General features: G+C 37.6%; 100 protein-coding genes, 7 pseudogenes and 2 riboswitches (2 of these 109 cut by a window edge). Of the genes and pseudogenes, 97 read left to right on the top strand and 10 right to left on the bottom strand.

Annotated features, from left to right (window positions below; all coding sequences use genetic code 11):
* The 23 genes and pseudogenes from murB to hisC form a co-directional block, all read left to right on the top strand.
* Positions 1-251: the end of a UDP-N-acetylmuramate dehydrogenase gene (gene murB / locus HFP47_RS06415; protein ID WP_011680231.1), read on the top strand. 628 nt of this gene lie to the left of the window's left edge; the window shows 251 of its 879 coding nt (coding positions 629-879); the start codon falls outside the window, past its left edge; its stop codon occupies positions 249-251.
* A gap of 3 nt (positions 252-254) precedes the next feature.
* The gene (locus HFP47_RS06410) at positions 255-2,351 is read left to right on the top strand and encodes a Na+/H+ antiporter (protein ID WP_011680230.1); all 2,097 of its coding nucleotides are present in this window, start codon (positions 255-257) and stop codon (positions 2,349-2,351) included.
* Between the two features lie 6 nt (positions 2,352-2,357).
* A pseudogene (cdaA, locus tag HFP47_RS06405) lies at positions 2,358-3,178 on the top strand (diadenylate cyclase CdaA).
* On the top strand, positions 3,175-4,272 hold the full coding sequence (locus HFP47_RS06400) for a YbbR-like domain-containing protein (RefSeq protein ID WP_179876230.1): 1,098 nt from the start codon (positions 3,175-3,177) through the stop codon (positions 4,270-4,272). Before cdaA ends, HFP47_RS06400 begins: the two are co-directional and overlap by 4 nt.
* Before the next feature lie 3 nt (positions 4,273-4,275).
* Positions 4,276-5,643, top strand: a complete 1,368-nt coding sequence (gene glmM / locus HFP47_RS06395; RefSeq protein ID WP_011680227.1) for a phosphoglucosamine mutase — start codon at positions 4,276-4,278, stop codon at positions 5,641-5,643.
* Positions 5,644-5,754: 111 nt separating this feature from the next.
* A complete protein-coding gene (gene rnc, locus HFP47_RS06390; RefSeq protein WP_011680226.1) occupies positions 5,755-6,465 on the top strand; it encodes a ribonuclease III in 711 nt (236 codons plus the stop codon).
* Positions 6,462-10,019 carry a chromosome segregation protein SMC gene (gene smc / locus HFP47_RS06385; protein WP_042252627.1) on the top strand — a complete coding sequence of 1,186 codons (3,558 nt, stop codon included), beginning with the start codon at positions 6,462-6,464 and terminating at the stop codon, positions 10,017-10,019. Before rnc ends, smc begins: the two co-directional genes overlap by 4 nt.
* Before the next feature lie 69 nt (positions 10,020-10,088).
* Positions 10,089-11,423, top strand: a complete 1,335-nt coding sequence (ftsY, locus tag HFP47_RS06380) for a signal recognition particle-docking protein FtsY (protein WP_179876229.1) — start codon at positions 10,089-10,091, stop codon at positions 11,421-11,423.
* On the top strand, positions 11,420-11,764 hold the full coding sequence (gene ylxM / locus HFP47_RS06375) for a YlxM family DNA-binding protein (RefSeq protein WP_010285304.1): 345 nt from the start codon (positions 11,420-11,422) through the stop codon (positions 11,762-11,764). The genes ftsY and ylxM overlap by 4 nt, the downstream gene beginning before the upstream one ends.
* A 42-nt stretch (positions 11,765-11,806) precedes the next feature.
* Complete coding sequence (ffh, locus tag HFP47_RS06370; RefSeq protein ID WP_042252621.1) at positions 11,807-13,282, top strand: signal recognition particle protein; 1,476 nt, start codon at positions 11,807-11,809, stop codon at positions 13,280-13,282.
* Positions 13,283-13,529: 247 nt separating this feature from the next.
* Positions 13,530-14,336, top strand: a complete 807-nt coding sequence (locus HFP47_RS06365; RefSeq protein WP_010292271.1) for an HAD family hydrolase — start codon at positions 13,530-13,532, stop codon at positions 14,334-14,336.
* 49 nt (positions 14,337-14,385) lie between these two features.
* On the top strand, positions 14,386-15,228 hold the full coding sequence (gene hisJ / locus HFP47_RS06360) for a histidinol-phosphatase HisJ (protein ID WP_179876228.1): 843 nt from the start codon (positions 14,386-14,388) through the stop codon (positions 15,226-15,228).
* 91 nt (positions 15,229-15,319) lie between these two features.
* The gene (locus tag HFP47_RS06355) at positions 15,320-16,048 is read left to right on the top strand and encodes an EAL domain-containing protein (RefSeq protein WP_042252612.1); all 729 of its coding nucleotides are present in this window, start codon (positions 15,320-15,322) and stop codon (positions 16,046-16,048) included.
* Positions 16,042-17,148 (top strand): GGDEF domain-containing protein, encoded by a 1,107-nt coding sequence (locus tag HFP47_RS06350; RefSeq protein ID WP_042252609.1) that lies wholly within the window; start codon positions 16,042-16,044, stop codon positions 17,146-17,148. The genes HFP47_RS06355 and HFP47_RS06350 overlap by 7 nt, the downstream gene beginning before the upstream one ends.
* Before the next feature lie 378 nt (positions 17,149-17,526).
* The gene (gene hisG / locus HFP47_RS06345) at positions 17,527-19,134 is read left to right on the top strand and encodes an ATP phosphoribosyltransferase (RefSeq protein ID WP_179876227.1); all 1,608 of its coding nucleotides are present in this window, start codon (positions 17,527-17,529) and stop codon (positions 19,132-19,134) included.
* On the top strand, positions 19,131-20,408 hold the full coding sequence (gene hisD, locus HFP47_RS06340) for a histidinol dehydrogenase (RefSeq protein WP_179876226.1): 1,278 nt from the start codon (positions 19,131-19,133) through the stop codon (positions 20,406-20,408). The genes hisG and hisD overlap by 4 nt, the downstream gene beginning before the upstream one ends.
* A 1-nt stretch (position 20,409) precedes the next feature.
* Positions 20,410-20,997 carry an imidazoleglycerol-phosphate dehydratase HisB gene (gene hisB, locus HFP47_RS06335; protein WP_042252602.1) on the top strand — a complete coding sequence of 196 codons (588 nt, stop codon included), beginning with the start codon at positions 20,410-20,412 and terminating at the stop codon, positions 20,995-20,997.
* A 51-nt stretch (positions 20,998-21,048) separates the two neighbouring features.
* The gene (hisH, locus tag HFP47_RS06330; RefSeq protein WP_042252599.1) at positions 21,049-21,666 is read left to right on the top strand and encodes an imidazole glycerol phosphate synthase subunit HisH; all 618 of its coding nucleotides are present in this window, start codon (positions 21,049-21,051) and stop codon (positions 21,664-21,666) included.
* A pseudogene (hisA, locus tag HFP47_RS06325) lies at positions 21,663-22,378 on the top strand (1-(5-phosphoribosyl)-5-[(5-phosphoribosylamino)methylideneamino]imidazole-4-carboxamide isomerase). Before hisH ends, hisA begins: the two are co-directional and overlap by 4 nt.
* Complete coding sequence (gene hisF / locus HFP47_RS06320) at positions 22,375-23,139, top strand: imidazole glycerol phosphate synthase subunit HisF (RefSeq protein WP_025268352.1); 765 nt, start codon at positions 22,375-22,377, stop codon at positions 23,137-23,139. The pseudogene hisA and the gene hisF overlap by 4 nt, the downstream one beginning before the upstream one ends.
* Positions 23,136-23,534, top strand: a complete 399-nt coding sequence (hisI, locus tag HFP47_RS06315; RefSeq protein ID WP_014325020.1) for a phosphoribosyl-AMP cyclohydrolase — start codon at positions 23,136-23,138, stop codon at positions 23,532-23,534. The genes hisF and hisI overlap by 4 nt, the downstream gene beginning before the upstream one ends.
* A 23-nt stretch (positions 23,535-23,557) precedes the next feature.
* Entirely contained in the window at positions 23,558-23,902 is a 345-nt protein-coding gene (gene hisE, locus HFP47_RS06310; protein ID WP_011680214.1) for a phosphoribosyl-ATP diphosphatase, read from the top strand.
* The gene (gene hisC / locus HFP47_RS06305; protein WP_179876225.1) at positions 23,886-24,959 is read left to right on the top strand and encodes a histidinol-phosphate transaminase; all 1,074 of its coding nucleotides are present in this window, start codon (positions 23,886-23,888) and stop codon (positions 24,957-24,959) included. Before hisE ends, hisC begins: the two co-directional genes overlap by 17 nt.
* 87 nt (positions 24,960-25,046) lie before the next feature.
* Here the strand turns inward: hisC and tenA are convergent, their stop codons facing one another.
* Positions 25,047-25,751, bottom strand: coding sequence for a thiaminase II (gene tenA, locus HFP47_RS06300; protein WP_179876224.1), 705 nt, complete (start codon positions 25,749-25,751; stop codon positions 25,047-25,049).
* Positions 25,752-25,822: 71 nt separating this feature from the next.
* Positions 25,823-25,925, bottom strand: a riboswitch (TPP riboswitch).
* 132 nt (positions 25,926-26,057) lie between these two features.
* A riboswitch (TPP riboswitch) is annotated at positions 26,058-26,146 on the top strand.
* Between the two features lie 123 nt (positions 26,147-26,269).
* Here tenA and HFP47_RS06295 point away from each other — a divergent pair.
* Genes HFP47_RS06295 through HFP47_RS06280 form a run of 4 tightly spaced genes read left to right on the top strand, consistent with a single transcriptional unit; the run spans position 26,270 to position 29,483 of the window.
* Positions 26,270-26,860, top strand: coding sequence for an ECF transporter S component (locus HFP47_RS06295; RefSeq protein WP_025268349.1), 591 nt, complete (start codon positions 26,270-26,272; stop codon positions 26,858-26,860).
* Positions 26,861-26,873: 13 nt separating this feature from the next.
* Entirely contained in the window at positions 26,874-28,277 is a 1,404-nt protein-coding gene (locus HFP47_RS06290) for an ATP-binding cassette domain-containing protein (protein ID WP_042252585.1), read from the top strand.
* On the top strand, positions 28,274-28,942 hold the full coding sequence (locus HFP47_RS06285; RefSeq protein ID WP_042252582.1) for an energy-coupling factor transporter transmembrane protein EcfT: 669 nt from the start codon (positions 28,274-28,276) through the stop codon (positions 28,940-28,942). Before HFP47_RS06290 ends, HFP47_RS06285 begins: the two co-directional genes overlap by 4 nt.
* A gap of 16 nt (positions 28,943-28,958) precedes the next feature.
* On the top strand, positions 28,959-29,483 hold the full coding sequence (locus tag HFP47_RS06280; protein ID WP_179876223.1) for a YiiX/YebB-like N1pC/P60 family cysteine hydrolase: 525 nt from the start codon (positions 28,959-28,961) through the stop codon (positions 29,481-29,483).
* 94 nt (positions 29,484-29,577) lie between these two features.
* Here HFP47_RS06280 and nadE read toward each other — a convergent pair whose 3' ends face one another.
* Positions 29,578-30,399: an ammonia-dependent NAD(+) synthetase gene (gene nadE / locus HFP47_RS06275; protein WP_042252578.1), complete on the bottom strand. Its 822-nt coding sequence runs from the start codon at positions 30,397-30,399 to the stop codon at positions 29,578-29,580.
* Complete coding sequence (locus HFP47_RS06270) at positions 30,396-31,838, bottom strand: nicotinate phosphoribosyltransferase (protein ID WP_011680206.1); 1,443 nt, start codon at positions 31,836-31,838, stop codon at positions 30,396-30,398. The genes nadE and HFP47_RS06270 overlap by 4 nt, the downstream gene beginning before the upstream one ends.
* A gap of 294 nt (positions 31,839-32,132) precedes the next feature.
* Here HFP47_RS06270 and nrdD point away from each other — a divergent pair, with 294 nt between their 5' ends.
* Both nrdD and nrdG read left to right on the top strand, forming a co-directional pair.
* Entirely contained in the window at positions 32,133-34,343 is a 2,211-nt protein-coding gene (gene nrdD / locus HFP47_RS06265) for an anaerobic ribonucleoside-triphosphate reductase (RefSeq protein ID WP_179876222.1), read from the top strand.
* Positions 34,279-34,860, top strand: coding sequence for an anaerobic ribonucleoside-triphosphate reductase activating protein (gene nrdG / locus HFP47_RS06260; protein WP_002815265.1), 582 nt, complete (start codon positions 34,279-34,281; stop codon positions 34,858-34,860). The genes nrdD and nrdG overlap by 65 nt, the downstream gene beginning before the upstream one ends.
* 79 nt (positions 34,861-34,939) lie before the next feature.
* Here nrdG and HFP47_RS10715 read toward each other — a convergent pair whose 3' ends face one another.
* Positions 34,940-35,539, bottom strand: a complete 600-nt coding sequence (locus HFP47_RS10715) for a helix-turn-helix transcriptional regulator (protein ID WP_257229732.1) — start codon at positions 35,537-35,539, stop codon at positions 34,940-34,942.
* A gap of 17 nt (positions 35,540-35,556) precedes the next feature.
* Positions 35,557-36,051 carry a hypothetical protein gene (locus tag HFP47_RS10710; protein WP_235431781.1) on the bottom strand — a complete coding sequence of 165 codons (495 nt, stop codon included), beginning with the start codon at positions 36,049-36,051 and terminating at the stop codon, positions 35,557-35,559.
* Between the two features lie 466 nt (positions 36,052-36,517).
* On the opposite strand from HFP47_RS10710, the gene HFP47_RS06250 reads away from it, so the two are divergent.
* From HFP47_RS06250 to HFP47_RS06215, 8 genes are all read left to right on the top strand, one after another.
* The gene (locus HFP47_RS06250) at positions 36,518-39,280 is read left to right on the top strand and encodes a SpaA isopeptide-forming pilin-related protein (RefSeq protein ID WP_179876221.1); all 2,763 of its coding nucleotides are present in this window, start codon (positions 36,518-36,520) and stop codon (positions 39,278-39,280) included.
* Positions 39,277-40,401, top strand: a complete 1,125-nt coding sequence (locus HFP47_RS06245) for a pilin N-terminal domain-containing protein (protein ID WP_011680203.1) — start codon at positions 39,277-39,279, stop codon at positions 40,399-40,401. The genes HFP47_RS06250 and HFP47_RS06245 overlap by 4 nt, the downstream gene beginning before the upstream one ends.
* Entirely contained in the window at positions 40,391-41,917 is a 1,527-nt protein-coding gene (locus HFP47_RS06240; protein ID WP_011680202.1) for a SpaH/EbpB family LPXTG-anchored major pilin, read from the top strand. The genes HFP47_RS06245 and HFP47_RS06240 overlap by 11 nt, the downstream gene beginning before the upstream one ends.
* Before the next feature lie 138 nt (positions 41,918-42,055).
* Complete coding sequence (locus HFP47_RS06235; RefSeq protein ID WP_060461474.1) at positions 42,056-43,243, top strand: class C sortase; 1,188 nt, start codon at positions 42,056-42,058, stop codon at positions 43,241-43,243.
* Positions 43,236-44,390: a class C sortase gene (locus tag HFP47_RS06230; RefSeq protein ID WP_052408338.1), complete on the top strand. Its 1,155-nt coding sequence runs from the start codon at positions 43,236-43,238 to the stop codon at positions 44,388-44,390. The genes HFP47_RS06235 and HFP47_RS06230 overlap by 8 nt, the downstream gene beginning before the upstream one ends.
* A 69-nt stretch (positions 44,391-44,459) precedes the next feature.
* Positions 44,460-44,909, top strand: a complete 450-nt coding sequence (gene tsaE / locus HFP47_RS06225) for a tRNA (adenosine(37)-N6)-threonylcarbamoyltransferase complex ATPase subunit type 1 TsaE (protein ID WP_011680199.1) — start codon at positions 44,460-44,462, stop codon at positions 44,907-44,909.
* Positions 44,906-45,394 (top strand): N-acetyltransferase, encoded by a 489-nt coding sequence (locus HFP47_RS06220; RefSeq protein ID WP_179876220.1) that lies wholly within the window; start codon positions 44,906-44,908, stop codon positions 45,392-45,394. The genes tsaE and HFP47_RS06220 overlap by 4 nt, the downstream gene beginning before the upstream one ends.
* Before the next feature lie 2 nt (positions 45,395-45,396).
* Complete coding sequence (locus tag HFP47_RS06215) at positions 45,397-45,930, top strand: 3'-5' exonuclease (RefSeq protein ID WP_011680197.1); 534 nt, start codon at positions 45,397-45,399, stop codon at positions 45,928-45,930.
* 31 nt (positions 45,931-45,961) lie between these two features.
* On the opposite strand, the gene HFP47_RS06210 is transcribed toward HFP47_RS06215, so the two are convergent.
* Together HFP47_RS06210 and HFP47_RS06205 are read right to left on the bottom strand one after the other, a co-directional pair.
* Entirely contained in the window at positions 45,962-46,780 is an 819-nt protein-coding gene (locus tag HFP47_RS06210; protein ID WP_011680196.1) for an exodeoxyribonuclease III, read from the bottom strand.
* A gap of 57 nt (positions 46,781-46,837) precedes the next feature.
* Positions 46,838-47,659 carry an NAD(P)H-hydrate dehydratase gene (locus HFP47_RS06205; RefSeq protein ID WP_011680195.1) on the bottom strand — a complete coding sequence of 274 codons (822 nt, stop codon included), beginning with the start codon at positions 47,657-47,659 and terminating at the stop codon, positions 46,838-46,840.
* Between the two features lie 116 nt (positions 47,660-47,775).
* Here HFP47_RS06205 and HFP47_RS06200 point away from each other — a divergent pair, with 116 nt between their 5' ends.
* The 10 genes and pseudogenes from HFP47_RS06200 to HFP47_RS06160 all read left to right on the top strand — a co-directional run bounded on the left by HFP47_RS06200 (position 47,776) and on the right by HFP47_RS06160 (position 59,942).
* Entirely contained in the window at positions 47,776-48,981 is a 1,206-nt protein-coding gene (locus tag HFP47_RS06200) for a DUF2075 domain-containing protein (RefSeq protein WP_179876219.1), read from the top strand.
* 127 nt (positions 48,982-49,108) lie between these two features.
* Positions 49,109-50,523, top strand: a pseudogene (gene pepV / locus HFP47_RS06195) (dipeptidase PepV).
* Between the two features lie 410 nt (positions 50,524-50,933).
* Positions 50,934-51,668 carry a cyclase family protein gene (locus HFP47_RS06190; RefSeq protein WP_011680192.1) on the top strand — a complete coding sequence of 245 codons (735 nt, stop codon included), beginning with the start codon at positions 50,934-50,936 and terminating at the stop codon, positions 51,666-51,668.
* A 165-nt stretch (positions 51,669-51,833) separates the two neighbouring features.
* Positions 51,834-53,129 (top strand): trigger factor, encoded by a 1,296-nt coding sequence (gene tig, locus HFP47_RS06185; RefSeq protein WP_042253189.1) that lies wholly within the window; start codon positions 51,834-51,836, stop codon positions 53,127-53,129.
* Positions 53,130-53,313: 184 nt separating this feature from the next.
* Positions 53,314-56,175 carry a type I restriction endonuclease subunit R gene (locus tag HFP47_RS06180; protein ID WP_179876218.1) on the top strand — a complete coding sequence of 954 codons (2,862 nt, stop codon included), beginning with the start codon at positions 53,314-53,316 and terminating at the stop codon, positions 56,173-56,175.
* Between the two features lie 11 nt (positions 56,176-56,186).
* Positions 56,187-57,743: a type I restriction-modification system subunit M gene (locus HFP47_RS06175; RefSeq protein ID WP_042250585.1), complete on the top strand. Its 1,557-nt coding sequence runs from the start codon at positions 56,187-56,189 to the stop codon at positions 57,741-57,743.
* Positions 57,744-57,881: 138 nt separating this feature from the next.
* On the top strand, positions 57,882-58,283 hold the full coding sequence (locus HFP47_RS10440; protein WP_218925559.1) for a restriction endonuclease subunit S: 402 nt from the start codon (positions 57,882-57,884) through the stop codon (positions 58,281-58,283).
* A gap of 53 nt (positions 58,284-58,336) precedes the next feature.
* Entirely contained in the window at positions 58,337-58,540 is a 204-nt protein-coding gene (locus HFP47_RS10705) for a hypothetical protein (RefSeq protein ID WP_257229730.1), read from the top strand.
* Positions 58,541-58,647: 107 nt separating this feature from the next.
* Positions 58,648-58,953 carry a restriction endonuclease subunit S gene (locus HFP47_RS10700; protein WP_257229729.1) on the top strand — a complete coding sequence of 102 codons (306 nt, stop codon included), beginning with the start codon at positions 58,648-58,650 and terminating at the stop codon, positions 58,951-58,953.
* A 71-nt stretch (positions 58,954-59,024) separates the two neighbouring features.
* Positions 59,025-59,942: a site-specific integrase gene (locus HFP47_RS06160; protein WP_179876217.1), complete on the top strand. Its 918-nt coding sequence runs from the start codon at positions 59,025-59,027 to the stop codon at positions 59,940-59,942.
* 268 nt (positions 59,943-60,210) lie between these two features.
* On the opposite strand, the gene HFP47_RS06155 is transcribed toward HFP47_RS06160, so the two are convergent.
* A complete protein-coding gene (locus tag HFP47_RS06155) occupies positions 60,211-61,401 on the bottom strand; it encodes an ATP-binding protein (protein WP_105302210.1) in 1,191 nt (396 codons plus the stop codon).
* A 187-nt stretch (positions 61,402-61,588) separates the two neighbouring features.
* Entirely contained in the window at positions 61,589-62,710 is a 1,122-nt protein-coding gene (locus HFP47_RS06150; protein WP_144902876.1) for a restriction endonuclease subunit S, read from the bottom strand.
* A 229-nt stretch (positions 62,711-62,939) separates the two neighbouring features.
* Here HFP47_RS06150 and clpX point away from each other — a divergent pair, with 229 nt between their 5' ends.
* The 18 genes from clpX (at position 62,940) to HFP47_RS06060 (ending at position 80,601) form a co-directional block, all read left to right on the top strand.
* Positions 62,940-64,190: an ATP-dependent Clp protease ATP-binding subunit ClpX gene (gene clpX / locus HFP47_RS06145; protein ID WP_011680190.1), complete on the top strand. Its 1,251-nt coding sequence runs from the start codon at positions 62,940-62,942 to the stop codon at positions 64,188-64,190.
* Positions 64,191-64,775 carry a ribosome biogenesis GTP-binding protein YihA/YsxC gene (gene yihA, locus HFP47_RS06140; protein ID WP_002815235.1) on the top strand — a complete coding sequence of 195 codons (585 nt, stop codon included), beginning with the start codon at positions 64,191-64,193 and terminating at the stop codon, positions 64,773-64,775.
* 103 nt (positions 64,776-64,878) lie between these two features.
* The gene (msrB, locus tag HFP47_RS06135; protein WP_179876216.1) at positions 64,879-65,322 is read left to right on the top strand and encodes a peptide-methionine (R)-S-oxide reductase MsrB; all 444 of its coding nucleotides are present in this window, start codon (positions 64,879-64,881) and stop codon (positions 65,320-65,322) included.
* A 102-nt stretch (positions 65,323-65,424) separates the two neighbouring features.
* Positions 65,425-66,192, top strand: a complete 768-nt coding sequence (gene pnuC, locus HFP47_RS06130; RefSeq protein ID WP_011680189.1) for a nicotinamide riboside transporter PnuC — start codon at positions 65,425-65,427, stop codon at positions 66,190-66,192.
* A gap of 45 nt (positions 66,193-66,237) precedes the next feature.
* Positions 66,238-67,380, top strand: coding sequence for a nicotinamide-nucleotide adenylyltransferase (locus HFP47_RS06125; RefSeq protein ID WP_002815228.1), 1,143 nt, complete (start codon positions 66,238-66,240; stop codon positions 67,378-67,380).
* A 41-nt stretch (positions 67,381-67,421) separates the two neighbouring features.
* Positions 67,422-67,976 carry a GNAT family N-acetyltransferase gene (locus tag HFP47_RS06120; protein ID WP_011680188.1) on the top strand — a complete coding sequence of 185 codons (555 nt, stop codon included), beginning with the start codon at positions 67,422-67,424 and terminating at the stop codon, positions 67,974-67,976.
* Positions 67,973-70,384, top strand: coding sequence for a primosomal protein N' (gene priA / locus HFP47_RS06115; RefSeq protein ID WP_095341352.1), 2,412 nt, complete (start codon positions 67,973-67,975; stop codon positions 70,382-70,384). The genes HFP47_RS06120 and priA overlap by 4 nt, the downstream gene beginning before the upstream one ends.
* A gap of 107 nt (positions 70,385-70,491) precedes the next feature.
* Complete coding sequence (gene fmt, locus HFP47_RS06110; RefSeq protein ID WP_179876215.1) at positions 70,492-71,457, top strand: methionyl-tRNA formyltransferase; 966 nt, start codon at positions 70,492-70,494, stop codon at positions 71,455-71,457.
* A complete protein-coding gene (gene rsmB, locus HFP47_RS06105; protein WP_014324990.1) occupies positions 71,447-72,793 on the top strand; it encodes a 16S rRNA (cytosine(967)-C(5))-methyltransferase RsmB in 1,347 nt (448 codons plus the stop codon). The genes fmt and rsmB overlap by 11 nt, the downstream gene beginning before the upstream one ends.
* Positions 72,793-73,527 (top strand): protein phosphatase 2C domain-containing protein, encoded by a 735-nt coding sequence (locus HFP47_RS06100; protein ID WP_011680184.1) that lies wholly within the window; start codon positions 72,793-72,795, stop codon positions 73,525-73,527. The genes rsmB and HFP47_RS06100 overlap by 1 nt, the downstream gene beginning before the upstream one ends.
* Positions 73,528-73,529: 2 nt before the next feature.
* Positions 73,530-75,455, top strand: coding sequence for a Stk1 family PASTA domain-containing Ser/Thr kinase (gene pknB, locus HFP47_RS06095; protein ID WP_014324988.1), 1,926 nt, complete (start codon positions 73,530-73,532; stop codon positions 75,453-75,455).
* Between the two features lie 51 nt (positions 75,456-75,506).
* On the top strand, positions 75,507-76,394 hold the full coding sequence (gene rsgA / locus HFP47_RS06090) for a ribosome small subunit-dependent GTPase A (protein ID WP_042250589.1): 888 nt from the start codon (positions 75,507-75,509) through the stop codon (positions 76,392-76,394).
* Positions 76,395-76,407: 13 nt separating this feature from the next.
* Positions 76,408-77,064, top strand: coding sequence for a ribulose-phosphate 3-epimerase (gene rpe / locus HFP47_RS06085; protein ID WP_002815217.1), 657 nt, complete (start codon positions 76,408-76,410; stop codon positions 77,062-77,064).
* Positions 77,064-77,723 carry a thiamine diphosphokinase gene (locus tag HFP47_RS06080; protein WP_025268322.1) on the top strand — a complete coding sequence of 220 codons (660 nt, stop codon included), beginning with the start codon at positions 77,064-77,066 and terminating at the stop codon, positions 77,721-77,723. Before rpe ends, HFP47_RS06080 begins: the two co-directional genes overlap by 1 nt.
* A complete protein-coding gene (gene trxA, locus HFP47_RS06075; protein ID WP_011680179.1) occupies positions 77,713-78,027 on the top strand; it encodes a thioredoxin in 315 nt (104 codons plus the stop codon). Before HFP47_RS06080 ends, trxA begins: the two co-directional genes overlap by 11 nt.
* Positions 78,028-78,117: 90 nt before the next feature.
* Positions 78,118-78,318: a 50S ribosomal protein L28 gene (gene rpmB, locus HFP47_RS06070; protein WP_002815208.1), complete on the top strand. Its 201-nt coding sequence runs from the start codon at positions 78,118-78,120 to the stop codon at positions 78,316-78,318.
* Between the two features lie 208 nt (positions 78,319-78,526).
* A complete protein-coding gene (locus HFP47_RS06065) occupies positions 78,527-78,886 on the top strand; it encodes an Asp23/Gls24 family envelope stress response protein (protein ID WP_014324985.1) in 360 nt (119 codons plus the stop codon).
* Between the two features lie 8 nt (positions 78,887-78,894).
* Positions 78,895-80,601: a DAK2 domain-containing protein gene (locus HFP47_RS06060; RefSeq protein WP_014324984.1), complete on the top strand. Its 1,707-nt coding sequence runs from the start codon at positions 78,895-78,897 to the stop codon at positions 80,599-80,601.
* A 47-nt stretch (positions 80,602-80,648) separates the two neighbouring features.
* Here HFP47_RS06060 and HFP47_RS06055 read toward each other — a convergent pair whose 3' ends face one another.
* The gene (locus HFP47_RS06055) at positions 80,649-80,855 is read right to left on the bottom strand and encodes a DUF4044 domain-containing protein (protein ID WP_014324983.1); all 207 of its coding nucleotides are present in this window, start codon (positions 80,853-80,855) and stop codon (positions 80,649-80,651) included.
* 100 nt (positions 80,856-80,955) lie between these two features.
* Between HFP47_RS06055 and HFP47_RS06050 the strand changes: the two genes are divergently transcribed.
* From HFP47_RS06050 to HFP47_RS05905, 32 genes and pseudogenes are all read left to right on the top strand, one after another.
* Positions 80,956-81,297, top strand: a complete 342-nt coding sequence (locus HFP47_RS06050; RefSeq protein WP_179876214.1) for a DUF3397 family protein — start codon at positions 80,956-80,958, stop codon at positions 81,295-81,297.
* Between the two features lie 151 nt (positions 81,298-81,448).
* Positions 81,449-81,880, top strand: coding sequence for a division/cell wall cluster transcriptional repressor MraZ (mraZ, locus tag HFP47_RS06045; protein ID WP_002815203.1), 432 nt, complete (start codon positions 81,449-81,451; stop codon positions 81,878-81,880).
* Between the two features lie 38 nt (positions 81,881-81,918).
* Positions 81,919-82,857: a 16S rRNA (cytosine(1402)-N(4))-methyltransferase RsmH gene (gene rsmH / locus HFP47_RS06040; protein WP_011680174.1), complete on the top strand. Its 939-nt coding sequence runs from the start codon at positions 81,919-81,921 to the stop codon at positions 82,855-82,857.
* 58 nt (positions 82,858-82,915) lie between these two features.
* On the top strand, positions 82,916-83,284 hold the full coding sequence (ftsL, locus tag HFP47_RS06035) for a cell division protein FtsL (RefSeq protein ID WP_011680173.1): 369 nt from the start codon (positions 82,916-82,918) through the stop codon (positions 83,282-83,284).
* Between the two features lie 2 nt (positions 83,285-83,286).
* The gene (locus tag HFP47_RS06030) at positions 83,287-85,425 is read left to right on the top strand and encodes a penicillin-binding protein (RefSeq protein ID WP_042250543.1); all 2,139 of its coding nucleotides are present in this window, start codon (positions 83,287-83,289) and stop codon (positions 85,423-85,425) included.
* A gap of 9 nt (positions 85,426-85,434) precedes the next feature.
* Complete coding sequence (gene mraY, locus HFP47_RS06025) at positions 85,435-86,397, top strand: phospho-N-acetylmuramoyl-pentapeptide-transferase (protein ID WP_002815199.1); 963 nt, start codon at positions 85,435-85,437, stop codon at positions 86,395-86,397.
* A 43-nt stretch (positions 86,398-86,440) separates the two neighbouring features.
* Positions 86,441-87,789 (top strand): annotated as a pseudogene (gene murD / locus HFP47_RS06020) (UDP-N-acetylmuramoyl-L-alanine--D-glutamate ligase).
* A 10-nt stretch (positions 87,790-87,799) separates the two neighbouring features.
* A pseudogene (gene murG, locus HFP47_RS06015) lies at positions 87,800-88,890 on the top strand (undecaprenyldiphospho-muramoylpentapeptide beta-N-acetylglucosaminyltransferase).
* Complete coding sequence (locus HFP47_RS06010) at positions 88,890-89,594, top strand: cell division protein FtsQ/DivIB (RefSeq protein ID WP_373562325.1); 705 nt, start codon at positions 88,890-88,892, stop codon at positions 89,592-89,594. Before murG ends, HFP47_RS06010 begins: the two are co-directional and overlap by 1 nt.
* A 91-nt stretch (positions 89,595-89,685) precedes the next feature.
* Positions 89,686-91,017, top strand: a complete 1,332-nt coding sequence (ftsA, locus tag HFP47_RS06005; RefSeq protein WP_011680169.1) for a cell division protein FtsA — start codon at positions 89,686-89,688, stop codon at positions 91,015-91,017.
* A gap of 23 nt (positions 91,018-91,040) precedes the next feature.
* Entirely contained in the window at positions 91,041-92,348 is a 1,308-nt protein-coding gene (gene ftsZ, locus HFP47_RS06000; RefSeq protein WP_179876213.1) for a cell division protein FtsZ, read from the top strand.
* A gap of 9 nt (positions 92,349-92,357) precedes the next feature.
* Positions 92,358-92,807, top strand: coding sequence for a cell division protein SepF (locus HFP47_RS05995; RefSeq protein WP_002815191.1), 450 nt, complete (start codon positions 92,358-92,360; stop codon positions 92,805-92,807).
* A gap of 5 nt (positions 92,808-92,812) precedes the next feature.
* Positions 92,813-93,076 (top strand): YggT family protein, encoded by a 264-nt coding sequence (locus tag HFP47_RS05990; RefSeq protein ID WP_050883910.1) that lies wholly within the window; start codon positions 92,813-92,815, stop codon positions 93,074-93,076.
* Entirely contained in the window at positions 93,073-93,870 is a 798-nt protein-coding gene (locus tag HFP47_RS05985; RefSeq protein ID WP_179876212.1) for an RNA-binding protein, read from the top strand. The genes HFP47_RS05990 and HFP47_RS05985 overlap by 4 nt, the downstream gene beginning before the upstream one ends.
* Before the next feature lie 60 nt (positions 93,871-93,930).
* A complete protein-coding gene (locus HFP47_RS05980; protein ID WP_011680166.1) occupies positions 93,931-94,593 on the top strand; it encodes a DivIVA domain-containing protein in 663 nt (220 codons plus the stop codon).
* Between the two features lie 309 nt (positions 94,594-94,902).
* On the top strand, positions 94,903-97,695 hold the full coding sequence (gene ileS / locus HFP47_RS05975; protein ID WP_179876211.1) for an isoleucine--tRNA ligase: 2,793 nt from the start codon (positions 94,903-94,905) through the stop codon (positions 97,693-97,695).
* A 146-nt stretch (positions 97,696-97,841) separates the two neighbouring features.
* Entirely contained in the window at positions 97,842-98,042 is a 201-nt protein-coding gene (locus HFP47_RS05970) for a hypothetical protein (protein ID WP_010282506.1), read from the top strand.
* Positions 98,043-98,180: 138 nt separating this feature from the next.
* Positions 98,181-98,600, top strand: coding sequence for a 30S ribosomal protein S16 (gene rpsP / locus HFP47_RS05965; RefSeq protein WP_011680164.1), 420 nt, complete (start codon positions 98,181-98,183; stop codon positions 98,598-98,600).
* 100 nt (positions 98,601-98,700) lie between these two features.
* On the top strand, positions 98,701-100,482 hold the full coding sequence (locus HFP47_RS05960; RefSeq protein WP_048592292.1) for a hypothetical protein: 1,782 nt from the start codon (positions 98,701-98,703) through the stop codon (positions 100,480-100,482).
* Positions 100,483-100,569: 87 nt separating this feature from the next.
* Positions 100,570-101,360 (top strand): annotated as a pseudogene (locus HFP47_RS05955) (alpha/beta hydrolase).
* Positions 101,360-104,837 (top strand): annotated as a pseudogene (locus tag HFP47_RS05950) (PD-(D/E)XK nuclease family protein). The pseudogenes HFP47_RS05955 and HFP47_RS05950 overlap by 1 nt, the downstream one beginning before the upstream one ends.
* A complete protein-coding gene (gene addA, locus HFP47_RS05945) occupies positions 104,837-108,529 on the top strand; it encodes a helicase-exonuclease AddAB subunit AddA (protein ID WP_179876210.1) in 3,693 nt (1,230 codons plus the stop codon). Before HFP47_RS05950 ends, addA begins: the two are co-directional and overlap by 1 nt.
* A 50-nt stretch (positions 108,530-108,579) precedes the next feature.
* Positions 108,580-109,062, top strand: a complete 483-nt coding sequence (locus tag HFP47_RS05940) for a methylated-DNA--[protein]-cysteine S-methyltransferase (RefSeq protein ID WP_011680159.1) — start codon at positions 108,580-108,582, stop codon at positions 109,060-109,062.
* Between the two features lie 75 nt (positions 109,063-109,137).
* On the top strand, positions 109,138-109,659 hold the full coding sequence (rimM, locus tag HFP47_RS05935; protein ID WP_105302196.1) for a ribosome maturation factor RimM: 522 nt from the start codon (positions 109,138-109,140) through the stop codon (positions 109,657-109,659).
* Positions 109,659-110,390, top strand: a complete 732-nt coding sequence (trmD, locus tag HFP47_RS05930) for a tRNA (guanosine(37)-N1)-methyltransferase TrmD (RefSeq protein WP_011680157.1) — start codon at positions 109,659-109,661, stop codon at positions 110,388-110,390. The genes rimM and trmD overlap by 1 nt, the downstream gene beginning before the upstream one ends.
* Before the next feature lie 49 nt (positions 110,391-110,439).
* Positions 110,440-110,682: a 2-dehydropantoate 2-reductase N-terminal domain-containing protein gene (locus tag HFP47_RS10885; protein ID WP_306556672.1), complete on the top strand. Its 243-nt coding sequence runs from the start codon at positions 110,440-110,442 to the stop codon at positions 110,680-110,682.
* Entirely contained in the window at positions 110,679-111,179 is a 501-nt protein-coding gene (locus tag HFP47_RS10880) for a 2-dehydropantoate 2-reductase N-terminal domain-containing protein (protein ID WP_306556671.1), read from the top strand. Before HFP47_RS10885 ends, HFP47_RS10880 begins: the two co-directional genes overlap by 4 nt.
* 29 nt (positions 111,180-111,208) lie before the next feature.
* Positions 111,209-111,451: a ketopantoate reductase C-terminal domain-containing protein gene (locus HFP47_RS10875; RefSeq protein WP_305775218.1), complete on the top strand. Its 243-nt coding sequence runs from the start codon at positions 111,209-111,211 to the stop codon at positions 111,449-111,451.
* Between the two features lie 60 nt (positions 111,452-111,511).
* Entirely contained in the window at positions 111,512-112,027 is a 516-nt protein-coding gene (msrA, locus tag HFP47_RS05920) for a peptide-methionine (S)-S-oxide reductase MsrA (RefSeq protein ID WP_002815174.1), read from the top strand.
* 125 nt (positions 112,028-112,152) lie between these two features.
* A complete protein-coding gene (rnz, locus tag HFP47_RS05915) occupies positions 112,153-113,109 on the top strand; it encodes a ribonuclease Z (protein ID WP_014324966.1) in 957 nt (318 codons plus the stop codon).
* Positions 113,096-115,063, top strand: coding sequence for a single-stranded-DNA-specific exonuclease RecJ (recJ, locus tag HFP47_RS05910; RefSeq protein WP_179876209.1), 1,968 nt, complete (start codon positions 113,096-113,098; stop codon positions 115,061-115,063). Before rnz ends, recJ begins: the two co-directional genes overlap by 14 nt.
* 34 nt (positions 115,064-115,097) lie before the next feature.
* Positions 115,098-115,343, top strand: partial view of an adenine phosphoribosyltransferase gene (locus HFP47_RS05905; protein ID WP_011680153.1) — the beginning only. The gene runs 285 nt beyond the window's last position; the window shows 246 of its 531 coding nt (coding positions 1-246); it begins with the start codon at positions 115,098-115,100; its stop codon lies beyond the right edge, outside the window.

The raw sequence follows: 115,343 nt of genomic DNA, 5'->3' as shown, positions 1-115,343 counted from the left end.
ATCCATCGAATGGCTCCGTTTTTAAGCGGCCAGAAGGTTACTTTGCAGGTAAATTGATTATGGATTCTAAATTACAAGGTGTCCGCCGCGGCGGTGTTGAAGTTTCCAAAAAGCATGCGGGATTCATGGTCAATATCGCACATGGCACCGGTAATGACTATGAGGATTTAATTCATTATGTACAAAAAACAGTGTATGAAAAATTTGGTGTGCATTTAGAAACAGAAGTCAGAATAATGGGAGAGCGTTAAGGAATGGCAATATTAGAATTAATTGTAATATTAATTGTTGCGGTAACCATCTCTAACATTGTGTCGCATTTTATACCTGAGATACCTATCAGTTTATTTCAGATTGCGATTGGTCTCTTTCTAGCACTGGTATGTGGTATTTACGTTGAAGTTGATTCAGAGTGGTTTATGCTATTGTTTATAGCACCATTATTGTTTAACGATGCATGGCGTTTTCCAAAACATGAACTTTGGGAATTACGTGGGCCGATTTTAGGTAATTCAATTATTTTGGTTATCTTAACAACGTTAGTCGGTGGATTTTTAATGCACCTATTAATGCCTCAACTACCAAAATCAGTGGCTTTGGCCCTAGCGGCTGTGATATCACCAACTGATCCGGTGGCTGTGCAAGCCATTGCTCGGCGTGTGAAGCTTCCGGAAAATGTGATGCATATTGTTTCAGGAGAAAGTTTAATCAACGACGCGAGTGGGTTGGTTAGTTTTAATACGGCGATTAAAGCCACCATCGCAGGTACTTTTCTAATTGGTGAAGCCATTGGAAACTTCTTTTGGATGACTATTGTCGGATTAGCTGTTGGGCTAATTCTTGGTAGTTTTGTTAGCTGGCTACGTGACTCTTTTGATCGTGTTGGCTTGAATGATGTGGTTTTCCATACGGTTGTGACTTTGTTAATGCCATTCGTTATTTATTGGGTTGCTGAGGACATTTTTCACTCCTCTGGTGTAATTGCAGTTGTGGCTGGTGGCGTTTTATCGAAAATTTTGAGCGATCAGCATATGAATGCGCGTTCACCTGAAATAAATGTGGTCACAGTACGTACTTGGGAAGTATTTGTTTATTTGCTAAATGGCACAATTTTTATCTTACTAGGTATTGAACTTCCTGCTGCCATGAAAGATATTGTGCGTAGTACGCAGGTTCATACGGGTATGGCCATCTTTTATGGTGTTGCCGTTTGGTTTATCATATTTACTATTCGTACATTTTGGGCTTACGGCACGCAAATTACATATCATTTAAAACATAAGGAACGCGCCATTTCTTTTAGAATGGCAATCATATCGGGCCTTACTGGTGTTCGTGGTGCGGTTACAATGGCCGCTGTTCTAACTGTTCCATCGACTATTGCAGACGGATCGGCTTTTCCACAACGTAATTTACTCGTTTTTGTGGCGGCAGTAGTGGTGATTATTAGTCTGTTGGTGGCCACAATTATGTTGCCAATTGTTACCAAACAACGAACCACACATGATTTTACACAACCAGAAGTGGGCGAAGTTGAAACATCAAGTACCCATGAATCTAAAGTTGATTTAACCGAGGCACAAGCGAGAATATTTTCCATTCGAATTGGTATACAAGTTCTCCGTGAGCAACAAAATGATCATAATAGAATTATTGTCTATGAATTAATTGGTAGAAAACAACAAATTATTGACCAGATTTATCGACAGTTAAACAAAAGTAATGATCATAAAGTTAATATTGAAGATGATCGAGAATTGAGACGCGTCGCATTGGAAGCACAACGAAATTGCTTACGTCAACTGCTCGCCGATGAAAAAATATCTATACTAACTTATTCTTCTCAAAATCGACGTTTAGATCGTCTAGAGAATATGATTGATTCTGATAAACACTATCATTTATCTACCCAGTGGATTATTATATTGTGGCGGCGTACGCTAAGAAGTATTCGGATTTGGATTTCGGATGAGTCAACCGACCAATTTCGTGAAGAAAGTTCAATGGCCACTAAAGAAATGGCCAAGGAAGCCATTCAGTCTTTGTCTGAATATATGGAAAAGTATACAGGTGATACTGTTTCACATCGAATGGAACGCCAAGCAGCTTATAATTTGATTATATTTTATCGTAATCAGATTGAGAAAGAACGTCACCCTGATACACCAGAACAACGTGAACTAGATGATAGATATCGAATGGAATTGGAAATCAAAGCATTAAATGTGGAACGTGAAACGATTCAACAACTTTATGAACAAGGGCGTATTTCAAGACAAGCAGGCGTGAACATACGTCAGTTTATCAATTATGCCGAAACAGCTGCTCTAGCAGGAAGGGATGAGGAATAGCTAAGTATGAATATTCTACTATATTTTACATTTAATAATCTAATGCATGTCATTGACATCGCTATTATATGGTTTATTTTGTATAAACTCATTCAATTTGTCGAAGGAACCCGCGCTTTGCAGATATTGTTTGGAGTAGGCTTCGTTATTTTGGTTAAGGTAGTGAGTTGGTACCTTGGTTTAGTAACCCTATCATGGATTATGGATCAAATAATTACATGGGCTCCAATAGCAGTGGTAGTTATTTTCCAACAAGAGATTCGACGAGGATTAGAAAGCTTGGGACGACGTTTGGTTATTCGACGTGCTCGTGTGGATAATTCTAAAGAACATCAACTCATTAAGAGTCTAGATGATGCTTTGCAGTACATGTCTAAACGGCGAATAGGTGCCTTAATTACGATAAAACGTGATGGTAGTTTAGATGAATATATCAAAACTGGCATAAAGTTAGATGCCTACATTACCGGTCAGTTATTAATTAATACGTTTATTCCTAACACACCTTTACATGATGGTGCCGTGATTATTGATGATGATCGCATTGCTGTTGCTGCAGCATATTTACCATTATCAGAAAGTACGCGAATACCAAAGGAACTGGGAACACGTCATCGGGCTGCTGTTGGTATTAGTGAAGCAAGTGATGCAATTACAGTGGTTGTTTCTGAAGAAACAGGGGAAATATCGATCACTCAAGGGGGGATTTACTTCGCAATATGGACCAAGAGTCTTACATGAACTTTTTTGAACATCAATTTTTGGTGCAAATTGACGAAGAAAATGACAAACACTGGTGGCAAAAGATTGGAGGACGTTCAAAATGAAAAAAATAGGACAGTCTAAAATCGTTAATTTGGTGGTTTCCTTAGTTATCGCTATTTTACTTGCCGCTTATGTTTCTAGTACGAAACAAGGTACTGCTACTAACAATGGAGGGTCAACAAATTTTTCAACGTTGATTCCAGAAAAAAGGGCTACCCTAAAGGTACCTTTAAATTTACAAGTTGATTCAGATAAATATGTTGTTATCGGCGCACCGTCAACAGTTAAGGTTGGTATTGAGGGATCGGGACCACTGGTGACAGCTGCACAGAGTCATAATGACATTCAAGCTAGCGTAGATTTACGTAGCTTAGGTGTTGGTAAGCACAATGTTAAGGTGGCTTTACGAGGCGTTAACTCTTCCCTAACATCTACGGTAACGCCACAAACAGTCACGGTGACAATTTCCCAAAAGAAATCGGCAAAACTGCCGGTGCAGGTTAGTTTCGATAAAAGTAAGATTGCGACCGGATACACGGTTGGAGATACAACATCAGATCCAAAAAATGTCACGATTTCAGGACCTAAGGCTAACGTCGAAGCTGTGAGTTATGTAGATGCCAAAGTGTCACTTGATAGTGGTGTTAAACAGTCTGTCTCACAATCTGTCAAACTTGTTGCACGAGATAAAGATGGTAATGCAGTTGAGGTTAATATCAGTGATCCAACGGCGAATGTCACGTTAGATGTAGAACCTGAAGACAGTAAAAAAATGAATTTGAGCGCAACAATAAACAATGGTGACCGTGATGACTATACGATTACATTTGATCCAAAAACGGTGACGGCATATGGTTCTTCTGATATACTTAAATCGGTGGACACTATTAATATACCAGTGGATGTTGGAAATATTAGCAATAAAACAACGCGTACTATAGAGATTCCTACACAAACAGGGATTGTTGAATATAGTGTTTCAAAAGTAAAAGTAACTATTACACCGTCAAACACCAGCTCAACAAGTAGCAGTTCGACGGGGAGCACGAGCAGCAGCTCTAGTTCATCATCTTCATCATCCTCTGAATCAACAAGCAGTACAAGTAGTAGTACTCAAAGTAGTGCAAGCACAACATCAGAAACTAAAGGACAGTAAAATATGTCAGAATTTAATCTTAAATATTTCGGAACCGATGGTGTAAGAGGTGTTGCAAATAAAACACTTACACCTGAGCTTGCTTTTCGTCTTGGTCGTACAGGTGGTGCAATATTAACCAGGCATGCCAACGATGAAAACAAGAAACCAGTTGTTATTGTAGGTCGTGATACTCGAATTTCAGGCGAAATGTTACAACAAGCCATTATTGCAGGATTTTTATCAGTTGGTATTGATGTGCTGCGGTTAGGCGTTATTACTACGCCAGCTGTAGCTTTTCTGGTTCAAAATTTAGAGGCAGACGCTGGTGTGCAGATTACAGCTTCACATAATCCGGCAGCTGACAATGGCATAAAATTCTTTGGAAATGATGGTTTCAAATTATCTGACCAATTAGAATATGAAATTGAACAATTATTAGATGAATCAGAAGATACACTACCTCGTCCCAGTGCTGATGGATTAGGTGTCGTTAATAATTATCCGGAAGGCGTTCAAAAGTACCTAGAATTTCTTCAAAAAACAATTCCAACAGACCTTAATGGTATGCGAATTGCTCTTGATGGTGCTAATGGCGCTACCAGCGGTTTATTAGCACGATTGTTTGCGGATTTGGGAACAGATTTCGTAACATTAGGAACAGAACCAAATGGGCTAAATATTAATGATGGCGTTGGATCTACTAATCCAGCGGCGCTTGCTGAACTTGTAAAAGAAAATGATGTACAAGCAGGTCTAGCATTTGATGGTGATGGGGATCGATTAATTGCTGTTGATGAAAATGGTGAGATTGTTGATGGTGATAAAATTATGTTTATCACTGGAAAATTCTTAAATGAACAAGGGCGTTTAAAGCACAATGCAGTTGTCTCAACAGTAATGAGTAATATTGGTTTCTATAAGGCGTTGGCAGAAAATGATATGACTAGTATCAAAACAGCAGTCGGTGACCGCTATGTTATGGAAGAAATGATTAAATCGGACCATAATCTTGGTGGCGAACAGTCTGGTCACATTATTTTTCGTGATTGGGCAACAACTGGAGATGGCTTACTAACGGCTCTACAATTGTTATATGTAATGAAAGAGACGGGAAAGAAGCTATCTGAACTGGCAGCTCCTGTTCATATTTATCCACAAAAATTAGTGAATATAACTGTCGCTGATAAAGAAGAAATTCAGCATGATCCTGATGTTATTGCCAAAATTGCTGAGGTTGAAGCACAGATGGCAGGGGACGGTCGAGTATTAGTCCGCCCTTCAGGAACAGAACCTTTACTACGTGTCATGGTGGAAGCACCAACGCAAGAGTTAGTGGAAAAGTATACTGAATCCATCGCAAATGTTGTTCGTGAAAAATCGGGACTATAAAGCATACGATTACTACTATGATCTTTAGATTGAGTGGCTATAACTTTTCGAAAAGTATGGCCACTTTTTTGATATAATATACTATAGACTACGCTTTAAAAGGAAAATAACGTGTCACAAGACAGTTTTAAATCATACATTTTAAAAAAATTTAATATCTCATTTAATGACGAAAGCTTATTAACAGAAGCTTTAACGCAACGCAACTATTTGAATGAACATCCGGACGAAAAAGGTCGCGACTACCAGCGTCTGGAGTTTCTAGGTGACTCTGTCATGCAAATGATTGTTGCTGAGTATTTGTTTAAGCGCTATCCTGACTGGCATGAAGGTCAATTGACCGAAATGCGTATTGCAATGGTTCAAACAAGATCATTTGCGCATTTTTCACGCATGGTTCATTTAAACGAAGGTATTCGTTTAGGAAAAGGTGAAGAGATGAGCGGGGCGCGGGATCGCGACTCATTGCTTGAAGATATTTGGGAAGCTTTTATTGGTGCATTGTATCTAGATCAAGGCGCAGATGTCGTTAGACAATTCTTAAATCAAACATTATTTGCAGCAATTGATACAGACTTTTTTGATCGTTTTATTGATTTTAAAAGCCGATTACAAGAGCGATTACAGACCAAAGGGTCTGTGGATATTGATTATCAGACCGAAAAAGAGGAACAATTATCAGATAATACCCAATTATTTGAAGCGAGTGTCTCCGCTAATGACAAAGAATTAGCGCGTGGTACTGGTAAATCCATCAAAGATGCTGAAAAAGCAGCTGCCAGAGCAGCACTAAAAATACTGGAAGATAATGTCAACTTATGAAACTAAAATCACTTGAAATTAGCGGATTTAAATCATTTGCTGATAAGACAATGATTGAACTAATGCCGGGGATGACCGGTATTATTGGACCTAACGGTTCAGGAAAATCAAACATCATTGAAGCGATTCAATGGGTGATGGGTGAACAATCTGCCAAAGATTTGCGTGGGACAAAGATGTCCGACGTTATTTTTGGTGGTACCGATAAACGTGGTGCGTTGAATCGCGCTGAAGTGTCAATTACTTTTGATAATTCTGATCACTATGTACAATCTGATTTTAATGAAATTCGAATTACGCGAAAGTTGTATCGATCAGGTGAAAGTTCCTATTTAATTAATGGTGTTGAGAGCCGGTTGAGAGATATTCATGAATTGTTTATGGATACTGGTTTGGGACGTGAAAGTTTTTCAATAATATCCCAAGGACGAGTTGAAAGTATTTTCAATGCAAAACCTGAAGATCGACGCGGCATTATTGAAGAAGTCGCCGGCGTGTATAAATACAAGCAAAATAAAGAAAAGGCGCAAAAAGAATTAACCCAGACAAGTGATAATTTGTCACGTGTGGCAGATATTATTCATGAGATTGAAAGTCGAATTGATCCATTAGCGGAGCAGGCGGCAGAAGCAACAGATTATTTAGCTCAAAAAGAACGTTTTGATACGTTAGACAAGGCGCGATTGGCATGGTCAATTCATGATCTTAATGGTCAAATATCATCAACGACCAAACAAGTAGAAACACATGACAAACGTGTTAACCAGACGAAGCTAGCACTAGATGTTGTCAATAAAAAATTATTGGACAAACGTCAAGAACGTGTTAGTGCACAATTGTCACGAGATAGCTTACAGGCTAAAATTCTAGAGTGTACTCAAAAACGTGAACGTTTGATTGGCGCTAAAAATTTAGGAGCACAGCAAATTTCAACGCTAAATAGAGATGTTGAAAGTGCTAAAAAACAAGAGTTTGATTTACAAAATCGTGTTCGGAAATTAGATGAACAAATTAGCCAAGTAGAAAAACAAAAAGATGGGTTACAAAAACAACACCAACAATTAAAAATTGGTCTGGGACAATTCGATACAAGTGTACAAGTTGAGTTACAACGTGAAATACAAAGCAAAATTGAAGTAAATCGACATCATTATATTCAAACAATGCAGGATATAGCTACACTGCATAACACGCAAAAAAATGACGAAAAGCTATTACAGCAGCTAGAAAGTCGTCAAAAAGTGTTGTCAGTCCGTCTTGATAATGAAAACAAAGAGTTAACAGCTATTCAAAGAACGTTTAACAAAAAAGTACCAAATAGTGATCATAATGATGTAAACATTACAGAACTTGAAAAAAATGTAGCAGATTTAAAGAAAGACATTGGTAATGCAGCAAAAATATATAAGTCCACAGAGCAAAATTGGTACAAGGTATTAGATGAATTAAACAAGGCACGTAGTCATCGCGATGCACTCAATTCATTAGACGAGTATGCTGGCTTTTATCAAGGTGTTCGCGCGCTGATGAAGCCACAAACTTTAGAAAAATTTAGTGGTATTAAAGGGGTTATTGCTGAATTAATGACCGTTCCCAGTCGTTATGCTTTGGCAATTGAAACCGTATTAGGTGGTGTGTTACAACAGGTTGTAGTAGATAATACATCAACGGCCAAGCAGGTTATTTCTTATTTAACAAAAAACCGGGCGGGACGTGTTACAATTTTACCAATGGATACCATCAAATCACGTCACTTAAGCGGTCTGGAAGCAGTGCAACACATGGATGGTTTTATAGGAGTTGCCGCGAATTTGATTGATATGCCTGAGGAAATGTCTGCTATTAAAGCCAACATATTAGGGACAACCGTTTTGGCGGAAAATTTAAATCAAGCAACTGAAATTGCCAAACGTGGACATTTTCGTTTTCGCGTGGTAAGTCTAAGTGGCCAAGTTGTTAATGCTGGTGGTTCTATGACAGGTGGCGCAACTCAAAAACGTGGCGCAACCTTATTGAGTCGTCAATCTGATATTGCTGAATTAAGTGAACGTGCAGATGAATTATCTGTTCAAGCAAGAACATTAGAAGAAACACTGCAGTTGAAACGTTCAACTGGTGAACAGTTACAAGAAAAACTACTTTTGGCACAAGAATCATTGCGAGCAGCTCAAAATGATACTAAAAAAATTGATTATGAGTTATCGCGGCAACAGGATGCTATAAAGCAACAAAAAAGAGCCGTGCAAGCTATTGAATATGAATTGAAAGAAGTAAGCGAACAACAACTAGAACTGAAAAATCGCATAGTAGAGTTTAGTACTAAAATCGAAAATATTGAACAACAAAAACTGGATCAAGAACAGCTGACTGCCAAATTAGCTCATGACTTAGAGACAGCTTCAATAAAATCACAATCAACAAATGAAGAAAAAGCCACGTTGCAAACTCAGTTTGCAACAGTTGGTGCTCAGCTTGACAGTATTAATGGCCAGTTGAGTTTATTACAGAATCAACGTAATGAACTACAGAGAGAGCATAGTACTGTAGAAGAAAACTTAAAAAATCTGCAAAAACAATTGGCTATAGCGCAAGGTAATGTAGCTAATCAAAGTATAATTGATGATATGTCGCATCAACTTGATGCCACACAAGAAAAGTATGACAATATTAATACACAAATCGTGGCTTTGACGAACAGCATCACGGATTTGGAAGAGCAATTTGCAACGCAACAGGAGACTTTGAGAACGCTTATTGGATCACAAAGTCAGTCTGCAGCGCACTTGGCTCGTTTGCAGACACAGATAGAAAATCTGCAAACGCAATTACTGACGCAGTACGATGTTGGCGATGTGGAAGCTTTGTACCAAAAAGTTGCTGACATGGATTTCCAAAATATTACCGAACAGTTGCGCTTAGTTAAACGTAGTTTAGATGAAATTGGCAATGTTAACATTGGAGCTATTGAAGAGTATGAGTCTGTAAAAACACGATTTGAATTTTTGACAAAACAACGCGATGATTTGAACTCAGCTAAAGAAACGCTGCTACAAACAATTGATGAAATGGACAAGGAAGTACAAGTTCGTTTTAAAAAGACTTTTGATGCAGTTGCGGCACATTTTTCAGATATTTATGCCAAAATGTTTGGCGGTGGTCGTGCAGAAATTAGCTTAACAGATCCAGCCCATTTATTAACAACCGGTATTGATATAACAGCGCAACCTCCTGGTAAAAAGTTCCAGCAAATGAGTTTGTTGTCTGGTGGTGAAAAAGCATTGACTGCGATTACGCTGTTATTTGCTATTTTGCACGTTCGCCCTGTTCCTTTTGTTGTGCTTGATGAAGCCGAAGCTGCGTTGGATGAAGCAAATGTGGCGCGTTTTGCTAGATATTTACGTGAATTTGCTGGTGATACACAATTTATCGTTATTACGCACCGTAAGGGGACGATGGTGAATGCTAATTTGTTATATGGTGTGACGATGCAAGAAGCTGGCGTGTCAAAAATGGTCTCAGTTGATTTAGATCGAATGGAAGAAGCAGTTTCATAATTGTATAATTTGTTTAAGAAACAGCTATATGCTCAGAAGCGTGTATTACTTGGATTAGGAGAAAAATAAATGGGATTATTTGATATTTTCCGTAAAAAGAAAAATGAAACGGTTGAGCAGGAGTCTGCGTCAGAATCCACTGAAATTTTGAGTGAATCTGAATCTAATAGTGATGCTTCTGAGGATGAGCAAAGTACTGTTGTATCTGAAAATACGTCAGCCGTGACGCAACCGATGATGGAACAAGTTGGTTTAGTTAACGAAGATGAAGCCAAGATTTGGCAAGAGGCGCTTGACAAACAAAAAATCAGTACCCCACAATTAACAGAAACAGAAACAGAAACAGAAACAGAAACAGAAACAGAAACAGAAACAGAAACAGAAACAGAAACAGAAACAGAAACAGAAACAGAAACAGAAACAGAAACAGAAACAGAAACAGAAACAGAAACAGAAACAGAAACAACTGAGCAACAAATTTACGATGCGGGATTGAAAAAGTCACGTACTGGCTTTGCAGATAGATTTAACCGATTTTTGGCTAATTTCCGTTCGGTGGATGAAAATTTCTTCGAAGACTTGGAAGAAACTTTAGTTGGTGCGGATGTTGGCTTTGATATGGCTATAAAGATTAGTGACGAACTTCGAGAAGAAGTGAAATTAAAAAATGCGAAGCGTAAAGAAGACGTTCGCGATGTCATCATTAAAAAAATGGTTGATTTGTATGAGGCTGACGGTATAAATGAAGATGCCACAATGAATTTTGCACCCAAAGGACAAACAACAGTTATTCTATTTGTGGGAGTGAATGGTGTTGGTAAAACAACAACGATCGGTAAATTGGCAAGCAAGTATCAAAAAGCAGGAAAGTCTGTTTTGTTAGCCGCAGCGGACACATTTCGTGCTGGTGCTACCAAACAATTGCAAGAATGGGGTGAACGTGCGCATGTACCCGTTGTTGCTGGTAAAGAAAAAGCGGATCCTGCTTCTGTTGTCTTTGCAGCAGTTGAAAAAGCTCGCGATGAAAATTATGATGTTTTATTTGTTGACACGGCAGGTCGATTGCAAAATAATGTTAATTTAATGCAAGAACTAGAAAAAATGAAACGCATTATTCAGCGTGAAATTCCTGAAGCACCGCACGAAGTTTTGTTGGTTCTTGATGCAACAACCGGTCAGAATGCATTGCAACAGGCAAAATTGTTCAAAAATTCATCTGATGTCAGTGGTATTGTGTTGACAAAAATGGATGGTACAGCTAAGGGCGGTATTGTTTTTGCCATTCGTAATGAAATGCACTTACCGGTTAAATGGATTGGTTTTGGTGAAAAAGCTAGTGACTTGCGTGAATTCAAGCCTGAAGAATTCGTTTATGGGCTATTCAAGGAATTGGTTGAATCATGAATTTAGCAAAGAAGACTCATATCAACGAACTATTTGGTTTCTATGAAAAATTGTTGACGGATAAGCAACAAGCTTATTTACGTTACTATTTTGAAGATGATTACTCTATTGTTGAAATCGCTGAAGCGGAGACCGTTAGTCGCCAAGCAGTATCAGATAATATCAATCGAGCTATTGAACAACTTGAAAAATACGAAAACATCCTTCATTTGCAAGTCGATTTTGCAAAGCGACAGGCATTAGAAAAGGATGTTGAACAATATATCGAGACACATTATCCAGATGATAATGTGTTAAAATTATTGGTACAGAAGCTTTTAACGACGGAAATTGATAACTAGAAGGGAAATGTGCACAAAATAGTGTGTACAGTTTAATAACCTATGGCATTTGAAAATCTAACAGAACGCCTATCAAAGGCAATTAAGAATCTGACAGGACATGGCCGTGTTAGTGAAGAGGATTTGCGCGCAACAATGCGGGAAATCCGGTTGGCCTTATTAGAGGCCGATGTTAATTATGACACAGTGAAAAAATTTGTGGCCAATGTGCGCGAAAAAGCAAGTGGCACTGATATCATGGAGGGTTTGAATCCAGCACAACAAATTGTTAAGATTGTCAACGATGAATTGACTGCAACAATGGGTGAAGAAGCGGTGCCGTTAAATAAGTCACCAAAAATACCAACAATCATTATGATGGCTGGTTTGCAAGGTGCTGGTAAAACTACAACTGTTGCCAAACTGGCCTACAAACTCAAAAATGAAAATAATGCCCGACCATTATTAATCGCTGCAGATATTTATCGTCCTGCTGCGATTGATCAATTAGAAATACTTGGTCGTGACTTAGATATTCCAGTTTTTTCAATGGGCACAGACGTCAACCCACGTGACATTGTTCGAGCTGGATTAGAGAAGGCTGCTGAGAATAAAAATGATTATGTATTCATCGATACAGCTGGACGTCTTCAAATTGATGAAGAATTGATGCAAGAATTAAAAGATATTGCAGAAATTGCTGATCCTGATGAAATATTATTGACAGTTGATGCCATGACTGGGCAGAACGCAGCGGAAACGGCCAAAGGTTTCTCTGCTTCACTTGATTTAACGGGTGTTGTTTTAACAAAGTTAGATGGTGATACGCGTGGCGGTGCGGCATTGTCCATTCGAGATGTCACTGGAAAACCAATTAAATTTGTTGGTCAAGGTGAAAAGCCTACTGATTTAGATGTGTTCTATCCTGATCGTATGGCTTCGCGTATTTTGGGCATGGGCGATGTCTTAACGTTGATTGAAAAAGCACAACGTGATTTTGACGAAGAAGAGCAAACTAAACAGCTCGAAAAAATGCGTCAAAATACCTTTGACTTTAATGACTTTGTTGCACAATTAAAACAAGTACAGAGCATGGGGCCAATGGAAGATTTGTTAAAGATGATTCCGGGAATGGCAAATAATCCAGCTTTAGCTAATGTTAATCTTGATGCTAAACAATTCGCTCATTTAGAAGCAATAGTTAGCTCAATGACACCTGAAGAACGAGAAAATCCTGATTTAATCAACCCTTCTCGTCGTCGTCGTTTGGCGGCTGGGGCTGGTCGGCCAATTGTTGAGGTTAATCGTATGATCAAGCAATTTGATCAAATGCGTAAAATGATGAATCAAGCAACTAATGGGAACTTTGGTGGCATTGATAAAATGATGAGTGGGTCAGGCATGGATATGTCCTCAATGATGGGTGGCATGAATGGTGGAATGCCCAAAGGAAACTTAGGACAGAAAATGCAAAACTTTGCTGTAAAACAAGCTGCACGTCGGCTGCAAAAGGCTAAAAAGAAACGTGGACGTAAGTAATGAAAAGTATGGAACGTATTTTACCGGTTTTTGTATTTGTCGTGTTACTTGGATCAAATTTACTTAATATTTCTCATTTTTCATTTATATCAGTTTTCATTGCTGTTTTTTGGCCACTGGTGGCAGGCGTTTTTGTCTTCGGACTCATAAAATTATTGTGGTGGTGGGTTCAACGATAATATACTTTTATTTTCAACATATCTAATGTTTGTTCGTATTAGGCCGTTTATGTATAAAGGAATCGATAATGACACTTAAACTTATAGCATCAGATCTAGACGCAACTTTTTTACGAGATGATAAAACAATTAATGAACCACTCTTTCGAGAAGTGTTGCAAAAAATGAAAGCACAAAACATGCAGTTCATTGTAGCGACTGGTAATCATTTGCAAAAAGTTTTAGAGTACTTCAAAAACTTTGAAGGTGAGTATCAAATCATCGCCAATAATGGTGCTGAGGTGATGTTAGATGGTGAAGTGCAAAATGTCAAATTTTTGCCCAAGGAAGCATTAAAAACTATTTTTTCTGTAACTGAAAAATATCTCGATGATGTTGCGGTGGGATTGGCGTTTAATGGACAATCAACTACATACATGTTAAAATCACAGGCAGCAATTGGTGACACCTTCAAAATTTCCTCAGAATATTTTGAAAACTTAACATTAGTTGACAGCATTGATGATGTAGTCGAACCGATTTTGAAGTCAACAATTGTTTTATCTCATAATGAAGTAGCTTATATGAATGATCTCAAATCCATTTTAGGTAAAGTTGTCCATGTCACTACTTCGGGGTACGGTGCGATTGATATTGTTAATGCTGATGTAAACAAAGCCAATGCACTAAAGTATATTGCTGATGCATTGCATGTTGATGCGAAAGATATTATGGCATTTGGCGATGGATTGAATGACATGGAGATGTTGGAATATGTTGGGCATCCGGTTGCGATGACTAATAGTGACCCGGAATTATTTAAACATGATTTCGATATTTCTGTAGCCGATAATCAGCATGATGGCGTCTTAAAAACAATATTAGAAAACGTTTAACACACTTGGCGTGTGTTTTTTTGTTATAGTAGAAAATAAGGTGATTATAATGATAAAAAAAGACGGACATACTCATACACAGTTTTCTCATCACGGCAGCACAGAGCAGCTTGATATGTATATTGAACGAGCTATTGATTTGGGATTTACTGAATATGTTGTTACAGAGCACGCACCGTTGCCACAACAATTTTTAGAAGAATTTGTTGGTCCTGATGATGCACGTGATAATTCTGCTATGGCAATTGATGAGTTAACATTTTATAAATCTGAAGTTGAGCGAGTGAAAGAAAAGTTTAAAGATAAAATAAACATCAAATCTGGTTTTGAAGTAGACTATCTAAAAGCATATGAAACTGACATACGTTCATTTTTACAGAGAGAATCTAATTGGATTGATGAAATTGTTTTATCTGTGCATTTTTTACCTAACAATGAGGGGAATGTTGCACCTATTGATTACGAGCCAGATACATTGTCAGCATATTTTAGTGACGAGTGTCGTAATCCTCAAATATTATTTAAACGTTATTATGACGCAGTTATCCAAAGTGTAAATTTTGATACTGGGCTAAAAGTGCCTGTGCGAATTGGACATATTACGCTCATTCGAAAATACCAAAAACTATTGCATTTGCCAAAGTTTGACGAATCTATTAAGCAACAGATTACTGAATTGCTAGCAATTATTAAGAAAAAAAAATATCAGTTAGATTTTAATGCGGCTGGTTTTAGTAAGCCATACAATGGTGAAAGTTACCCTACATTTGATATTGCTGAGCAAGCAAAAAAAATAGGTATTGAGCTGGTTTATGGTTCCGATGCGCACGAAGTGAACGCTCTAGGATTATATTATGATGAAATGAAAGAATTGATTGTAGATAAAAAATAGGGGATTAGTAGACATAAGTGTGTTAGAAAACTATAGAATTTTTGATGATAAAACGAAAAAACAAAAACTTGATAAATAGTGGAGAGCAACTATGACTGAGCATCACAAACAACTGGAAGTTATTAAAGATTTTTATTTTGTGATGCAGCCAGTTGTTAAAATTTCTGATAAACAAAAAGATAAGATTGCGTTTTACGAAATATTATTACGTTCTAAGAAAACAAGGCAATTTCCTGGAGAAATATTTTTCGACTTAATCAAAAGTCAATCAGGAAATCAAATTGTGCTTTCTTTTTTTGAAAAACAATTAAAGGAAATATTACAAGAAAATCCTTGTACTAAATTTTCAATTAATTTTGAAATAATACAATTTAAATCACCACAAACACATGAATTCTTCGAAAGAATGCATACTTGGGCACCCAATATTATTGTTGAACTGACAGAAAGATCCTATGCAACTAATGGCAGCAATTATTTACTGGATGCTGTCAAGAAAATCAAAAAAATGGGCTATAGAATTTTTGTTGATGATATTGGTACAGGTCGGAATACCTTGTCACACGTACAGGACAATGTCAATTTAGTTGATGGTATTAAGTTTGCTTGGCCACATTTTAAAGAGGATTCTTGCCAAATTAGTATTTCATTTTTGAAAGAATGGGATAATTTAGCCAAAAAAAATAATTTGGCCTTTGTTTTCGAAGGTGTTGAAAATGTTGATACTCAAATATTACTACAAAAAATGGGTATCATTTATCAGCAAGGTTGGTTTTTTGGTAAACCTAGAGAGGATATGATCGAGGCACAAAAATGTTAACCTATTTGTTTAGTTATCTATTGTTGATGTTGGTTATAATGAATTTAGCTATTTCTACGTTAATTAGTATGCAATTTTTAATGTATAGCAATTCCGGTAGTCGTTATGAACAATGGATAAAACCAATAATATATGTTGCTATGCTTTATACATCAATGTCAGTTTCTTATCATTTTATTGGTGTTGTAGCACATGAATATTTACTCGCACTTTTAATTTTTTACTTGGTTGATAAAAAGCAAGCCATTCTTTTGGTTATTATCACACCCTTTGTAAGAATGCTATACATGCTATTTGTGGATGGTCACTTAACAACTGTTAATGTTTTGGCTTCACTAGTAGTAGCTGGAATGGCTATATTTTATATGAAAGTATTTGATAAATATGTTTCTAATCAAACACTCTCAATGATTCTTTCTGAAATATTTATTGTGGCCACTAGTCTTTTTTTTGCTCCCTTCATTCCCCATGTTGTGATATATAGTATCTTCAATCAACCAACGAATTGGATAATTCGTGCCACTGTAGCTATTATCACGATTTTAATAACTCGAAAAGTGTATTTTCAAGTTACTAATTTGCAAAATAAGAATATTCAACTGCAGAAAGAAGTTATTTTCGATAAATTAACAGGTTTTTTTAATTATAAAAAATTTGAACAAGATATCTTGTTAGGTCCTGACAAACAGACAAATACTGGTATTGCAGTTATTGATCTGGATTATTTTAAAAATGTTAATGATACCTACGGACATGAAGCTGGAAATAAAGTTTTACAGGAATTTTCTTTATTTTTGAGAGAGCGCCTAGCCTACAAACTAAATTCAAAAGATTTAGGAATTTATCGCTATGGCGGTGAGGAATTCGTTTGGATGTTTGATCCCAATAATTTTTCTGATATCGGAAAGTTCTTAAAAAGTATGCAACTTGAGCTGAGTAAACTGCCTCTAGGAGATCAAAATCACTTGATGAGTTTCTCGGCTGGTGTAAGTTTTTCAAAAAATTATAAGTTTAATTTAAAGATGACTTTTGATATTGCTGACGACCTAGTTTATCAGTCTAAGAAGACAGGAAGAGGCAAGATAGTTATTGAAGGATAAAATGATATGAGAATGCATATTTTATTATATAAAAATAAGTATTGACATATATAATAATTGATGTAAAATGAAAATAACTTAATAATAAATTTAGCTGAAGTTGAAAAAGTAGTTAATTACCGTGTTGTACAGGAAGTGCTCAAGCTAACGCATTGAGATGAGCGCCAGCATAATTAATGAAAACACACCAACGAGCTGAATGGTTAAAAAGCCATTCCGGAAATTCCCGATACCGAATAAGCCTGCGTTAGTAGGTTATTGAGCTTTTTTACGTAAGTAAAATTGAAATCAAGGTGGGAACACGTGAAGACGTCCTTGCAAACTAAAATATTAGTTTGTGAGGACGTCTTTTTATTATATGGCATCTAGGAGATGAACATGAACGATAAAGTATTAGCGGCCGGTTCGCGAGACGAATTTGGTGAAAAATTACAACAAAAACAGAAAATTTCACAGATGATAACTACAATCTTAAATGATGCTGATTTTACACCGATTAATACACCATTAATCGAGCGCGAGAGTACATTTGATAAATATCAAAACAAGAATGTTTTTCGTTTGTTTGATCAGGTTGGAGAAAATTTAGTTTTACGTCCAGATCTGACCTTGCCGATTGCGCGTTTTTTATCAGCCAATCGACAACAAAATAGTATGTCTAGACTTTATTATATAGGGGATGTCTTTAGGCGAACCGACAGCTTGTCGGGTGATTACAATCAAGAAACGCAGGCCGGCATTGAGCTGATTGGTGATCAAAGTTTTGAAGCGGAAATTCAAGCACTAGACACGATGCTTAAATTTGCGCAAGAGTTTGGGATTGTGGATGTACAAGTGGTTTTGAGTGATGCCCGTTTTATTGATGTGGTTTTAGAAAATTTGCAATTAGATCAAGACTTGCGGCAACGTATGAAGCAAGCTATTGAGCAAAAAAATGTATCGGTCTTTGAGGAACTTCGGGCCACTATTCCTGATTTCCCGGAAGGGTTGGCTGGCTGGCCTTTAGCATTTGGTGAAGATGGCGAAACAGTGATGTGGCAACTGCAAGAAATACCGGCAGTTAATGATATTATCAATGATTGGTTGAAATTAGCAGAATATACGCACAAACATTATCCAGCAGTTGCAGTTACGGTTGATTTGGCAGCGGCTTCACCGCAACCATATTATACGGGCACAATTATACGTGGTTTTGTTCCAAGTTTAGGTCGATATTTATTTAGCGGCGGTCGTTATGATCGTTTGTTAGAAAACTTCCAGAATAAATCATTACCGGCGGTTGGTATGGGATTAAATATTGAAACAATTTTAGCTGACTGGCGACGTAAGCCTGAGGAAATGAAACCACAAGAATCTATTGTGATGGTACTTGGCAAGGGACGTGTTGAAAAAGATGCACGACCATTATTGAAAGCGGCTGGTATTGATACTTCGTTATTAGAAAATCCAGCACGTAAATTAATATTTGATAGTACTGACGGAAAATATCGCTTTATTTTGGTAAAACCGAGTGATGTCGTTAAATATCTTGATCGTGGCATTGGTGATGTTGGTATTGTTGGCTCTGACACGATAGCTGAGCAGGTACAAAATCATTACGATGTGCTTAATTTGCAGACAGGCAAAGCAGAATTCGTTGTCGCTGCGCCAGAAGGTTTTAATCTTGATACGCCAACGCGAAAGCGAATTGCCACGAAATATCCCAAAATTGCGACCGAGTACTTTAGTAATCGTGGGGAAGATGTCGAATTAATTAAGTTAGAAGGTTCTGTTGAACTTGGACCACTCACTGGTCTATCGGATGCTATCATTGATATCACACAAACAGGAAATACACTGCGCGAAAATCATCTGCAGGTTTATGATGCGGTTGGCCCAGTAGCTACCCACATGCTCGTTCGTGCTGGCGCCTTACTGCGTTTTCAATTAGGGCTTAGGAAAGTAATCAATAACCTTGTTAATATTTTGAAAGAAGAAGAACAATGAATATTATTAAAAATGAATCACTGGAAGCAATTAAAGCTCGTATTCGTCAGCAAACAGAGAAGACGGTTGATCCGCAAGTAGAGGCTCGTGTAACTGATATTATTAAAAATGTTCGCGCAAACGGCGATGAAGCTTTGAAAGAATATGGAGAAAAATTTGATGGTGTCACTTTAGATAACTTAAAGGTGACCGATAGTCAGATTGAAGAAGCCTTTAATCAGGTTAATCCAGCCGTCATTAAAGCACTAGAAAAAGCTGCAGATAACATTCGAAGCTTTCACAAATTAGAGATTGGTGAATCCTTTGAAGATAATCCCAGTAATGGTGTGATTCGTGGAACAAAGGTGACACCACTATCAGCTGTTGGCATTTACGTACCCGGAGGTACTGCAGCTTATCCTTCGTCTGTTTTGATGAATGCTATTCCTGCTAAAATTGCTGGTGTTGAAAATATTATTATGGTTACACCACCGCAAAAAAATGGTTTAAACCAAGCTGTCTTAGCTGCTGCTAAAATAGCAGGGGTGGATCGCATTTATCAAGTTGGAGGGGCTCAAGCAATTGCCGCTTTAGCATATGGAACTGAATCTATTCCACAGGTAGATAAAATTACTGGACCGGGTAATGCCTATGTAGCGACGGCTAAGCGTGACGTATATGGTCAAGTAGATATTGATATGATTGCAGGACCATCAGAAATCGGGATTTTAGCTGATGATTCAGCAAGTGCGAAGGATGTAGCAGCAGACTTACTCTCACAAGCAGAACACGACGTTAATGCACGTGCAATTTTGATCACTAATTCTGAAAAATTAGCAACAGCAGTTTCAAAGGAGGTCGAAGACCAACTTAAAGTCTTGCCTCGTGAAGCTATTGCGCGTCAAGCAATTGAAAACAATGGTTTCATATATTTGGTTGATACGATTGATTTAATGATTGATCTGATGAACGCTGTAGCACCTGAACACTTGGAAATACAATTAGAAAATGCGTATAATTATATTTCTAAAATTAAAAATGCTGGGTCAGTGTTCTTAGGGAAGTATGCTTCTGAACCACTTGGTGATTATTTAGCCGGTCCAAACCACATTTTGCCAACAGGTGGTACAGCACGATTTAGTTCACCGCTAGGTGTTTGGGATTTCCAAAAGCGTATTCAGTATTTACAATATTCTGCTGAAGCATTATTGGCTGATTCGGCTGACGTCACAGTATTAGCACGTGAAGAAGGATTAGAAGCGCACGCCCGAGCAATTGAAAGTCGAGAAAAATAATATGTCCAGAACTGCAACAATAAAGAGAGATACTTTTGAAACACAAATTGAATTGACTTTAAATCTTGATGAACAAACACCGATTAAAGTTGACACCGGCATTGGTTATATCGATCATATGTTAACTTTGTTTGCTAAACATGGCCGCTTTGGTTTACAAGTTGATGTGAAGGGTGACTTACAAGTTGATAGTCATCATACGACTGAAGATATTGGTATTGTGCTAGGAGAAGCATTTACCCAAGCTTTGGGTGATAAAGTTGGTATTGAACGTTATGGTGCCCAATTTGTCCCTATGGACGAAACACTAACCCGCGCGGTGATTGATTTATCGGGGCGTTCCTACCTAGTTTTGCATGCCGAACTTACTGCACCAACATTGGGCACTTTTGAGACAGAGGTTGTCGAAGATTTTTGGCAAGGCTTTGCTGATCAAGCAAGAGCCAATGTTCATATTGAAGTCCTATATGGTCGAAATACACATCATAAAATTGAAAGTATGTTCAAAGCTGTTGGTCGTGCAATGCGCCAAGCAATTACTATCAATCCGGAAATTAAAGGGGTTAATTCCACCAAGGGGCGAATTTAAAATATTAGATGATTTTGTGAAGTTAAATCGTATAATACAAAGGAGAAATATATGGCGATTATTATCGTAGACTATGGCGCGGGTAATATTAGAAATGTCATGAAAGCAATTGAATATACAGGATTAAACGCCAAAGTTTCTCAAGATCCTGCCGAGATTGCTGCCGCTGATGGTCTGGTAGTGCCAGGAGTTGGCGCTTTTGCCTCAGCAATGGATAAACTTCGAGAACGTAATTTGGTTGAACCAATAAAACAGTTTTCAAATAGCGGTAAACCATTGTTGGGTGTTTGCTTAGGGATGCAGTTACTTTTTGATTCATCAACTGAATTTGGTGAAACGACAGGTCTTGGGCTAATTCCCGGGCAAGTGGTTGAATTACCTAAACAAGAGAATTATAAAGTACCGCAGATGGGCTGGAATCAGAACAAAGTGAGCCAAATCAACCAAATCACTCGAACAATGAATGATAAATATACTTACTTTGTACATAGCTATTATGCGGTAACGGATTCAAAATATATTGCGGCAACTGTTAATTATGGACAAGTTGATGTACCAAGTGTTGTGGTTAACAAAAATGTGATTGGTGCCCAATTCCATCCAGAAAAATCTGGACAAGATGGATTAGAGATTTGGCAAAACTTTAAGGAAATGGTAGACAACGTATGATTTTTCCAGCAATTGATTTATTAAATGGTCAATCAGTTCGCCTTTATCAAGGGGATTATGAAAAAGAAACCACAATTAACCCAGATCCATTGAAACAGGCAAAACAAATTGAAAGCGCAGGTTTAAAGCATTTACACCTGGTTGATTTAGATGGTGCCAAGGAAGGAAAACCAGTTAATCTAAATGTTATTCAATCTTTGCGAGAACAAACAAACTTGTTTATTGAACTTGGTGGCGGTATCCGGACTCTTGAACAGGTTAACCAATACTTAAATATAGGCATTAATCGTGTGATTATTGGATCAGCAGCTTTGACTCATCCGGAACTTGTGCGAACAGCGGTTGCAAAGTATGGCTCCGATAAAATTGTTGTTGGTGTTGACGGCCGTGATGAAAAAGTTGCCACACAAGGTTGGCTTGAAAATTCTGATACGAGTTTTGACGATATTGTTGAAGCTATGTTATCAGTAGGTGTTTCGAATTTTGTTGTCACCGATATCGCTAGAGATGGGACCCTATCAGGTCCTAACATTGAGTTATTATCACGTTTACAAAATAAATTTCCTAAAAGCAATATTATAGCTAGTGGGGTATTGCCAATATTAAAAACGTTACAGATTTACAAGCAAGCGGTATTCACGATATTATTGTTGGCCGAGCACTTTATGATGGAGATGTGACACTAGCTCAATTAAAGGAGGTGGATGGATGACTTTAGCCAAACGAATTGTTCCAGCATTAGACATTAAGAATGGTAGAGTAGTTAAAGGGGTTAATTTTGTCAATTTACGTGAAGTAGGTGATCCCGTTGAATCAGCGAAAGCCTATCAGGCTGCTGGCGCTGATGAGCTAGTGTTTTTAGACATTACAGCAACTTTGGAAGAGCGGGATACCATCATGTCAGTCGTTGATGCTGTTTCCAGGGAAGTATTCATCCCCTTGACCGTTGGCGGCGGTATTCGAACGACAGAAGACATGGGTCGTTTAATTAAAGCGGGAGCTGATAAAATATTTGTTAACTCTGAAGCAGTAAAGAACCCAGCGCTAATTACGGACGGGGCTAAAATATTTGGCTCGCAAGCTATCGTCGGCGCAATTGATGCTAAATGGGATGAGTCGGCTGGTATTTATCGGGTCTACGTTTCTGGCGGATCTAAGCCTACAAGTCTTGATGCTATTGAATGGGCCTCTGAATTAGTCGCTCGTGGGGCTGGCGAATTGCTAGTAACAAGTATGGATGCCGATGGAACAAAAAAAGGGTACGATATTCAACTCTATGATCAACTAGCAGATGCTGTGAATGTACCAGTAGTAGCCTCGGGTGGTGCTGGTTCAACACAAGATTTCGTTAATTTATTTGAGAAAACTAAAATTGACGCAGCACTAGCTGCTTCAGTATTTCATTTTGGTGAAATTAAAATACCAAATTTGAAGCGAACATTGAAAGATGACGGTGTGGAGATACGCATATGATTGGAACTGAACCAGATTTCAACAAGCAAAGTCAAAATGGTTTGATCCCTGCTGTCATTGTCGACACGGAAACAAAGGCATTTTTGATGCTAGGCTATATGAACAAAGAAAGTTATTCATTAACCAAAAGTACTGGGCAAACTTGGTTTTGGTCTCGTGAACGACAAGAATTGTGGCATAAAGGGGAGACTTCGGGTAACATACAACAGGTCGTTAGCATGACATTAGATTGTGATTTAGATACTCTGCTAATTCATGTGAATCCTGCAGGGCCAGCCTGTCATACTAATGCTTACTCATGTTTTTTTAACACGATAAAAGGTGAAGGTTTAGCAGATGCTAATCAAGCAACCATTGCAAATAAATGGACTGATGGTTATTTTCCAAAAGAGTAAATACCACACTAAAAGGAGAAATGATGCCACAACAAACAATTGAAGAACTTTATGAACAAGCACTTGAGCGCAAACAAAATCCCCAAACAGGATCCTATACTGATTATCTATATCAAAAAGGATTAGATAAAATTCTAAAAAAAGTGGGAGAAGAAAGCACGGAAGTAATTCTCGGCGCCAAAAATAATAATGAAGAGCTAATTTATGAAACTTCAGATTTATTGTTTCATTTAATGGTCTTATTAGTTGAAAAGGGTGTCAGTTTAGATGATATTAAAGATGAATTAGGGTCACGCTTAGGAAAAAAATCATTATTGCATGAACGCGCTGATTGGCGAGGAGATAAGAAAAATGAAAAAGACAGTTAAAGCTTTAGCAGCTTATCAAGCAGAATTACCAGTAGAAACTGTAAAAGCAAAGTATGGATTGCAACATTTAGCCCGCTTATCAGCCAATGAATCTGTGTATGGTCCATCACCCAAAGTTGCTCAAGCTGTACGTGCTGTTTCCGATGATATTTTAGGTTATTATCCAGATGGGCAAGCGACAGAACTACGTGAAGCGGTAGCTGAGTTAAATCATGTTGACCCACAACATTTGGTGTTTGGTGCTGGCGCAGATGAATTGATTGAGCTGTTGACTCGTGTTGTGTTGGAACCAGGATCAAATATTATTATTCCCAATCCGACATTTGGTGAATATGCGATGCATGCACAAATCGAACAGTCTACAACAAAAAAAATACCCGTTAATGTTGATAACGGGCATGTTGATTTTGATGCGATTTTAGATGCTATTGATGATAAAACTGCTATGGTATGGATAGCTAACCCCAACAATCCAACAGGGGTATTCGAAACAACCAGCTCCATTAAGCGCTTTTTGGACAAGCTGCCAGCAAATATTACGTTAGTAGTGGACGAAGCCTACTATGATTTTGTAGATGAACCTGATGCTACCGTGGCACCTTTGGTAGCTGAGTACACAAACTTGGTTGTGCTACGTACCTTATCAAAGGCATACGGTCTAGCTAATTTACGTGTTGGATATGGCATCATGCAAGATACCCTTTATAGTGCGATGCAAGCAGTTCGTTTACCCTATAATTTATCAACCTATCAGATTGCTGGTGGCACGGCTGCTGTATTAGATCAAGAGTACTTGCAGAAAAATGTCCAACGTTTTCAAGTAGAGCGCCAAAAGTTCCAAGATTTTTTGACTAAAAATAAGTTTAAGTTTTATGAATCACAGGCTAATTTTATTTGGATAAAGGTTGGCGAAACGAAAAAAGTTGGTCAAAAATTATTAGAACAAGGTTTCCAAGTCAACGATCGACTTAATCCTGAGTGGATTCGTATTGCGTTAGGTACACCAGAAGACAATGCTGAATTAAAATTAGCTTTTTTGAAAGCTACAAACAAATAAATTCACGGATACACAAAAATGTTGCGTCATTAAATAACGACGCAACATTTTTGTGTTATTAAATTTCACTTCTTTACATCAATAGCCTTACAAAGTGTTTGCCTGATTTAATACATCTTTGAAGCGCCAGTCTTCTTGGTGGTAGGCTTGTTCCCAGAACTGCCATTCTAATTCACAACTTTTAAGAAAAAAATGTGTGGCCTGTTGGCGTTGTTGAGTTGTTGCATTTTCTGCCAAGCGATCTATCCATTCAAAGATTTTGTCAGATAGTGAAACTTCCGAATCATCATCTGTATTATCATAAAAATCAATCCAGCTTTTGAATGGGTTATCATTTGTGTTTGCTTTCTCCTGAACTTGTTTTTTTGCAATTTCATTATAGGTCCAAGGGCACGCCTGAAAAGCAGCTAGAATATTTAATAAGGAGCCGGTGTCAGCCGCACGATACATATGTGATTCGTATAGATATGCTTTAGGTGTTGGCGTGGCGTGTTGCAATGTTTCATATTCAACGCCGGCAACGTCACAAAAAACATGATGGGGATGAATTTCGCTATTTAAAATGAAATCAATTGAATCAGCAAAAAATTTCATTTCATTACGATCAGTTAATTTTGTAATGGCATTGGCATAAATTTTGATAAATTCACTAAGATATTGGAAATCTTGTTCAACGTAAAAAATCAAAGCTTCTCGGGGAACGTAAGCGTCCGCAATGCCACGAACAAATGCGTGATCATGAATGGCTGTCATAATTGGTGCAGCTTGGGTGCGCAATTCTTCTGAAAACATAATTTCTCCTAAAATCTTTACATATCCAACAAAAAAACTCTCTCTTGACTAGGCAAAAAAGAGTATCTTTTGTAAAAAGAATACCACTTTCCTACGCTAGCATTGACTAGATCAGGTTCGAAGGGATTGATAAATAATATCATCTCAGCCAAGAAGGCACCCCTAGTGGACAGCATATATATTTTTTAATGAGATTAGCATAGCATTGAAAAATTAAAATTGCAAATGGTTTTATGGTGTAGCTAATGGGCTAGAAAATTTCTTTGCATTTAAAATTAGAATAGGTTATACTAATTCACGAAGTTAATATTTTATCTGGGGTACCGTAAGGTTGAGATAATACCCATTGAACCTGTCAGGTTAATACCTGCGAAGGAAGAATAAGTTAGATTAAGATGTCTTTTTGATGCCATCAATCACTAAATTCTTTTGTGGTTGGTGGCTTTTTGTATGGACACTTATACTATAAAAGGTATTTTATCGAAACATACAACCTCGAAACAAGAGGAGAGATGTTTATGGAACAAGTAGAAACAGTAACAGCGGGATCAAAAGGGAAATGGTCTTTGCGAGAAGTCATTTTAATGGCGTTGATTGGTATTGCCTTTGGTGTGATTTATTTTATTATGGATCCAGTGTACACAGCACTTGATGCAGTCTTAGTTCCGCTTGGGTTACACCAATACACCATTGCAATCACTATTGGGCCATGGATGATGGCAGCCCCATTGGCTAGTTATTTATTGAAACGTGTTGGTGCGGGATTAATAGGTGAATTGCTTGGCGCCACTGGAGAAGCCTTGTTGGGCGGCTATTGGGGTGTTGCAACACTAATTTCTGGATTTATTCAAGGTATCGGATCAGAGCTTGGTTTTACTTTGACAGGATATAAAAGCTGGAAAATGGGTTTGATTTTGTCAACATTTACTGGAACATGCGTGACATTCATCTGGTCATTGTTCCACGATGGATATCTACAATTTGATTTTGGTATGCTAGTTGGGTTGTTTATTGTTCGCTGGATTTCAATTGCATTTTTTGCCGGTCTATTAGTTTACTGGATTGTCAACTTGCTAGAGAAGTCTAAATTATTAAAAACAAACCGATAAGGTCAATAAAAGTATGACGGAATTAAAGGCCAATCATTTGGATATTAAATTTGACGATGAAATTATCTTAGAAGATATTTCACTGGAGATTAGACCAGAACAATTTATATTATTAGTTGGTTCATCTGGATGTGGCAAATCAACTTTGATGACTGCCTTAGCTGGGTTATATCCTAAATATGGCGGCGAATTGTCACAGGAAGTGTCTTTGAACCATCAATCAATTGCTCAAATCAAAGCGAACCATCGCGCTAAAAAAGTTGCCATGCTATTTCAGCATCCAGATCAACAATTTGCCATGGATCGCGTAGAAGATGAATTAATTTTTTCATTAGAAAATTTATCTTTAACTACCGAGGAAATTGATAAGAGAATTAATTCTGCTTTATCAGAGGTAGGAATTGAATCACTGCGACACCGAGAACTTTCATACTTGTCAGGTGGAGAATTGCAAAAGGTTGCTTTAGCTGAAACATTAGCGATGGGTGCAGAAATTATTTTATTGGATGAACCTTTTGCGGCCGTTGATCCAGAGCATCGACATGAGTTACAAGTATTGTTAAAAAAATTAGTTGATCAAGGACATGGTATTTTAGTTTCAGATCATGACACAAGTGGATACGAAAATCTGATAACAGATTTATATCGTATTGAAAATCGACATATAGCATGTATTGATTCTACAGCTTGGTCTCCTTTTTTTAAACAAGATGTAAATGATAGTATTGTTACTAATGATGAATTTAATGAGTCTGTGTTTAGCATGGCACATGTGACGGTAAACAACGGTAAACAATCCATATTGAAGAATAGCAGTTTTGAGTGGGCAAAAGATAAAATCACCTTAATTACTGGACCCAATGGTATTGGAAAATCAAGCTTACTGCTTACTTTTGCAAGATTACACGATTATGAGGGCTCGTTGTTGTATCAAAGGAAGCTACTCGATAAACTTCGTAAAAAAATATATGCTAGGAAAGTTGGTTTAGTATTTCAAAATGCAGCTGACCAATTTTTAAACATTACCGTTTCTGAAGAAGTTGAGCAGGCTAGAGCCCATAGCCATCACGCTGATTATTGGACAACTGAGAAGGTTGACCAGTGCATGCAAAAGTTAAATTTAATAGGTCTTGAAAAGCATAGTGTTTACGAATTATCAGGTGGCCAACAAAAAAAGCTACAAATACTGATTATGTTAATTATTGCACCCGACACCTTGCTGTTAGATGAGCCATTATCTGGATTGGATACGAATTCTATTCAACATGTCATGCAAATCATTAAACAGTCGTCAAATGACCTTGAACAAAGTATTATCATGATTTCACACCAAACACACGGCATTATTCAATATATTGATTATCATGTTCGCTTTGATCAAAATGGTTTGAAATATGAAAGTGTAGTTAATTCATGAATGAAACACAAAAATTACTATTAGTATTGCTTATTTCGATAGAAATTGCGTTCACAAAATCAGTTTATCTCAATCTGTTTTTAATTGTTGTTAGTATTTTGATTTTAATAGTGACTAAAAGCCATTTGAAAACTTTTGCTCGGTTATTGATTGTATCAATTTTGCCGGCATTCGGATCATTCACATCATTTTATTTTTTTGGTACAGGAGACGAATCACAACGATTACATTTTGCACTAGTAATGACCACACGTGTAGGTGCCTATGTATTCATGGGCGCGGCATTTATGTCGACTATGGTTTTGTACGAATTATTACGTTCTCTTGAACAAAATGTCAAAATGTCCGCAACCTTTGTATATGGCATTCTGGGTGCATTGAGTTTTATTCCCAAAATTATAAATTCAGTTAAAACGATTCGGGCAGTGGGGCTGATGCGAGGTGAGGTCTTGAGTTTTTGGTCGCCTAAACTTTATTTTAAAGCCATTAGTCAAGCATTAATATGGTCAAATAATTTAGCGATGGCTATGACCTCTCATGGTTTTGAAGAAGGTGAAAGCCGTAGCTACCACCGATTATTTCCAACAAAAGTTTCTGGGTGGTTAATCATTGGCGTCGTTATGCTACTCATTCAGTACTGTTTATTTGTTATTAAGCTTTGGTAAACAAATGTGTTAGACTATGATTATGAAATTAAAACAAGCAGATTTACTTTTTGTAAAAAATGGACATAGCGATCTGGATGAGGGTATTGCAGAATCAACGGGAAATTTTGTTCATGTTGCGATATTAGCCGACGAAGAAAATGTCATTCATGCAACAGCTGATTCAGGCGTTTGTTTACAATCGCTTCAGCTTTTTTTAGAGAAAAATAAAAGTGCTGATGTTTACCGCACAAATGTTAAAAATACGAAGCGAATTATTTTTAACGCTAAAACGCATTTGGGTAAACCCTATAACTTTTCTTTTCAGCCAGGTACGAACAGCTTCTATTGTTCACAGTTTGTAGTGACAGCCTTTGAAGACTTTGTCAAATTTAGTGAACAACCAATGTTTTTTGGAGACAGACGAAAACAAATTTCTGACTTTTGGGCTGCTTACTATAAGGAACTAAACGAGCCGGTGCCAGTTAATGTTTTGGGAACAAATCCTAATGACATGTCTCACGATCCGCAGTTACAGTATGTTGGAAAAATTGACTTATAATTTAAATTAGTAAATACTAAAAAAGCCACAATATATAATGATATTGTGGCTTTTTTAAGTGTTTATAGGGGAACATAACAATCAAATTTTAGAGTTAATAGAACCAAGTGTCATAAATAGTGATTGGTTCGTGACGCTTTTGTTGCGTTGTCAGATACATCTCTTCTATTCGTTCGGCATCGGTGCTTGTAACATCTTTGCCTTCCAAATAATCGTCAATGACATCGTATCTAACACCCAGAGCAACTTCATCAGGCAGCTGTGGGCGTTCATCCTCAAGATCTGCAGTAGGTACTTTGTCGTATAGATGCTTTGGGGCGTGTAATGCTTCGAGAAGCTGCCTTCCTTGTCGTTTATTTAGACGCCACAAAGGGTTAATGTCTGTGCCGCCGTCACCATACTTGGTGAAGAAACCAGCTACGGCTTCAGCCGCATGATCAGTTCCGATAACGGCACTATTATGCTCGCGAGCAACAGCATACTGGGCAATCATACGTACTTTTGGTTTAATTGAACCGCGACTCATGTCATCAACGGTTAATCCACCAAGACGCAGTGAACCTACCAGAGCATCAGTTGCATCTTTGATATTTGTTGTTACTGTTAAATCAGGTTGGATAAAATTGAGTGCATCTTGGGCATCGTTTTCATCTTGTTGTTCACCGTATGGCTGCCTAATCGCAACAAATTCGAACTTTTGATTCGTTTCTGCTCGTAGTTCAGCAATAGCAAGTTGGCCAATTTTACCAGCAAGTGTGGAGTCTTGACCACCACTTACTGCAATAGCTAAACCGGTGTAAGCACTGTGAGTGAGATATTGTTTCAGAAAATTCACAGAGCGCTTGATTTCAATGTTTGGGTCAATAACGGGCTGAACGTGCAGATCAGCAATTATTTTAGATTGTAAAGGTCTCATTTGGTCATCTCCTGTATATTGTTTCGAATGTCATGAATTAAATTCATTTTAGCATCATATAGCTTTTGAGATAAGTCAACAGGATAGGTTTCAGGATTCAGTATACGTTTGTATTCATCCCATAGATCGTTTAACGAATGTTTGGCATAGCTTTTAATTGTAGTAATATCAGGCAAATCATAAATTAGGTCACCCTCAACAAAAATATCATGTAGCATCGGTTGTGCATCGAAATTTTTAATGTTCTTAGAAATAACAGGATGATTGGGATCAAACATGTGCAAAGTTTCCAATTGGCTAGGATTTTCATCATCGAAAGTCAAATAATCACCTTCAGATTTGCCATCTTTACTATCTGTTATTCGCCAAACTTGCTTTTTTCCAGGGGTTGAGATTTTTTCAACGTTGTTTGACAATTTAATTGTGTCATCGCCGTCGATACTAACCATCTTGTATACCGCACCTAAGGCAGGTTGATCATATGCTGTGATTAATTTTGTGCCAATTCCCCAGACATCAATTTTTGCACCCTGAATTTTAAGATTTAAAATGGTGTTTTCGTCTAAATCATTTGATGCATAAATTTTGGCATTCGTGAATCCTGCTTCATCTAACATGATACGAACTTTTTTAGAAAGGTATGCCATGTCACCTGAATCAATTCGAACCCCTTGAAAATTAATCTTATCTCCAAACTCACGGGCTACTTTGATAGCGTTTGGAACACCAGATTTTAGTGTGTCAAATGTATCTACTAGAAAAACAACATTTTTATGTGTTGCTGCGTAGGCATGAAAAGCATCATAATCGTTGTGGTAAGCTTGAACAAGCGCATGAGCATGTGTGCCAGAAATAGGAATATTGAATAGTTTTCCTGCACGAACATTAGATGTAGCATCAAAGCCACCAATAAAAGCAGCACGGGTACCCCAAAGCGCAGCGTCCAATTCCTGAGCACGACGTGTACCAAACTCTAATAGGGGGTCACCATTTGTTACACTAGCAATACGAGCCGCTTTAGTAGCAATCAATGTCTGAAAGTTGATAATATTGAGCAGTAAAGTTTCCAATAATTGAGCATCGACCAGAGGTCCTTCAACTTGCAAAAGCGGTTCATTGTTGAACATCACTTCACCCTCATAAGCCGAACGTATTGTTGCAGTCAAATGCCAGTTTTTAAGGTACGTTAAAAATTCAGTGTCGTATAGGTCTAATGATTGTAAATAATCAATATCGTCATCAGTAAATTTCAGTTGATTTAATATTTTGACAATTCGTTCTAAACCACTGAAAATAACATAGCCATTATTGAAAGGCATTTTACGGAAATAAGCCTCAAAAACAACGGGTTTTTGATCAATACCTTGTTTCCAGTAAGTATAAATCATATTAATTTGGTACGCATCCGTATGGAGCACCAGTGAGTCATCAGAATACATGTTCAAGTCCTTTCCTTCCATTATAACAATATTTTTTAGTTGTTACTTAAATTAATAAGTATTAATTATATGTCAATTTGATTGTAGTTAGATACTCAAATATTTAATTCTTGTAATAATTTTACGAGATGATTAAATTTTATAATGGCTTAATTCTTCTAGGACTATTAAACAGTGGATTCCTGAATTAAATTCGAAAATAGGACATTTTTTGTCCTATTCTTATTGAAAAAATAGTTGTAGTATTTAAGTTATAGCAATTTAAAAAATAGCACTGGAGGAAATAGTTTAGTAATGAACAATACGATTAAACTTATGAAGTTACCTGATTTAACAGTAATCAAGCATAGTGGTGAGGGGACACAATTCTATGCCTATAAAATTAATTTTATTTTAGAAAAACTCAATTTATCAGAAAATATTATCAACGATATCAACCGTGATTTATATCAAATGTTGGCGAACCAAGCGACTATCACAGCAATAGAAATTCGTAATTTATTGGTTTCCTTACTTAAAAAATATGAACAGCTGGATGCTGTGGATGCTTACAATTCATACTACGTAGCTGATCAACAAAAATTTTCCGATGCTTCAAATGTTCAAAAACGCATAGAGAAACTTTTTGCACAAGATGAGAGTGTCGTTCATGAAAATGCCAATAAGGATAGTCGCGTATTCAATACGCAACGTGATTTGGAAGCGGGAGCAGCAAGTCGTGCATTAGGATTACAAATGCTGCCACCTTTGGTAGCCAAAGCACATTTACGTGGAGATATTCATTGGCACGATTTGGATTATTCACCAGTCACACCAGCTACCAATTGTTGTTTGATTGATTTTGAAAACTTGCTAACAAACGGCTATAAAATTGGAAATGCGTGGGTAGATTCACCACATTCTATTCAAACTGCCACTGCGCAGATGGCCCAAATCATTGCTAATGTTGCATCTTCACAATATGGTGGTTGTTCAGCTAATCGGATTGATCAGTTACTTGCGCCTTACGCACAAATAAACTATGACAAGCACCTTGTTGACGCCAAAAAATGGATTGATGCTGACCGACAAGAAGAGTATGCCAAAGAGAAGACTTGCAAGGACATTTACGATGCGATGCAAGGACTGGAGTATGAAATCAATACGTTGTACTCGTCGCAAGGGCAAACACCATTTACAACTGTTAATTTTGGATTGGGAACAAGCTGGTTAGAGCGCGAAATCCAGAAAGCTATTTTACAGATTCGTATCAAGGGACTAGGGAAAGAGCGGCGCACGGCCATTTTCCCAAAATTAATTTTTACTTTGAAAAAAGGGCTCAATTTTAGTCAAGAAGATCCAAACTATGATATTAAGCAATTAGCTTTGGAATGTTCAACCAAACGTATGTATCCTGATTTATTAATGTACGACAAAATTGTTGAATTGACAGGTAGTTTCAAAACACCGATGGGTTGTCGTTCATTCTTACAAGGCTGGGAAGATGAAACAGGCGTTGAAGTTAATTCTGGACGTATGAATTTGGGTGTTGTTTCAGTTAACTTGCCACGTATTTCCCTGTTTGCTAAGGGTGATATGAATCTGTTCTGGAAGATTTTTGATGAGAAAATGGCGCTATGTCATGATGCGCTAGCTTACCGGATTGAACGTACCAAAGAAGCTGTACCAGAAAATGCACCATTACTGTATATGTATGGTGCTTTTGGCAAAAGATTGAAGGCCACCGATAGTGTTGATGAAGTGTTTAAGAACGGCCGCGCTACGATTTCATTAGGATATGTGGGCGTTTATGAAACATGCATTGCATTCTTTGGACCAGACTGGGAAAAGAATCCTGAAGCACATCAATTTGCTGAAGCAGTTGGTAAAAGAATGCATGATTATTGTCAAGAATGGGCAGCAGAGAGTGGTTATCACTATAGTTTGTATTCGACACCAGCCGAATCTTTGACCGATACATTTTGCCATCTTGACCAAGAAAAATTTGGGGCTGTTCCTGATATTACTGATAAGCAGTACTATACCAATAGCTTCCACTACGATGTTAGAAAGCATCCAACACCATTTGAAAAAATAGCATTTGAAGAGACGTTCCCAAAATATGCGTCGGGCGGTTTTATCCACTATTGTGAATATCCTAACTTAAAGCAAAATCCTCAAGCATTAGAAGCTGTATGGAATTGGGCCTACGATCACGTTGGCTATTTAGGAACCAACACGTGCATCGACAAGTGTTTCAAGTGTGGCTTTGCGGGTGAATTCAAATCAACAGCGCGTGGCTTTATGTGTCCTGAGTGTGGTAACCATGATCCTGAATTGTGTGATGTGGTCAAAAGAACGTGTGGCTATCTAGGAAATCCTCAGCAACGACCAATGGTTCATGGTCGACATGTTGAAATAATTTCACGTCAAAAGAATTTAACTAAGGAGATGATTGAAAATGTCGCGACCTTTGCGAAAACCAAACAATCCGATGCCCAAAGAATGGACCGCGCAAAAGTATAGTCAAAATTATGTAGCTGACTATAAAGCCTTCAATTTTGTTGATGGCGAGGGGGTTCGTTGCAGTCTATATGTGAGTGGTTGTCTGTTTTTATGTCCCGGCTGCTACAATGTTGCCGCGCAAAACTTTCATTTTGGACAGCCCTATACACAAGAACTAGAAGACCAAATTATTGAAGATTTGAGTCAAGACTACGTCCAAGGGTTGACGCTGTTAGGTGGGGAACCATTCTTAAATACAGATGTATGTCTACAGCTCTGCCGTCGGATTCGGAAAGAATTTGGCCATTCGAAAGATATTTGGTCGTGGACTGGTTATACATGGGAAGAGCTGGAACAAGAGACCTATGATAAGATGCGGTTATTATCCTTACTAGATATTCTGGTGGATGGTCGTTTCTTGGAAGAAGAAAAAGATTTAACATTACAGTTTAGAGGTAGCGCTAATCAAAGAATTATTGATGTACCTAAATCATTGGCACAAAATGAAGTTGTCATTTGGGATAAGTTAGTGCGATGATTTATTAATAGTAATTTTTGGAAAATGTGTACACTCGTTTTTATAAAACGAGTGTACACATTTTTTTATTAATTAATATTTACAAATGAAGTTCTTCATCAAAAAAATGTTGGCGAAAATGATTAGGAGTTATTCCGGTTATTTCTTTGAAAGTTTTGACAAAATAGCTTGCGGTTGAAAAAGATAGTAAATTTGAAATCTCCAGTAATGTGAGATTCGAAGCAATCAACAATTCTTTTGCCGTATCTATTTTGGTTTGCCTAATGAATTGAGTGATCGTTATTTTATACTCTCTTTTGAACGCTGGATTCAATGTCTTTTTCGAAGCATTCAGTGCGGTAGCAATGTCATCGAGTGTAATGTTTTCGCTAATATGCTCTTTTATATATTGTTTAATTCTTTGGTGGAGTGGTAAAAAATTGTGAACCCTATGGTTTTGTACAATTTTAAAATAATGCCAAGTAATTTCTCTAATAACTTGAAAAAAATTCAGGAACTGAGGAGATAGTTCAATTTCTTTCACAAGCTCATTATGCAATTGAAATGCTGACTCGACAGGGTACCCCCACTGGATAATCGCTCGGTTTAAAATTGAGACATAGGAAATAAGCGTATCTTTTTCGCCTCTAATCATGTTGTTGGAGGCAAAACGTTCACCAATTATTTTTAAACGTGACAACTTTTCAAGTGCTGAGATTAAACTGGCTTTACGTGAATAAACAATCGATTTGATAATATCAGTTTCTGCATTAAAAAAGTTTTTGGATCAAAGGATTCGCTGCTTTCTTTTTTGATGTGGAGTTTATCTGAAAACTTTGTAATGTGGACCTCTTCTTCTGGCGCATCGTTAGAATTATATAAAGTATAGATGATTTGAGAAATGGATTTTAGATTTGAAAGGGAATGTAACATCATTAACTCACTACTCGTTGATAGTGGATCGTCGTATTTAAAAGAGAAGCAAACGATGCTTTCTTCATTGACATGGCAAGTTAAAATATGACCAGAATTATAGTCTAGAGATTGATAAATGTGATTTGTGAGCAGCTCAATATTATCAATTAATAAATTCACAACATTTTTATTGGAATTATTAGTAGATTCATCTAAGTAATTTACTTGTTTTGTGGCAATGTCAATCAAAATAACATCAGCATTTAAAATGTTTGCTAACTTTTTAATATCTTTCATTACTTCTCCCGGAAATTACATTTAATCATTAAACGTGTTATTAGCATTTGTTCTTTCTTTATAAAATGTATTTATTCATAATTGTATAAAAACTATTAAGTAATAAATATAACATCAGGAAGCAAAAAATCTTATTTTGATATAAACTACCTTTTTTTATCATGAAATTGCAAAAGGATTCATACATAATATGAAGTACTTGTGATCATACAGCTTAATTTCGAGAGAATAATCACATGTAATTTGTAGAGAAAGGTGGATAAAAATAGAGAAGTACATCACATAGTTACAGATTCTGTAATTGGTGAAAGTCATAATATATTTTAGCCTGTACTAAACTTTTATCAAAAAGAGTTTGTATTTTTAAAATTGCGGTTCTCAATACAAACTAGCAATTTTAACACTTTGTGAGAGAAGTGATGATTTTTAAAACAAGAACACTGAAGAGTTCTTAGAAGGGAGAAATATGAAAAATAACATTCACAAGATTGTGAACGGCTTATTTCTGCGTGTCTTTGGAATTTTGTTGATATTGTCAACATTAGTAGCAAATGCGCTGATGATTCCACTAACTACAGTATCTGCTGCGAGTGATATTACGCCACAGTATACGAGTAATAGTACAGGCGTATTCCCCACTAATTCGTGGACTATTCCAGGTCAAAATACGGTAATAAATCATCAAGGTGGAGATGCTAGTAATGGCTGGGACAAGAATAGCAGTTGGAATGGGGATTCATCTGATACATCAAAATCATATTTGAAATTTGGTACTGACACTAGTAACCCAGATTACCAAATTCGTAAGTATGCTAAAGAAACGTCCACACCTGGGTTATACGACGTCTACTTGAACGCCAAAGGTAATGAAGTTAAGAATATTAAACCGATTGATATTGTGTTAGTTGTTGATATGTCGGGATCAATGGAGCCGGCGAATAATCCGTCTGGAAGTAACAGAGCTCAGGCTACTAGAGATGGCGTTAAACAATTTCTACAAGCAATTAAAGATGCTGGAATTTCCCAGTACGTTAATGTTGGTTTGGTGGGTTTCTCAAGCCCAGGAAACTATGTTACCGGTTCAAACGGGTATCTAGAAGTTGGGATGCAGAGCCTTTCAACAACTGGGCAGACAGAACAAATAAATAAAACTCTATCTCCGACTTTTTCAGGTGGAACATTCACACAATTGGGAATTCGTAGAGGTCAAAAAATGCTCGACGACGATAAAAATGATCACAAAAAAATGATGATTTTACTGACAGACGGTGTTCCAACCTTTTCTTATAAAGTCACCCAAGCAACAACTATTTCAGGAACGACTTATGGAACAGCATTTTCCTCCTCAGATCAGGACCAACCCGGATCTACTTCACAATTTGTAAGTGGGAGAAATAATTGGGAAAGTCGGAAAAATCGTTACATTAGTGGAACTGATCCTAACGGAGCAACTACAAGTGCACAGAATTATGGACTATATTACAATACTGGTAACAATGTCAAAATTTGGAATACTTGGGCAGCAACGCTGGGAGAAGCAAAAATCAGTAGAGATAGTGGTACCGAAATACATGCTTTAGGAATACAGTTAGGTGATGATAATAATAATAATTATTGGGATTCGCCACTTTATCTATCCTCCAATAATGTACGTTCCAGAGCTAGTTTAATTGCTTCATCTGGTCTTTATCAAGATGCTAACAGTGCATCTGATGTGGAAACGTATTTGAAAAATCAAGCAAAAGATGTTCTGAGTCAATTCAACACGGTCAACCAAGGCAGTATTTCAGATCCATTAGGTTCTCAATTTATTTATGGGGATGACACGCCGACGGTTAAGAGTGTAGGAAGTAGTGTTGTTCAGAATTTACCAACAGTTACCAAATCAAACGGAAGTATCTCTGTAAGTAATATTAATCTGGGGAAAGATCAAGAAATTCAAATACATTATCAGGTGCATTTAAATACTGAATCAGATAATTTTAAACCGGATTACTGGTATCAGATGAATGGCAAAACAACATTTACACCGACAAAGGATAGTAACGCTGTAGAATTTGGTGTTCCTTCTGCGAAAGCACCTGGAACGGAGCTAAAGGTTATCAAACAATGGCAAGAGCTGACAGATTCATCGAAGCGACCAGATAGTATTAATTTTGAAGTAACGCGAACTACGAACAACCAATCAAACGATTGGCGGGCAACTGGTACTTTGAGTAAATCGGATAATTGGTCTAAAACTTTCAAACAGTTGAATAGAAATAATCAATCGGTTTTGTTACCAGCTTATGATAACAAAGGTGGAACGTTCAATTATCAGGTGCTAAACGAAAGTACGGATGGTTACGTTTCAAGCATTACTAACAAAACAAATGAGTCAACGATAACAAATACACAATATGGTTTGATTATTGATAAGTATGCAAGTAACTCGAAAAATAAACTCACTGGTGCTGAATTTATTGTTAAATCAACGGATGGCAAGCAGTCCTATACATTAAAAAATAATCAGTTACAGCAACTGACACCAGGGGATTACACCATTCAAGAAACTAAGAGTCCATCTGGGTATCAACTTGATTCCACGGTTTATCCAATAACACTATCGCAAGATGGAAAATGGTCAAGTAGCGGTCAAGGTATTAATGTGAAATCACCAACCACGGATGGCAACGGCTATAAAGATGGTTTTTCTATTGCTACTGACAAATCAAACAATACTGATAAGAATAATGTTGTTAGATTTGTCAAAAATGATACTTTCAAGAAGTTTGATCTGACAGTTAATAAAGTTGACAAAACAACTGGAAATGCGCTAAAAGGTGCTAAATTCACATTAACTGACTCTGATGGCAAAACATCAGTTTACAAAGAAACCGATCCAACGTCGACTTTCACTTTTGAAAATCTTTCATCAGGAACATATACTTTGAAAGAATCAAAAGCTCCTGATGGATACATTGCTAGTAAAGATGTCACAATAATAATTTCTGATGATGGCAGTGTTAAGGTAACTAACAATAATGGCGATTGGAAATCAACTTTACAAAATGATGCAGGTAACAATCAGATTAGCCTAACGGTCAACAATTCAAATAAAACTGTTTTTCCATCTACAGGTGGCACTGGTATTGTGCGCTACATGTTGATAGCTGGTGCCTTTATATTAATTGCCTTGGGTGCTAGCGGTTATTATATTTTCCGAATAAAGAGGGGTAACCGATCATGATTAAAAAAATGATTGTGTTTATCATTACCTGTATTTCATTTGGGTTGCTTAGCTTGCAACAAGACAATTTAAAGGTTTTAGCCGATACTGATAACCAATTTACGATAGAATTGCATCATCAGTTGAGTGTGTATGAATCAAATCCAGTATCCTATACTCCTGGCAGTAACGTAACATTTCAATTGTATGATTTGACGGCTGATTACCAGAAGCATGAAAATGATGAAAATTATTTTGAAGATTTGAAATCTCAAAATCAGGGTATTCAAAATTATATTCAAGACAATCATATTCGTTTGATGGATACTAAAACTACTGATGCCAATGGACAAGCAACATTTCATGTTTCAAAAGAATATGGAAAAGCTTATCTTATTGTGCAACAAAAAAGTAGCCAACTTGAAAGTGATGGTTTATCCTATGAGCAGGTTAGTGATCCAGTCGCATTTTCGCTAAGAAATCAAGATATGGATAAAAACAAGCTTGAAATTGAGACCAAATCTGCTATTGTGACACGCATACCATATTTTTTTAAATATGGAAAAACGCTTGATCATAAAGAATTACCATTAGCAGGTGTCAAATTTGTGTTGTATAAAACAGTTGACAACCAAAAAAAATACCTGACTGATGACAATAGTTGGAAAACCACTGATGACCCATTACATGAAAAAGAAGTAAAAAAAGTCGTATCTGATGATACCGGTTTAGTTGCTTTGAATAATAGTAAGCTACCCGCGGGTCAATATTATTTTCAAGAAGTTCAAACATTAAAGAACTTTGAAATATCTTCTCAGGCACAACACATTAGTGTTAATATTCCAGCAGTCACTAGCTTAGCTAATGTACCGCCAATTACTGTTAATGGCGAGCCGTTGTCTAAAATAGCTGCGGGTGTGATACCTAATGACGTGTATCAAAATGCAAGTCCGAGAGTTTTGAATTACCAAAAAAAGCAACCCACTAAGAAACCACCGTTTAGCTTGCCATTCTTACCAGAAACAGGAATAGCAATTGGTTCAATTTCTTTAGTCGGTTTGTTGATTATTTTATTGGTAATATTGATAAAAATTTATAAGAAGAAATTACAATTAAAAAGGAGTTTTAAAAATGAAAAGTAAATCATGGTCACAAATGGCTAATGCGATTTTACTCGTACTTCCTCTTTTAGTATCAGCCTTGTTTGGTATTACTAATGTATCTGCGGACACAACAGATAGTGTTAATGTTACATTGCATAAAAGGGTCTTTGATGAAGGACAAGTACCGGATAGTAAGACCAATACAGGTGAAGTAGATAATAATTTTGGTGGAACGCCATTAGCAGGTGTTACTTTTACAGCTTATGATGTAACTGACCATTATTTGAACTTACGTTCTAGTGGTGACACTGCTGAAAAAGCATCCCAAGAGGTTCAATCTGATGCCGCTGATGCTGCACCAAGTTACGCCACAAAAGTTGCAGAAGGTGTAACAGCTGGAGCCGATGGCACAGTAACTTTTTCAAATTTGAAGTCTAAGGACGGCGATAAAGACAAGGTTTACTTGTTTGTTGAAACAAATTCACCAACAAATGTCACACAAAAAGCTGCTCCAATTGTGTTAGCTTTACCTGTTTATAAGTCAGGGTCAGACTCAGAAATTAATTCTGATGTTCACGTTTATCCCAAAAACGAACAAACTGATGCTATTACAAAAGATTTAAGTGACGAAAGTAAAAAAGATTTGATTGTGACATTGCCTGATGGATCAAAGGTCTATAATGCCACTTATGGTCAAAAATTTGGTTATCAATTGCAAATAGCAGTACCATGGAACATTGCGGATAAAGATACATTTAATGTAGTTGATACGCCCAACTTAGGTATTGATGATGATGCTACTACGGTAAAGGTTGCAGGATTAACTAAAGGAACTGACTATACAGTTTCAGCAACTGATGCAACTGACAAAAATGGTAAAAGTTTTAAAATAACATTTAATCCAACTGCAGCTGCTGTTAAGGCTGCTGCCGGTAAAAAGTTAACAGTTACTTATGATGCTACCTTGACTAATGCTGCTGTTCCTGACAAAGCATTGAACAACACGGCTACGTTAAATATTGGTAACGGAACAGATGTTACTTCTACACCGGTTCAAGGACCTGAAATTTACACTGGTGGTGTGAAATTCGTTAAGCAAGACAAGCAAAGTGCTGCAAAGCTTGCTGGTGCAGAGTTCCAGTTGGTTAAGTTAAATGCTAATGGTGACAAAGTTGCCTACGCAACGCAAGCAACTGATGGTTCATACACATGGGCATCAAATAATGACTCAGCGACAACATATACATCAAATGATCAAGGATCAGTTGAATTAAAGGGTCTTGAATATTCAAACAAGTTGGCTGATGGTCAAAGCTATGCACTTGTTGAAACAAAGTCTCCAGCTGGTTATGCGCTTTTGACAGCTCCTGTTAAGTTTACAGTTACTAAAGGAAGCTATGCTGACAATCAAACAATCACTGTGACAAACATTAAGAAGGGTATCTTACCATCAACTGGTGGTTCTGGTATCTACTTGTTCTTGATTGCAGGTGCACTTTTGATGAGTGGCGCATATGTTTGGAATAAGCGTAATAAAAAGAACCAAAATATTTAATCATATTTGAAAACTAAAGTGCAAACCATGTTCGTGGTAAGCACTTTTTTTATAAAAATGAATACTATGTTCATAATTCTTTGGAATAATGGTTTTCATTGATATTATGAGCCGTGGTTTCAAAGGATAACTAGAACGATGGCAGAACAAAAACAAAATAACGCTAATATTTTTCTGAAACTGTTCATTGCATTAATGTTTTTCATTGGCTTTTTGGTGTTCATGTATCCTTTTATTGCTAATGGCGTGAATAACTATGTGGCCCAAAAAGAATTAAATGCTGTGAATCAACTAAATCAAAGCAATCAGAAAGCCAGTGCCAAGAAACTCGAAAAATTAATCAAAAAAAACAAACAAAAGTCAAAAAAAAATCAACAACTTGGTATATCACCTGTCAAGAATATCTTGGGGCAAACGTTGGAAAATATGCCCAAGGAGAGTAGAGAGTACTATCAAAAGCACTCGTTAGGCAGTATATTCATTCCTAAAATATCTCTGAGTTTACCGGTGTTTGATACAACGACTGACAGCCTTTTGTATAAAGGAATTACATTATTACCTGGCAGTTCTTATCCTGTTGGCGGCAAAAGTACGCATACCGTTTTGATGGGGCACAGTGGTTTACCTAATCAAGAATTATTTACTCATCTGCACGAATTAAAAAAAGGCGATAAGTTTTTTTTGAAAGTGTATGGGAAACGTTTAGCTTATCAAGTTATTCGAATCAAAGTGGTTTTACCAACAGATCTAAGTGATATCACAATACAAAATAACCAAGATTTGGCAACGTTGGTCACATGTACACCCTATATGGTGAACACACATCGATTGTTGGTTACTGGGAAAAGGGTGCCGTTGGATAAAGGTTCATTTGATAAACAAGAAAAAAAGGCAGTATCATATCAAGGAAAATATTTGTTTTGTCTGACAGCACTGATTCTTATTTTTATGGCTTTAATTTTTTATATCATCAAACGTGAGCTTATTGAATTATTGTCACATAAAAGAAATTATCAGTTATCATTTTTTGTTTATAATAATGGACATCTCATTTCTGGTCATAAATTCACTTTAGTAGATTATTTTGGTAAAAGAATATTAAATGACCAAGGTGAGTTATGTGAGTCTACGAGTGACTCAAGAGGCTATGTATCGTTTGGTCAAATTAATGGTGGTAGGTATAAAATAGTTCCGATGAATCCAAACATGAACCTCAAACCTTTTAAAGCGATAGTTAAACATTTAAAGGATAAAAAATTCTATATAAAAAAAGTAGTTAAAAATGGTTACCAAATTCAAACAGAAGGTGATGCAACAAATGACTAAGCAAACCAGTAAAAAAAAGAATAAACAAAATATATTTTTAAATATTATTTTTCTTATAGGATTTTTAGTAGCGTTGTATCCTTTTTATGTCGGTGCATTGAATCATTTTATTGACCAGCAACGAATCAAGACAATTCAAAAGGAAACTAATCAAGATATATCAGCAAAAGAAGCACGTATGCAACAGAAAAATGCACGGTTAAGAAAAGATGGCATTCAACCTGGGAGTGACCCATTTTCTGGTTCCACTTACAAAGAGCATGTGGTATTGAAGAAGCATTTAATTGGTACAATTAGTATTTCTAAAATTAATGTGCATATTCCGCTTTTTGATACGACAAATGAAGAAACACTTAACTATGGCGCAACCGTCTTACAAGGAACATCTTTTCCTCTGGGTGGGAAAGGCACGCATAGTGTTATTTCCGCGCACCGTGGCTTAGCTTCACGAATGTTATTTACGAACTTAAATCATGTTAAGAAAAACGATACTTTTGTACTAACGGTATTTCATAAAAAATTAGCCTATAAAGTTTTTAAAATTGAAGTTGTCAAACCTGAAGATTACCAAGGGCTGCAAGTTGAACCTGATAAAGACTTGGTAACGCTAATAACCTGCACACCTTATATGGTCAATTCACATCGTTTGTTGGTGACAGGATATCGAGTTCCTTATAATAAAAATATGGCAAAAAATATTGAAAATGCTGATAAGTTTAACAATATCAAGCAAGTTCTTATTATTATTGTCATCATTTTATTAATTGTATTGCAATTTCTTTTCTTGTATAAACGCATCATACGTATCAAATTAGCTAAGAAAAAGTTTGATTTATCATTTTATCGTTTAGATGCTGATGGTAATCCCGTTTCATCTGTTGCCTTTCAATTGTTTTCTAAGAATAAAAAAGTTGCTTTAAAAAGAGATGGAAAATCATTAATTCGCCATTCAAATGATGAAGGGCTTGTTACATTTGATGATATTCCAGGCAGACTCTACTATGTTAAAGAGGCTACAACTAACAAAAATAGCGGGGTTATTGCTGGCGTAAAAAAACTAAAGGATAAGAATATGACCTTTTATCCAACTAAAAAGTCAAAACCTTTTTTCCATTCGGATAACAATAAACTGTGGATTATTAGATAATGCATGAACTCAAAAAAGTAAATATATTTCGATTTAATCTTACCAATTCTCTCGTGCTATAATAAAACAATGAAAGAATTTTTAACAAACAATTTTGAGCAAACACAAAGTTTAGCTAGTAGAATAGCATCATTTGTTTATCCTGGTTTAGTGATCACGCTGAATGGTGATTTAGGAGCGGGGAAAACAACCTTTACCCAGGGATTTTCACGCGCTTTAGGTGTGAAGTCAAGGGTTAAGAGCCCGACATTTAATATTATGAATACTTATATGGCGCGTGATTTTCCCATTTATCATTTTGATGCTTATCGATTGGAAATGACAGGTGCTGCTAATCAAGGATTCGAGGATTTTATCGGTACGGATGGTGTAACGCTTATTGAGTGGCCGCAATATATGAATGATTTGTTGCCAAATAATCGATTGGACATCACATTTACTCGAGGTGAGGATGATAACGAACGAACAATAAGTATCGCAGGTGTTGGTTCAGTTATTGAAATTGAGGAAAAACTATGACATTCGATATGAGCCAGCCGATTACGTTCAGCTTAGAAGAAGCCAGCTTAGCTAGAGCTGCTGAATGGCAACAATTAATTCAAGATTTAATGGTGGAAACAGATACTTTTTTGAATGCAAGTATGCGTGATGGGGATGAAATACCTGTAAAAAACGATGCGCCGGCGATTACTTTGTTGTTGATTGCTGAACAAGGTGAACAATCATTACCGGTAGGAATAGGATCTATCGAAAATGAAGAAATCGGTGTGGCTATTTTGAAACAATTTCACGGTGCTGGTCTTGGTCAGGATTTAATGCGGTCACTTCTGGACTGGGCTAAACTTAACGGGTTATCAAAGGTATGGTTAGATGTACAAATTGATAATGACATCGCCGTGCATATTTATCAGAAATACGGGTTCTTAAGTGTTGATGAAAAAGAGCACTTTACCTTACCAAATGGTCGTGATACAGAGTTACAAAGAATGATCTTGGAGTTATAACTATGAATTTTGTAGCAATGGATTTTGAAACAGCAAACCGCGAAAAGCATTCGGCAGTTTCTATAGCCTTAGCAATTGTGCGTGATAATCAAGTAGTTGATAAATTTTATTCATTAATCAAGCCGGAAACAACGTTTAGCTCGTACAACACAGCTATTCATGGTCTCCATCGACAAGATGTAGCTGACGCGCCAAAGTTTCCCGAAGTTTGGCAAACAATTTCACCTTTTTTCACAGAAAATAAATTAGTGGTGGCCCACAACGCATCATTTGATAATAGTATCTTGAAAGGAACATTGCAGTATTACGATATTGATGAACCGCATTATTTGTTGTTGGACACGGTTCAAACTAGTCGTAAATTATTTCCAAATTTCGAAAATCATAAGTTAAACACTGTGGCTGGTAATCTAGGGATTACATTGGATCATCACCATAACGCGCTTGATGATGCAGTAGCTGCAGCCAACATCTTAATTTATGAATCTAATCATTTTGGAGCAGAAGTACTTAAGCCATATGTTAAAAATAAATAAAAAGCCGTGCAATTTATGCAGGGCTTTTTATTTATACATTAATTTCGAGAAGAATCGGTGCGTGATCCTGACGGGCACCCGTATCTATAACACAGGATTCTGTGACGTTTTCAGCGATTCGATCACTAACCAAGTAGTAATCAATTCGCCACCCGGAATTATTGATTTTACTTGTTTTACTAATTTGTGCCCACCAAGTATAAACACTTGGTGTGTCTGGATTTAATGATCGAAAAGTGTCTGTAAATCCAGCATCCAATAGTGCTGAAAACTTTTCCCGTTCCTGGTCAGTAAATCCAGCAGAATGACGATTTGGTTTTGGGTTTTTCAAATCAATTTCTTGGTGCGCGACGTTCATATCACCACTAAAAATAACTGGCTTGGTAGCGTCTAGGGTCTTGATATATTCACGATATTTATCATCCCACTCACCACGTTCAGGTAGACGTATCAACGAGCTTCCGGAATTAGGTGTATAAACAGTTGATAGGAAAAAAGTTGGAAATTCTAAGGTGATGATGCGTCCCTCTAAATCCATGGAACCTGGCGCACCAATGGTAGGATATTCCACCTGAGTAGGTTCCACTTTGGAAAGCACCATCGTGCCAGAGTAGCCAGAGCGCGCAGTACTAGAATTTACATACAAATGATACTCTGGAAAAAGTTCTGCAATGGCTGTCGCTTGTTTTTTAGTTAAGCCTGTTGATTTCAATTTTGTTTCTTGGATGGCAAAAACGTCAGGGCGTATGGTCGCAATTTCGTTTAATGTGCTCCAAGTCATTTCACCACGGACACTTTTGTGTTCAACTGCAGCATTGATGGAATCAATATTCCATGAGATAAATTTCAAATTTTCGTCCCCCTGAGAGTTATATAAATATTTTAACATACTGTTTGTTTTCACGTATTACCGAGAATATCGATGCATAAATTCAGGTATTGAGGCACTGATTTCTGTGGGTAGTGTGATGTAGCGGGTTTCAGCTAGTTCGTCAGCAATAGCAGAATGAGCATAGACCGCCGCTAAAATTGCTTCGGAAAACGACAACATAAACTGTGCCGTAAATCCAGCAATCATTCCGGCGAGTGTGTCACCCATGCCCCCTGTGGCCTGATAAGGTCCACCAACTGGTATTTCAAAAGCGCAGTCATTGGTATAAATTTGAGTATGATGTTGTTTTAAAACTAAAATCGGTTCAACATTCATCCTTTGTTGCGCTAGCATATTAAACGCTTCAAAAGCTTGTTCATTGATTGTCACACCACTTAGACGTTGCCACTCCATCTGATGTGGTGTTAAAACGAGTCGCGATTTTGGCCACTTTAGTTTATGTTCAGCAACTAGAGTTAAGGCAGAACCGTCAACGATGAGTATTTGACGTGGCAAAATAGCATAAAAGGTATGTTGTACTAAATCAATACGATCGCCTAAACCTGATCCGATTAAAACAACGTCTGATTTTTTAATATACTCGGTGAGATCCTCATTAAAATCAACAACCATTGCTTCTGGTAAGTGACTATGTAAAGCGGTAAAGTTTGATGGATCTGTGGCTACGGTTACCAGTCCGGCACCAGAATTAACTGCAGCCAATGCGTTCATAATCACTGCACCACCAAATTGTGCCGTGCCGCCAATGATTAAAACACGGCCATAGGTTCCTTTGTGTGAGTCCTTAGCTCTTTTTTTAATGACTCGGTATAAAATATCTTCAGTTAATGTTTTCATAGTTTAATCCTTAACATTATTCTACACGATAGTTTTGTTTAATGCACAAAGAAGGTGATAGGAGTGCTCATCTAGCGTGACTTTTTATGTGACTCATTATGTAGATAGTGTACAATATGTTTATGGAAAAAAATAGTTTTATTCTCTCTGATGTGGAAAAATTGTCAACTGAACAAGCGCATTTGATTCAAGATGTGGTTGACTTTGCAAATCAGGGTTTGAAGCAAGAAAAAAAGAAAGTATTTATTATTGAAGGGGGCGCTGGTTCTGGGAAAAGTGTTGTACTATTTGAAATATTTAAACAACTTCAACATGCTGTTTTAAATAATGAGTCATCAGCACTTTATCAAACTAATAATTATTTACTGGTCAATCACGCTGAAATTTGGAAAATATATCGTGATTTAGCAGGGAAAACTGAAGAATTAAAAAAGAAACAGTTCCTAAAACCCACAACTTTTATTCATCAAATGGATAAAGAGCAGCGTCATGCAGATGTTGTATTAATTGATGAAGCACATTTACTATTAACTGAACCTGATCGCTACAATAAATTTAATCAAACCAACCAACTGGTCGAGATTATCAAACGTTCTCAAGTTATCATTTTAGTTTTTGATAGCCATCAAGTCTTAAAATTCAAAAGTATGTGGACTAATCAAAGGTTGGAACAAATCGTTTCACAGTACGCACCAACGCGTTATCAATTAAGTAATCAGTATCGTATGCTAGGTAATAACGAGCATGTTGTTCAATGGATTGACAATCTAACGCAAAATAAAGAAATTTCAACATTAGGCCTCGTTGACGGATTTGATTTTCATATTTTTTCCAATGCTAATGATCTCTACAGAATGATTCAACAAAAAAATAAGCGGGTAGGAATGTCACGTTTGTTAGCAACAACGGATTATCCGTATACCGTTAATCGCGGTATCTGGTATGTGACGGTTGATGATTTCAAATTACCTTGGGATCAGTTAGACACAGGTACAGCACCATGGGCATTGAGACCGGACACAATTAATGAAGTAGGATCAGTGTACACAATTCAAGGTTTTGATTTGAACTATGCTGGTGTGATTATTGGACCCAGTATCACATTTGATGAAGATAAAAATAAAATCGTGGTTCATACCGAAAAATATGAGGATAACGCCGCTTTTCGACAAACAAAGGGTCATTCATTTAGTGAGCAAGAGAAAGAAGCTATTATGCTGAACGCGCTAAATGTGCTATTAAAGCGTGGCCGACAAGGGTTATATATTTGTGCTGCGGACCATGCATTGCGTAGAAAGCTAGCCACGATTATTAAAAAATAGTGGTTATAGCGCTATATAGTATATGGATACTTTGATTATTTAATCCTTGTTCCTGACATGAATATTAGAAAAAAATGCCATAACAGGGTATAATAACCCTATGAGTTACTAGAAAGGTTAAAAAAATATGACAGTTGATTGGAAACAAGAAACAGAGAAACGTAAAGCAGCCTATATCGAAGATTTAAAAGCCTTATTGGCTGTTGAATCTGTTCGTGACGATTCACAAGCAACGCCTGATGCACCTTTAGGTCCTGGACCAACAGCTGCCTTAGTTAAGATGTTGGCTATTGCTGAGCGAGATGGCTTCACTACCAAAATATTGATAACATTGTGGGCTATATTGAAATTGGTCCCAAAGATGCTGATGAATATGTCGCTATTTTGTCTCATGTTGATGTGATGCCTGCAGGCGAGGGTTGGGATACCGAACCATTTGAACCTGTTGTAACGGATGATAAGATTATCGCCCGTGGTGCTTCAGACGATAAGGGGCCAGGAATGTCAGCCTACTATGCTTTCAAAATTTTGTCTGATTTGAATGTGCCATTGAAGCGTCGGGTTCGTCTGATTTTTGGAACTGATGAAGAAAATGATTGGACGGGGATGACTCGTTACTTTGAAGTTGAGCCAGAGCCTGTATTTGGTTTCTCACCTGATGCTGAATACCCAATCATTAACGGTGAAAAGGGTAACGTTCAAGTAATCATTAAAGGTGAAGCCACTAATGGTGGCACTGTTAAGCTTGTTGATTTTGAGTCTGGATTACGGACAAATATGGTCCCAGGTATTGCTCGTGCAACGGTAAAATCATCTCATTCAGAAAAAATTGTGACAGAATTCCAAGAGTTTTTGGTAGAAAATCCAAAGGTATCTGGTTCAACTGAAACTGATGGTGAGATCATCAAATTTGTCTTAAACGGTAAGCAAGTTCATGGGGCAATGCCAGAAACAGGAGAAAATGCTGGGACTTACTTAGCAAACTTCCTTCAAGACTTTGATTTTGGTGGTACAGCTAAGTCATTCTTAACGTATTTGGGAACACCAGCACACAATGATACTGTTGGCGAAAAATTCGGTGTTAAGTATACTGATGATGTGATGGGACCTTTGTCTATGAATGTCGGTATCCAGAGATTTGTTGATGGTGGTGAAGTCTTTATCAACTTTAATTTCCGTTATCCAAAGGGAATCACACCGGAAGAAATTGAAGCGGGTCTTGCTTCTCAATTGAATGGATGGGATGTGAAACCAACTATCGGTGGACATGCTCAAGTGCCTCATTATGTTGCACCTAGTGACCCAATTGTGGAAACACTACTTCGTGTTTATCATGATCAAACAGGATTGCCAGCACACGATCAAGTCATTGGTGGTGGAACATACGGTCGCTTAATGAAACGCGGTGTCGCTTATGGCGCATTATTCCCAGACTCACCAGACACAATGCACCAAGTTAATGAATTTGCTCTGCTTGATGATTTGTATCGTTCAATTTCGATATACGCGCAAGCAATTGCCGAAATTACTAATTTGGACTAAACAGCTCTTTAGGGCTGTTTTTTATTTTTGTTTAATTGATTTAAATTTAATGTTGAAACGATAAAATAGTAAACAATCAAACAAAGGAGAAACGACTATGACACTAGTAATTATTGTAGCTGTAGGTTTAATTGGTTTTTCATTGAAAAAAGTTTTACGTGTCGGACAACCGCAGTCAGTTCGTGTGAAAAATGATCGCTAAATAAATTAACATCCTCTTATATTCGATATAATAAGTGTATATTATCATGTACCTTATTTTGAGTTAAACAAGTATCGATGTATGGTGATGAATGAAGTAAATATTAATAAAAACATAATAATGATAATAGTATTAGCATTATTATGTTTTTTTATGAGCTTAATGTTAGAATGGTGTTTATTATTAATCCAAGGAGTACAGTAGTTCTATGTCGATCCAAAATTTTCTGGTGGAATTAAAAAAAAGTAAATGGGTAGATTTGTCTCATGAATTTGGACCAAACTCACCGCATTTCCCCAAATTTAATGCGGCCTCTGCAAAAACGATCTTTACTAACGAAAAGGATGGCTTTTTGGTTAAAGAATTTAGTTTCGTGGGTCAGTACGCCACGCATATTGACCCGCCAATTCATTTTGGTGCTAAAAGTGGCGAATGGGTTACTGACATTCCGTTGAAAGATTTAATAGCCCCATTAGTTGTCATTGATAAATCCGACGTTGTCAAGAAAAATCCGGATTATTCACTAACAGTTGCTGATATTAAAGAATGGGAAAATGAAAACGGCTTAATACCAGAAGGTGCTTTTGTTGCTTTTAGAACTGATTGGTCAAAACGCTGGCCAAATCAAAAGTTAATGGATAATTTAGATAGTGATGGTCAAAAGCACTATCCTGGATGGTCAGCTGAGGCCATTGAATATATTTATGAAACGCGCCATGCAATAGCTAATGGTCACGAAACTTATGACACGGACACAGCTGTAAATCAACCAACAAAAGGTTTTATAGCTGAAGAACTAGTTTTGAGGTCAGGACATTATCAAGTTGAAATGCTAACACATTTGGATGAAGTTCCGGCTACCGGAGCAATTATTTCTGTTATGACACCCAAGTTTGAGAAAGCGCCAGGTTTTCCAACTCGCGTAATTGCCTACTTACCATAATTTGTTGTAGGGTGCACAGCTATAATAATGGAAACGCCATAAAATGCTGTTTCTAAAAAGTATGTCAATTTGTTTTATTTGAAGCGATAAAAATAGATAAAATGGTTGTGATATTCTTGAATTTAGTCTAAAATTATATAGTATTGAAAACTCGGAGGAAATAACATGTCTAAGTGGACACCAGCTGCGGATGAAAAAAACCAAGGCACATTAGAATTTGAAATCGCGCGTGCGCAAGTTGAAGAAGGTTTGGAACAAGCTTTCCAACGTAACAAGAACGAAGTTAGTATTCCTGGATTCCGTAAGGGTAAGGTAACTAAGCAACTCTTCTTCCAAAAGTTTGGTGAAGAAGCTTTGTACCAACAAGCAATGGACATTGTTTTGCCTGCTGCCTATGAAGCCGCAATTGATGAAGCTGGTATCACATCAGTTGGTCGTCCAAACATCGAACCCGTTTCAATGAATAAGGGTGAAGCTTGGACTTTAAAGGCTGTTGTCAAGACTGCCCCTGCTATTAAGTTGGGTGAATACTTGAACCTTGAAGTTGAAGCACAAGACGAAGAAGTTGCTGATGCTGATGTAGATGCTGAAATCAAGCGTTTGCAAGATGGCCAAGCAGAATTAGTTTTGCAAGAAGAATCAGTTAAGGCTGAAAACGGCGATACTGTTGTGATTGATTTTGACGGTTCAGTTGATGGCGTTAAGTTTGATGGCGGACAAGGCAAGGACTTCTCTCTAGCTTTGGGATCAGGTCAATTTATTCCTGGCTTTGAAGAACAATTAGTTGGTCACACAGCTGGTGAAGATGTCAATGTTAACGTAACATTCCCTGAAGACTACCAAGCTGCTGATTTGGCGGGCAAGGAAGCTTTGTTCGAAGTAACAATTCACGAATTGAAGCGCAAGGAATTGCCTGAATTAGATGATGAATTTGCCAAGGATGTTGATGAAGAAGTTGAAACATTAGCTGAATTGAAGGAAAAGACATCTAAGAAGTTAGCTGATGAGAAGGCACAAGCTGCTAAAGCTGCTTTTGAAGACGCTGTTATTTCTAAGGCAGTTGATAATGCCTCAGTTGATGGCGATGAAATTCCAGCAGAAATGATCGATGAAGATGTACATCGTCAAATCGACCAATACTTGGGACAACTTCAACAACAAGGTATTTCACGTGAAATGTTCTTCCAAATTTCAGGTCAAACTGAAGATGATTTGCATAAGCAATTCGAAGAAGGTGCTGAAACACGTGTAAAGACTGGCTTGGTATTAGAAGCAATCGTTGCAGCTGAAAAGATCGATCCTTCAGCAGAACAAGTTTCTGAAGAAGTTGCTAGCTTGGCTGCGCAATACAACATGGAAGAAGATAAAGTGCGTGCCGCTATCTCTGAATCAATGTTGAAGCATGATATTGCTATGCGCGAAGCTATTAAGAAAGTTACTGACTCTGCTAAAGCAGTTTAAGTTTAAATTAGTTTGATTTAAAAAAACACTTCAGTTTGAAGTGTTTTTTTGTGCACTTATTATCTGTAATTAAAAAAATAATATTTTGATAACACCAAAAATGGTTAATATTATGCCTTACGCTGAACCTGAGCGTAAGGTATAATGAAAGGGTAGTGTCATTCATAACAGTGTGGAGAAAGTAATGGTACAGACAGAATCAAAGCTTGAGAATCAGTTGATTGCACAACTCGGGAAATCTGGTTGGCAGTTTCGACCAGAATTAAATCATTATAGTTTGATTGTTAATCATTTTCGTGTGCTTTTAAATCGACGGAATATTGACAAACTTGATGGTACACTACTGACTGATCAAGAATTTCAACGATTTTTAAATGAAATTGTGGGATCTAAATCAATCTATCAGTTGGGACGCTATTTACGTGGTGATGATCAATTTCAAGGTGGAAGAGCACAAATACAGCGTGACGATGGATCAGACATAACGCTGTCGTTTTTCGATCCTCGTGATGCGGAAAATAATATTTATGAAGTTGCTCATCAAGTTGTTGTGAATGACAAATATGAAAATCGCTATGATGTCACATTGCTAATTAATGGTTTACCACTGGTTCAAATTGAGTTGAAACGTCACAGTGTTGAAATGTCGCAAGCATTTCAACAAATATTGCGGTATCGTCGTGAGTCATTTAATGTTGGTGGTAGTTTATTTCGATATTTACAGATTTTTGTGATCAGCAATGGCATGTCATCACGTTATTTTTCTAATAATGATGGTGAGTTAAATAAAAATTTTATTTTCAATTGGTCTGATGAAAATAACAGGTGGATTGATGAAATTGAACCTTTTACTGCCAGTTTTCTATCTCCTCTGAATATCCATGAAATGATTTCAAAATACACAATTTTTGATGCGGACCAAAAAGTAATGAAAATTATGCGCCCATATCAGGTGTATGCGCAAAAATCCATCATGAGTCAGGCTGAAATACATCCCGCTACAAACGGATATGTTTGGCATACAACCGGTTCTGGCAAGACAATCACAGCTTTTAAAGCCGCATCTCAGTTGGCACTTCATACAGACGCACAGAAAATTATTTTTCTTGTTGATAGACGTGATTTGGATTCGCAGACAATTAATAATTTTAATGCCTATCTACCAAGGCGTGCGGATGGACAATCGTCAATTGATCGTACAGATAATACGTCCGTTTTAGTTGAACAACTTAAAAATTCGACAGACACGTTGATTGTGACTACTATTCAAAAGCTTGCCAATGCTGTAAAAAATCCGCGTCATCGGTCAGTTTTAGAGCCATACAAAGAACAGCGTGTGATTTTTATTGAAGATGAGGCACACCGAACACAATTCGGTGAAATGCGTAAACAGATCAATAGCTGGTTTAAAAATGCGCAACATTTTGGTTTCACCGGGACACCTATATTTAAAGAAGACATAGGCGCAGATGGACGCACAACTGATGATATTTATGATATCCGGTTGCATACCTATTTGATAAGAGACGCTGTGCGCGATCATAATGTATTACCGTTCAATGTCACCTATATCAATACTATTCATAGCAAAGAAGACATTGAAAATTTAAACGGAGAAGTTGAAGCGCTCAATATTAAAGAAGTGTATGAGAATGAAAAGCGCCTAAATCAAATTGCACAACATATTATCCTCAATCATAGTAGCAAAACGTATAATCGCCAATATAACGCTATTTTTGCTGTTTCAGATACGCGAACAGCTTTAAAGTATTACGATATTTTTAAAGAAATAAACAATGATTTGAAAGTAACGACGATTTTCACATGGGCAGCTAATGAAGAAGATAATGACGAGCACCAAAAGGACTACACATTAACTTCCCGTCATGGCTTGGAAAAAGTCATTGATGATTATAACGACAAATATCACCAAAACTTCAGTACAGATACATTTTCCGATTTCTTCAACGACGTATCTAAACGTATGAAGAATCATGATGCCAAATCGTCTGAGAACAATATTGATGTTTTGATAGTTGTCAACATGTTCTTGACAGGTTTTGATGCGCCGACACTGAATACGTTATATGTCGATAAAAACTTGCAATACCACGGACTCATTCAAGCTTTTTCACGAACCAATCGTGTTCAAAAAGCGCCAAAAGATTACGGCAATATTGTGGCATACCGTAATATCAAAAGTAAAACAGATGAAGCGGTCCAGCTTTTCTCGCAAGGCGACAAAGCAGCGTTTTTCGCACCGAGTTATGAAAACTTAAAACTAGATTTTCAACAAGCAATAAGCGCCTTGAGGGACAAGGTAGCTACACCTGAAGACACAAATCGGTTATTAGATGAGGGTGAAACAGCGGAACTTGAATTTATCAAACTATTCAGAAATGTCATGTCACTTCAAAGTCGTATCAGCGTTTACGAAGAATTTGATTGGGCGGAAATTGAAACAGAGCTCGACTGGACGCAACAAATATTTGATGATTTCAAAGGCAAGTATGCAACATTCTATGAACGGCACAAGGCACGACAAAAGGAAAAAGCATCAATCATCGATGATGTAGATTTTTACCCCGAGCTCCTGATGGTTGATGCGATTGATGTTGATTATATCAATCGCCTTATTTCACAAATTGACTTATCGTCACCTAATGCACGGACTGAAGGTGTAGAAAAAGTAAAAAAAGCACTTACTAACAATACCGAACCCACGCTGTTTTCTAAGCGTGAATTGTTAGAACAGTTCTTGGATTCCGTCATTCCGGAGTTGAATCACGATGCGAATATTACAGGCGAACTTAATCATTTCTTGGCGGATAAACGTCAAGCTGAAATTTATCATTTTGCAGAAGAACATCGTTTAGAGCCATCCCAGTTAGCAGAACAAGTTGCTGAATATGAAGTGAGTCAACATGAAAATTCTAAAGCACTTAGTGAACTGACTGCGGGCATGACATTCAAAGAAAAAAGAACAGCAAAACAATCTATTAAAAACTTCATCATTGAAACTGCTAAAAAGTTTGTGATGAATTAGAGAGAACAGACATGTCAAATACTAATCAAACGCAGCAATCGCAACAAGCTGAATTACAAAAGCGCCTCTGGAAAATTGCTAATGACTTACGTGGCAATATGGACGCTAATGAATTCCGTAACTATATTTTAAGCTTAATTTTTTATCGGTTTTTATCAGATAAAATCGAAGATTATGTTAATAACAATTTATTAGAGGCTGAAGATGTCGACTTTATTCAAGCCTATGAATTAGATGATTATCGTGAGGGAATTCAAGAGGAGGCTTTAAACGATTTAGGCTTCTTCATTGAACCTAAATATTTGTTTTCAACTTTGGTCAAAGAAATTAACCAAGGTAAATTTGATATTGAAGATTTACAGAATGCAGTGATTGCTGTGGAAAACTCGACCATTGGACAGCGCTCCGAAGATGATTTTCGCGGGTTATTTGAAGACCTAGACTTGTCATCTTCAAGATTGGGTAGCACGCCAGCAGAACGTTCTAAAATGATAGCTGCGGTGATCTTAAATTTGCACGATTTAGAAATTAAACATGATGAAATTGAAATTGATATTTTAGGAGACGCCTATGAGTATCTGATCGGTCAATTTGCTGCCAATGCTGGTAAAAAGGCGGGCGAGTTTTACACACCACAGCAAGTTTCTAAAATATTGGCTAAAGCAGTGACTTTAGGTCGTGAAACGTTAAAAAGTGTGTACGATCCGACGATGGGGTCTGGGTCATTATTGCTGCGTGTCGGGGATGAAGCCAAAGTATACAATTATTTTGGGCAGGAACTTAATGGTACAACTTATAACTTGGGTCGAATGAATTTGCTGATGCATGGTGTGAATTATACCAACTTTAATGTGCAACAAGGCGATACTTTGGAAAATGATCATTTTGCTGATCAAAAGTTTTCTGCCGTGGTTGCTAACCCACCATACTCTGCTAATTGGAACCCAGATGGCAAGTTGGACGATGAACGATTCCGAGCCTACGGGAAGACAGCGCCAAAATCAAAAGCAGACTTTGCTTTTGTAGAACACATGTTATATCATCTTGCTGAAGATGGGACAATGGCTGTGGTCTTGCCTCATGGCGTACTTTTTCGTGGTGCGGGAGAGGGCATTATTCGCCGTTATATGATTGAAAATATGAATGTTTTGGATGCTGTGATTGGCCTGCCAGCTAATTTGTTTTACGGTACAAGTATTCCAACGACTGTTTTAGTATTTAAGAAAAATCGTTCGACGAAAGATGTCTTCTTTATTGACGCTTCAAATGATTTTGACAAAGGTAAAAATCAAAATACGTTGACAGATGCTCATGTTGACAAAATTATTGAGACCTATGCAAAACGTGAAAGTGCGGATAAATATGCACACGTTGCAAGTTTTGATGAAATTGTTGAAAATGATTTTAATCTGAATATTCCACGTTATGTCGACACATTTGAAGAAGAAGAACCTATTGATTTGGCACAAGTTGAAGCAGAATTAAAGGCTGTTGATATTGAAATCGCCAAAGCGCAAGCCAAATTTGACGCAATGGTTGCTGAATTAGTGGAGACTAAAAATGACTGATAAAACTATGCCTGCGTTGAGGTTTAGGGGTTTTTATGATGCTTGGGAACAGCGTAAGTTAGATACTATATTCAAAAAATTAGGAATGCATTTGTTGGAACCGCTACGCCTTACTATGTTGATCGCGGTCACTTCTATTTGGAATCAAATAATATTAAAAATGGTCAAATTAATAGAGACACTGAAGTTTTTATTAACGATGTATTTTACAATCAACAAACTGATAAATTACTTCATACAGGAGATATTGTAATGGTTCAATCGGGGCATGTCGGCCATACAGCCGTAATCCCGTCAGAACTTAATGAAACTGCTGCACATGCTCTTATTGTGTTTACAAATTATAAAGAAGCCACAGATCCTTTTTTCTTAAATTATCAATTCCAAACGTATAAGGCTAAAAGAAAACTAGAAACAATAACAACAGGTAACACTATAAAACATATTTTGTCTTCAGCAATGAAAGAATTTTTTGTAGATTATCCTAGTTTTAAAGAACAAAAAAAATTGGTTCATTATTCAAACAATTCGACCACCTAATCACTCAAAACGGGCGTAAGATTGACCTTTTAAAGCAACTAAAACAGGCGTATTTGCAAAAGATTTTTAGTCAGAAACTGCGTTTTGATGGTTTTCATGGTACTTGGGAAGAGCGTGATTTAAGCGCAATATCAGATAAAGTTACCGAAAAGAATAAAGAGAATCAATTTAGTGAAACCTTTACCAATTCAGCAGAGTACGGAATCATTAATCAGCGGGACTTCTTTGACAAAGATATTTCCAATGAAAAAATTTAAGCGGGTATTATATTGTTCATGAAAATGATTTTGTGTATAATCCTCGCATATCAAATTACGCTCCAGTTGGACCAATCAAACGAAATAAGTTAGGTAGAACTGGTGTTATGTCACCACTTTATTACGTTTTTAGATCCCGTGGTGTTGATAAAAAATATCTTGAATATTATTTTGATACTACTGCTTGGCATATATTTTTGAAAATGAACGGGGACTCGGGCGCAAGATCCGATCGATTTGCAATAAAAGATTCAGTTTTTAATCAGATGCCTATTCCTTATCCCACGATTGGTGAACAAGAACAAATTGGTTCATTTTTTGAAAAACTAGATAAAACCATCGCCCTCCGTCAACAAAAACTCAACCTCCTCAAAAAACAAAAACACGCCTACCTCCAAAAAATGTTTATCTAACATTAACATGGTTTAATGTAAATTGGTCCAACAACAAGTTGCGACTAATTTTTTATTTGGAGGTGTCTATTATGACACAAAATCAGACGTTTCACGCATATTTTAAGGACTGGATGACGCTTTATAAACAAGGCGCTGTCAGACCTGTTACTTATCAAAAATATGTTATAACACATCAACATCTCGTTAAGCTTGCACCAAGACTCAAAACAAGTAAACTCTCACGTTCAACTTATCAACAATTACTTAATGATTTCGCGCAAAATCATGAGCGTCAGACAGTTATGGATTTTCATCATCATTTAAAAAGCTCGATTATAGATGCCATGGAAGAGGATATTCTAAAACGAGATACGACTCGCAAAATTGTGGTTAAAGGAACTGTTCAGCGACTGCATAAGCCAAAATTTTTGAACCAATTTGAGGTGCAGGCTCTACTAAAACAATTGAATTTACAGGACGAAGTTAATTGGGATTACTTCATCTTGCTCACTACAAAAACGGGGTTGCGCTTTGCTGAAGCTTTAGGGCTGACACCAGCAGATTTTGACTTTGAAAAACAAATTATCACAATTGATAAAACATGGAATTATAAAGCGGTACAAGCTGACTTTGCGCCAACAAAAAATAATTCATCGATTCGGAAAGTACAAATTGATTGGCAAACTGCGATACGATTTTCAGTCATCGTTCGCAATCTACCAAGAGATGAGCCGATATTTGTCCGTGGACGTGTTTACAATGCGACAGTGAATGACAGATTAGCCGCACTTTGCAAGCAAGTTGAGATACCAGTTATCTCAATTCATGGCCTGCGCCACACACATGCCTCATTGTTGCTTTACGCAGGCGTATCAGTTGCTTCGGTGGCACGTAGGTTGGGACATTCAAATATGACAACAACACAAAAAACTTACATTCACGTCATTCAAGAATTAGAAAATCAAGATAATGATTTAGTCATGAAACATTTAGCACAATTGATGTAAAAAAAGATATCTACTGATCTAGTAGATATCTTTTTTTAATTGTTTACTGAAATAATGGTAAGATGGGCGAGTTGTCTGAGTCAGTACCCATACTTTGATTTCAAGCATCAGTATAGCTTTTTACATTTGAGAGACAGCATTTGTCAGGCAATTTATACAACAAAAGCAATGAACGTAATAACAGTCAATTAAATGTTGATCGTACTATTTCAATAGTTACTATATGCTTTAAACAGAGTTGACGTTATCTTTATTGACTTCTTTCGCACTATTCTTCAAGTAACCAATCAACGGCGTGAATAATTTTCACACCATCTATATTACCAGCATCCATACGATTCATGGTTAGTACAACCTTTTCAAAGCCGTCTGGTAGATGCGCTAAGTTGGTAGTCTCTCGCGTACTATTTTCTGGCAACTGATACGTTACTTGAAAATATTTAATCTCATTATTTTTTCGAGCAACAAAATCAATTTCTAAATCATCATATTGTCCAACGTTGACCCCATATCCTCGTCTAAGTAATTCAAAATATATCACCGTTTCAAGCTGGCGTCCAATATTATCTCGATAACTAGTTCCCAACACCGTATTTCTTAGTCCAGTGTCTACGCCGTAGTACTTGGCCATGGTTCTCAAACGCTCTTTCCCTCGAATATCAAAGCGTTGGACTTTATAAAAAATAAATGCATTTGTCAAAGCGTCCAGATATTTTGTCACCGTTGGCGCATTAGCAGTTTGCCAACCCTCGTTTTTCAAAACACCTGCTACTTTGGATGGCGAAATAATTTGGCCACTTTGATCAAACAAATAATCAGTTAAGCGTAGCAATAACCCATCATTTCGAATTTCAGCACGGCTTGCCACATCGCGTAAAACAATTGAATCGTAAATGCCTGAAACAACGATTTTTCTAACTTCGTCATCATCGGATAACACAGCAGTCGGAAAACCGCCCACAGTTAGATATTCCATAAATTGAATATCCGGATATGCTTCTACACCCTTAAAGTTGCGAAATTCTTTAAAGGATAAAGGATAAACAGGAATTTCAACATAACGTCCGGCCAAAAGAGTTGCCATTTCACCTGACAGTAATGAGGCATTTGAGCCAGTGATATAGATATCCACATTGAACTCAACTCGAAAACTATTAATTGCAACTTGCCAATCAGTCACACGCTGAATTTCATCGAAGAAAAGGTAGGTTTTCTGTTGAGATATGTTATTAGCAACATAATCGTGCAATGCAGTTGCATTACCATACTTTAAATTATTAACGTCCTCAAATGACAAATAGATAATTTGATCATCCTTTGTGCCAGACGAAAGCAAATCGTCCCGAAACATTTGCATAACATATGTTTTACCAGACCGGCGAACACCGGTAATGATTTTGATAAATTCTGTATCTTTAAATTTTGTCAATTTCTCTATATATGCTTTTCTCGGAATCATAGATTTTGCCCTTCTTACCTGAAAATAAATCGTAATTTAATTATAGCTTAATTTATCTAAAAAATAAATTATAATTTATTTTACTAAATCGACTTCGTCAACGAGAATGAGCTGCAAATTATCCAAAACCGCGGTCCAGTTGAAAAGTTGAATAGCGGTTTTAGATGTCTGAACGACAGTAATTGAGTTAAATAAATAGTTTTTGGAGATAGGCTTGTTTTTGCTTTTTGAGGAGGTCGAGTTTTTGTTGATGAAGATCGATAGTAATGTCTAGTTGTTTGAAGAATGCGCCGATTTTTTGTTGCTCAATATTGTTACTGGGGACCGTAGATCTATAATTGGAAATTTCGTTTAAAGAAATATGTTTAATAGTTCCACCATGGGACACTTTTGTCATTTCATTAAAAAAAGAACCATGATTTAACCACTGATATACAAATTCTGGATTTGTATTTGATACTAATCGGCCAACTCGTTGAGCTAAAATTAGATTATCATCTACTACTTTAGCAGTCCTACCAACCGTCCCATCCATTGTAACTAAAATATCATTTTTGTTTAGGTAATATCGTTCTTTAATCTCATCAGATATATCGTCTATGCTATTACCTAATAATACATCTACGACAGATGAGTCATTTTGAATATTTCCGTTGGTAATTACTAAATATTTCCCATTGGCAACAAAATCTTCGTTTTTAAAGGGGAATCCTGTTAAAACACTGGCTAATTCTCCTAACTTACGCTCTTCCCAATCATCACTAAAGCCAGCAAAGCGTAATTCTTGATTAAAAATCTTTTGTAAATAAGCCTGTTTTAATTGCTTTAACAGACGTGTTTTATGCTCGTTTTGAGTGATGAGGCTGTCAAGTTGTTTGAAAAATAAGCCTATTTTCTCTTGCTCCCTAATATTTTTAGGAAATCTAATTTTTAAGTCACCAAATTCTGAAAAACTTATTGATTTACCATCTCTTATGCCAAACGTTACCGTTTTCAGGGATTGAATAAATGAAAACGTTTTAAATTTATATTTCCAAAACAAATTAGCATGTTCATCAATATCTTTAGGCGTAAAGACTGTATAGGCAGGACTAGCTATACCTAGTTTATTAGATAATTCAAATCCACCTTGAAAAGATCTCAAACTTATAACAAAATCATTTGGCTCGATTACCTTATAGTTACTTAAAGTATTTCGATCATATTTTATATCAATACCTACTTCATCCCTATAAACAACTCCTGAAGTTTGGGTAACTGAAAGAACAGGTAATTCAGTTTTTCCTTTTTTGATTTTAGGAATAAACAAATCCTTAGACTTACGCTGTTCCCAAGGAAACTATCATGTCATAAATCCAAAAATCCTAGAACTTAAGTCAACAGAATAACACAAAAATAAAAGAAATAAGATTTAAAATATAAATTCGAAACACGGTTTATAACACTGCCATAAAATAGTATAATGGTAAGATACGAGCTGCATATAAAATATATATAATCTGCATAAAAATGTAGCGAACCAATAAAAAAGGAAAATCATGGCGAATACACCAAATTTTGAAGAAGAAATACACTGCAGTTTTTGTGGAAAATCTGCAAGTGAAGTAAAAAAGATTGTTGCCGGGCCAAATGATGTTTACATTTGTAATGAGTGTGTTGCTTTGGCTGAAGGCATTATTGAAGAAGAATTGACTGTAGATCGTGCAGCAGAAGTGTTGTCACTGCCAACACCACACGAGATTGTTAATGAGTTAAATGATTATGTTATTGGACAAGAAGATGCTAAAAAGACTCTGGCGGTAGCTGTATATAATCACTATAAACGTATTAATGAAAACGTGGCGCCAACATTAGATGTTGAGCTACAAAAATCAAACATTGCTTTGATGGGGCCAACTGGTTCGGGTAAAACTTATTTAGCACAAAGCTTGGCACGTATTCTGAACGTACCATTCGCAATTGCTGATGCAACTACATTGACTGAAGCGGGTTATGTTGGTGAAGACGTTGAAAATATTATTTTGAAATTACTGCAAGCAGCTGATTTTGATGTTGCAGCTGCTGAGCGTGGTATTATTTACGTTGATGAAATTGACAAAATTGCTAAAAAATCAGAGAACGTCTCCATCACACGTGATGTTTCTGGTGAAGGAGTTCAGCAGGCACTATTAAAAATGCTTGAAGGGACAACTGCTAGCGTGCCACCTCAAGGAGGCCGTAAGCATCCACAGCAAGAGTTAATTCAAGTGAATACGACCAATATTTTGTTTATTGTTGGTGGTGCGTTTGCTGGAATTGACACAATCATTAAAGAACGACTGGGCGAACGAGTTATTGGTTTTGGTTCAGATGCGAATGAAAACGCTGAGGCCTTGAATGACGACAATATTTTGCATCATGTGCAACCAGAAGATATGACCAAGTTTGGGCTCATCCCAGAATTTATTGGTCGTCTGCCTATTGTAACTGTGCTAGACGAGTTGACTATTTCTGACTTAACAAGAATTTTGACAGAGCCTAAAAATGCTTTAATTAAGCAATACACCGCTCTCTTGGGTCTGGATGATGTTGAACTTGAATTTCAACCGGATGCATTGGATGCAATGGCTAGCGTTGCGATTAAGCGACACACTGGCGCTCGAGGATTACGCTCAATCATTGAAAATGTAATGAAGGATGTCATGTTCGATATTCCCAGTCGTGATGATGTTGCTAAAGTTATTATTACCAAAGCCAGTGTTGAACAGGGTGAACAGCCAGAACTGCAATTAAAAAAGGTGAGTGAATAAATGGATGTACACAATGTCGAAATGGTGATGAGTGCTGTATCAGCGTCTCAGTATCCAACAGACGGAAAACCTGAAATAGCTTTGGTTGGTCGTTCAAATGTCGGTAAATCTTCTTTAACAAATACACTAATCCAGCGGAAAAATTTTGCTCGCACATCTTCACAACCAGGTAAGACACAAACGTTAAACTTTTATGATGTTGAAGATAAATTATATTTCGTTGATGTTCCTGGGTATGGATATGCTAAAGTTTCAAAGGCCCAGCGTGAAGCTTTCGGTGTAATGATTGAAGAATACATCACTAGTCGTAAACAGCTACGTGGTGTTATTAGTTTAGTAGATGCACGCCATGAGCCTAGTGAAGACGATATCTCAATGTACGAATGGCTACATTACTATAATATTCCAATTTTAGTTGTAGCAACTAAGTCAGATAAAATTTCGCGTGGTAAGTTTAATAAAGCTGAGTCAGTCATTAAAAAAGCATTAGGCTTTGATAATGAAGACAGTGATTTCCAATTTTTCTCATCGGAAACAAAATATGGTAAAGATGAAGTGTGGCATTGGATTGAACAACATATTTAAAATGTTGGCAGAAATGCCGACATTTTTTTATTTTCGCTGCTAAGTTCTATTGGTTGACGTATCTTAAAACCAGCGTAAAATTAAAAAATAAAAAGAGGATTTTATGACAAAATATAACGATGAAGAATTGCGTGCTCGTTTGACACCGGAAGAATACGAGGTGACTCAACATGCGGCAACAGAACGCCCGTTCACTGGTAAGTATGACCAATGGTGGGAGGATGGTATTTTCGTTGATGTTGTCAGTGGTGAACCATTGTTTAGTTCAACGGATAAGTACGATTCCGGCTGCGGTTGGCCATCATTTACAAAAGGAATCGATGACGACGAGCATTTACAAGAAAATACAGATCGTTCATTAGGAATGACAAGGACCGAAATTACTTCAAAAGAAGCGTCATCTCATTTAGGTCATGTGTTTAATGATGGATTACCTGAGCGTGGTGGCTTGAGATATTGTATCAATTCAGCTAGCTTACGGTTCGTTCCAAAAAAAGATTTAGAAAAAGATGGCTACGGCAAATATTTGAAATTGTTTAAAGATTAGATTAATAGCTGGTTTTTGGACGGCAAAATCTCCCTAAACTAATCGGTTTTTTAGGCTATTTACTGATATAATGAAATAAATAATTATTAGGGAGAATCTATAATGGTTGAGGAACCAGTCTGGCATCGTTTTTGGCGCTACTTTAACCCCGTGAACATTTTCAAAGAATTGTTATTTGGCTGGAAATGGGCTGAAGGTGTATTGTTTTTAGTACTGATTTTACTGCAATTACTAGTTTGGACACTGGGTGTTGTTCACAATAGCACGCTCGATTGGTTTGGCTTGGCAACCGGGATGATGAACATTATCACTGTTGTATTGGTCGCCAAGGGTCGTATAACAAATTATTTTTGGGGCCTGATTTATTCTGTTATGTACATGCCATTGGCCTTTCAGTCACAGTTGTTTGGTGAGGTTGCTTTAAGTGCATTTTGGGTTGTTATGCAATTTGTTGGTGTTGCAGCTTGGCTTGGCTTTATGAAACGCGATAATTTATCAGAAAAAGACAGTCAAGATGTGGTAGCGACTAAATATATGACCTTCAAACAATGGCTTCTAGTTATCCCAGTATTCCTAGTTATATTAGTGATTGTTGGTATGATTTTACATCAGGCTGGGTCAAGACAACCGTACATGGATGGATTGACAACAACCATATCAATGGGGGCTCAAATTCTGCAAACCGCAAAGTTTGCGGAATCATGGTATGCTTGGCTACTCTTTGATATAGTCGAAATTGTTTTGTGGGGACGTGCTTGGACGGGACATGCGGATCCTAGTGCGTTTGCTATGTTAGGTATGAACCTCGCCTTATCTGTCAATGCTATATACGGTATTATTCAGTGGCGAAAGTTAACCAAAAAAGAATGAACATGCGCAATGTTCAAATTTTAATAGGATATAATTAATAAAGTCATGAGAACAATTGCAGGGAACTTATTCACAGATGATCTTCAAGGTGACAAAATTGGCGTTTTCTTTGGTACGTTAGCACCAATGCACGTAGGGCACCAAGCAGAAATTTATAAAGCGGCTGCCTTAAATGATGGTGTCGTTGTTATTGCTTCTGGTTACACAAACGATAGAGGGTACCAAATCGGATTATCCGTTGAGAAACGTTTTCGCTATTTGAGAGAAGCATTTAGTGACGAAACAGATATTAAAGTTGATTACATCAATGAAGACAATATCCCAATGATGCCTGATGGTTGGGATGAGTGGACACGAATAATTGTTGAAACGGTTAAGCGTAATATTGTTAATAAAGATGCAACGATTACATTTTATACCGGTGAGAAAGATTACAAAAATCAATTAGAAACAAGATTACCGAAGAACGGTCAGTTCAAAGTGAGCTTGATGGATCGCACTGTATTAAAAATATCAGCAACAGATATTCGAAAAGATCCTATTGGAAACTGGGATTACATTAACCGTGTTTTTCGACGCCATTTTGCTAAAAAAGTCACGGTGATGGGATCAGCTTCAACAGGAAAATCCACATTAGTACGTCGTTTGGCTCGAACAAGTAATTCACCATTTTCAGAAGAGTATGCTCGTGAGTATCAAGAAAAATCGAATGTTAGCGATGAAGAGTTAGTCGTTAAAGACTACATCCGTTTAATTCAAGGACAATATGATGCGAACTCAAGAGAAATTAACTCTCCAGCTAACAATGGTCTAACGATTTTTGATACTGATGCAATGGTGACCAAAGTATACGCAGATATGTGGTTAAACGATGTGGATAATGCGCAGCTGAAGCCATTGTTTGATAATACAATTGGTGAGGAGTTGATTGACTTAATTCTACTTATTCCACCGGTGACTCCTTATGTTGATGACGGCTTCCGAAATATGACAACTTCAGATAATGATTCGCGTTGGGCTTTCCACCGCCATTTGTTAGAAGTGATTGAAGAATATGGATTTACGGACAAACTAGTAATTCTTGATGCAAAAGGCGATAGTGATGATCCTTATGGATATTATGCACGTTACTTACAAGCACTAGATGCTATTCAAACTAGAACAGGATTTAATATTAAGCATATTTAGAGAAAAACTGGTTTTATACCGGTTTTTTTTGAAAGGTAAAAATGATAAAATTACGACAATTCAAAACAGAAGATTTAGCGTTATTTTGGGAAACAGCTTATAGTGATCCGCAAGCTGAGTGGACTAAATGGAACGGACCATATTTTAAAGATGTGTTACCTAAAAAAGACGATTTTATCAATAATATTGGCCCTGAAAGATTCGTGAATAATATGAATCGGCGGGTTATTTTATACGACGGTCAAATTATTGGTAGTGTGAGTGCATATTTTGAGGATGGACAACTAAAATCTTGGCTTGAGGTAGGAATTGTTATTTATCAACAAGCAACATGGCAACAAGGAATTGGCACCCGTGCATTAGGTATGTGGTTGGAAATATTATTTGAGCAATATGACAGTTTACCACATATTGGTTTAACCACTTGGTCTGGTAATAAGGCTATGATGCGTGTAAGCGAGAAACTGGGCTTAAAATTAGAAGGACAAATCCGACAAGTGAGATGGTGGCAAGGTCAGTATTGGGATAGCATGAAATATGGCATTTTGCGAAATGAAATGACGCCTATAAGCCCCTCTGGTAAAATAGAGTTATGACGAAACAATACGCACAAATCATTGTTGATGTGCCAACAATGCAAACTGATCAGCCTTATACCTATGCCGTTCCGGAGAATATGATAGATTCGCTATTGTTGGGCATGCGTGTGACGGTGCCTTTTGGTCGCCGGAATGTGATGGGATTTGTTGTTGGTTTAATCGCTTCAACTGACTTATCAGAGGAACAAGTGCGCCCAATTCAGCAAATATTAGATTTAACACCGGTATTAAATACAGAACTACTAAATCTATCTGATTACTTAGCCAGTGAAACATTTGCTTTTCGAATTACAATTTTACAAACGATGCTGCCAAATGTGTTTAAAGCAAACTACGTGCGTACTTTAAGGATTATTGACGAAGTGGATGACGATGTACGTGATCGTTTATTTAAAGGGCTTGATGAGATAGCTTTTAAAACAGGCGACTTTACTGAGCCAGATATGGTAACTTTGCTTAAGCTACGTCGTCAACATAAAATTGATGTAGAAGTGGCAGTGCATGACAAGGCGAAGATAAAGACACAATTAGCTTATCAGTTCAGTGATGATGTTGAATTTTTGGAGGATGAGTTAAGAGGATTACGATCTTCAGCAAAGAAACAAGAAACGTTGTTGCAGTTCATACTCAGTCATTTGGCTGAAACATGGGTGAAAAAGGATCTGCAGGATGTTATCGATATCAGTGACGCCGTCTTAAACCAAGCTGCAACTAAAAAATGGTTAATGAAAACAAAAGTGGAGCTTCTTCGCGATCCATTTCATGCTGAAGTTAAACAAACAGCGTTACTTGAGTTAAATGCGCAGCAACAAGAGGCCTATGAACGTATTTCTGGTACATTTGATGCGCAAAGGTTTCAACCATTTTTACTTGAAGGTATTACTGGCTCAGGTAAAACTGAAGTTTACTTACAGGTGGCACAACATGTTTTTGAGCAGGGAAAAACGGTTCTTTTTTTGGTGCCTGAAATTGCCCTCACGCCACAAATGGTTAGAAGGGTCAAAGGCCGTTTTGGTGCCCAGACAGCAGTTTTACATTCGGGATTAAGTGATGGTGAACGCTACGATGAGTGGCGTAGAATTGAGCGCGGTGATGTGAAAATTGTTGTTGGTGCACGTTCTGCTGTGTTTGCCCCACTGACAAATATTGGTTTAATTATTGTTGATGAAGAACATGAAACAACCTATAAACAGTCTGATAATCCGCGGTATGATGCCAGAAATATCGCACTCTGGCGTGGTCAATACTATCAAATACCGGTTATTTTGGGCTCAGCGACACCTTCTTTGGAGAGCCGTGCGCGAGCACAACGCGGTGTTTATGAACTATTAACACTGACACAGCGCGCAGGAGGCGCAAAACTACCGAGCGTTAATGTGATTGATATGAAAGAAACGCTGTCACGAGGACCAGAGACCAATTTTTCGGAAGAATTACGTATCAAATTAGCCGACCGTTTGGCGAAAGGTGAACAAAGTGTGTTGATGCTCAATCGCCGAGGATTTTCAAGCTTCGTGATGTGTCGAGACTGTGGTTATGTTCCATGTGATCCTAATTGTAATTTAGCTATGACACTGCACATGGACACACATACACTGAAGTGCCACTACTGTGGTCATGAAGACAAAATACCCACTATCTGTGCGCAATGTGGTTCTAAACGTATACGTTATTATGGGACTGGTACAGAAAAGGTTGAAGCTGAGTTACAAGAATTATTTCCTGATGCGCGGGTGATTCGTATGGATCAAGATACGACACGCAAAAAGGGTAGTATGGATAAGATGCTTCAAAAATTCGGTAATCATGAGGCAGATATTTTATTAGGCACGCAAATGATTGCTAAAGGACTCGACTTTCCTGATGTTACTTTAGTCGGTGTTTTGAATGCAGATACCTCTTTGGGATTGCCGGATTTCCATGCCAGTGAACGTACATTTCAATTGTTGACCCAAGTTAGTGGGCGAGCTGGACGGGCTAAAAAACCTGGTGAGGTGTTGGTGCAAACGTTCAATCCACAGCATTATGCAATTACTTATGCTCAAAATCATGATTATGAAGGTTTTTATAGACAAGAGATGGCCGTCCGGCACGCTGGAAATTACGCACCGTACTATTACACGGTTCAGATACAAGCCAGCCATTCAGATGAAAATCAAGCCGCCATTCAAATGCTGAAAGTTGCGCGCTGGCTACGTTCGCATGCTAAGAAAGATGTGATTATTTTAGGACCTTCGCCAAAGCCAATTGCTAAAATGCGCAAGCGCTATTACTTTCAAATTATCCTAAAGTTTAAAAAACGTAATGAAATGGACACGTTGCTACAGGAACTACAAAATCGCGCACAAAAGGCTAAAGGTGATTTGCAGCTAAGCATTGATCGTGATCCTGTCTCATTTATGTGATGTGTTATAATAAATACTGATAACTGTCCGAGATTGCTCGGACATTTTTGTGTTATCGTGCGAATAAAAAATAAAACACCCTAACACAGCTGTTTGAGAGGTATAAAATGACATATTCAGTAGTATTAATGGGCACTCCAAGTTTTGCAGTACCGATATTAGAAGCGCTTCTTGAAAATAATGATTATGATGTGAAGGCTGTTGTGACACAACCCGATCGCCCACAGGGACGCAAGCATACTTTAACACCAAGTCCTGTTAAAGTTGCAGCACTGGCGCACGACGTGCCTGTTTTACAACCAGAAAAAATAAGTGGTTCTCCTGAGATGCAACAAGTCATTGATATTAATCCTGATTTCATCGTGACCGCAGCATTTGGACAATTTTTACCTACAAAATTATTAGACGCGGCCAAAATTGCTGCAGTTAACACGCATGCTTCATTATTACCAAAATATCGAGGTGGTGCACCAGTTCATTATGCCATTATGAATGGCGATAAAGAAACCGGTGTTTCAATTATGTACATGGTCAAAAAAATGGATGCCGGTGATGTTATTGATACGATAAAAGTTCCAATTACGAGCACCGATAATGTTGGCACGATGTTTGACAAATTAAGTATTGCTGGATGTGATTTGCTATTAAAGACACTCCCTAAAATCGCTACCGGTAATATTGACCCAGTAGTACAAAATGAAGAAGAAGTTACTTTTTCACCAAATATACCGCACGACATGCAGAATCTTAATTTTGCGACAGAAACAGCCCAAGAACTAGACTGGCATATACGTGGTTTATATCCAACTCATCCAGCTTTTGTGCAGGTTTTGGATCAACGCGTGAAAATCACTGATGTGACACCCTTGTCTGAATTAACAGCGCAAGAACCGGGCACCATTGTTGAGAAAAGCAAAAAACAATTAAAAGTGGCCTCCGCAAATGGTACGGTTGTTCAAATCAACCGACTACAGCCGGCAGGTAAATCAGAAATGGCGATTAGTGCCTATTTAAATGGCGCTGGAAAAGATCTTGAAGTAGGTCAGAAATGGGCAACAATTAATGAGCGATAAACGAGTTTACAGTGACAATCCACGTGTTTTAGCAGTTCAAACACTAGCCAAAATAAAAAATGGTGCATATTCTAATCTACAATTAAATCAAGTGATCAAGCAACATAAGCTGGGTGAAGCAGATACTCGTTTATTAACAACTTTGGTTTACGGTGTCATTCAGCATCGCTTAACTTTTGAGTATTGGCTTGAACCTTTCGTAGGTAGCAAAAAAATTGATCCATGGGTTCGGGAGCTGCTATATACAGCTATTTTCCAAATGGAATACCTAGATAAGATACCACAGCATGCCATCTTTAATGAATCAATTGAAGTAGCTAAAATACTAGGGCATGTTGGAACAGGAAAATTTGTTACTGCCATCTTGCATAACATTAGTCGTAAAGGCCTTCGTAGTGTTGCCGACATTGGTGATGACATACAACGCCTTTCTATTGAAGCAAGTTTGCCGGTTTGGTTGGTTGAAGAGTTGATTAAGCAAAATGGGGATGAACGAGCACGCCAAATCATTGCTACAATCAATGATGCACCTAAGCAATCCATTCGTGTTAATACGTTACTAGCTACTGATCAAGAAGTCGTTACTGCGCTAGAATCAGAAAATTTCACTATTACAGCATCTAGCGTTGCTGCACATGCGTTTTTAGTCAGCGGTGGGCATGTGGCCAGTTCTAAAGCATACCATGATGGTTGGTTAACATTACAGGATGAAAGTGCGATGCTACCAGTAGAAAGTTTACATTTGACGCCTGAGGTTAAAAGTATTTTAGATGCAGCGGCGGCACCTGGTGGAAAAACCACGCAACTTGCACAATACAGCGCTCCAGATGCTGTGATTACGGCCTTAGATGTTCATGAGCATAAAATTAAGTTAATTAACAACAATGCTGAGAGATTGCACGTAGCCGATAAAATTCATGCACGTGTCCTAGATGCAAGAAAAGTTCCTGAACAAATTGACAAAAAATTTGATCGAATTTTAGTTGATGCACCATGTTCAGGATTTGGTTTATTGCGTCGAAAGCCTGAAATTAGATATGATAAAACCTTGGAAGATGTCGAAAGTTTAGCTCGTTTACAAACACAAATTTTGGATTCAGTTAGCCAAAACCTTGCAAAAAATGGTATCATGGTTTACAGTACTTGTACAATCTTGCGTCAAGAAAATGACGATGTTGTAACAAATTTTTTGGAAGACCATCCGAATTTTGAATTAATTCCAACGGAAACAACGTATAAATTAAAATTAGATCATGGCGAAAAAGCCTTACATGTGTATCCCAATGATTACCATACAGATGGCTTTTTCGTTGCTACATTGAGGAAAAATGATTAATGGCAATTGCCTATCGTACGGATCCTGGATCCAAGCGCCACGACAATGAAGATTATGTAGGTTCTTTTATAAATAAAGTTGGACGGACAATGGTTATCGTTGCTGACGGCGTTACTTCGAATGAAGGCGGTGAGGTTGCCAGTGCAATGACTGTTGAGCACTTCGGACATGCTTGGGAAAGCAATGATTTGGAGACAATTGTTCCTACAATTGCGTGGTTAAAAAAACAAGCTAAAATTGAAAATGATGCTATTATAAAGGCCGGGCAACGCTTTCAAGAGCTGTCACAGATGGCAACGACCGTTGTTTTGGCTGTATTGTTTGACGAAAAAGTTGTGATTGCTAATTTAGGCGATTCCAAAGCCTTTTTGTTGCATAATAATCAATTAACCCAACTGTCCAATGACCATATTTTAAAAAATGAAATCGTTCGTAGAGGGGCTATGGCCAGTGCAGATGCTAGTAACATGGTACACGCTAATAGTGTGACACGATTTTTAGGTGTTGATGAACACGCAGATATTGAAATTTCTCAACACGATTTTGTGGCAGATGATATTTTATTTCTAACATCTGATGGTATTACAAAAGTATTAGACTACAAGACAATTAAGCAAATAATGCGCTACGAAGAACCACTTGATATTAAAGTTTTTGATATGATTCAGCAAGCAAATGAAAAAGGCGCACCAGATAACGTGACGGCGGTACTCGTCACACATGAAAAGGATTAGAGATGTTACCAGATACACTAGTTGACAATCGATACCGTATTATAAAATCGCTTGGCGATGGCGGTATGGCCAATGTTTATTTGGCGCATGATGAATTTCTTAATCGTGATGTAACGTTTAAAATGATGCGTCTTGATATGAAAAATGATGTAGATTTGGCAAAACGCTTTCAACGTGAGGCCTTATCAGTAACAGAACTGATTAATGACAATATTGTCCAAGTATACGACGTTGGTGAGTACCAAGGTTCACAATATATTGTCATGGAATATGTTGATGGTACAAATCTTAAATCATACATTGGTGAACATTTTCCAATTGCATATCAACAAGTTGTTGATATTATGATGCAAATATTAAACGCCGTGCAGGCTGCACATAATGCAGGTATTATTCATCGTGATTTAAAACCACAAAATATTTTAATTGACAGAAATGATCAAGTGAAGATTACCGATTTCGGTATTGCAATTGCTAAGTCAGAGCAAGATTTGACGCAGACGCATACCGTGATTGGTTCAGTTCATTATTTGTCACCAGAACAAACCCGTGGGGGCATGGCATCAGCAAAGTCTGATATCTATGCACTTGGTGTTATGTTATATGAAATGCTAACGAAGCAAGTGCCGTATGAAGGAGATACGCCGGTCGCAGTAGCACTAAAACATGCAACTGCTGATATGCCTTCAGTACGTGATTTTGATCCAAGAATTCCCCAAGCACTAGAAAATGTTATTTTAAAAGCCACAGCTAAGAACCCACAGGATCGTTATTTAGATGTCTCAGTTATGGCTGAAGATTTAAAAACAGTTCTATCGCCACGTCGTTCAAATGAACAACGATTTGCGCCAACTGCGGATATTGAAAACGAAACGCGCATTATTCCGATGGAACAAATTCAAGACCAGCTCAAGAATGGTGTTTCCTCTGTTAATGTTTTACCGGAGGAAGTTCCTGAGGAACCATCAGTAAAAGATCTGATCATTGAGTATGGTAAAAAAGGTTACGCTGTTAAAAGTATCGCAAAAATTGTTGACCGGACACCTAATTATGTTAGAAGTGTGCTTCGGGGCAATGGCATCAAGTATCGTGAAAATAAATTACCTAAAATTTTGGCTTTTGCAGTGCTTTTTATTGTTGCTATTATTGCTATTTTTGCGTTTATTCATATTCAGGCTAGTCAAATCACTGTGCCGAGCTTATCCAACTTAACAAGAGCCAAGGCTGAAAAGAAAATACAAGAAGCTGGATTGAATGTTGGTAGTGTGACTTCGACAACTTCGACAACCATCAAAAAGGGCAGTGTTGTGCGTTCAACCCCTAAAGAAGGAACTGACGTAAAAAAAGGGGACAGTATCAACTTGGTTATTTCCTCTGGTAAGGCAAAAGTGCGTTTTGGAGATTATGTTGGATCGGATTATGATGTAACAGCAGCACAATTGCGCTCGCAAGGATACGAAATTCAAAAAGAACAACAAGCGTCAGATAGTGTAGCTGCAGGCATAATTATAGCTCAATCTATTAATGCCAATGGGAAGGTAGACCCTACAGCCACAAAGGTGACTTTCACTGTCTCAACAGGACCGGTTAAGATTACTGTCCCTGACTTCACTAAAAGTAGCACACAAAGCGATGTTCAAAATTGGGCATCACAAAATGATGTCACTGTTAATTTTAATACGACTTACTCCAATTCTGTTAAGAAGGACCATGTTATTAGTCAATCAATCCGTGGCGGATCAAAGATTACAAAAGATAACACCTTATTAATTACGATTTCACAGGGACCAGAACAATCGAGCTCAAGTAGTAGTAGTTCGTCGTCTTCTAGTTCTAGCAGTAGTTCCTCAAGTAGTTCAACAAGTAGTGAGGATTCTAGTACTACATCATCGGACAGTTCCACATCTGAGAGCTCTTCGAGTCAATAACAACGTGTCTAAAAGTCGATATTATCGGCTTTTTTTGTTATGATTAATGGTATGAAAACAGGACGAATTATTAGATCGCTCAGCGGTTATTACGATATACAGTTACCCAGTGGTGACATTCAAAGAACGCGAGCTCGCGGTGAATTTCGGAAATCTAAGCAAAAACCGCTAGTTGGCGATTTTGTTGATTTTGAGAGTGAAAATGACGAGGGCTTTATTTGGGCAATCCATGAACGGGAGAACTTTTTAGTTCGCCCGCCAATAGCAAATATTGATATTGCCGTTATTGTGACAGCCGCCAAGGAACCTGATTTTGCACCAAATTTGTTAGATCGTCAGTTGGTGGCACTTGAAGCTGCAAACGTAAGACCGTTGATATATTTTTCTAAAATGGATTTGCTGGAAAAATCTGAACATGAGAAAATAAATCACATCGCTAATTATTATCAAAGTATTGGTTATGATGTTATTTTTTCAGATTCAAAAAGCGCTTTTGAAGCGCTTAAAATGATGTTAAAAGACCATGTTTCAGTTTTTATGGGGCAAACGGGAGCTGGAAAATCAACATTACTGAATCATCTATCGCCACAACTTGGGCTTGAAACGGGTGAAGTTTCTAAAGCGTTGAGTCGAGGAAAACACACAACACGACAGGTAACGTTGATTGAGGTAGATGAGGCTTTGATTGCTGACACGCCAGGATTTTCTTCATATGAAGTGTTTGATTTTCCTGTTGAAGAATTAGATGATTATTTTCCAGAGTTTGTTGAAAAACGTCAAGATTGTCGTTTCCGTGGATGTTTACATCTGAATGAACCAGGATGTGCCATTAAAGAGGCTGTAGCGGTTGGCACAATCACACAGTCAAGGTATAATAGTTATAAGGCGTTTTATGAGTTGATTAAAGCGCAAAAACCAAAATATAAAACAGACAATTAAAAAGAGGTATATCATGTCAGGAATCATTGCACCATCAATTTTGAGCGCAGATTACACAAATTTGGAACGTGACGTCAAGCTTGTTGAAGCTGCTGGTGCAGAGTATTTGCACATCGATGTTATGGATGGTACTTTTGTGCCCGCTATATCTTATGGTCCAAATTGGGTCAAGCAATTGCGTCCGGAAACTGATTTAGTGTTAGACGTTCACTTAATGATTCAAAATCCAGAACGCTTTGTTGAAGAATTTGCGGATGCTGGTGCAGACATCATTGGTGTTCATGTTGAAGCAACACCACATATTCACCGTGCTTTACAAATGATTAAGAACAAAGGTGTCAAAGCAGAAGTTGTTATCAATCCAGGAACGCCAGTATCCGCAATTGAAGCAGTACTGGATATGGTTGATCAAGTACTAGTTATGACTGTAAACCCAGGATTTGGCGGACAAAAGTTCTTGCCATCAACGCTGCAAAAAATTGAACAACTACAAACATTCCGTGAGGAGCGCGGCTTTGACTTCGATATTGAAATTGATGGTGGTGTGAATAACGAGACGATTAAATCAGCATATGATGCTGGTGCAAACGTTTTTGTGGCTGGATCGTATGTGTACGATAAAGTAGATCCTGCTGCAAAAATCGGTATTTTGAAAGATTTGATTAAATAATGCAGATTAATATCTTAGCCGGTGGGCCAACGGAATTATGGCCCAAAAATTTATTTCAGGAACAAGGGATGTGGATTGGCGCTGATAGAGGTGCTTGGTATCTATACCAAAAAAATATACCAATGATCATGGCGGTTGGTGATTTTGATTCTCTAACAGATTTTGAATTAACCACAATTCAAAATCATTTAGCCGCGCAAAAAATTATTCATGTCAAGGCCGAAAAAGATGAAACAGACACAGAATTGGCCTTAATGTACGCTCAAGAAAAAGATCCCGATATTATTAAAGTATTTGGTGCTACTGGTGCACGAATTGATCACATGTTGAGTAATTTGTGGTTAATGGCTGATGAAAAGTTTGAAAGTATTGTTGAAAAAACGAATTTTATTGATAATGCAAACATCGTGAGCTATGTTACACCTGGCTTAAGTGAGATTGCAAAGTATCCTAACTCAAAGTATTTAGGATTTATGCCGCTCAATGATGTTGAGAACTTCAAAATAATAGATGCCAAGTACCCATTGACACTAACAAAAAATAAGTATAAAATGTGGTCATCGAATGAATTTATATCAAATTCAGTTCACGTGTCCTTTGATACAGGAATCATAATGATTACGCAGTCTGTAGATGGAGAAAAACAACATGGCAGTTAAAACAGTAGAAGATGCAACTTTTAATCAAGAAACAAACACGGGCGTTAGCATAACAGATTTTTGGGCAACTTGGTGTGGTCCATGTCGCATGCAATCACCTGTTCTGGATGTGCTATCTGATGAAGTCGACGATGTGAAGTTTGTTAAAATGGATGTGGATGCTAACCCTGAAACTCCTGCTGCATTCGGTATTCGTGCTATTCCAACGCTTTTGATTAAAAAAGATGGAGAAGTTGTGGAACGCTTAACGGGATTCCATAATAAAGAACAATTAGCAAAGATTTTAGCTAAATATACAAATTAACTTGTCAAAGGGTTGAATTTCTGGTAAAATTTAATATTGTTGTAGAAAGAGCTTTTAAAAAATAAACAGCTCGAAGAAGGAGGGTTAAACATGGCAAAAGATGCTATTACTGGTGCGCGTACACGCTTTGGTAACCAACGTTCACACGCGTTGAACTCAAGTCGTCGTAGCTGGAAGCCAAACTTGCAAAAAGTTACGGTTAAAATTAATGGTGCTGCACCAAAGAAAGTTTACTTGACAGCACGTACTTTGAAGGCTGGATTGAAGAACGGTTCTATCGAACGCGTTTAAGCTAGTATTTCGTTAGCTTGCTGACGTCGTAAGACCACCATGGGGTGGTCTTTTTTATTAATAGATAGAACACCTCTCAATGCAACTTAATTTATGTATGGTAAAATATACTTAGTAAACTCTTTGTGAGGAGGAAATGCATTTATTGTTATACTTTAGGGTGTTGATAAAAGACATCTCAATATAACGATAAATGTTCTTAAATTTTATGGCAATTATAATTAAAACAAATAATGGCGATATTAGCCTTGAAAATGATGTTATTGCTACAATTGTTGGTGGATCTGCAATTGAAAATCCTGGTGTTGTTGGGATGGCATCTAAAGCAACTTTTCGCGATGGCGTTAATCAGATTCTGAATCGGGAAAACTATGCTAAAGGCGTTGTAGTTCATCAAAAAGATAGTGGTGTTGCAGTTGATGTCTACTTAGTTGCACAGTACGGTACTAAATTGTCCGAGATTTCAAAATCAGTTCAAGGTAAAGTAAAGTATAATCTTGACGCATTTTTGGGTATTCATGTTTCTGAGGTTAACGTGATTGTTCAGGGTGTTCGCGTCAGTGATTAGGAGAGATTATGTCAGTTAATTCACTAACAAAGATTACCAATGTTGAATTTGGTAAGATGATTAATGCTGCAGCGGCTGTACTTGCTGCTAATGCAGATAAAATTAATAAATTAAACGTATTTCCGGTTCCTGATGGCGATACAGGAACGAACATGAGCCTTTCAATGGCGAGTGGTGCGCAGTATGAGCGTGACTCACTAGAAACAGAAATTGGTGCCTTGGCCAAAGCTACTTCCAAGGGTTTACTGATGGGAGCACGTGGTAACTCAGGCGTGATATTATCACAAATTTTTCGTGGATTTTCCAATAGTATGGCTGGAAAAGAAACACTATCGGCACGTGATCTAGCTGATGCATTAATGAGTGGTGCACAAGTGGCATATAAGTCAGTGATGAAACCTACTGAAGGAACAATCTTGACGGTTATTCGTGAGGCGGCAGCTAAAGCAAACAAGGTGGCTGATCAAACAGACGACATTGTTGAACTGATGGCTGCTGTTCAGGAAGCAGCACAAGTAGCTCTGGATTCAACGCCTGAATTGTTACCAGTCTTAAAAGAAGTGGGTGTTGTTGATTCTGGCGGACAAGGACTTGTTTTCGTATTGCAAGCTTTCTATCAAGTGATCAGTGGTGATTTTAATGAAGAAGATATTAAAGCACCTGACAATGCTGAGCTTGATCAAATGGTCAAGGAACTTCATGCGGGGGCGCAAGCTAGTAGCAGTTTAGATCCAGCAGATATTAAATATGGTTACTGTACTGAAATTATGGTTCAGATTGGTAAAGGCACAACATATGATCATGATTTTGATTACCAAAAGTTTTACGATTATTTAGCAGAATTAGGTGACTCTTTATTAGTTATCAACGATGATGAAATTGTTAAAGTACACGTGCATACTGAGAATCCTGGTAAGGTAATCAGTTGGGGAACACATTTTGGTTCACTAGTTAAAGTTAAAGTCGACAATATGCGCGATCAACAGCAAACAGTTATTGATGCACAACGTGCAGAAGAAGCACGTGTTGAAAAAATAGCTGCAATGCAGGTCCCAGTATCTGACACAGCAGTAATTGCCATTGCTGCTGGGGATGGTATTGCTGAACTTTTCAAAAGTTTAGGCGTTCATACTGTGATTTCTGGTGGACAGACAATGAATCCATCAACTGCTGATATTGTTAAGGTTATTGAAGATAGTGGCGCAAAAAGGGCTATTATTTTACCGAACAACAGCAATATTTTCATGGCAGCAGAACAGGCAGTTACATTAGCGGAAATTCCAGTAGAAGTTGTTAAAACACGTACAATTCAACAAGGATTAACAGCGATGATGGGCTATAACCCTGATGCTGATTTGGAACAAAATGCTGCAGAAATGTCAGAAATGATGGCTGATGTAAAGTCGGCGCAAGTCACACAGGCAGTTCGCGAAACTAAATTTAATGGCCATGAAATTCATCATGGTGATTGGATGGGGATTATCGATGGTGACATTGAAGTCGTAGCTCACAATGTTGAATCAGCTGCGCAAGAAGCTATTCAAAAAATGATTGATGATGATTCTGAAATTGTGACAATTATTTTTGGTGAGGGAACAAAAGCTAAAGTTGCACAAAAGTTAAAAGCATTTGTGGAAGAATTAGATGACGGTCTAGAAGTCGAAGTTCACGATGGTGGACAACCATTGTATCCATTCTTCATATCAGTTGAATAATAAAAAAGACGTAAATTCAGTACTACACTGAATTTACGTCTTTTTTATTATAGCCAGCCTAATGCGCTAATAGCTGCGTATATTACTGATCCAGCCATTAAGATAACCATAAACCATGACATAATTAACGTCATTTTTTCGAGACGTGTCCGTGGTTTTTTATCAATTTTTGGCACCTTGTGCTGGTTTAACTTTGATTCTATTTCGGCTTGTAATTTTGTGTTAACCGGTCGATGGTTTTGTTCGTCAGTCATTGATATCACCTCTAATATATTACTTTCTAGTCTAACATATCTTCTAAAATAATTGAAATTTCTACGCGAATTCGTTAAAGTTAGATACGAGGTAATTAACATGCAATGGTGGATTTGGCCACTCGGTGGTTTTATTTTTTGGACAGTTGTCATTATATTTAAGAAATGGACAGCTTTAAAACAAGCATCTATTAAAATATTAGACATTATTACGATTCCTAACTGGATTGTATTGCACCAAACAATGGGTTATCTATTTGGTATTAGCTTTGTTCCTTGGCTTTTACTCGCATGGTTGGTCGTTGGCATGCTTTTAGCTTGGTTTTTATTGCAAAATAACTGGCGATGGCAAACATTTTGGCGAAGGTACTGGCAATGGAGTGGTTTATTGGCCGCAATAATTGTCATTTTGATAACAATTATTGGGTTATTCCTCCACTAAACCCCACATTTTTGAAGTGCAGTTATCCTTGATAACTGCGCTTTTTGTGTGCTGAAAATTTACTAGTTTGTGACAAAACAATAATTTGGGTGGAGTGAAGTGGGGAAATGTGGTAAATTAATAGTATAGAAATTTTAATGGAGGTGGCTCTATGTTCATGGGTGAATATTCACATACGCTTGATACAAAGAGTCGCTTAATTATTCCGGCAAAATTTCGTAATCAACTCGGTGATCAATTCATTATTACAAAATGGATGGAGAAATCACTTCGCGCTATGCCGATGGCAGTTTGGGAAAAATTGCAAGAGCAGTTAAATCAATTACCATTAGGCAAGAAAGATGCACGTGCTTTTAGACGTTTTGTTATGGCTGGTGCATTAGAAGCCGAGTTTGATAAGCAGGGACGAATTGTTGTTCCTAATAATTTAAGAGAATACGCGTCACTAGAAAAAAGTGTTGTAGTTACCGGTGTTGGTGATTCATTTGAAATATGGAGTGCAGAGAATTGGTCAGCATATACGGCTGAAACTGCGGATGATTTTGATAACATTGCTGAAGGTTTGGTAGACTTCGACCTTTAAACGAATTAATAATACAAGTTTTAAGAAAGAGGGCTGCTATGCCATTTGAACATGTAACAGTACTCTTACATGAGGCTATTGCTCTATTAGATATTAAACCAGAAGGAACTTATGTCGATGCTACATTAGGTGGCGGCGGACACACTGGAGAAATCTTAAAGCAACTCACAACCGGTACACTTTATAGTTTTGACCAAGATGATACAGCTATCCAATATAACGCTGAACAATACGCAGATGAAATCGCTGCTGGTAAATTAGTTATAATTCATAAAAATTTTCGGACATTAACCTCCGCATTAGCGGATTATGGTGTGACAGCAGTTGATGGTATTGTTTACGATTTGGGTGTTAGTTCTGTGCAATTTGATGATGGTCAGCGAGGGTTCAGTTATAAATATGATGCTGAACTTGATATGCGCATGGATCAACGCCAAGCATTAACAGCTAAAACAATTGTTAATGAGTGGCCGTTTAATGAATTGATGCGTGTTTTGAGCCGTTATGGAGAAGATCGCTTCCCTAAGCAAATTGCTCGAAAGATTGAGCAGCACCGTGAAAACGCACCAATTAATACGACTTTTGAATTGGTAGACATCATTAAAGAAGCAATTCCAGCACCCGCTCGTCGAAAGGGTGGACATCCTGCAAAACGTTCATTTCAAGCATTTCGTATTGCTGTCAATGACGAATTAGGTGCCTTAGAAGATTCATTAACTCAAGCACTTGAGTTATTAGCAACTGACGGCAAAATTAGTGTGATTACTTTTCAGTCATTAGAAGATCGCTTAGTAAAACAAATGTTTCGTGAAAAATCTTCGGCACCAGAATTACCTGCTGGTTTGCCAGTGCTACCGGGGCAATTTGAAGCTGATTATGAGTTATTAACGCGCAAACCAATTTCACCAAGCACAGAAGAGATGGCTATCAATCATCGTGCAGAGTCGGCGAAACTACGTGGCATAAGAAGAAAATAGACTAGATGCTGTGGTCTTACATAAGATCAGCAATGATAAATAAATTGGAGAATATTACATGGCACAAAATGCATATCAATATACACCTTTAGCACAGCAAGCACCTTTAACAGCATCTCAGCCGCGTACTCATAGTCGTACTAAATATAAAGCAGCCGCTTGGACAAAAAAAGAGCGAATAATGGTAGCTATTGTTGCCACTGTTGTTTTGGCATTGATGGTTGGCGTTGTTTATACAAGCATGCAAACGACCAAAACAACAGCCAGTGTAAACGCAGTTCAAACCAAAATTGATGAAACTAAGCAAAATAATGACGATTTACGTACACAGGTGCAAACAGCCATGAGTAAAAAAAATCTAGATAAGGTTGCAAAAAAATATGGCATGACACTGTCTGACAACAGTGTGCGCAATATTAATCAATAATTATGAAAAACAAAGTGAGACGGATACCACACAAAAAAATCACGAAAAACGCCAAGACCTTTGGCGTTCTGCTGCTTATCGCAACGACCATCGTGATTTTAGGACTTGGTGTGCGTCTTTTTATTATCGCGGGTAATAAATCGGTAGATGGTCATAATCTTACAAAAGCCACACGTGAGGCCTTTATGGGAAAACAAAATATTATTGCCTCTCGTGGCAAAATATTTGATTCGGACGGGCAGGTGTTGGCAGAAAATACCACAGTCTATAATATGTACGCAATATTGAATAAAAATCAGAAAGATACTGATGGTAAGCCATTGTATGTAACGGACAAAGCTAAAGTCGCTCGTGAGTTAAGCAAGGTAATCAATCTAAAAGAAAAAGAAATCTATAAACGCTTGTCCAGTAAACAATTTCAAATTGAATTTGGTACCGCGGGTAAAAACTTGACGATTGCGCAACATAATAAAATTGAGGAAATGAAGCTTTCAGGTATCTCATTTACTTCACATCAGGCTCGAACATATCCTAATGATCAGATGGCTTCGCATCTGATTGGAAATGTGAACATGGTTGAAGGTAGTAGTGGGCAGTCAACTATATCTGGCATAATGGGCATTGAAGCAGCAGAAAACAAATTGCTATCAGGTAAAAACGGTATCAAGAGTTATCAGGGGCAAAAAACTGATAGCAGTAAAAGTGTTAAAAATGGAGATGACGTTTATCTCACGTTAGATTCTTCGCTACAGACAACGTTGGAAACACGAATGGACACATTTGTGAAAGCCACTAAACCAACAGCAGCAGTTGCTGTGTTAATGGAAGCTAAAACAGGTCGTATTGTCGCAGCAACGCAACGACCTAATTTTAATCCTAATGATAAATCAGATACTCCAACAGTTTGGTCCAATTTGTTAGATCAAGGAGCCTTTGAGCCAGGATCTACCATGAAAGGCATAACATTAGCTGCAGCCATTGATACTGGTAAATGGCAGCCTAACGCAACTTTCCAGTCAGGAACTTATCTGATTGACGGAAAGGAAGTGACAGATTCTTTTGGTGATGATCAAGGACAAATGACATATCGAGAGGGCTTCTGGCGTTCATCGAACGTCGCATTTGCAAAAACAGAGCAAAAAATTGGTGCACAGACGTGGAAAAATTATTTAGAAAAATTCAAGTTTTTGCAGTCAACCCAGTCAGGGCTAAATGGCGAAGAAGCAGGGTCAATCTCGTTTTCATATGCGATTGATCAAGCAAACACAGCGTTTGGTCAAGCAATCCGTGTTACACCCTTGCAAATGATACAAGCTTATTCAGCAATTGCCAATAATGGTAAAGAAATTAGACCGTACTTTATTGATAAAATTGTCAATTCGTCTACTGGAGAAATAGTTAAACAAGGTAAAACAACGACAGTTGGACATCCCATCAAAGCTAGTACGGCAAAGCAAGTCAGAAAATATATGATAGATGTTGTTAATAAGTCGGATGGAACTGCTAAGGAATTTGATCTTAGTGATTACGGTTATCAGATTGCTGCTAAAACAGGTACAGCTCAAATCAGTGAGAATGGTCAATATTCACAGACTTATAAAGATGCTATCCATTCGGTGATGGTTCTAGCGCCGGAAAAAAATCCAAAATATATATTCTACATGGCTGTCAAGCAACCCTCAAAATTGCCTGACGGTGATATTCAACCAACAATGAGTAAACTATTTAAGCCTTTAATGCTCCAGGCTTTAAATGATAGTGATAGTGCGGTAAAATCAAAGACAACTAAACAAACAGTACCTAATGTAGTTGGGCAATCTATTTCAAGTGCAAAATCTACAATGACAAAGGCTGGATTTAGAGTTGCAGTTGTGGGATCAAAAGGTAAAATTACTAGTCAGTCATTGCTAGCTAATCAAAAGTCATTGACAAACCAATTAGTAATTTTGACTGCAAAAGGAAACACATATATGCCAAATATGATTGGTTGGAGTTTAGTTGATGCGCAAACATTTGCTAATAAAATAGGCTTCAAACTAGCGTGGAAAGGTTCTGGATTTATTTCGGGCCAAAGTATAGCTGAAAACCAACTTATTGTAAAAAGTAGTGTTGTGTCAATTGCTTTAAAAGAGAAGGAGTAATGGGAGAAAATGACAGAGTATTTTTGGGCATTCACCCGTGCGTTTATTGTTACTGTAATATTCATGCCTGCGGTGATCAAATTTTTAAAACAATCTAAAGAACAGGCCGTAATTCGGAAACTAGGGCCTGACCATCAATCTAAAGCAGGTACACCAAGTATGGGTGGGGCATTGTTTATCGCAGCTGCATCGCTGAGTGCACTGATTGGTAGTGTCGCTTATTCGGGTAAAATTGGATTTGTAATGGTACTTATACCCATCTTGGCAGTTGTTGCTTACGCAATTATTGGTGGCATTGATGATGCGTTGAAAATGATTCATCATGCGGATGATGGTTTCCGCTTCATACCAAAACTTTTGGCGCAAACGTTATGTGCGGTTGTCATCATGATTATTATGTGGATTATGCAAATACCACTCATATTAAATATACCGTTTATTGGTGTTTTTAATTTAGGAATCTTTTACTTCATTTTCCTGTGGTTTTGGCTTGTGGGTTGGTCAAATGCGACTAACTTAACAGATGGCTTAGATGGTCTACTAACGGGGACAAGTCTTATTGTCTACCTCGTATATACGTGGATTGCTTTAGGAGTTCATAACCATATAATTGTGATTTTTAACGCCTCAATTATCGGTGCGTTAGTTGGCTTTTTGTTATTTAACAAACCAAAAGCAAAAATTTTTATGGGCGATACCGGATCTTTAGCTTTGGGCGCTGGGCTGGCAATCGAATCAATTGTACTTGGCATTCCTTTTTCACTTTTATGGTTTGGGTTGATTTTTGTTATCGAGACCCTATCAGTAGTTATTCAAACAATTGGCTATCATTTCTGGAAAAAGCGAATTTTTCCCATGGCGCCAATACATCACTCATTTGAAAAGTTTGGCTGGAATGAATGGCAAATTGATGCCTTGTTCTGGATTGTAACTGCAATCATAGGAATTATTGGTATTTTGTATATGAGTTAAAGCGGACATTAGCCGCGTACATATAATAGAAATCAGGTTAGTTATGCAAGCAACAGATTTTAAAAATAAAAAAGTAATGGTATTTGGTTGGGCACGCTCAGGAAAAGCAGCAGCACAACTATTAACAAAATTAGGTAGTAAAGTTACAGTGGTCAATGGCGGCGAATTTGATGCACAAGATGCCACTTATCGATCCTTATTGGCTGCTGATGTAACATTGATTGGCACGGACAATTTCGAAACGCTTGATGGCACATATGATTACCTGATTAAAAATCCTGGTATTAATTATGACCATCCTTTAGTGCAAAAAGCTGAAAGACTTAGTATTCCTATATTGACAGAAGTTGAGGTTGCCTTGAGCACTTTCAACGGTCGCTTGATAGCAGTAACTGGCTCGAACGGAAAAACAACAACTACATCATTAATTCGTGATATGTTGAAGGCCGACGGCCAAAATGTAATAACTGCGGGAAATATCGGTGTTCCAGTTAGTGAAGTGGTTTTTGATTTGACTCGAGAAGATACTTTATTATTGGAGTTATCTAGCTTCCAATTATTAGGACTACCAGATATCCAACCAGACATCGCGTTGGTTACTAATATTTTTTCAAATCATTTAGATTACCATAAAACGCGCGCCAACTATGTTGCTGCTAAATTCCGCATTACGCGTCATCAAAATGCTAATCAATACTTGGTTTTAAATGCTGATGGGCAAGATACAGAAAAGTTTAAAAATGAAACTGAGGCTCAAGTTTTAGAATTTTCTAGAACAAAACAGCATTTTCCAGTTGCATTTTCGAATGGTAATTTGACATTAACAGATGAAATTGTGATGCCTACTAAGGATATTAAGTTAGTAGGACCACATAATCAGGAAAATATTTTAGCTGCTGTAACAGTAGCTAATTTAGCCGGTGTGTCTAAACCAGCTATTCGAGAAGTTTTAAAAACGTTTAGTGGTGTAGCACATCGACTGCAATATCTGTTCACAGCTGGTGATGTTAAATACTATAACGATTCTAAAGCAACAGATATTGAAGCCACCCAAACCGCTTTGGATAGTTTTGATTGTCCAACGATATGGATTGGAGGCGGTTTAGAGCGTGGCGATGATTTGGAACGTTTGCTACCAAATCTAAAAATGTGAAGGCAGTTATTGCTGTTGGAGAAACGCAACAAAAAATTGTAACACTTGCACGTGAGGCTGGAAAACCAGTGATTGCTGTGACTGATGTCGAACATGCTGCGCCAGTAGCTGTTCAATTAGCTTCACCAGGAGATGTAGTGTTGCTTTCTCCGGCACAGGCAAGTTGGGATCAATATAGTAGCTTTGAAGAGCGCGGTGATAATTTTGTTGCATCACTGAAAGAAACATTGAATTCATGAGAGGACTAAAATGAAAATAATTCTATCGGGTGGTGGTACTGGTGGTCACATTTACCCAGCATTGGCACTAGCTGAAGTCATTCGTAAACATGAGCCGAATACGGAATTTTTGTATGTTGGTTCAGAACGTGGTGTGGAATCAAACATTGTGCCGGCCACAGGCATGCCTTTTGAAAAATTAACTGTTCAAGGCTTTAAAAGATCTTTTTCATTAGAAAATATCAAGACAGTATCATTATTCTTAAAAGCGGTTAAAGAGGCTAAAAAGATTATTAAGGATTTTGATCCTGATGTTGTAGTTGGAACAGGTGGATATGTCAGTGGCGCTGTTGTCTATGCTGCCCAAAGGCTGCACATCCCAACTGTTATACATGAGCAAAATTCAGTGGCAGGCGTTACAAATAAGTTTTTGTCACGTGGTGCAACTAAGATAGGTGTCGCTTTTGATGCTGCGCTGTCACAATTTCCTAAAGACAAAGTATTTGTTGTAGGAAACCCGCGGGCCCAACAGGTGGCATCTATTAAGTCTAATTTTTCATGGCAACAAATTGGATTGAGCGATGAAAAGCCATCATTATTGATATTTGGAGGCTCTCAAGGGCACCGCCAATCAATTTAGCTGTCATTGATGCTATGCAAGAGTTTAATAAAAGAAATTATCAAGTCGTTATTGTGACTGGTCCAAAGCGATATGAAAATGTTTTAGATCGGCTGACTACACAGCCAGCAGATAATGTTCGAATTTTACCTTACATTGAAAACATGCCAGAGGTATTGGCAAAAACGTCGGCTATTGTATCTCGAGCTGGTGCAACATCTATTGCTGAAATCACGGCACTGGGCATTCCATCAATTCTAGTGCCAAGCCCCTATGTTACTGGTGACCATCAAACAAAAAATGCACAAAGCCTAGTTGATGCAGGCGCTGCATTGATGATTACTGAACCAGCTTTGTCAGGGAAAGCATTATTGCTAGCAGCGGATTCGCTGTTATTAAATGAATCTGTTAGCAAAACAATGACAGAACAAGCTAAAAATGTTGGCATCAGAGATGCTGGAGATCGTTTATACGCGTTAATATTGGATGCAATTGGTGAATAATGGAGAAAATTAAATCACAATTTATGAAGCGACGACCGTTACAACTTTGGATTAGTTTGACGGCTTTTGTTGTTTTAATTGTCGGTTTAATTTTGAGTTTACAACCATGGCGTACGATTAGTTCAGTTAACATTGATTCGAATATGTTAACCAAACAACAAGTTCAAAAATATGTTGGCATTAACGATAAAACACCACGCTGGCGTGTACTTGGACAAACGACCTTCATCGCGCATCGATTAATAAAAAAAGATGCCAAAGTTTATTCTGCTGATATTGATTTGGACAGTAATGTCGTTTCAATCAAAGTTGTTGAAAATATTAGTGCAGGATTTGTGAAAAAAGATGGTCAATGGTATGCACTTAACCGTCAAGGGAAATCAAAAAAAGTTGATAATCCTAACGGAAATGCACCAATTTATAGTAACTTCAAAAATAACGCGCAACTGACTAAAACGGCTAAAACTTTCTCACAGTTTGAATTATCATTAAGGCAGAACATAAGTCAAATCATATATTCACCAACCAAGGACAACAATAATCGTTTGAAGATTATTATGACGGATGGAAATACAGTTTTGGCTACGCTGAAGACATTTGGGAAAAAAATGATTTATTATCCTGGTATTGCAGCTCAAATGCAAACCAAGGGAATAATTGATTTACAATATGGTGCATATTCCTACGGATATGGTTCTAAATAGAACGGCAAATGAGTGGTAAAACACCTCATTTGTATGGTACCATTAGTGCTAGGTATATTTTAAAAAAATAATTTATAAAGGGGCACGACGCATGAATAATTCAGGCGTGACGGTTGGATTAGACATCGGAACTACTTCAATCAAGGTTGTCATTACACAAATGACTGGTAATCAGTTCAATGTAATTGGTGCAGGAAATGCCCCATCTCGGGGCTTGAGACGTGGTGTCATCGTTGACATTGATGCGACTGCAAGTGCAATTCGTGAAGCGATTGACCAAGCACAAGAAAAAGCAAATATTCAAATCAGTGAAGTCGTAGCTGGTGTTCCAGCTAATCAAATTAAAATTATTAATGTCGACGGTTTAGTGTCGATTGCTAATCAGAATAAAAGAATTACATATCAAGATGTACAAAATGTTGCAACACAGGCCTTGTCGCGTGGATTGCCAGCTGACCATGATGTAATAGAATTGGTCGCTGAGGAATTTGTAGTTGATGGTTTTGATGGCATCAAAGATCCACATGAAATGATTGGTGTTCGGTTAGAGATGCATGGCATTGCTTATGTTGGGCCGGAAAAAGTTTTAGATAACACACGGATGGCTATTCAAAAAGCAGGATTAACTTTACGAGAATTTGTATTAGCACCATTAGCCATGGGATCTATCATTTTAAATGATGGGCAGCAAGATTTTGGAACTGTTCTTATAGATCTTGGTGGCGGCCAAACTAGTACTTCAGTTATCCATGATCGAAAACTCAAATTTACCTTCGTCGATATAGAAGGTGGAGATAATGTTACTAAAGATATATCAACTGTGTTAGGGACATCATATATTAACGCTGAGAAAATCAAGCGAGACTATGGATATGCAGATCCTTCGCAGACTGTGTCATCTAACGAATTTCCAGTAGAGGTTATCGGCGAAGAATTTACTAAGCAATTTGACGAACAGTATCTTTCAGAGATTATCGCTGCACGTTTAGAACAGATGTATACGCGACTATTTGAGCAATTAAAGCAAATTGGTGCGTTGAATCTACCAGGTGGTTTTGTTCTAACTGGTGGCAACGCTGCCTTACCGAAAATGGTAGACTTTGCAAAGCGAGTTTTGGGTGATAATGTCCGCTTGTTTGTACCAGATCAAATTGGTTTGCGGCATCCAGCCTATTCGCGTTCGCTATCCTATGCGATGTTTGCTTCTCGTGAAAGTATGACACAACAGGTGATTAAGCAAACTATTATGCAACGTCATGCGGTTGAACAACAAACTTCCATGTTACCAGAAGAGTATGGGGATGAAGTTGTGCAACAACCTGTAGAAAGTTTTCAGTATGATGGTGAAATTGTAAATGACCCGCAACAAGGCTGGTTTGGCAAAATGCGTCAAAAACTCAGCAATTTATTTAATGAAGAATAATCGAACATTTAAGGAGACGACTCATGGATTTTTCAATTGATGACGCGCAACAAGCAGGCGCAATCATTAAGGTTATCGGTGTTGGAGGCGGTGGTTCCAATGCTGTTAATCATATGATAGAAGAAGGTGTTAGCGGTGTCGAATTTATCGTTGCCAACACTGATGTACAAGCACTAGACAAATCAAAAGCAGACACAAAAATTCAAATTGGTCCTAAATTGACCGGTGGATTAGGTGCCGGTTCTAATCCTGAAAGAGGAACCAAGGCCGCTGAAGAATCATCAGAGGCAATTGCTTCTGCCATGACAGGGGCTGATATGGTAGTTATTACAGCTGGAATGGGTGGCGGAACTGGTAATGGCGCTGCTCCAGTTGTAGCACGTATTGCCAAGGAGCAAGGCGCTCTAACCGTTGCTGTGGTTACTCGTCCATTTAAGTGGGAAGGTCCAAAGCGTGGTCGTTATGCTGCCGAAGGTCTTCAAGCACTCTCAGAATCTGTCGATTCTTTGATTGTTATTACAAACGAACGTTTGAAAGATCGTATTGATTTGCGCACGCCATTGTCAGAAGCTTTTAAGGTAGTTGATGAAGTCGTGGCACAAGGTGTTCGTGGTATTTCAGAATTGATTACAAACCCAGGCTTTATTAACTTGGATTTTGCTGACGTTAAAACGGTTATGCAAGATGCCGGACCTGCTTTGATGGGTGTTGGACAAGCCAGCGGTGAAACGCGTGCAGCTGATGCAACTAAGCAAGCTATTTCTTCTCCATTGTTGGAAGTTGATATGGCAGGAGCTGAAGATGTTTTGTTAAACATCACAGGTGGTTTGGACATGTCATTGTTTGAGGCGCAAACAGCCTCAGAAGTGATTAGCCAAGAAGCCGGTCACGATGTCAATGTTATTTTTGGTACTTCAATTGATGAAAACTTGGAAGATTCAATTCGAGTTACAGTGATTGCTACTGGTTTACAAAATGTGACTGAAAAACCTAAAATGACTGAAAACACTGCTGCCTTAGCTGCAAATGTTTTTGGTTCTAACGTTAATACAAGTAGCACAACAAATACAAATGAAGCGCCAATAAACAATTCTGTATTTGAAAAGCCAGCACCTTCAAATGCTGCGCCTAAGCCTACAATGGCACAAAATGATCCATTTGCAGACTGGAACATTACGAATGATACAAAAGATGTATTCTCTGAGGAAAAACGTTTTGACGATGTTCAAAAGCAATCTTTTGATGTGTTTAATACGCCAACTTCAAGTGCATCTGTTGATTTGTCAAATGATGATGATAATGATCAGCCACCATTTTTCAAGAAGCGTTAAGGAGAACTTATGGCATTAGGTGATACAATTAAGCGTCTTTTCAGCAATGAAGAAGACGACTATTACGAAGAAGATGGGTATGAACAAAGTCAGCAGCAAGAGCAGCAGACAACACAACAAACTTCTTCACAACCACGATTTGTTAGACAAACTACCCAGTCACAAACTCCTGCAGGATTGAACAGCGCTAACAGTAAAATTGCTTTATTTGAGCCTAAAGTTTATTCAGATTCTCGTTCAATTGCGTCACAGATACTTGGCGGTGAGGCTGCAATCGTTAATTTTACTCAAATTGATGAAGCTCAAGCCAAGCGCATTTTAGATTTCCTAGGCGGTACAATATACGCTGTTAATGGGGAAATTGAACGCATCGGACAATCAATTTTTTTGGTAACGCCGAATACATTTGAGATTTCTGGCACATTGACGGATAACCTTGAACCAAACAGCCGGTACTAGTACACATGATAATAGAAATTATTAGATGGGTTTTTAACCTGATTCAATATTATGAATATGCCATTGTCGTTTATATCTTAATGTCTTGGCTTCCTGGCGCACGTGAATCTGGCTTGGGGCGGTTCCTTGGAAAAATTGTTGAACCTTACTTAAGTATGTTTCGTTTTATTCCGCCTATAGCAATGATTGATTTTTCACCAATTGTCGCCATAATTGCTTTGAATTTTGCTCGTAGTGGTTTATTACACTTGGTTAATTTGTTTCTATGACAAACAAGCTATCAACAATTAGTCAACATTTTCGTTTAAATGAACAACCATTTGTAAAGCAAGTTGATGATTGGATTCAACAATCTAGAAATGAATATCGTAGTATTTTAACACGATTTCTCAATCCACGGGAACAGTACATTTTAAATGTTTTAGTGAATCATGCTGCTGATTTAGCTGTTTACTTTAATGGTGGTGTTCAAGGTGCGGAGAGCCAGCGTGCTATTCTTATACCCAAGGAATATCCTCAAGATGATTTGGAATTTGAGATATCATTGCTTGAAATAAAATATCCTACTAAATTTGATGACCTGCATCACTCAACTATTTTAGGCTCAATGATGTACAGTGGAATTAGTAGAAATGTTATCGGTGATATTTTATATGATCAGACACACAGTCGATGGCAAATCATCATTGATTCAAAGATGCAACATTACATGCAACAGATGGTTACCAAAATTGGTCATGTTCAAGTGTCTCTAATAGAATGTGATCTTAATAACGTACTACCCCATATAAATGACTGGGAAGAAAATTTCTTGTTGTTATCTTCTTCACGACTTGATACTGTAATTTCAGCTGGATTTGACCTATCGCGTTCTGGTGCTAAAAAGCTAATTGAAGAAAATCAAGTGCGCGTGAATTGGAGCGAAATAGCTAAACCGGATGTAGAATTAGCAATCGGTGATGTTATTTCAGTCAGAAAGCATGGTCGAGTTCAGATTAAATTGCTTGACGGAATAAGTAAAAAAGGCAAGATTAAATCCATTGTCAATATTATCCGGAGATAGTGAGCAAGTATGAAATAACTGTAGTTGTGAACGCACAAAACATATTAAAGGAGAAAAATTATGGCATTAACACCTGATGAAATTTTGAATCATGAATTTACAAAAAAAGGCAGCAAAGCTTACATTGCAACAGATGTCGACGCATTTCTGGACCAGATTAACGGTGATTATGAAGCCCTGATTGCAGAACGTGATGAATTAAAGCATCAAAATGAACTAGCTCAAGTAAAGATTGAAGAGCTAGAATCAAAACGTGATCAAGTGAATCAATCAATCTTTGTTGCCCAAGAAGCAGCTGATCGCTTGAAGCAAGATGCTGATGTCGAAGTGAAAAAGCAGTTGACTCATGCACAAGAATCAGCGACGAAAATTATTAATGATGCTCGAGCAAAGGCAGATGCTGATGCTGTTCGTTTAGCCCAAGAAAATGCTGATCTAACGAACGAGCAAAATCAATTACGTACTGAAGTTGAAGATTTTAAAAATTCATTCTTGCAATTATTGGAATCTCAGCGTAAACTATTAGAAAGCGATGAGTTAGCAGAAGCAGTTCATCGTTTACCAATGGGGCAAGTAACTGCTCATCGTATTGGCGAAATCGCTAAGGCTGAGCCAGTAGCTATTCCTGAACCTGATGAAGAACAGAAGGATCCAGAGTCAAGCGAGGAGCAAGGCCCTGTGGTAGTGTTTCCGGGATCAGAACAAAACGAAGACGATAAATAATTATAAAAAGCGTAACACAGCAAGGTTGGCATTCATACGTGCAGCGAGTCATGGTGGTTAGAGATGATCGTCCCTGATGTTGACCAGATCAGTTACTATTTTGTTTAGCTGAATATCAATATTTAGTAAGCTAAGCCGGTGAGGATCGTTAAACCCCAGTTGAGGGCAGCATTTTTATGCTGCTAAACGTTGGGTGGTACCACGCTATTGCGTCCCTATGCTTTCGAGCATAGGGGCTTTTTATATTTATTATGGTTTAAATAAATTTGTTTAAAATGGCTAAAAAATGATAAAAAGGAGAATTTATCAATGAAATATAAAGATACATTAAATCTTGGAAAAACAGGATTTCCAATGCGTGGTTCGCTACCTAAAACTGAACCCGAGCGTCAAGCAAAATGGTATGCACAGGATTTATACCAAAAAAGATTGTCCCAAAATCAATTGAAACCACATTTTAATTTGCACGATGGGCCACCATATGCGAACGGAAATATTCACATTGGTCATGCTTTGAATAAGATTACTAAAGATATTATTGTTCGCTATAAGAATATGGCAGGTTTCTATGCACCGTATGTTCCAGGCTGGGATACACATGGTCTACCAATTGAGCAACAATTGACAAAGCTGGGGCACGATCGCAAAAGTATGCCAAAGCATGAGTGGCGTAATTTGGCGAAAGATTTTGCTCTGAAGCAGGTTGATACACAACGTGCTGACTTTAAGCGACTCGGTGTGTTAGGTGATTGGGATAATCCATACATAACTTTACAACCTGAATTTGAATCAGCACAAGTTCGAGTTTTCGGTACTATGGTTTCCAAAGGATATATCTTTAAAGGCGCAAAGCCAGTTTATTGGTCATGGTCTTCTGAATCTGCATTGGCTGAAGCTGAAATTGAATATCATGATATTGATTCAATGTCTTTGTTTTATGCAAACAAAGTTAAAGATGGTCATGGTCTCTTGGATGAGGATACGTACTTTGTAGTTTGGACGACGACACCCTTTACAGTGACGGCTTCTCGTGGAATTACCTTAGGTCCTGATTTTGAATATTCGGTGGTGAAACCAGTTGGGGAAGACCGTAAATTCGTTGTAGCCACAGACTTACTTGAAACAGTGGCGCCTAAGTTTGGCTGGGAATCATGGGAAACGGTCGCTGCTTACAAGGGACAAGAACTTGATAAGATTACTGCATACCATCCATGGGATAGTGAGCAAGAAGAGCTAGTTATGAATGCTGATCACGTTACCCTAGATTCTGGAACTGGATTGGTCCATACTGCTCCTGGCTTTGGTGAAGATGATTATAATGTAGGTAAAAAATATGGTTTGCCTGCTGATGTCACTGTTGATGCCAAAGGATTTATGACGGCTAATGCTGGTCCTGATTTTGAAGGCAAGTTTTACGATGATGTTGTTGGTACGGTGATTAATAAGTTAACCGATGCGCGCTTGTTCTTGGCAAAAGAGAAAATCACGCATTCATATCCATTTGACTGGCGTACAAAAAAGCCTATCATTTGGCGAGCCGTGCCACAATGGTTTGCATCTGTTGAAAAATTCCGTAGTGAAATTTTATCAGAATTAGATAAAGTTGCTTATTTCCCAGAATGGGGAAAGGTGCGTCTGCACAATATGATTCGTGATCGTGGTGATTGGGTCATCTCACGCCAACGTGTTTGGGGTGTGCCATTACCAATCTTTTATGCAGAAGATGGGACAGCTATCTTAGATGAAACTGTCATTAGCCATGTTGCCGATTTATTTGCAGAACATGGTTCCAATTATTGGTTTGAACATGAAGCTAAGGATTTGTTACCTGAAGGCTATACTAATGAACATTCTCCAAATGGTGAATTTACCAAGGAAGAAGACATAATGGATGTGTGGTTTGATTCTGGTTCTTCCTGGAATGGCGTATTGAATACACGTCCACAATTGGACTATCCAGCTGATATGTATTTGGAAGGATCTGATCAATATCGTGGCTGGTTTAATTCTTCATTAATCACTTCAGTTGCTGTCAATGGTGTAGCACCATACAAGGCTATCTTGTCACAAGGATTTACCCTTGATGGTAAAGGTAACAAGATGTCAAAGTCACTGGGTAATACGATTTCTCCTATTGAAGTGGCCAACAAGCTTGGTGTTGAAATTTTACGTTTGTGGACAATTTCTGTTGATACATCGCAAGACATGCCTGTATCAAATGAAATTTTGAAACAAGTTTCAGAAAATTATCGTAAGTTGCGTAATACATTGCGTTTCTTGATGGCCAATACAGCTGATTTTGATCCAACAAAAGATGCAATTGCTTACAGTGATTTATCTGCACATGATCAGTATTTCTACGCTTTAGAAAATGAGTTCGTTGCAGATATTCGTAAAGACTATGATAATTATCAATTAAATGATATTTTCAAGCGTGTTATTAATTTTGTCAACGTTGACTTATCAGCCTTTTATTTGGATATTGCTAAAGACGTCGTCTATGTTGAAGCCCCAACAAGTCATGCCCGACGCTCTATGCAAACCGTATTTTATAAAACGTTAACTGATCTTGTACGATTACTATTGCCAGTATTACCACATACTGCTGAAGAAGTATGGGAGTATTTGCCACATGAAACAGCTGAATTTGCTTACTTGACAGATATGCCTGAGGTAGAGGATTTGGGTGACACGACAGCACTGTTTGATCACTGGGCAGTGTTTATGAAGTTACGCGATGCAGTTAACAAAATATTAGAAGAAGCGCGTGAAGCAGATTTGATTGGTAAAAATGCTGAAGCAGCTTTGACAATGTATTTGACGACTGAGCAACAAAACTGGTTAGCAGAATTGCATGCCGATGTTCGTTTGCTTCTAATGGTATCGCAATTGCATGTTCAAGATGTTCAAGACGCTGAGAATGCTAAAGATTATGATGGTTGGCAGTTGGCTGTTGCTCATGCAACAGGCGGTGTTTCTCCACGAGATCGTATGTTCCATGAGGACTTAGGTGCTGATCCAGCTTTCCCAGAATTATCAAAACATGAAGCTGAAATCATACGCGAGTTTTATCCAGAAGCTGTAACACAGGGCTTGGAGTAAATTAAAAACATTACACTTTTATTATGTGTAATGTTTTTTTGTTTGGCAATTATTTGTTTAGTGAAGGTGAGTTTTTAGTAATTAGTTTGTTATTTAGTTGTAATTTTGATAAAATAATGGGTAAAGTGTTTATAGGAGTAGGGCTTATGGGCGAAAATGATCAACTTAAAATTTGGCAAGATGAATTAGTAAAAATTATTAACGATTTAAACACACCACACACACTTGGTGGCATTACGAACCCAGCAAATCGTAAACATGATTCAATGTTGGCGCGTCGAGCACTAGATAATTTAATTATTTTGAGTGAAGAAATTAATACGGCGCGTCATAGTAATGATGAATAGTAACTCTGAAACAATGCCCTTCTGATTTTAAATGTATATGTCAAGGTATGCTACTTGACATATATATTGGTATATGGCATAATTATATAGTAAATTAAAAGTGTAAAAAGCACAAAAGAAATTTGGAGGACTACCACAATGGCAGTTAAAATTCGTTTGAAGCGCATGGGTGCAAAGAAGCGTCCATTCTACCGTGTCGTTATTGCTGATTCACGTTCACCACGTGATGGCCGTTTTATCGAAACAGTTGGTACATATAACCCAATCTCACAACCAGCAGAAATCAAGTTGGATGAAGAAAAGATTTTGTCATGGTTGGGTAATGGTGCACAACCATCTGACACAGTTCGTAACTTGTTGAGCAATGCAGGTATTTTGGCAAAGTACAACGAATCAAAGTCAGGCAAGAAGCCAGCTAAGAAAGCAACAACTAAGGAAGCTTCAGCTAAGAAGCCTACAGATAAGAATACTGTTGCAGAAATCAAAGCATATTTGGATGCCCAAGGCACTGCATATACTTCATCTGCTAAGAAGGCTGATTTATTAGCACTTGTTTAATATAACTGACGAAACAGTCGCTTCTATAATTGGAAGCGACTGTTTTTATTTATCGAATATCGTGTGTCGATAATAACATCATTAATAAGGGAGAATTAATATGTTACTAAGTTTTGTAAATGTTACGCTGGTATTTTTGATTGGAACATTGCTTGTTAATATCATTGCGGTGGCGTTGAATCGCAGAGTAAAATGGTTCATTTTGAGCACCTTGATTGAATTTATTTTGGCCTATGTTGTGCTGTATATTCAGTTGCCGCCAAAGAATATGACAACACTGATCAATGTCAATATTTTATTTGCATTTGTTGCAGCAATTATTAATTTAATTGGCTATGCTGGATTAGCTTCTTTTGATAAAATTCGTGATTGGGGAAGCAAAAATTATGCCAAAGATGTGAGTGACCGTACAAAAACTTATTTCTTTCGTCGCTATATTTTTGTTGCAGTAGCACCACTTGTTTTGTGGATAGCAGTAGGTGCTGTGTCTTTTGTCACAAAGCTAACCAGTATTAACAATGTTTATAGTTCAATACCAGCTAAAACTAAAGGGTCTTCGGAGTTGTTGACATCCGCTAAGGATATGCCAATTGCGCTGGCACCTGATACTGCCAAAAGGAAAATGCAACAAAAATTTAGCGTCATTCCTAATTCAAACATGTATGAATTGGACGGGATTACTGCTCAAGTAGTTAATGGTAAATATGTTTATGTGGCTACAGTAGAGTTTAATGGTTTTTTCAAATGGTTAAAGAATAAATCAGTTCCAGGATATTTCATTATTAGTGCAACTGATGTTAACGCACAACCAAAATTTGTTAAGGAACGATTAAAATACAGTCCATCGGCGTATCTCAATAATGATGCGGCTCGTAAAATATATGCGTCAGCACCAACTTATGCTAGCATGGGCAATATGAATTTAGAAATTGATGAGAATGGTACACCATATTATATTCAAACACTATACCGTGAATATGGTGTTTCAGGACGAATGAAGTTCAATGAATTTAAAACAGCTGTGTTGAATGCGCAAACTGGTGAAGTTAAAATTTACGCGGCGAATAAGGCACCAAAATTTATTGATGCACCTATTACAAGTTCCGCAGCAAATAAAATGAATGAATTTTATGGTCGATATCAAAAGGGTTGGTGGAACCAAACATCTTTTGGCGCAAAACGTGATGTGAAAATTCCAACCGATAATGGTGTTTATGCTTCGGGTCAAATCACACCATTAATTGATTCAAAGGGGAACTTATTGTACTTCACTGATTTTACGTCTGGTAATAATAATCAGGATTCTGCTCTTGGTTATTCATTAATTAATGCTCGAACGGGTGAATTAACTTATTATCGTGACACCCATTCAGGACTAATGGACTCAGATGGTGCGATCAGCATTGCAGATAAAATATATCCCGAGAAAAAATGGGTAGCACAAATGCCAATTTTATATAATATTGATGGCACACCAACATGGGTTGTTTCATTATTAGATAGTAAGGGAATCTTTAAAAAGTACGTATATATTAATGCTATTGATAACGACATTGTCGTCGATGGTGATAATGCCCAAGAGGCACTTGATGATTATCGTAATGATTTAGCTTCAAATAGTACAAACAATCACTCAACGAACAAAAAGTATGATAAAACCATTAGCGGTAGCGTAACACGTGTTGCATTAATTAATGATGGTAAAAATACGATTGTTAATTTTATGGTCGAAGGACAGTCCGCTGTCTTTAAGATTGACGCAGATAATGCGCCTAAGGCTGTATTCTTAAAAGAAGGCGATAAAGTCAGTTTCAAAGCAAATATGTTAGATGATGCGAAGATTGCGACAATCGAGAAAATAACGATTGATGGGTTAAAGTAAATAGTCATAGGAATTAGAAAAGCGTACGAACAATCGTGCGCTTTTTCTGTTAAAATAACATTAATAGTAAATGGAAAGAGGTGTGACATGGCTTTTTTAGAAGTTAATTATTATTCAAAAGTGCTTGGTATGGATCGTGTGATGAATGTTGTTCTACCCGAATTATCAGATCATAACCCAACTTGGACAACAGAAACTTTAAAGGATATTCCTGTATTGTACCTTCTCCATGGTATGTCAGGTGATCATGCAATTTGGCAACGTCGGACATCAATTGAACGTTTAGTAAGGCAAACACCTGTGGCAATTGTAATGCCGTCTACTGACTTAGCTTGGTATACTAACACAACCTATGGATTGAACTATTTTGATGCATTGGCACGTGAGCTACCTGAAAAAGTAGCTAGCTTATTTCCACAAATATCAACTAAAAGAGAAAAAATTTCGTAGCCGGACTGTCAATGGGTGGTTACGGTGCGTTTAAGTTGGCCTTGGGAACAAGTCAATTCAGTTATGCCGCCTCTCTTTCCGGAGCATTAGTAGGCAATCCGAGACAAGAAGACTTTTTAAATATGGAAAAGCTTTCATATTGGCAAGGAATTTTTGGCGATTTTGATGATTTTGCTGGTTCTAAAAATGATATTTTAGCTCTCGCCAAGACGTGTCACAAGCGACCAAAACTATATGCATGGATAGGAGAACAAGATTTTTTGAAGCCCATTAATGATGTTGCTATATCAACTTTGCAGCAATTGAATTATGATATTACATACGAAACAGCACCTGGCACACACGAATGGTATTATTGGAACAAACAAATTGAACGCGTGTTAGAATGGCTACCAATTAACTATGTTCAGGAAGAGAGATTGAGTTAATGTCACTCAATGTTGTAATGGGTAATGGTCAACATGACTTAAGATCCGAAATGTTGACAATGATTCAACAGCAATTTCGTCAAAATGAGTTGCTGACAGTTTTTTATATTGTCCCTAATCATGTGAAATTCGATAGTGAGGTCAATGTACTGCAGCGCTTTTCAATAATGAATGGTAACGACGACAGTGAGTTGTATGCGCAAAGTCGTCTGCAAGTCTACTCATTAACCCGTTTAGCTTGGGCATTAATGAAAAACACACCAGATCGGCAACCAGATATCGTCGAACCGACGGGATTATTTATGATTGTTTCAAATATTTTACGTGAACAATCAGATATTTTACCAGTGTTCTCACGGATGCAAACAAAAAGTGGCTTTGTGTCTGCATTGGTTGCCCAGCTGGTCGAGTTACGCGCTAGTAATGTCACGCCAGAAAATTTATTAGAAATTCTTGAGAAGTCTGCAGATAATATATTTCTGAGACAAACACTTAATGCCAAGTTACATGATTTGGCGATCGTGGCTGATGATTTTAATGCTCGCATGGGTGAGAATCAAATTACAGGACAGGAAACATTGATTGCCTTTGCAAAACAGTTGGCTGATCTTAAACTATCTAACGTTGCATTTTATTTTGATGGGTTTAATGGGTTTACAAGTGCAGAAATGATGGTAGTCAATCAATTAATTACTACTTACCCAGTGACAATGGGTATCCTCGGTGACCCTGAAAAAATGGGTCAACAACGAGAAGGTGATGTGTTCTTTAAACCAATGACAACGGTTGAACAATTATCCATAACAGCACGTACTGCACAGCAAGAAGTGGCTATTACTGCTGCTACAAAAATGAGACCACTATCAAGGACCGCGCAACAGGTTTTAGGCGCTTGGGCGTGCCTGGGTGAGTACCGCAATTTTACTGGCTCACGAGATGAGGTACACTTGAATGTTTTTGCGGCCGAAAATCCAATTACTGAAATTAAAGAAGTAGCACGACGTATTAGGCGTTCACTAGTTGATGATCCAACATTACATTTACGTGATATTATTATTTTGTCACGAGATTTAACACCGTATCAAGCACATATAGAAGCAGTCATGTCGCAATTTGAATTACCATATTTTTGGATATGGATGTGAATATGATGAATCATCCCTTGGTAGAGCTAATATTGAACTTGTTAGCACCTAATAAATTTCAGTATCAGACGATGTTGGCGATTTTAAAGACAGGATTGTTACGACCAACTTTTGAAAATAAAATTGTTTCACACGACGAGTTTTTTGATATCGTTTCGCACATGGATAACTATTTATATGCTTATCGACCATATGAATCAAGGTGGCGTGATTTTTCACGACCATTTAAACTTTTTCAAGTGACGCGAGATGACGATGATACAGAAATTTCAGAAGACGAAAAAGTTAACAACCGCTTGGAATATCTACGCCACTTTATTGTCGAAGCTTTTGATGAGTTGGATGACGGATTTGCAATGGCTAAAAATTTGCGTCAGTCGGTGACGCATCTCGTGTTATGGTTACAAAAATATCATGTAACCGATGCTCTTTTAGAACAGCGTGATGATTTTATTGCACAAGGAAATTTATCTCGTTCACAGCAGAGTGAAGAAGTTTGGCAAATGCTGACAAAAACTTTAGACGAGATGGTTGAAATTGATGGCGAGCGTAGTGTATCACTCACTGATATAGTGACCACGTTGCAAGCTGGTTTGTCTGGCGCAAAATTTTCTGGTATACCGAATAATTTGGATCAATTAATGATTTCAGAAGCAGGAATTGTTCAAAATACGCAGTATAAGCAACTTTATTTTATTGGTGGCACACGTCAGAATTTGCCAGCACAAGTAAAAAATGCAGCGCTGATCAATGATGCTGAGCGATCAATTGTGCAACCTGCTTTGCAGTCAGGAACTAATCCGCGTTATTTGCAAAACACTGCACAACAGCAGATGGCAGAAGAAAACCTTCTTTTTATGGAAGTTTGATGAGCTCCATCGGGTCAATAACACTTTCTTACCCAATTTTGGAACCAAGTGGACAACTAGCAGAAATGTCATCGTTTTTCAAACGATTAGTAGATACATTTAATAGTGAAGTAAAGGTAATCGGTAGTATACCAAGTAGCGCGGCATCGCTATTAAAGCAATATGTTGGGACAGCAAGAGCAACTTTGTCTGATTTGGTTAAAATTTTACCTGTTTACGGCCAGACAGCAGCTTTTAAAGCCGTCCAAAATGTTATTTCCAATACAATGCAAGATAGACTTGAACGTGTATTATCAGCACCAAATTATCAAAATAATACTACAAAATTAAAGCCAGAATTTATCTCGGCTTTGTTTGGTGAACGACTAAACGTCTCTATATCACAGTTGGAAAGTTATTATAGTAATCCATTTGCTTACTTTCTCCAGTACGGTTTGAAGCTGCAAGAGCGCGCAACGAACGAACTGAATGTGGCTCAAACTGGTACGCTTTATCATGCGGTTTTTGAAAATGTGCTCCATGAATTAATTGTAAAAAATAAAAGTTTACGCGATATCACTGGGGATGAATTACGTGCTTTAGTGCGACAACATATGCAGAGTCAATTAGCGTTACCAGCGTTTGAAATATTAAATGACTCTGGCAAAATGCGGGCAACTACAAACTATTTGACACGTGTCTGTGAAACGCTAGTACTGAATTTACAAGCTGCGGCACGAGAAAATACGAGCAAACCAGAAGCAGTTGAGCAACTATTTGGTTTTTCAAAGGAGTCATTACCACCACTTTCTTTTGCACGTATGCAAGTGCGTGGTAAACTTGATCGTTTTGATAAGCAAGATGTAAATGGTGAATTCGGTACAATCATTGATTATAAATCAAATGGCAAAACCTTTAACTGGGGTCAAGCTTACGATGGTTTGCAAATGCAATTGTTAACTTATTGGGACGCTGCCCAACAAAGCGCAGAAAAGCTTGGTGTCGCGGCTATTGGAGGTGCTTTTTTTGCCAAAATATCTCCAGAAAAAACCAAAATAACGGATAAAACAGATCTTAATGCGCTATTTACTGGCAAATTAATGCCAGAAACTTTTAAGTATCGTGGTCTTTTTATTTCTGAGCCAGCGTATGTTTCTGCGCTGACAACTTTAGAACCACAAGAAAAATCAGCTCACTATCCAGTAGTATTACTGAAAAACGGTGCGTTAGGAAAGATTGGTGTAGACGCAGTTGACCCAGATGAGTTTGCTTTATTACTACAGCGTAATCGTGAAAATATTATTACTGCGGGAGATCTCATTTTGTCTGGGTATTTTCCAATTATGCCAGTTGAAGGTGGATTGACTTATTCTCCTTATCTTGATATTATCCGTTTTGATCGTGCTTTGGGTGATGCTTATAAAGTGCAGTCGCCAGCTGATAAAAATACAATCATTAAATTATTGAAAGGTGGTCAAGATTAATGGCAACCAAATTCACAAAAAATCAGCAACGTGCAATTGAAGAAAAGGGTCATAATATTCTAGTTGCTGCATCAGCCGGGTCGGGAAAGACGACTGTTTTAATTGAGCGTCTCATTCAAAAAATTTTAAGTGGTGTGAGTGTCGAAAAATTTTTAATTGTAACTTTCACAAACGCTGCTGCAAAAGAAATGCGGGAACGTTTAGAAGTCGCTATTGAAAAACGTTTAAAGGTAGCTGATGAAAGTCACAAACGCTTTTTACAAGAGCAACTCTTGATATTACCAGCAGCGAACATTTCAACCATAGATGCGTATGCTTTGCGAATTATTGAAATGTATTACCACGTCATTGGGTTAGACCCACAATTTCGATTATTGTCAGATACGGCTGAACGTAAATTATTGCAACAAGATGTGTTAACTGATGTTTTAGCTAATTTTTATGATGAAAATAATATTCATCATGAGCAGTTTTTAACATTAATAAATAATTTTGGTAATCCAAATCAAGATGACCAGTTACAAAAAATCATTTTAAGGTTATCAGATTTTGCAGAAGCCCGCGCTGACGGAAATGAATGGTTAGAGAAGCTACGTGAACCTTATGAAGTGACGGGGGAACCACTGACAGCAACAGCGTTATATGTACGCAGTATTCGGCCAATTATCCTAGAAATTATTAAGGATCTGATTAAAAAAGTTGAAGAAGTACAACTTATTATTACAGGAATTGATGAACTCAAAAAAACACAAGATGCTTTTCTTGAGATCCAAGATTATTTATTATTAATCCAAGACAAAGCGATGGTTGGACCTTGGGATGAACTTCGGGAAGCTATTTTAGACACACCAAGTGGTAAGATTAATTCTCAAACAAAGGCAATCAAAGAAGATCCGGATTTGTCAGCCACGCTTGAAGTGGCTCGACAGATTGAAGGGCAGGTTGTTGGCGTCAAATCGCAAATGAATTCATTGATAACATCTTATTTTGCACTCGATGAAAAGTCATGGCAACTAGTGCAAAAAGAATCTTATAAGCTAATTGATACACTAATTCTCGTAACGCAAGCATTCCGAGAATCATTTAGAAGGACCAAGCGCGAAGAAAAATTACTTGATTTCCCAGATTTAGGAACTTTGGCGTTAGCAATACTATCAGATGATGTTACCAAACAAACAATCCAAGGGCAATTTGATGAAATTTTAGTTGATGAATATCAAGACATCAACCAATTACAAGAAACTCTGTTAACTAGTGTCTCGAACGGGCATAATATGTATATGGTTGGGGATGTGAAGCAAAGTATTTATGGCTTTCGTCAAGCAGAACCATCTCTGTTCACAAACAAGTATAAACAATTTGCGAAAAAAGAAAGCGATGATATTCGTATTGATTTAGCGGATAATTTTAGATCGCAAAACAACGTCACCAATATTACGAATTTGATTTTTACGCAAATAATGGATGAAACACTTGGAGATATTGCCTACGCGGGTGAGGCAAAACTAGTTCCGAAAGCCGCTTATCCAGATGATGTACCTGCTGTATTTCATATGGACATTATTGTCGAAGACGCTGAAGAAGATTTGGAAACTGATACGGAAGTATTTGAGAAAAGGCAGGCCCAATATGCTTTGCTAGCCGAAAGAATACTGAAGCTACGTGAAACTTCAATATTCGATCGTAAAGCTGATCCAGCCGGTCTTCGCCCAGTGCAGTACAGTGATATTGCCATTTTGACACGAGCTAAGTCGGGCTATATTGACCTTGTGTCAACCTTACGTGCGGCGGGAATTCCCGTTCAAGTTGAAGGTGTCGGTAATTATTTTCAGACGATGGAAGTGTATCTGATGCTCGATATATTGCGCGTCATAGATAATCCACATCAGGATATTCCATTAGCCGCGGTGTTACGTTCTCCAGTTTTTAACTTTGATGAGAATGAGTTGGCGGCAATTCGTATTGCAGATAAAATGCATGATTACTGGACAGCGTTGCAAGCTTACGCGCAACAAGATCAAAAAGCGCAAAATTTCCTCAATTTAATTGAAAAGTGGCATGCAATTGCGACACAAAACGATTTAGTAGCATTAATCTGGGCTATCTATGATGATACGGCGTGGCTTGATTACGTTGCTGGTATGCCGGGAGGTGCACAAAGACAAGCAAATTTGCATGCGTTATACGAATATGCGCGTACCTATCAAAATAATACGCATAGCGGTTTGTTCCGTTTTATTAGATATATTGAACAGTTGCAGTCTGGTGACAGCGATTTAGGCGAAGCAGCACAAGAAACGGATGCTCAAGCTGTAAGGATTATGACCATCCATGCATCAAAAGGATTAGAATTTCCAATTGTATTTTTACCAGAATTTGATAAATCATTTAATACCCAGGATTTAAAGGGCGGCCTATTGATTCAAAAAAATGAAGGTATAGGGGTAGAGTATATTCAACCAGATGCTTTGGTTATGATTCCTACATTACAAAAGCTTGTAGTGCAGCAGGCGTTAAAGCGACAGAGTTGGTCTGAAGAAATGCGCCTCTTATACGTTGCCCTGACGAGAGCTGAACAGCAATTGTATATCGTTGGTTCGGTTAAAGTCAAGGGAGAAGCAGGGAACCAATCCTTAAAATCTTTGTGGCAGCAATCCAAGAACGCCAATGGACAATTTTTACCTGAATTTTTGCGCTTACAAGCCGATTCATATCTAAAATGGACTATTATGAGTTTAGCTCGTACAAAAAATAAAGTACTAGAGGATTGGCTTGGTGATGGTCAATTACCAAGGCTGGTGGGATCTGAAACACCATTAACAGGAAAAGTGGCTGTTACACTCACAAATCAAAACGAAATTCATGCACCAATAGCGAGTACTAAAGGTAGTGAATTAGTTGAGGATGGAACCTATTCGCCGATGGATTTTGATCGAGCTAAAACAATTTTGAACTATCAATATGCTAACTTACAAGCAACACAAACAGCGGCGTATCAATCTGTGAGTGAAATCAAACAAATATTTGAGGACCCGGATCTTGCTCAGATGCAGACAGCCGTTATTACTGAAAATGGACAATTACAACCTGCTAATGTTTTGAAGGTTGACGAGTTACCTTTACCAGATTTTATGAATGACGGTTCGCAAAAACCATCAAGCTCTGCGGTAGGAACGGCAACACATTTGATCTTACAGTTGATTGATTTTACCAAAATTAATACAGTACAGAGCATAGAAAAATTACGTGACGAATTGGTTGAAAATAAAAGAATTTTGCCTAGCGTGGCACCACTAATTGAAATTGATGAGATTCTTGCATTTTTGCAATCCGACTTTGCCAAACAAATCATTGCTCACCAGAAGACGTTGCACAGAGAAGCTACTTTTGCTATGATTATGCCAGCCAATGATATTTATGACACACTAGAGGATTCTGCACCAGTGTTAATTCATGGTATTATTGATGGGTATTTTGTTGATGAAGCATCGCAAACAATCACATTGTTTGATTATAAAACCGACTTTGTTCGAAATGCTCAAATAGATGAAGACTTGACTAAATTGCAGGCGCGATATAAGGGACAGCTTCATTTGTATCAACAAGCACTTCAACGGGAATATGTTGGTTATCAGGTTGGTGATCCACAATTAATTGCTTTGAATGTCGGTCGAGTAATTAGTGTAAAATAGACAATAAATATTACTTATTGGGTTTTACACAAAAATGTCATGGTGAAGTAATGATAAAATATGAAACAATCTCTTTTTTAAACGGTAAACTAACATTATTTAAAAAGAATGATCAAATTGTGTGCATTAGTCTAGCTGATGATGGTGTTAGCGAATTTTTAAATGACTTTCCAGAATATGAATTAAAACAGCAAGTATTGCCAGAAACAAGTCTTTTTCGAGCGTATGCTGCTGGTGAAAAGATTGATTTCTCGCGGATTAAGATTGGGTACCTTAAGTCCACTGCCTTTCAAAGAGAGGTATGGCAGGCCCTAAATACCTGTCATGAATTATTAACGTACGAGCAGTTCGCAAAAAAGATTAATCATCCCACTGCTGTTCGCGCTGTAGCGACAGCGATTGGTAAAAATCCTATTCCAATTATTAATGCCTGTCATCATATCTTACCTAAGAGTGGTGGTGTGGGTAAGTATAGATACGGTACTGACATTAAAAGAAAATTATTAGTATTAGAAAACCTATTAGAGAAGTGAGAAACAGTGCGTCAGTGAGATTTTATGACGCACTTTTTTTGTATTTCCGTTTGTAAAACCTGATACAATAGACTTATGACTAATACAGAAAATTATTTTAAAGTTGGCACAATCGTAAACACACATGGTATTCGTGGTGAAGTGAAAATCATGGCGATTACTGATTTTGCTCAAGATCGCTTCAAAAAGGGAGCAGATCTATTTATTGATACAAAACAGGGACGTATCCCTGTCAAAGTGCAATCATCACGACTACATAAAAACATGTGGTTGGTTTTATTTGTTGGCATAACCAACATTAATGAAATTGAAAAATATAAAGGTGATGATGTTTATATTGAAGGTACAGCTCGTCCAGAATTAGAAGACGATCAGTACTATTACGATGAAATTATCGATAGCACTGTGGTTGATTTGGATGGTAACAAAATCGGTGTTGTCAAGGAAATTATGGAAACAGGAGCGAATGATGTTTGGATAGTTCAACGTGACGGTCAATCAGATGCCTTGATTCCTATGATTGATGATGTTGTTAAATCAGTTGATGTTGACGCCAAATTAATTACAATTGACGCTTTAGAAGGGTTATTAGATTAATGAGAATAGATGTTTTAAGCTTATTTCCCGACATGTTTGCACCAATGCGCCAATCAATTATTGGCAAAGCGATTGATAAAGGGGCGTTAGACTTTCAAGTGACTGATTTTCGAGATTTCACCGAAAATAAGCATAATAACGTAGATGATTATCCATTTGGTGGCGGTGCTGGCATGTTATTAACACCACAACCAATATTTGATGCGATGGCCTCTGTTGAAAAGCAAGCTGGTGGCAAAGGACGTGTGATCCTGCTGGATCCAGCAGGTAGACAGTTCAACCACGAAGTTGCCCAAGAATTAGCTACTTATGACCATTTAACTTTTGTTGCTGGTCATTACGAAGGGTATGATGAGCGCATTCGAGAATTAGTCGATGATGAAATTTCACTAGGTGACTATGTTTTGACAGGTGGAGAACTCGGCGCGATGGTTATTATCGATGCCACAGTACGTTTTCTACCCGAAATTTTAGGTAATGCGGCAAGTGCTGAGGGAGATTCTTTTGAAGATGGTTTGTTAGAATTTCCGCAGTACACACGACCAGCTGATTTTCGGGGACGAATGGTTCCGGAAGTCTTGACTAGTGGTAATCACGCCAAAATTGCTGAGTGGCGATTAAAGGAGTCATTGCGCCGTACTTATTTACGCCGACCTGATTTATTAGAAAAGCGGCAGTTAACGCAACAAGAGCGGGACTTGCTGGATAACATAAAGAGTGAAGAACAGTAAAAAGTTTTGTGAGAAAAAGTAACAGAACTAGCAAACAGATATGGAGGAAATGCGTTTAGCTATTTCAGGTATTGTGAATAAATACCTGATTGCTCACGCTTCTAAAATTATGAAAATAGCAATAGCAGGGTTTGGTGCTTTAGGCGCTCGAGTTGGTGTGATGTTACAACAAGCTGGCCATGAAGTTACAGGAATTGATGGCTGGGCTGCACATATTGCTGCCATAAGCACAGATGGGTTAACAGTGCATCAAGATGATGGGGCAACAAAAAATATTATATTCCTGTTATGACAGCTAAAGAAATTGATGGTAAGTTTGACCTTATTATTTTGTTAACGAAGACCCCTCAATTAGATATGATGTTAACAGATATCAAGCACATTATTACTAAGAATACCAACCTATTGGTTCTTTCTAATGGTCTTGGTAATATTGAGGTCATGGAAAAGCATGTTAATCGCAATCAAATTTTGGCTGGTGTGACTTTGTGGACATCAGAATTAATTAATCCTGGTGAAATTCGCGTGACGGGAACTGGGTCCATCAAATTACAGGCAATCGGTGAGGCTAACGCTAAACCAATTGTATCGGCTCTGAATAAGGCTGGTCTCAATGTGACATTATCTCAAAATGTCATTGAAGCAATTTGGCATAAAGCGGGAATTAACTCTGTCCTTAACCCGTTAACAGTTTTGTTAGATGCAAATATTGCAGAGTTCGGTATGGCTGGAAATGGTATGGATTTATCACTAAATATTCTGGATGAAATAAAAAAATTGGTGAGTTAGAAGGAATTAACGTTGATGTAAACGCGATCATGAAGGATTTAGCCTTACTCATACGACCTGAAAATGCTGGAAATCATTACCCATCAATGTATCAAGATATTAAAGCTGGTAAACATACAGAAATCGATTTTTTAAACGGTTACTTCGCTAAATTAGGATCTGAACATGATGTAGCTATGCCATTTAATGCTCTGGTAACAAGATTAATTCACGCTAAAGAAGATATTGAGCGAACAAAGTTAGCTAAAAAACAGGAAACTTTTGAAATTTAATCTTAATTAAAGTAAAATGAGTGTAACTGCTTTTACTTTTAATTTGTAAGGAGAAATAACATGGCAATAGAAACTGCAATATTTGCTGGTGGCTGCTTTTGGTGCATGGTTCAACCATTTGATTCTTTGGATGGCATAGAAAAGGTTCGTTCAGGCTATACTGGTGGTCATGTTGAAAATCCAACTTATGAGCAAGTACTAACACATACTACTGGACACACAGAAGCTGTTAAAATTTGGTTTGATTCTGAAAAAATAAGTTATCGTGAACTAGTCGAAATATATTGGGAACAGACTGATCCAACTGATGCAATGGGTCAATTCCAAGACCGCGGTGATAACTACCGTCCAGTGATTTTTGTAAATAGTCCTGAACAACGTGAAATTGCTGAAGAATCTAGAGCCGCATTAGCAGCTTCAAATCGTTTTGATGAACCCATCGTGACGAAAATTGAAGATGCCAAACCATTTTATGAAGCAGAAGAGTATCACCAGGATTTTTACAAGAAGGATCCAGAACGAGAAGCACTAGAAATGGCACAACGCTTGCAATTTAAAGCTGATAAGTGGAATTGAATTTAACCGATATATTTTAAGATAAATTCAATCTAAATGATATGAAAGTGAGCGGAAACGCTCATTTTTTGTTATAATTGACTAGTTATGAACGTTATTAAGAAAGCGCTCAGTAGGTAAAATGAATGCAACTTGAATTTCTCGGGACTGGCTCTGGCCAACCATCTAAATTTAGAAATGTTACAAGTATTGCGCTTCGCCTTTTAGACGAACGCAATGCTGTGTGGCTTTTTGATGTTGGTGAAGCAACGCAACATCAAATTTTAAAAACCACTTTGCGACCACGTAAAGTTGAAAAAATATTTATTACACATTTGCATGGTGATCATATATTTGGATTGCCGGGATTCTTAAGCTCACGTTCCTTTCAAGGTGCTGATAAAAATGAGCCCTTAACTATATATGGGCCTAAGGGTGTTAAAGAATTTGTTCAAACGGCACTACGAATTTCCGAAACACGTCTATCGTATCCAATTGAGTATGTTGACTTAACTGAAGGTGTCATCTTTGAAGATCATACTTTTCAAGTTGTTGCCGCACCAATGCGTCATCGTATTGAGACCTGGGGATTTCGTGTAATAGAGAAAGATCATCCAGGCGAACTATTAGTTGATAAACTAAAGCAGGAAAATATTCCTTCTGGACCAGTATATGGACAACTCAAAGCAGGAAAAACAGTTACACTACCAGATGGGCGTATCGTTAATGGTCATGATTTCATTGGTAAAGCCCAAAAAGGTCGTATAGTAACTTTCATTTTAGACACTCGTCCTAATGATAATGTAGAGTGGTTAGCAAAAAATGCCGATGTTCTGGTGCATGAGAGTACCTATGGTTCAAGCGAAGAAGAGGCGAAAATGGCCAAAGCCCATGCCCATTCAACAAGCGCAAATGCTGCAAGTGTGGCTCGCCGGGCACATGTAAACAAGTTAGTATTGACACATCTTTCAGCTCGTTATATTGGGCCGATGGTTAAAGAATTAATACACGATGTCCGTCGCAACTTTGCTAACACGTATGTGGCACGCGACTTTGACATTATTGATATTCCTTTTAAGAAAGATAGTAATGAATCAAAATAATTGGAACATTCTGCCACAACCAAGTGAAAAGGTTGTTCGGCAGTTAAGCGCACAACTAAATATTAGTCAATTTATGTCAACAATTGTGGCTCAAAGGGGTTATACAGATCCAGAAGCAGCTTTTAAATATCTACAACCAAGTGTAGAACAATTGCATGATCCCATGTTACTTCATGATATGGATAGAACCATTGAGCGTCTACAGGACGCAGCTTTTGGTGGTGAAAAGATTGTTGTGTACGGTGATTATGATATGGATGGTGTCACTAGTACAGCAATTATGGTTGAAGCCTTAGAAGTATTGGGGGCAGATGTAACACCTTACATACCTAATCGCTTTTCAGATGGCTATGGGCCAAATATTGATACGTATAAAAAACTTATTGCTGATGGTGCACAATTGATTGTGACAGTAGATAACGGTGTTAGTGGTCAAGAAGCTGTTGAATATGCGATGAGTCAAGGTATTGATGTCATTATTACTGATCATCACGAAATGCCTGCCACATTGCCAAACGCTTATGCCGTTATTCACCCAAGACATCCAAAAGGCCAGTATCCATTTGGTGATTTATCTGGCGCTGGTGTCGCTTTCAAAGTTGCCCAAGCATTATTAAATGAAGGGCAACCAGTTGAGGATCAAACAGAGCTACCAACTGAGTTGTTGGATCTCGTTGCGTTAGGTGAAATTTCTGATATGGTGTCTTTGACTGACGAAAACAGGGTTCTAGTTTCATGGGGATTGAAACAAATTAATGTTTCGCCACGTCCGGGTCTAACCGCAGTTTTGAAAAATGCGGGTAAGAAAGATAATGAACCAGTTATTTCAGAAACAGTTTCATTTAAGATTGCCCCTCGCTTAAATGCTGTTGGTCGATTAGGGGATGCTAGCTTATCTCTACAACTTTTGTTAAGTCAAGATCCAGAAGAATCAACTGCCATTGCTTCTGAAGTTGAGGCCATTAATGCGCAACGTCAAGAAATTGTTGAAGAGGTATTTGGGTCTGCAAAACAAATGGCTTTGTCAGACGAATACAAAAATGATCAAGTCTTGGTTATTGCTGGTCAAGATTGGCATCAAGGAATTTTGGGTATTGTGGCTAGTCGATTGGTGGAACTATTACAAAAACCAACAATTGTTTTAAGTTTAACGGATGGTGTTTATAAAGGATCTGGTCGGACTTTTGGTGATTTTGACCTCTATCAATTTATGAATACCTTTCACGATTTGTATGATACGTTTGGTGGGCATGCCAGTGCACTAGGACTAGCTATTTCCCCAGAGCAACTAGATGTATTAAAAGAGCAAGTTCGTTTGAACTCAGCTAAATTACAAATTCATGCCAAGCCGATTAGTATTAATACGACACTGTCGGTTAATGAAATCAGCACTGAAACGTATGAAGAACTACGCCTGCTTGAACCTTTCGGTACTGGAAATCAGCAACCAGTGTTTGGATTGCAGCAACCAAAAATTAATAAAGTAACAACCATGGGAAACTTAAAGCAACATATTAAGTTAGCTTTAGAAAATAATGTTGAAGCAGTTGGCTTTAACCATCCAGATTGGGTGTCTATGGTTGCTAATCCAGTAGGGATATCATTTGCTGCGACTCTGGGTATTAATTATTTCCGTGGGCGCAAAACGATACAGCTTCTACTAACTGCTATTAATACATCAGAGGCAACTGATGAAAATGCTGCTCATAAAAAGTTTTTTGCTCAAGTATATAAATTCATTTACGCACATCAGGATCTAAATTTTGCGCAGAACTTGGATAAAATAGCGAAGCAGTTAAATATCAATAAGAACGATTTGAATATTATGATTCAAGTATTTATTGAATTAGGATTCGTGCACGTTACCAATGGATTTGTTACAATTATTTCGGGAGCAGCACAAAAACCCTTAACCACGTCAATAACATACCAAAAGTATTTGGCAAATCGTTAAAAAGAAAGTATGAGCGATAGCTCTGAGATTTAGAATGACAGTAGATTTACATGATTTTGTTGCAACAGTTGAAGATTACCCCGAACCAGGTGTTAGTTTTCGTGATATTTCACCATTGATGGGTGATGGTGTGGCCTATAAGCAAGCAGTAGATGCTATTGCTGATTTTGCTAAACATTTAAACGTTGATTTAATTGCTGGTCCTGAATCACGTGGATTTATTGTAGGTTCGCCGCTGGCGTATGCGATGAATATCGGCTTTGTTCCAGCTCGTAAAGGT

Source organism: Leuconostoc sp. DB-1 (genome assembly GCF_013414845.1).
Taxonomy (GTDB): Bacteria; Bacillota; Bacilli; order Lactobacillales; family Lactobacillaceae; genus Leuconostoc; species Leuconostoc mesenteroides.
This window is presented reverse-complemented; position numbering and strand designations above follow the sequence as displayed.

What these genes read in the sequence shown, in the direction of transcription:
- HFP47_RS06250 (WP_179876221.1), top strand. Translation starts at nt 36,518, where the DNA reads ATGAAAAATAACATTCACAAGATTGTGAACGGCTTATTTCTGCGTGTC.
- HFP47_RS06055 (WP_014324983.1), bottom strand. Translation starts at nt 80,855, where the DNA reads ATGACTGACGAACAAAACCATCGACCGGTTAACACAAAATTACAAGCC.
- HFP47_RS06290 (WP_042252585.1), top strand. Translation starts at nt 26,874, where the DNA reads ATGACGGAATTAAAGGCCAATCATTTGGATATTAAATTTGACGATGAA.
- HFP47_RS06155 (WP_105302210.1), bottom strand. Translation starts at nt 61,401, where the DNA reads ATGATTCCGAGAAAAGCATATATAGAGAAATTGACAAAATTTAAAGAT.
- HFP47_RS06160 (WP_179876217.1), top strand. Translation starts at nt 59,025, where the DNA reads ATGACACAAAATCAGACGTTTCACGCATATTTTAAGGACTGGATGACG.
- rimM (WP_105302196.1), top strand. Translation starts at nt 109,138, where the DNA reads ATGACTAATACAGAAAATTATTTTAAAGTTGGCACAATCGTAAACACA.
- HFP47_RS06235 (WP_060461474.1), top strand. Translation starts at nt 42,056, where the DNA reads ATGGCAGAACAAAAACAAAATAACGCTAATATTTTTCTGAAACTGTTC.
- hisD (WP_179876226.1), top strand. Translation starts at nt 19,131, where the DNA reads ATGAATATTATTAAAAATGAATCACTGGAAGCAATTAAAGCTCGTATT.
- tenA (WP_179876224.1), bottom strand. Translation starts at nt 25,751, where the DNA reads ATGTTTTCAGAAGAATTGCGCACCCAAGCTGCACCAATTATGACAGCC.
- HFP47_RS06050 (WP_179876214.1), top strand. Translation starts at nt 80,956, where the DNA reads ATGCAATGGTGGATTTGGCCACTCGGTGGTTTTATTTTTTGGACAGTT.
- rpmB (WP_002815208.1), top strand. Translation starts at nt 78,118, where the DNA reads ATGGCAAAAGATGCTATTACTGGTGCGCGTACACGCTTTGGTAACCAA.
- HFP47_RS06175 (WP_042250585.1), top strand. Translation starts at nt 56,187, where the DNA reads ATGTCAAATACTAATCAAACGCAGCAATCGCAACAAGCTGAATTACAA.
- hisC (WP_179876225.1), top strand. Translation starts at nt 23,886, where the DNA reads ATGAAAAAGACAGTTAAAGCTTTAGCAGCTTATCAAGCAGAATTACCA.
- HFP47_RS06365 (WP_010292271.1), top strand. Translation starts at nt 13,530, where the DNA reads ATGACACTTAAACTTATAGCATCAGATCTAGACGCAACTTTTTTACGA.
- ftsA (WP_011680169.1), top strand. Translation starts at nt 89,686, where the DNA reads ATGAATAATTCAGGCGTGACGGTTGGATTAGACATCGGAACTACTTCA.
- HFP47_RS06080 (WP_025268322.1), top strand. Translation starts at nt 77,064, where the DNA reads ATGCAGATTAATATCTTAGCCGGTGGGCCAACGGAATTATGGCCCAAA.
- rpsP (WP_011680164.1), top strand. Translation starts at nt 98,181, where the DNA reads ATGGCAGTTAAAATTCGTTTGAAGCGCATGGGTGCAAAGAAGCGTCCA.
- HFP47_RS05980 (WP_011680166.1), top strand. Translation starts at nt 93,931, where the DNA reads ATGGCATTAACACCTGATGAAATTTTGAATCATGAATTTACAAAAAAA.
- trmD (WP_011680157.1), top strand. Translation starts at nt 109,659, where the DNA reads ATGAGAATAGATGTTTTAAGCTTATTTCCCGACATGTTTGCACCAATG.
- nrdG (WP_002815265.1), top strand. Translation starts at nt 34,279, where the DNA reads ATGTCGCGACCTTTGCGAAAACCAAACAATCCGATGCCCAAAGAATGG.
- HFP47_RS05970 (WP_010282506.1), top strand. Translation starts at nt 97,842, where the DNA reads ATGGGCGAAAATGATCAACTTAAAATTTGGCAAGATGAATTAGTAAAA.
- HFP47_RS06215 (WP_011680197.1), top strand. Translation starts at nt 45,397, where the DNA reads ATGAATTTTGTAGCAATGGATTTTGAAACAGCAAACCGCGAAAAGCAT.
- rsmH (WP_011680174.1), top strand. Translation starts at nt 81,919, where the DNA reads ATGCCATTTGAACATGTAACAGTACTCTTACATGAGGCTATTGCTCTA.
- msrA (WP_002815174.1), top strand. Translation starts at nt 111,512, where the DNA reads ATGGCAATAGAAACTGCAATATTTGCTGGTGGCTGCTTTTGGTGCATG.
- HFP47_RS06355 (WP_042252612.1), top strand. Translation starts at nt 15,320, where the DNA reads ATGACTGAGCATCACAAACAACTGGAAGTTATTAAAGATTTTTATTTT.
- nadE (WP_042252578.1), bottom strand. Translation starts at nt 30,399, where the DNA reads ATGAGACCTTTACAATCTAAAATAATTGCTGATCTGCACGTTCAGCCC.
- addA (WP_179876210.1), top strand. Translation starts at nt 104,837, where the DNA reads ATGGCAACCAAATTCACAAAAAATCAGCAACGTGCAATTGAAGAAAAG.
- hisI (WP_014325020.1), top strand. Translation starts at nt 23,136, where the DNA reads ATGATTGGAACTGAACCAGATTTCAACAAGCAAAGTCAAAATGGTTTG.
- hisH (WP_042252599.1), top strand. Translation starts at nt 21,049, where the DNA reads ATGGCGATTATTATCGTAGACTATGGCGCGGGTAATATTAGAAATGTC.
- HFP47_RS10700 (WP_257229729.1), top strand. Translation starts at nt 58,648, where the DNA reads ATGTCACCACTTTATTACGTTTTTAGATCCCGTGGTGTTGATAAAAAA.
- HFP47_RS06220 (WP_179876220.1), top strand. Translation starts at nt 44,906, where the DNA reads ATGACATTCGATATGAGCCAGCCGATTACGTTCAGCTTAGAAGAAGCC.
- HFP47_RS06285 (WP_042252582.1), top strand. Translation starts at nt 28,274, where the DNA reads ATGAATGAAACACAAAAATTACTATTAGTATTGCTTATTTCGATAGAA.
- ftsL (WP_011680173.1), top strand. Translation starts at nt 82,916, where the DNA reads ATGGCACAAAATGCATATCAATATACACCTTTAGCACAGCAAGCACCT.
- HFP47_RS06030 (WP_042250543.1), top strand. Translation starts at nt 83,287, where the DNA reads ATGAAAAACAAAGTGAGACGGATACCACACAAAAAAATCACGAAAAAC.
- HFP47_RS06205 (WP_011680195.1), bottom strand. Translation starts at nt 47,659, where the DNA reads ATGAAAACATTAACTGAAGATATTTTATACCGAGTCATTAAAAAAAGA.
- ileS (WP_179876211.1), top strand. Translation starts at nt 94,903, where the DNA reads ATGAAATATAAAGATACATTAAATCTTGGAAAAACAGGATTTCCAATG.
- HFP47_RS06180 (WP_179876218.1), top strand. Translation starts at nt 53,314, where the DNA reads ATGGTACAGACAGAATCAAAGCTTGAGAATCAGTTGATTGCACAACTC.
- mraZ (WP_002815203.1), top strand. Translation starts at nt 81,449, where the DNA reads ATGTTCATGGGTGAATATTCACATACGCTTGATACAAAGAGTCGCTTA.
- pnuC (WP_011680189.1), top strand. Translation starts at nt 65,425, where the DNA reads ATGGTTGAGGAACCAGTCTGGCATCGTTTTTGGCGCTACTTTAACCCC.
- clpX (WP_011680190.1), top strand. Translation starts at nt 62,940, where the DNA reads ATGGCGAATACACCAAATTTTGAAGAAGAAATACACTGCAGTTTTTGT.
- tsaE (WP_011680199.1), top strand. Translation starts at nt 44,460, where the DNA reads ATGAAAGAATTTTTAACAAACAATTTTGAGCAAACACAAAGTTTAGCT.
- trxA (WP_011680179.1), top strand. Translation starts at nt 77,713, where the DNA reads ATGGCAGTTAAAACAGTAGAAGATGCAACTTTTAATCAAGAAACAAAC.
- HFP47_RS06200 (WP_179876219.1), top strand. Translation starts at nt 47,776, where the DNA reads ATGTTTATGGAAAAAAATAGTTTTATTCTCTCTGATGTGGAAAAATTG.
- HFP47_RS06410 (WP_011680230.1), top strand. Translation starts at nt 255, where the DNA reads ATGGCAATATTAGAATTAATTGTAATATTAATTGTTGCGGTAACCATC.
- rsmB (WP_014324990.1), top strand. Translation starts at nt 71,447, where the DNA reads ATGAGCGATAAACGAGTTTACAGTGACAATCCACGTGTTTTAGCAGTT.
- HFP47_RS05995 (WP_002815191.1), top strand. Translation starts at nt 92,358, where the DNA reads ATGGCATTAGGTGATACAATTAAGCGTCTTTTCAGCAATGAAGAAGAC.
- ffh (WP_042252621.1), top strand. Translation starts at nt 11,807, where the DNA reads ATGGCATTTGAAAATCTAACAGAACGCCTATCAAAGGCAATTAAGAAT.
- mraY (WP_002815199.1), top strand. Translation starts at nt 85,435, where the DNA reads ATGACAGAGTATTTTTGGGCATTCACCCGTGCGTTTATTGTTACTGTA.
- HFP47_RS06010 (WP_373562325.1), top strand. Translation starts at nt 88,890, where the DNA reads ATGGAGAAAATTAAATCACAATTTATGAAGCGACGACCGTTACAACTT.
- rsgA (WP_042250589.1), top strand. Translation starts at nt 75,507, where the DNA reads ATGAAAACAGGACGAATTATTAGATCGCTCAGCGGTTATTACGATATA.
- hisJ (WP_179876228.1), top strand. Translation starts at nt 14,386, where the DNA reads ATGATAAAAAAAGACGGACATACTCATACACAGTTTTCTCATCACGGC.
- hisB (WP_042252602.1), top strand. Translation starts at nt 20,410, where the DNA reads ATGTCCAGAACTGCAACAATAAAGAGAGATACTTTTGAAACACAAATT.
- priA (WP_095341352.1), top strand. Translation starts at nt 67,973, where the DNA reads ATGACGAAACAATACGCACAAATCATTGTTGATGTGCCAACAATGCAA.
- hisF (WP_025268352.1), top strand. Translation starts at nt 22,375, where the DNA reads ATGACTTTAGCCAAACGAATTGTTCCAGCATTAGACATTAAGAATGGT.
- hisE (WP_011680214.1), top strand. Translation starts at nt 23,558, where the DNA reads ATGCCACAACAAACAATTGAAGAACTTTATGAACAAGCACTTGAGCGC.
- HFP47_RS06230 (WP_052408338.1), top strand. Translation starts at nt 43,236, where the DNA reads ATGACTAAGCAAACCAGTAAAAAAAAGAATAAACAAAATATATTTTTA.
- tig (WP_042253189.1), top strand. Translation starts at nt 51,834, where the DNA reads ATGTCTAAGTGGACACCAGCTGCGGATGAAAAAAACCAAGGCACATTA.
- HFP47_RS06280 (WP_179876223.1), top strand. Translation starts at nt 28,959, where the DNA reads ATGATTATGAAATTAAAACAAGCAGATTTACTTTTTGTAAAAAATGGA.
- HFP47_RS06065 (WP_014324985.1), top strand. Translation starts at nt 78,527, where the DNA reads ATGGCAATTATAATTAAAACAAATAATGGCGATATTAGCCTTGAAAAT.
- ftsZ (WP_179876213.1), top strand. Translation starts at nt 91,041, where the DNA reads ATGGATTTTTCAATTGATGACGCGCAACAAGCAGGCGCAATCATTAAG.
- HFP47_RS06295 (WP_025268349.1), top strand. Translation starts at nt 26,270, where the DNA reads ATGGAACAAGTAGAAACAGTAACAGCGGGATCAAAAGGGAAATGGTCT.
- ftsY (WP_179876229.1), top strand. Translation starts at nt 10,089, where the DNA reads ATGGGATTATTTGATATTTTCCGTAAAAAGAAAAATGAAACGGTTGAG.
- smc (WP_042252627.1), top strand. Translation starts at nt 6,462, where the DNA reads ATGAAACTAAAATCACTTGAAATTAGCGGATTTAAATCATTTGCTGAT.
- HFP47_RS05985 (WP_179876212.1), top strand. Translation starts at nt 93,073, where the DNA reads ATGACAAACAAGCTATCAACAATTAGTCAACATTTTCGTTTAAATGAA.
- fmt (WP_179876215.1), top strand. Translation starts at nt 70,492, where the DNA reads ATGACATATTCAGTAGTATTAATGGGCACTCCAAGTTTTGCAGTACCG.
- HFP47_RS06400 (WP_179876230.1), top strand. Translation starts at nt 3,175, where the DNA reads ATGAAAAAAATAGGACAGTCTAAAATCGTTAATTTGGTGGTTTCCTTA.
- HFP47_RS06245 (WP_011680203.1), top strand. Translation starts at nt 39,277, where the DNA reads ATGATTAAAAAAATGATTGTGTTTATCATTACCTGTATTTCATTTGGG.
- ylxM (WP_010285304.1), top strand. Translation starts at nt 11,420, where the DNA reads ATGAATTTAGCAAAGAAGACTCATATCAACGAACTATTTGGTTTCTAT.
- rpe (WP_002815217.1), top strand. Translation starts at nt 76,408, where the DNA reads ATGTCAGGAATCATTGCACCATCAATTTTGAGCGCAGATTACACAAAT.
- pknB (WP_014324988.1), top strand. Translation starts at nt 73,530, where the DNA reads ATGTTACCAGATACACTAGTTGACAATCGATACCGTATTATAAAATCG.
- glmM (WP_011680227.1), top strand. Translation starts at nt 4,276, where the DNA reads ATGTCAGAATTTAATCTTAAATATTTCGGAACCGATGGTGTAAGAGGT.
- HFP47_RS05990 (WP_050883910.1), top strand. Translation starts at nt 92,813, where the DNA reads ATGATAATAGAAATTATTAGATGGGTTTTTAACCTGATTCAATATTAT.
- HFP47_RS10875 (WP_305775218.1), top strand. Translation starts at nt 111,209, where the DNA reads ATGAAGGATTTAGCCTTACTCATACGACCTGAAAATGCTGGAAATCAT.
- HFP47_RS05960 (WP_048592292.1), top strand. Translation starts at nt 98,701, where the DNA reads ATGTTACTAAGTTTTGTAAATGTTACGCTGGTATTTTTGATTGGAACA.
- HFP47_RS10880 (WP_306556671.1), top strand. Translation starts at nt 110,679, where the DNA reads ATGACAGCTAAAGAAATTGATGGTAAGTTTGACCTTATTATTTTGTTA.
- HFP47_RS10885 (WP_306556672.1), top strand. Translation starts at nt 110,440, where the DNA reads ATGCGTTTAGCTATTTCAGGTATTGTGAATAAATACCTGATTGCTCAC.
- HFP47_RS06240 (WP_011680202.1), top strand. Translation starts at nt 40,391, where the DNA reads ATGAAAAGTAAATCATGGTCACAAATGGCTAATGCGATTTTACTCGTA.
- HFP47_RS06350 (WP_042252609.1), top strand. Translation starts at nt 16,042, where the DNA reads ATGTTAACCTATTTGTTTAGTTATCTATTGTTGATGTTGGTTATAATG.
- HFP47_RS06270 (WP_011680206.1), bottom strand. Translation starts at nt 31,838, where the DNA reads ATGTATTCTGATGACTCACTGGTGCTCCATACGGATGCGTACCAAATT.
- rnz (WP_014324966.1), top strand. Translation starts at nt 112,153, where the DNA reads ATGCAACTTGAATTTCTCGGGACTGGCTCTGGCCAACCATCTAAATTT.
- HFP47_RS06125 (WP_002815228.1), top strand. Translation starts at nt 66,238, where the DNA reads ATGAGAACAATTGCAGGGAACTTATTCACAGATGATCTTCAAGGTGAC.
- HFP47_RS05940 (WP_011680159.1), top strand. Translation starts at nt 108,580, where the DNA reads ATGATAAAATATGAAACAATCTCTTTTTTAAACGGTAAACTAACATTA.
- HFP47_RS06120 (WP_011680188.1), top strand. Translation starts at nt 67,422, where the DNA reads ATGATAAAATTACGACAATTCAAAACAGAAGATTTAGCGTTATTTTGG.
- recJ (WP_179876209.1), top strand. Translation starts at nt 113,096, where the DNA reads ATGAATCAAAATAATTGGAACATTCTGCCACAACCAAGTGAAAAGGTT.
- msrB (WP_179876216.1), top strand. Translation starts at nt 64,879, where the DNA reads ATGACAAAATATAACGATGAAGAATTGCGTGCTCGTTTGACACCGGAA.
- nrdD (WP_179876222.1), top strand. Translation starts at nt 32,133, where the DNA reads ATGAACAATACGATTAAACTTATGAAGTTACCTGATTTAACAGTAATC.
- HFP47_RS06190 (WP_011680192.1), top strand. Translation starts at nt 50,934, where the DNA reads ATGTCGATCCAAAATTTTCTGGTGGAATTAAAAAAAAGTAAATGGGTA.
- HFP47_RS06060 (WP_014324984.1), top strand. Translation starts at nt 78,895, where the DNA reads ATGTCAGTTAATTCACTAACAAAGATTACCAATGTTGAATTTGGTAAG.
- HFP47_RS10710 (WP_235431781.1), bottom strand. Translation starts at nt 36,051, where the DNA reads ATGAAAGATATTAAAAAGTTAGCAAACATTTTAAATGCTGATGTTATT.
- hisG (WP_179876227.1), top strand. Translation starts at nt 17,527, where the DNA reads ATGAACGATAAAGTATTAGCGGCCGGTTCGCGAGACGAATTTGGTGAA.
- yihA (WP_002815235.1), top strand. Translation starts at nt 64,191, where the DNA reads ATGGATGTACACAATGTCGAAATGGTGATGAGTGCTGTATCAGCGTCT.
- HFP47_RS06100 (WP_011680184.1), top strand. Translation starts at nt 72,793, where the DNA reads ATGGCAATTGCCTATCGTACGGATCCTGGATCCAAGCGCCACGACAAT.